The following is a 115,343-nucleotide window of genomic DNA, read 5'->3' as shown; positions in this document are numbered from 1 at the left end:
TCCTTTTTTTAGGATGTAACTTATTGCAGAGGTGTCAATAGCTTTTGTGTCTAAAAGCGCTTGACTGTCTACAGAGAAGTGTAGTGTTTTTGTGCGTATATTCTTTAAGACTCTTCCTTCTGGACCATAATTATACTCGCAAGAAACCCCTCTTCCGTTTAAGAAAAAAGCTAATAAGACTAAACCAATAGAGAATCCACCTAAATAGTAACCAATTCTGTGTAATATTTTCATTCTAATAAATTGAATTGCAAATTTAGAATATTAATAGGTTTATATCACTATGATTTAAGTCAAACCATTCTCCAACTGCACGACTTGTTAAAATTCCGTGATAAAAATACAATCCATTTTTTAAACCTTTATCAAATCTAATAGCGTGTTCTAAACCTCCATTATCTGCAATTTCTAATAAATAAGGCGTAAAAATATTACTAATAGAAGCAGAAGCGGTTCTAGAGTAGCGAGCAGGAATGTTTGGAACACAATAGTGGATTACGCCATTTTTAATATAAGTAGGGTTATTATGTGTCGTGATTTCGCTAGTTTCAAAACAGCCTCCCATATCAATGCTTACATCAATAATTACGGATCCTTTTTTCATGCTTTCCACCATGGATTCAGACACAATAATTGGTGCTCTATCTTTTCCTCTTACAGCTCCAATGACTACGTCACAGCGTTTTAAGGCTTTACTTAAATATTTAGGTTGAATTGTGGATGTGTACAGTGTGCGTCCAAGATTAGCTTGTAAACAACGTAATTTTGTTATAGAATTGTCAAAAACCTTAACATTAGCACCAAGTCCAACAGCACTTCTGGCAGCAAACTCGCCAACGGTTCCAGCACCTAGAATAACCACTTCTACAGGAGGAACACCACTAATATTTCCAAACATTAAACCATTACCATTACTAGAATTACTCAATAACTCTGCAGCAATCAGTACGGAAGCAGTTCCAGCAATTTCGCTTAAAGCTCTAACCGCAGGATATGCACCATCCGCATCACGAATAAATTCAAAAGCTAAAGCAGTGATTCGTTTTGCAGCTAGTTTTTCAAAATATTTTTTAGATTGTGTCTTAATCTGTAAAGCAGAGATTAAGGTGGTTTGAGGATTGATTAACTCTAATTCGTCTAAAGTAGGTGGTTCTACTTTTAAAATCATTGGACAAGAATACACTTTTGCAGTATCTTTTGTGACTTCAGCTCCAGCTTCGCTATAATCTTTATCGCTAAAATTAGAGCCTTTACCAGCTTCAGACTCAATTAAAACACGATGACCATTACTAACAATTGCTGATACAGCGTCAGGAGTAAGGCAAACACGTTTTTCTTGAAATGCGGTTTCTTTAGGAATACCTATAAATAAACTGCTTTTGTGTTTAAAAATCTCTAAAGTTTCCTCTTGAGGTAATAATTCTGCTTTTGAAAATGGAGACAGTGGTTTAGACATTATTAATGTGGTTTTAAAACTGAAACAAATTACAAATTATTGTAATTAAAGCATTAAAAATAAAGTCTTATTTTTTCCCAAAAGGTTGTAGGCTTTTTAAAAAGCTCTTCTTCTTGTTCTTCTAAGGTTTTATCAGCCTTAGCATTGCTAAATAAATTTTGAACAAAACTATTAATAATAAAGTAGGTTTTAAGCATTTTGAAGTAGGGTAGTATGGGGTTTTTCAGGGTAGTATTAAAAATATTGTTTAATCTTTCCCCAAAACGTTTTTGGTTTAAATGTTAATTCGTCTTCTAGGTCTTGTATGGTTTTGTCAACCGTATTTAATCTATTAAATATTCTAGCTCTAACTAAATAGATTGATGGAATAATTATTGCCATAAAGAAAATCAAATAGAAAAATTGGTTATTATCTATATACTTTAAATCCTCATTAATTACATGAGCTAATTGAAAAATATACATCACTATAGGTATTAGTAAAGCATGATACCACCAATGACGACAGGTAAAAAACCAAATAATCAAGAGGTAAAGAGGAATTAATTTCCCTGTTATTGTCCAGATGCCGACTTGCGCATTTAAATAATATTTACTTTCGTATTTAAATAAAAAAGTGTCCCAAACTTGAATGTCCGGAACACTTTCATAGTAATAAAATATATAAGGAGTAATAGCTATTAATGTAGCTATAATACTTCCTAAAATAAATGTTTTATTACCCGTGAGTTGGAATTCTAATTTTGCTTTTTTCGATTTCTGTTGTTTGTTGTCCATTTAAATCAATAAGATTTGTTGCTTGTGCAGTGAATAATACACCACCAAAAATAGCCAATGCTAATACGTACTTTTTAGTTTTCATTTTGTTAGGGATTTAATTAATTATACCTCTAAAGTATATAAAATCTCTAATCAAAAATCGGCTAAATGTTAAAATTATGTTAAAATCAAGCTTTTTTTAATTTCTTGTTGTGGTTTAAACCACACTTGGCCAAAAATACACTATTTATTGAAAGAAAAAAGAGATTTTTTTAATCATTATTGGTTAGCGTGAGCTCGCGAGTCGTATTTTCTGACAATACAATCTGAATCGTGGTAAACTGGTCTTGTAGCAAGGGTTTTAGTAGATTTGGCCATTCTACAAAAATGTAATGATCTGAGTAGATATAAGTTTCTATACCAAAATTGTATAACTCTTCCTCATCCTCGACACGATAAAGGTCAAAATGAAAGATGTTATCATTTAAACCTTTGTACTCATTAACTAATGAAAACGTTGGGCTGCTAACTAGGTCGTCGCTACCTAATAAGCTTACAAGTGTTTTTATTAATGTTGTTTTACCAACACCCATGTCACCTTCAAACAATATTATTTTAGAGGTTGCTGCTTCTAAGACTTGTTTTGCAACTGTTTCTACTTGTTCTATATTATATTGTATAGTCACTTTAAACTTTTTTTGCAAAAATATATTATTTAGGACTTAATACTACAAAAGGTATAATCATTTCTTCTAAAGATACACCACCATGTTGGTAAGTGTTTCTGTAATAACTTACATAATGATTGTAGTTATTTGGGTAAGCAAAAAATAAATCACTTTTTGCAAATATAAATGAGCTATTCATGTTAATTGAAGGCAAGTGGATTGTTTTTGGATCTTTAGCAGCTAAAACGTCTTTGTTTTCGTAGCTTAAACTACGACCTGTTTTGTAGCGTAAATTTAAACTTGTGTCTCTGTCTCCAATAACTTTTGATGGGTTTTTAACATTAATGGTTCCGTGATCTGTTGTAATTATAAGTTTAAATCCCATGTGTTGGGCTTGCTGTATCATTTCTAATAAAGGTGAGTTTTTAAACCAACTTTGAGTTAAACTTCTATAAGCTTTATCATTAGAGGCTAATTCTTTGACAACATCCATTTCTGTTTTAGAGTGCGAAAGCATATCTACAAAGTTATAAACCACAACCGTTAAATCGTTTTCTTTAAGACCTTTAAAATTATCTGCTAGTTTTTTTCCAGACGCAAGATTGGTAATCTTATAATATTCATGTTTAAGGTTTGTAAGTCCTAAACGCTTCATTTGGGCATTTAAAAAGTCAGCTTCATGTAAGTTTTTACCACCTTCATCTGTGTCGTTTTTCCAATATTCTGGATGTAGTTTTTCCATGTCACTTGGCATCAACCCAGAGAAAATAGCATTTCTGGCGTATTGAGTGGCTGTAGGTAAGATGCTATAAAAGGCTTCTTCTTTTTGCTTTTTATAGTGGTTGTTTACAAAAGGTTCAAACGCTTTCCATTGGTCGTATCTTAAATTATCAACGACTACTAATAAGGTTGGTTGCTCTTTGCTTAGTTCTGGCGCAATTTTTTCTCTAAATAAGGTATGTGATAAAATTGGAGCATCAGTGTTAGGCTCAAACCATGAAGGGTAGTTTTTGTCAATAAATTTACCAAACTGTGTGTTAGCTTCGTTTTTTTGTGACTCTAAAATTTCAAACATACTAGGGTCTTCAATGTCTTCTAACTGAATTTCCCAATAAATTAGCTTTTTGTAAAGATCTATCCATTCTTCATAACTATTAACCATGGACATATCCATAGCAATTTTTCTGAATTCTTGTTGATAATTAGAGGTTGTCTTTTCGGACACCAATCTAGAGTGGTCTAAGTTTTTCTTTAAACTAAGTAGTATTTGGTTTGGATTTACTGGCTTTATAAGGTAATCGGCAATTTTATTACCAATAGCTTCTTCCATAATATATTCTTCTTCACTTTTAGTAATCATCACTACAGGAAGAGTGTCTTGTTTTTCTTTAATTTCGTTTAAAGTTTCTAAACCACTTAATCCAGGCATGTTTTCGTCTAAAAAAACAATATCAAATTTTTTCTCATCTAAAATTTCTAAAGCTTCTGTTCCGCTATTACAAGTGGTTACTTTATAGTTTTTTTGTTCTAAAAAGATGATATGAGGCTTTAATAAATCTATTTCGTCATCAACCCAAAGAATATTTATATTGTTCATGTATATTTGTGTATATTAATTAAATAAAGGATTAAGCTTGAAAGCAAGTAACAAACTTAAAATACTAAACGATCCAATTTACGGATTTATTACTATACCAAATTCTATAATATTTGATTTAATAGAGCATAAATACTTCCAACGACTGCGACGTATCTCTCAAATGGGTTTGTCCTATTTAGTATATCCAGGTGCGCACCATACACGTTTTCATCACGCTATTGGCTGTATGCATTTAATGCAAAAAGCAGTACAAGTGCTTCGTTTTAAAGGGGTTGAAATTTCTGAAGACGAAGAAAAAGCGCTTTATATAGCTATTTTATTACACGATATTGGTCATGGACCATTTAGTCATGCAATGGAACATAGTATTGTAAGTGGTGTTTCTCATGAAGAAATATCGTTGTTATTTATGGAAGCTTTAAATATAGAATTTAACGACGATTTAACACTTGCTATTCAGATTTTTAAAGGAGACTATCACAGGACCTTTATGTTGCAATTAATCTCTAGTCAAATTGATATGGATCGCGCAGATTACTTAAAACGTGATAGTTTTTATACTGGTGTGTCCGAAGGTAATATTAATAGTGAGCGTTTAATAACAATGCTTAATGTTAAAGATGATCAATTAGTTATTGAAGATAAAGGTATATATAGTGTAGAAAAATTTTTAGTAGCTAGACGCTTAATGTATTGGCAAGTCTACTTACATAAAACCAGCTTAGTCGCAGAGCAGTTATTAATACGAGTGCTAAAACGTGCTAAAGAATTGGTAGCAAAAGGTGTGTATCTAGAAGCAAGTAAACCGTTATCCTTTTTTTTACAAAATGAAATTACTATTGATAAGTTTGATGCAGATTGTCTGGAAACATTTGCTAAATTAGATGATTATGATATTGTTGCAGCAATGAAAAATTGGCAATATCATGATGACTTTGTTTTAAAAAATCTTTGCGAGATGATTATAAATAGACATCTTTTAAAAGTGAAAATAAAGAAAAAACCAATTTCAAAAGACGTTTTAATAGCACATAAAGCTAATTTGCAATCAAAATATAATATTACAGATGCAGATGCAGACTATTTTGTGTTTACAGGACAGATTAGTAATCAAGCATATTCAAGAAAAAAACAAAATATAAATATCTTACATAAAAATGGTAAAGTTGAGGATATAGTTAAGGCTTCAGACCAACTTAGCTTAAAAGCGTTGTCAAAACCAGTGACTAAATATTATATATGCTATCCAAAAGACCAACTTTAGCACATTTTTTCTATTTTTGTTGACAATGAAATTTACCGCAGAACAAATAGCAGGTATTTTAGATGGTGTCGTAGAAGGCAATCCTCAAGTAGAGGTATCTAAATTATCTAAAATAGAAGAAGGTGTAGAAGGCGCTTTGACCTTTTTGGCAAATCCAAAATACACTCATTATATATATACTACAAAAGCATCAATTGCTATTGTAGCAAAAGACTTTGTACCTGAGCAAAACGTTAGTTGTACCTTAATTAAGGTGGATGACGCGTATAAGTCATTTTCTAAATTGCTAGAGTATTATAATCAAGTAAAGCTAAATAAGTTTGGGATTGAACAGCCAACAGCCATATCTGATACAGCTAAAGTTGGAAAAGATATTTACATTGGTGCATTTACAGTAGTAGGCGACAACGTAAAAATTGGAGATAATGTAAAGATTTTTCCTAATTGTTATATAGGAGACAATGTTACAATCGACGATAATACAGTGTTGTTTTCTGGAGCAAAAATTTATTCAGACTGTGTGATTGGTAAAAATTGTGTAATTAATTCTGGAGCTATAATTGGAGCAGATGGATTTGGTTTTGTACCTGATGATCAAGGCGAGTATAGTAAAGTACCACAAATTGGAAATGTTATACTTGAAGATTTTGTTGACATTGGAGCAGCTACAACCATTGACAGAGCTACTTTAGGGTCTACAATAATTAGACGAGGAGTAAAATTAGATAACCAAATCCAAATAGCACACAACGTAGAAATTGGAAAAAACACAGTAATAGCTGCACAAACAGGTATTGCTGGTTCAACTAAAATTGGCGAAAATTGCCAAATAGGAGGTCAAGTAGGTTTTGCAGGGCATTTGACTATTGGAAACAATGTTAAAATACAAGCACAATCAGGAATAGGTAGAAATATTAAAGATAATGAGGTTTTACAAGGTTCGCCAGCATTTAGTTACGTGGATTGGAATAAATCTTATGTGTATTTTAAAAATCTTCCAAAATTAGCTAAAACAATAAACGAATTAGAAAAAAAAGGAAATGGGAATAATTAGTACTGACATAAAGCAAAAAACAATACTCAAGGAAGTATCCCTTAAAGGTGTTGGCTTACATACAGGAAAAGAGGTAACATTAACCTTTAAACCTGCACCAGTAAATGCTGGATTTTCTTTTAAAAGAATAGATTTAGAAGGAAACCCTGTTATAGAGGCAGATGCAAACTATGTAACTAACACACAACGTGGGACTTGTTTAGAAAAAAACGGAGTTACCATTCAAACGTGCGAACATGTATTAGCAGCTTTAGTAGGTTTAGATATAGATAATGCTATTTTAGAACTAGATAACTCAGAACCACCAATTATGGATGGATCTTCTAAGTTTTTTGTAGAAGCATTAGAAAAAGCAGGTATTGAAGAACAAGATGCCTTTAGAGAAGTGTATGAGGTAAGCGATGTTATCTCTTACACAGATGAAGAGTCTGGTAGCGAAATTTTAGTAATGCCAGCAAAAGAGTATCAAATTACAACAATGGTTGATTTTGGGACTAAAGTATTAGGTACACAAAATGCAACATTAAATAATATGTCCGATTTTAAAAAGGACATATCAGATTCTAGGACGTTTAGTTTTTTACATGAATTAGAATCATTATTAGAGCATGGATTAATTAAAGGAGGTGATTTAAATAATGCTATCGTATATGTAGATAAAGAATTGTCTGATTCTACAATGGAAAAATTAAAATCAGCCTTTAATAAAGATACGATTGCTGTTAAACCAAATGGGATTTTAGATAACTTGACGTTACATTATCCTAATGAAGCAGCAAGACACAAACTACTAGATGTTATTGGTGATTTAGCTTTAATAGGAACACGCATTAGAGGTAAAGTAATCGCGAATAAGCCAGGTCATTTTGTAAACACTCAGTTTGCAAAAAAAATGTCCAAATTAATAAAAAACGAAAGACGTAATAACGTACCAAATATTGATTTAAACCAAACTCCGGTTATGGATGTTAATCAAATTATGGACATGTTACCACATAGACAACCTTTTTTATTACTAGATAAGGTTTTTGAATTATCAGACAATCATGTTATTGGTCTTAAAAATGTGACCATGAACGAGGAGTTTTTTAAAGGACACTTTCCAGGAGCACCAGTAATGCCAGGCGTTTTAATAGTAGAAGCTATGGCGCAAACAGGTGGTGTTTTAGTTTTAAGTACCGTTCCAGACCCAGAAAATTATTTAACTTTTTTCATGAAAATGGATAATGTTAAATTCAAACAAAAAGTAGTGCCAGGTGATACGTTAATATTTAAATGTTCATTAATAACACCAATAAGACGTGGTATTTGCCATATGCAAGGTTATGCTTATGCAAACGGTAAATTATGTGCAGAAGCAGAATTAATGGCACAAATAACAAAAGTAAAATAATACTAAAAAAATGAACCAACCCCTAGCATACGTTCATCCAGGAGCGAAAATCGCAAAAAATGTGGTTATTGAGCCATTTACTACTATAAGCAATAATGTAATTATTGGAGAAGGTACGTGGATTGGTAGTAACGTAACAATTATGGAAGGCGCAAGAATCGGTAAAAATTGTAATATTTTTCCTGGTTCTGTAATTTCTGCGGTACCACAAGACTTAAAATATAATGATGAAGATACACTTACAATCATAGGTGATAATGTTACTATAAGAGAATGTGTTACAATTAATAGAGGTACGACTGACAGGATGAAAACTGTTGTTGGAGATAACTGTTTAATAATGGCATATTGCCATATTGCTCATGATTGTATCGTAGGTAATAATTGTATATTTTCTAATAATTCAACTTTAGCTGGACATATAAATATAGGTGACTATGTTGTTTTGGCAGGTATGACAGCTGTACACCAATTCTGTTCAGTAGGTAGTCATGCTTTTGTAACAGGAGGATCTTTGGTGCGTAAGGATGTACCACCTTTTGTAAAAGCAGGTAGAGAGCCACTATCTTACGTAGGAATCAATTCTGTTGGTTTAAGACGTAGAGGTTATACCACTGAAAAAATTAGAGAAATTCAGGATATATTCAGAATTTTATACCAAAAAAATTACAACAACTCGCAAGCTGCTGCTATTATTGAAGCAGAAATGGAAGCAACGACAGAAAGAGATGAAATTCTTCAGTTTATAAAGAATTCTCATCGTGGAATCATGAAAGGGTATTTCAAATCAAATTAAAAATTAAAAATTAAAAAATAAAAATGGCAACTACTTCAGATATTAGAAACGGATTATGTATTAGATATAACAATGATATCTATAAAATCATTGAATTTTTACATGTTAAACCAGGTAAAGGACCAGCTTTTGTTAGAACAAAAATGAAAAGTGTAACTAACGGTAAAGTGTTAGATAATACGTTTTCTGCAGGTCATAAATTAGAAGATGTAAGAGTAGAAACACATAAGTTTCAGTATTTATATAATGATGGCGAATTTTATCATTTTATGAATGAAGCGGATTATTCTCAAATTAGGTTATTAGAGTCTGCTTTAGACACACCAGATTTAATGAAAGAGGGTGAAGTGGTTACTATTCAAATCAATTCAGAAGACAACATGCCACTTTCTGTAGATATGCCAGCAACCGTAATTTTAGAAGTAACAGCTACTGAGCCAGGAGTTAAGGGTAACACTGCTACTAATGCAACAAAACCTGCAACGGTAGAAACTGGAGCAACTGTTAACGTTCCTTTATTTATTAATGAAGGCGATAAAATAAAAGTTGAAACAGACAAAGGGACTTACAAAGAACGTGTAAAGGAATAGTCTGGAGTTAAATGAAATTTCCAAAACCATATACATTACAAGACATAGCTAAACTAATAGACTGTACGTTTAAAGGAGATGCTAATTTTGAGGTGCTAGGCATGAACGAGATTCATGTGGTAACACCTGGAGATATTGTTTTTGTTGATCACCCAAAATACTATGACAAAGCCTTAAATAGTGCAGCTACCATTGTTTTAATTAACAAAGAGGTGGATTGTCCTGAAGGTAAAGCATTGTTAATTAGTGATGATCCTTTTAGAGATTTTAATAAACTTACGTCATATTTTAAACCATTTACTAGCTCAAACGTAGCGATATCAACATCAGCAAAAATTGGTGTAAATACAGTAATACAACCAAATTGTTTTATAGGTCATAATGTTACTATTGGAGATAATTGTGTAATCCATTCTAACGTTAGTATATACGACGACACGGTTATTGGAAACAATGTTACCATACATGCAGGAAGTATTTTAGGAGCTAGTGCTTTTTATTATAAAAATAGACCAGAAGGATTTGATCAATTAAAATCTGGAGGTAGAGTAGTAATACAAAACAATGTAGATATTGGTGCATTATGTACTATAGACAAAGGGGTTACAGGAGATACGACCATTGGAGAGGGTTCTAAATTAGATAATCAAATCCAAGTTGGCCATGATACCGTTATTGGTAAAAAATGTTTAATTGCCTCTCAAACAGGTATTGCAGGATGTTGTATTATTGAAGATGAAGTTACACTTTGGGGACAAGTAGGAACAACTAGTGGAATTACCATAGGTAAAAAAGCAAATGTTTTAGGTCAAACAGGTGTGACAAAATCCATAGAAGGCGGAAAATCCTATTTTGGGACGCCAATTGAAGAATCAAGAGTAAAATTAAAAGAGTTGGCATATATTAAGCGAATTCCTGAAATAATTAAACAATTAAAAAACAAATAGATGTCAGCCAGAGCAATTGTAAAAGCCTTTTATAGTTTAGATTTAGCAAAAGCAGATAATGCGATTAAAATGTTTGATAAAAACTGTCAATTGCATTGGAATAGCAGTCAAGGTTATACAGCCTTAGATTATAACGGTATTGACCAAAAGCTAAAGGAGGTTAGACAATCATTTGTGTCATTTACTTATAAATTAAGTCATTTACTAAAAGAAAATAATACCATTACAGCTAGATATACAGCCTATGCAGCTACAATTGAAAGGCCTGATAAGGTGGAGCCAATTGCTCATTTTATTTCAATTTGGGAAGTAAAGGATGGACTTTTATATAAAGGATACGAAATAAGTCAATTATTTGATGAAAATCCTTCTAGTTTATCATCATATTCGTAAAATAAAATTTAAAATACTTTTAGTAATCGCAATCAAAAACTTACTTTTGCATAGCAAAGAACAATTCAACATAAAATTTCTTAATCAATACAAAACATGAGCGTTTTAGTAAACAAAGATTCAAAAATAATAGTTCAAGGATTTACTGGTAGTGAAGGTACTTTTCACGCAGGTCAAATGATTGAATACGGAACAAATGTAGTAGGTGGTGTAACACCAGGTAAAGGAGGTCAAACACATTTAGACAGACCAGTTTTTAACACAGTGCAAGAAGCTGTAGATAAAGCAGGAGCAGACACTACAATCATTTTTGTACCACCAGCATTTGCAGCAGACGCAATAATGGAAGCTGCTAACGCAGGAATTAAAGTAATTATTTGTATTACAGAAGGTATTCCTGTAGCAGATATGATTAAAGCAGCAGCTTATATCAAAGATAAAGACTGTAGATTAATTGGACCTAACTGTCCAGGAGTTATCACTCCAGGAGAAGCTAAAGTTGGTATTATGCCAGGTTTTGTTTTCAAAAAAGGAAAAGTTGGTATCGTATCTAAATCTGGTACATTAACGTATGAAGCTGCGGATCAAGTTGTAAAACAAGGATTAGGAATCACTACTGCAATTGGTATTGGTGGAGACCCAATTATTGGAACAACTACTAAAGAAGCTGTTGAGTTATTAATTAACGATCCAGAGACTGAATGTGTTGTAATGATTGGTGAAATTGGAGGTCAATTAGAAGCAGATGCTGCTAACTGGTACAAAGCTTCAGGTAGTAAAAAACCTATCGTTGGTTTTATAGCAGGAGAAACTGCACCAGCAGGACGTACAATGGGACATGCAGGAGCAATTGTTGGTGGATCTGATGATACAGCTCAAGCTAAAAAAGCAATTATGAGAGAATGTGGTATTCACGTAGTAGATTCTCCAGCAGAAATTGGTAAAAAAGTAGCCGAAGTTATGGCTTAAATTACTTAACACTAATGTGTTAAAATAATCCAAATATATAAACGTTTAAAGTTCGTTAGCTTAATTTAGCTAACGAACTTTTTTTATTAACATAATCAACCAAAAAATGAAACATTTAAAACTAATTTTAGCTTTAGCTGTTATTACTTTTGTTGCTAGCTGCAAAAAAAGTAATTCGGATACAACTGTAGCTAAAACAGAAACACAAAAGGATGCCAATGGATTTAGTTATCAAAGCGTAGCTAATGACCCAACAGGATTAAGATTGTATACCTTAGATAATGGTCTAAAAGTATATTTAAGCAAAAACACAGATGAGCCTAAAATCCAAACTTACATTGCTGTAAGAGCTGGTTCTAATTACGATCCTAAAGAATCTACTGGATTAGCTCATTATTTAGAGCACATGGTCTTTAAGGGTACCGATCAGATTGGTACAGTTAATTGGGAAACTGAAAAAAAATATCTAGACACTATTTCTAATTTATACGAAAAACATAGAGCGGAAAAAGATCCAGATAATAAACTAGCCATTTATAAAGAGATTGATCGCGTGTCTTTAGAAGCATCAAATTATTCAGTAGCTAATGAGTATGATAAAATGTCAAGCTCTTTAGGTGCTACAGGTACTAACGCTTATACTTGGTTTGAGCAAACAGTGTATACCAATAAAATTCCGGTAAACGAATTAGATAAATTTTTAGCACTAGAAAGCGAGCGTTTTGGACAAGTAGTTTTACGTTTATTTCATACAGAATTAGAAGCTGTTTTTGAAGAGTTTAATAGAGGTCAGGATAATGATGGTCGTAAACGTTATGCAGCTATGCTGGAAGGTTTATTCCCTAATCATCCTTATGGTCAGCAATCTACTATTGGTACTGCAGAGCATTTAAAAAATCCTTCTATGATAGATATTAATAACTATTTTGACAAATATTATGTACCAAATAATATGGCAGTCGTTTTAGTAGGTGATTTAGATTTTGAATCAACCATACAAAAAGTGAATAATACCTTTGGTAAGTTTGAAAGAAAAGAAGTAGAACATCCTGTATTACCTAAGGAAGAGCCATTAACTGCTATAGTAGAAAACGAGGTGTTTGGACCAACTGCAGAAAGTATTTCTATAGCCTACAGAACAGGCGGAGTTAATACTGAAGAAGAAAAACTTGTAACCTTAGCAGATATGATTTTGGCTAATGGTAATGCTGGTTTGATGGATTTAAATTTAAATCAAAAGCAATTAGTGCAATATGCTGGATCTTCAACAACATTTTTAAATGATTATGGTTACCATTCTTTAAGTGGATCACCTAAAGAAGGTCAGTCCTTAGAAGAGTTAAAAGGTTTAATGTTAGACCAAATTAACAAACTTAAAAAAGGTGAATTTGAAGATTGGATGATTGATGCAGTTATCAATGATCTTAAAAAATCTCAATTAAAGCAATTTGAAAGTAGTACAGCTGTGGCAGATGCTTATGTTGATGCTTTTATACATAACGAAAAATGGGAAGACAAAGTTCGTTTTTTAGACGATTTAAAAAAGATTACAAAACAACAATTGGTGGATTTTGCTAATTCATTTTACAAAGACAATTATGTTGTAACGTACAAACGTAAAGGTAATGACGACAAAATCGTAAAAGTACAAAACCCAGGAATTACACCTGTTAATCTTAACAGAGGTGCTAATTCTAAATATATCGAAGACTTTAATAAAATGGAGTCAGAAGCTTTAAAACCTGTATATGTGGATTATGCTTCAGCTATTAAGACAACTAAAACCGATAGCGGAATTAAAGTATCATATATTGAAAATGAATCTAATGATTTATTTGACTTAAACATCATTTTTGATATGGGAAGTGATAATGACAAAAAATTAGATTTAGCAGTAGGTTATTTAGAGTATTTAGGTACAGATAAATATTCAAATGAAGACTTGAAAAAAGAGTTTTATAAATTAGGAATAGATTATTACGTTAATACAGGTAATGAGCAAACTTTTATTGGTTTAAATGGGTTAAAAGAAAATCTTCCAAAAGGTCTTGAGCTATTAGAAGAATTATTGGATAATGCTGTACCAAACCAAGAAGCATATAGTAAATACGTACAATCTATTGCTAAAGGAAGACAAAATAATAAAACTAATAAAGGTAGTATTTTAAGAAGTGGTTTAATGAATTATGCTAAATATGGCGAAAATTCTAGCTTACGAAACATCATTCCTGTAACAGAATTAAATAGTATTAATCCTCAAGAATTAGTAAATCTAACTAAAGATTTAAAAAACTACAAACAGCGTATGTTTTATTACGGTAAAGATGTAGATAATGCAATTTCAGCTATAAATAAATCTCATAAAGTAAATCAAGATCTTAAAGATTATCCTGAAGCAGTTGCTTTTACAGAAAAAGAAACTGGAGGAAATGTGTATTTTGTAGATTTTGATATGGTACAGTCCGAAATGATGTTTTTAGCAAAAGGAGAACCTTTTAAAGCAGAAAACATGGCTGCATCAACATTATTTAACACCTATTTTGGAGGAGGTTTATCCTCAATAGTTTTTCAGGAAATTAGAGAATCTAAATCATTAGCATATTCTGCATGGTCTAATTATAGTACTGCTAGAGAAAAAGACGATTCTAATTACGTAATGGCATACATTGGTACTCAGGCAAACAAAATGCCACAAGCAGTGGAGGCTATGATGGGATTAATGAATGATATGCCAGAATCTGAAGCTCAGTTTAATGCAGCTAAAGAGTCTACTTTAAAGCAAATAGCAGCACAACGTATTAATAAATCTAGTATTTTCTGGAGTTATGAAAGACTTCAAAAATTAGGAATCTCAGAGGATAACAGAGAGGCTATGTATAATGCAATTAAAGATATGACTTTAGCGGATTTACGCGAGTTTTTTAATAAAAACATTAAAGGCGAAGATTATAACGTTATGGTAATTGGAAACAAAAAAGATGTGGATTTAAAAGCTCTAAATAAATTAGGAAAAGTACAAGAGATGGATGTTGATTATTTATTTAATTACGAAAAACAAGAAGACGTTAAAATGTAATTAAAACAACATAAACAGACTGCAAGAAGTCTATAGATTAAAACCTCATAATTGTATAAATTATGAGGTTTTTTTACACATAACAATTTGTAATTACTATATTTGAATTAGTAAACTAACAATATATTTTCGATTAAATCGAAAAGCAAAAAATAGATCATAAATGAAACTTTTAGAAGGGAAAACAGCAATTATTACAGGTGCTTCCAGAGGTATTGGTAAAGGTATTGCTCAAGTATTTGCTCAGCAAGGTGCAAATGTAGCATTCACTTACAGTTCGTCTGTAGAGGCTGCAAACGCGTTAGAAAAAGAATTAAATGCTTTTGGTGTAAAAGCAAAAGGATATAAAAGTAACGCAGCAAGTTTTGACGAAGCACAGCAATTAGCAGAGGATGTTTTAGCAGAATTTGGTAGCATTGATGTGTTAATAAATAATGCAGGTATTACTAAAGATAACTTGTTAATGAGAATGGGTGAACAAGATTTTGATCAAGTAATTGAAGTTAATCTTAAGTCTGTTTTTAATATGACAAAAGCAGTACAACGTACTATGTTAAAGCAACGTAAAGGATCTATAATTAACATGAGTTCTGTGGTTGGTGTTAAAGGTAATGCTGGACAAACTAACTACGCAGCATCAAAAGCTGGTATTATTGGTTTTTCTAAATCTGTAGCTTTAGAGTTAGGCTCTAGAAATATTAGAAGTAATGTGATTGCACCAGGTTTTATCGAAACTGAAATGACTGCAAAGTTAGATGAAGAAACCGTTAAAGGATGGCGTAATGCTATACCACTTAAACGTGGTGGTACACCAGAAGATATTGCTAATGTATGTGTGTTTTTAGCATCAGATATGTCTGCCTATGTAACTGGACAAACTATAAATGTTGATGGTGGAATGTTAACCTAAAATTGGGTTAACCACAAACTGTCCTACAATAATTAAACCATGAAAAACATTATTTTTGCATTGACGCTTTTTTTAGTGTCAACGTTAAATGCTTCAGCTCAAGAATGGATTGACTATAAATCCGAAGAGCATGCATTTATTGCTAAATATCCTGTGCAACCTGTACAAACACTTGAAGTGATAGATACGGAAGCAGGACCTTTAGATATGTACATGATTATGCATGTGGCAACTTCAGAAAATAGTACTAATGTTGTTTATTCTGTTATAAAATCAGCATATCCAAAATCTCAATTTGAAGATGTAGCAGATAATTATGAAGATGAAGTCCTTGATGCAGCAGTTCAAGGTGCTGTGCAAAATGTTAATGGTACATTAATATTTAAAAACGAAGTAACTCACAATGGCTATCCAGGAAGGAGTATTAAAATTGAAATTGAAAAGGCATTTATTTATATGAATGCTTATTTGGTAGATAATGTAATGTTTATATCTCAAGTAATATGCTTGACAGAAAATGATAATAATAAGGATATCAAACGTTTTATGGAGGCTTTTGATATTATTAAAGTAAAAGAAGATTAAGTGTCAACAGATACTATATTATATATCATTTTATCAGGAATAATCGCTGTATTATTAGCCTTATTTCAGTATTATTATAAAACAAAAAGCGCATCAAAGGATAATGCGCTTTTTGCTTTTTTACGTTTTATCACCTTATTTTCAGTCTTATTATTACTAATAAATCCAAAATTTGAGCAAGTAGAATATTACACTGAAAAACCAAACTTAATATTAGCGGTAGATAATTCAGCATCGTTAAAGCATTTAAATCAAGCAGATAAGGCTAAAACATTCACTAACTATGTTTTAAAAAACACTCAGGTTACTGATAAATTTAATGTAAAACTGTTTGCTTTTGGAGAGGATATAAACGTTGCAGATAGTTTTACTTTTGCAGATCGCCAAACTAATATTGATAAGGTTTTCAAATCCTTAACACAAGTATATAAAAACACAGTGTCGCCAACTATAGTGGTAACAGATGGTAATCAGACTATTGGTAATGATTATCAATTTTCTGCAAAAAAATATAATCAAGCTATTTACCCAATAATCCTTGGTGATACAGTAGTTTACTCAGATTTGCAGATTAGTAAGCTAAATGCTAATAAATACGCATATTTAAAAAATAATTTTCCTATTGAAGCTATAGTAGTCTATAATGGTAATCAACCAATAACTAGCAAGTTTATAGTCACAAAAGGAAATGCTACCGTTTTTTCCAAACCAATTACTTTAGATAAATCTAATAATAGTCAAGTTTTAAATTTTACTTTACCTGCAAATGATGTTGGAGTGCAAGATTACAAAGCCCAAATAATTCCGTTAGATACTGAAAAAAATAAGACCAATAACTACAAAAATTTTGCAGTAGAAGTCATTGATCAAAAATCTAAAATTGCTATTGTAAGTACTATTTTGCATCCTGATTTAGGAGCTATAAAAAAAAGTATTGAAAGTAATGAGCAACGTGAAGTTGTGTTTTTAAAACCTAATAAAATTTTAAATCAATTAAACGATTTTCAATTAGTTATACTGTATCAGCCAAATGCTTTATTTAAGTCTTTGTTTGATGAATTACAAAAGCAAAACAAAAATAAATGGGTTATTATTGGAGCAAAAACAGATTGGCAATTTTTAAATAAAGTGACTAGTAGTTATAATTTAGATTATACCTCGCAAACCGAAGATTATCAACCTTCTTTAAATAAAAATTATAACCCTTTTATAGTTGAAGATATAGATTTTGAAAATCTTCCTCCTTTAAAATCTGCTTTTGGTGAGTCTATTTTTAATCAACCGTTTGAAACAATATTATATAAAACAGTATCTGGTATAAAAACAGAACAACCGTTATTAGCCACTTTAGAAACTAATGGAACTAGGAAAGCAGTATTGTTTGGAGAAGATATTTGGAAATGGCGAGCACAAAGTTATATTAACGAAGACAGTTTTTTAAAATTTGATAATTTTGTTGGTAAATTAGTTCAATATTTGGCATCTAATAAGCGTCGCAATAGATTGAATATTGATTATAATTCATTTTACAACGGAAGTGATAATATTGTTATAAACGCTCAGTTTTTTAATAAAAATTACGAGTTTGATACTGATGCATCCTTGGTGATTTCATTAAAAAACACAAAAACCCAAGCTGTTTTAAATAGACCTTTGATTTTAAAAGGAAATAGTTATCAAGTTAACTTAAATGGATTAGAATCTGGAAACTACAACTTTACGGTAAATTCAGCTTCAGAGAATATTTCAGTTTCTGGTACTTTTAAAATTATTGAGTATAACGTAGAGCAACAATTTTTAAACGCAGATGTAACAAAGTTGCAACAATTAGCTACTAATAGTGGTGGTGAAGCATATTTTATAAATAGTTACGAGGCTTTAATCGATAGTTTATTAATGGATAATCGTTACCAACCCATTCAAAAAAGCAATAAAAGTGTTGTACCTTTGATTGATTGGTCATATTTACTATTTATTATCGCTTTAAGCTTAGCGTTAGAATGGTTTATCAGAAAATTTAAAGGATTAATTTAAAATTAAAAAAAATTATGGAAAAATTACCAAAAGGAGCATTTCCTTTTATAATAGCAGCAGTAATAGGATTAATTATTATGGCTAAATCGGTTAAAACAATTGATTCTGGTCATGCAGGAGTATTGTATCAACTTGGAGGTGGAGTAGATCCAGATAGCGAACCACTTGGTGAAGGTATAAATTTTGTAGCACCTTGGAACAGTGTTATCGATTACGAGGTTAGACAACAAGAATTACCAGAAAAAATGTCTGTGTTATCTTCAAACGGTTTGGATATTAAATTAGATGCTTCTGTATTATATCAACCTGATTATAAAAACTTAAGTAAATTACATAAAGAAAAAGGTAGAGAATATGTAAGCAGAGTATTGCAACCTGCCATACGTAGTGCAGCTAGAAGCGTTGTAGGACGTTATACTCCAGAGCAATTATATTCTAGTAAACGTGATGCTATTCAAGATGAAATTTTTGAAGAAACCAAAAAAATCGTCGAGTCACAATACATACAATTAAATAACATTTTGATTAGAGATGTGACTTTACCTCCAACTATTAAAGATGCAATTGAGCGTAAACTTAAACAAGAACAAGAATCTTTAGAGTATGAGTTTAGATTAGTTACTGCAGCTAAAGAAGCCGAAAAAGTTATTATCGAAGCTCAAGGTAAAGCTGATGCAAACAAAATTTTAAGTGCGTCATTAACTGATAAAATATTACAAGATAAAGGAATAGAAGCTACTGTAAAGCTTTCAGAATCTAATAATAGCAAAGTAATTGTGATTGGATCAGGAGATAGCGGAATGCCTATTATTTTAGGTAATCAATAAATTTAGAGTTATTTTTTTTATTAAACTTAAAATTATTTTATAATATATTTGGTTTTTAAAATAAATTTTAACAATATTTGTAAAGAAGAAAAAAAAGACATGAACTTTATTCAATTACATCATCATCATTTCCATACTAGCACTCAAGCCAGTTAGAAATGTATTGAATAAAATCAAAGTATATTTTAAAACCGTTTGAGTAAATCAAGCGGTTTTTTGTATTTATATACTTTCCTAAAGATTTACTCAAATTTTCAAAAGAATCTAAAAAATTTAAAAAGAAATAAAATGAGTAAATTAAAAATTGCAATTCAAAAATCAGGAAGATTAAACGAGGATTCGATGCAAATCCTTAAAGATGTTGGTATTTCCATAGATAATGGTAAAGACCAATTAAAAGCGTCTGCAAAAAACTTTCCACTAGAAATTTTTTATCTACGTAATGGAGATATTCCACAATACCTTAAAGATGGTGTGGTAGATGTTGCTATTATTGGAGAAAACGTATTAATAGAAAAAGGGAATGGGATTACAATTTCTGAAAAACTTGGATTTTCTACTTGTAAAGTTTCTGTGGCAGTGCCAAAAGGAGTAAAGTACAATTCAGTAAAAGATTTAGAAGGAAAACGTATTGCAACGTCTTACCCAAATACTGTTAATCAGTTTTTAGAGAAAAACGGAGTAACAGCCAACTTACACATTATTAATGGTTCTGTAGAGATTGCTCCAAATATTGGATTAGCAGATGCTATTGTAGATATTGTCTCTAGCGGAAGTACTTTATTCAAAAACGGTTTAAAAGAAGCAGAGGTTATTTTAAAGTCAGAAGCTGTACTAGCGGTTTCTCCTCAGATTTCTGATGACAATCAAGCTATTCTTGATAAATTACAATTCAGATTACAATCTGTTTTAAAAGCCAGACAATCACGTTACGTATTATTAAATGCACCAAATAACAAGGTGGAGGATATTATAAATATTTTACCAGGAATGAAAAGTCCAACGGTTTTACCATTGGCGCAAGAGGGTTGGAGCTCAATCCACTCTGTAATTAATAAAAATGATTTCTGGGAAATTATTGACGAACTAAAACTAAACGGAGCAGAAGGTATCCTAGTTTGTCCAATCGATAACATGGTATTATAATGAAAACGATAAACAACCCAGAAAAAGCAACGTGGTCAGACATTTTGCAACGTCCAACACAAACTGTTAATGATATAGAAGCTACGGTAACTCAAATTTTTGAAGACGTACAACGTAACGGTGATCAAGCAGTTGCTAAGTACACGCAATTATTTGATGGTGCAGAATTAAAAACAAATATCGTTACAGTTGAAGAGATTGAAATAGCAAGTGCCAAAGTTTCAAAGCCCTTAAAAGAAGCCATTCAGCAAGCAAAAAGCAATATTGAAGCGTTTCATACCGCGCAAAAAACCGAAAAAGTTAGCGTACAAACAACAGAAGGTGTTAACTGTTGGCAAGAAAAAAGAGCGATTCAGAAAGTCGGGATTTACATACCTGCAGGTACAGCGCCTTTGTTTTCTACAGTTTTAATGCTTGGAGTACCTGCACAAATTGCAGGTTGTAAAGAGATTGTATTATGTTCGCCACCAAATAAAGAAGGTAAAATTGCTAACGAAATTTTATATGCAGCACAACTTTGCGGAGTGACTAAAATTATAAAAGTTGGCGGAATCCAAGCTATTGCTGGTTTAACGTTTGGTACAGCAAGTATTCCTCAGGTTTATAAAATATTTGGACCAGGAAATCAATTTGTAACCGTTGCTAAGCAATTATCAACTAAGTATGGTGTTGCTATTGACATGCCTGCTGGTCCAAGTGAGTTATTAGTTGTGGCAGATGATACTGCAAATGCTAGTTATGTGGCTTCGGATTTATTAAGTCAAGCAGAACATGGTGCAGATAGCCAAGTCATTTTGGTGTCAACCTCTCAAAAGCTAATTGACGCTGTCGCGGAAGAGATTCAGCTTCAGCTAAAAGCACTTCCAAGACAAGACATTGCACAACAAGCTATAGATAATTCTAAATCTATTTTAGTTGAAACTGATGCCATCGCCTTAGATTTAATTAATCAATACGGACCAGAACACTTTATTGTTTGTACAAATAATAACGATTTTTATGTGGACGGTATCGAGAATGCAGGATCGGTATTTATTGGTAATTACACACCAGAAAGTGCTGGAGATTATGCATCTGGAACCAATCACACCTTACCAACTAATGGATTTAGTAAAGCCTATTCAGGAGTGAATTTAGATAGTTTTACAAAAGCGATTACCTTTCAGAATATTACAAAACAAGGGTTGCTAAATATTGGAAACACTATTGAGTTAATGGCTGAAGCCGAAGGATTACAAGCACATAAAAACGCGGTGACTATTCGTTTAAAGGATTTAAAATAATGCAACGTCATACTGAACTGGTTTCAGTATCAAACAAGAATAAATAATGGGACACTGAAATAAATTCAGTGTGACGTGATGTTTGAAAAAAGAGTTAAGAAACGGGAAACGAGAAACAGGAAACAAGAATCATGGATTATGAATCGTGAATCATGAATTAAAGTTCGAAACACCATCTCAACGTCATGCTGAACTCGTTTCAGTATCACACAAGTAAAATAATGAGACACTGAAATAAATTCAGTGTGACGCAATGTTTGAAACAAGAGTTAAGAAACGGGAATCATGAATCGTGAATTGTAAATTATTAATCATTATTTAAAGTTCGAAACACCATCGCAACGTCATGCTGAACTCGTTTCAGTATCACACAAGTTTTTAAATAATGAGACACTGAAATAAACTCAGTGTGACGCGATGTTTGAAACATGAGTTAAGAAACAAGAATTATGAATTGTGAATCATGTATCGTGAATTATGAATTATGAATCATAATTTAAGGTTTAAACACTATCGCAACGTCATGCTGAACTAGTTTCAGTATCACACAAGAATAAAAATAATGAGACACTGAAATAAACTCAGTGTGACGTGATGTTTGAAAAAAGAGTTAAGAAACGAGAAACGAGAAACGAGAAACAGGAAACAAGAATCATGGATTATGAATCGTGAATCATGAATTAAAGTTCGAAACACTATCACAACGTCATACTGAACTGGTTTCAGTATCACACAAGAATAATACAACAGAATACTGCCAATACATTTAGTAATAAGAAAAAATGAACCAAAAAATAAACATAAACAATCTGGTTAGAGCTAACATAAAAGCGTTAAAACCGTATTCTTCTGCAAGAGATGAGTTTAAAGGGACTGCAGATGTTTTTCTAGATGCAAACGAGAATCCATTTGGAGATTTAAACAGATATCCTGATCCGCAGCAAAAAGAGATTAAGGATAAATTATCTGCTATCAAAAAGGTCGCAACAGACCAAATTTTTATTGGAAATGGTAGTGACGAAGTTATTGATTTAGCGTTTCGTATTTTTTGCGAGCCAGGAAAAGACAAGGTTTTAACCTTTACGCCAACGTACGGGATGTATAATGTGTCTGCCAACATCAATAATATTGAAGTTATAGAACAACCGTTAATTAATGATTTTCAGATTAATTTAAATCAATTACAACCGTATTTAGATTTTGAAGATGTTAAAATCATATTTATATGTTCGCCTAATAATCCAACAGGAAACAGTTTAAATCCAGATGATATTGAATATATTTTGGAGAATTTTAATGGTATCGTGATTGTGGACGAAGCATATATTGATTTTAGCGCACAAGCGTCATTTATTAAAAATATTGATAAATATGATAATTTAATTGTTAGTCAAACTTTTAGTAAAGCGTGGGGATTGGCAGGTGTTAGAGTAGGAGTTGCTTATGCTAGTCAGTCTATAATTACACTTTATAACCGTGTTAAACCGCCTTATAATGTTAGTACTTTAAACCAAGAAGCGGTTTTGAAAAGTTTGAATAATTTGGAAGAAGTGACTCAAAACATTGAGACTATTCTTGAAGAAAGAACGAAGTTAAAAGAGGCTTTAAGTAAATTAGAGATAGTTAAAAAAATATATCCTACAGATGCTAATTTTTTGTTAGTAGAAGTGGAAGATGCTAATAAAACGTATCAATATTTAATTGAGCAGAAGGTCATTATTAGAAATAGAAATACACAAGTTAAAAATTGCATTCGAATAACTGTTGGGACACCGGAAGAAAACAATACATTAATCGAAACATTAAAATTAGTATAACGTGTCATTCTGAACTGGTTTCAGAATCTCACTACAAAAAATAGCACATGAAAAAAGTATTATTCATAGACAGAGACGGAACATTGGTATTAGAGCCACCTGTAGATTATCAATTGGATAGTTTAGAGAAGTTAGAGTATTACCCAAAAGTGTTTCAATATATGGCTAAAATAGCTTCAGAATTGGATTACGAACTGGTAATGGTTACTAATCAGGATGGTTTAGGAACAGATTCATTTCCTGAAGATACCTTTTGGCCTGCACAAAATAAAGTGATGACTGCTTTTGAAAAGGAAGGCGTTGTTTTTAGTGATGTTTTTATTGATAAAACATTTCCGCATGAAAATGCAGAGACACGTAAGCCTAGAACAGGCTTATTGACCAAGTATTTTGATCAAGAAAAGTATGATTTAGCAAATAGTTTTGTTTTAGGAGACCGTATTACGGACATGGAATTGGCTAAAAATTTAGGCGCTAAAGGTATCTTTTTGTCTGAAGATCCAGAATTAGGAGCTGATGAAATTGAAACATCAAAACAAGCTATTTTTGATTGTATAGCATTGACTAGTACAGATTGGGAAGCAATCTATGAGTTTTTAAAATTAGAAGATCGTGTTCAAGAAATTACTAGAAACACTAACGAGACTAAGATTTATATCAAATTAAATTTAGATGGTTCTGGAAAAAATGATATTGATACTGGTTTATCCTTTTTTGACCACATGCTAGACCAAATTGGTCGTCATGGCGCAATGGATTTAACTATTAAAGTAGAAGGCGATTTAGAAGTAGACGAGCACCACACGATAGAAGACACGATGATTGCTTTAGGGGAGTTGTTTAATAAAGCTTTAGGTAATAAATTAGGTATCGAGCGTTATGGTTTTTGTTTACCAATGGATGACTGTTTAGCGCAAGTTGCAGTTGATTTTGGTGGTAGAAACTGGTTGGAATGGGAAGCTGATTTTAAGCGTGAAAAGATTGGAGACATGCCAACCGAAATGTTTTTCCACCTGTTTAAGTCGTTTACAGATGGTGCAAAATGTAATTTGAATATTAAAGCAGAAGGTACAAATGAGCACCACAAAATAGAAGGTATTTTTAAAGCATTTGCAAAAGCTATGAAAATGGCAGTAAAACGTGATTCTAACAAAATGTTTTTACCATCAACAAAAGGGATGTTGTAAATCAGCTATTAGCTGTTAGCCATTTGCTGATAGCGAAAAACGAAAAGCCAAAATATGAAACTAGTAATTATAGATTACGGAGCAGGAAATATAAAAAGCATACAATTTGCGTTTAAACGCTTAGGGTATGACGCTATATTATCTAATATTCCTGAAGAAATTAAAGCAGCAGATAAAGTGATTTTCCCAGGAGTTGGAGAGGCTAGCTCAGCAATGGATATGCTAAAAGCAAGTGGTTTGGACGTGTTGATTCCGACGTTAACGCAGCCTGTATTAGGAATTTGCTTAGGGATGCAATTAATGTGTAGATCGTCTGAAGAAGGCAATACAGAAGGTTTAGGTATTTTTGATGTGGCTGTTAAGCGTTTTGACAACTCGGTTAAAGTGCCACAAATGGGATGGAATACTATTGCAAATCTAAAGTCTGATTTGTTTAAGGATGTCAAAAATGAAGCGTTTATGTATTCTGTACATAGTTTTTATGCCGAAAACTGTAAAGAAAGTATCGCAACTACTACTTATAGTATAGACTTTGCTTCAGCTTTGCAACACAATAATTTTTATGGTGTGCAATTTCACCCTGAAAAGAGTAGTACTGAAGGAGAACAGATATTAAAGAATTTTATTGAGTTGTAAACCACAATGGTGTCACCTTGAGCGTAGTCACAAGGATTCAATTTAAACTAATAGTAATCAAAAAATAAATTCCCACTTTGTGGGCTAGAAATATGAGAATAATACCAGCAATAGACATTATAGAAGGGAAGTGTGTACGTTTGACAAAAGGAGATTATAGTACAACTAAAATCTATAGTGAAAACCCATTAGAAATCGCTAAACAATTTGAAGATGCAGGAATAGAATACTTGCATATGGTTGACTTAGAAGGTGCAAAAGCATCTCATGTGGTTAATTATAAAGTCTTAGAGCAAGTCGCATCTAAAACCAATCTTAAAATCGATTTTGGAGGTGGTTTAAAGTCTGATAACGATATTATAACAGCTTTTAACTCTGGAGCAAAACAAATTACAGGAGGAAGTATAGCTGTTAAAAACAGAGATGCATTTGAAGGTTGGATCCGTAAGTATGGTTCTCAAAAAATAATTCTTGGTGCAGATTGCAATAATGAGAAAATAGCAATTAGTGGTTGGCTAGAGGAGAGTAGCTTGGAAGTTATTCCGTTTATAAAAGATTACCAAAAACAAGGCATACAATATGTGGTTTGTACGGATATTTCTAAAGATGGCATGTTGGAAGGACCTTCTATAGAATTGTATAAAAATATTATTGAACAATGCAGTAATGACAGTTCTGGTCAGTCGGTTAAATTAATTGCTTCAGGAGGAGTAACAACTATAGCAGACTTAGAAAAGCTTGCAGAGATTGGATGTGAAGGTGTAATTATAGGAAAAGCATTGTATGAAAACAGAATTACTTTAAAAGAATTAGAACGCTTTTTATAATAGTGATTAGAGTGCTATTGTGGCATTGAAAATTACAATTTTGACGTCACACTGACCGCAGTCGAAGTGTCTCTAAAATAAAATATAGTAGTATAATAATTAATAATAATCCTTGATTTCGAGGACATAAATATGCTTACAAAACGAATCATACCATGCTTAGACATCAAAGACGGAAGAACCGTTAAAGGTGTCAATTTTGTAAACCTACGTGATGCAGGAGATCCTGTGGAATTAGCGAAGCAATACGCATTAAAAGGTGCAGACGAATTAGTGTTTTTGGATATTTCAGCGACACTAGAAGGCCGAAAAACCATGATTGATATGGTTTTAAAAGTAGCAGAACATGTTAATATTCCGTTTACAGTTGGAGGAGGTATTTCTTCAATCGCAGATGTTGATGTGTTATTAAAATCTGGTGCTGATAAAGTATCTATCAATTCTTCAGCAGTAAAAAGACCAGAATTAGTTAACGAATTGGCCAATAAGTTTGGGAGTCAGTGTGTTGTGGTTGCTATTGATGCTAAACAAATTGATGGCGAATGGATTGTACATTTGGCTGGTGGAAGTATTCCAACCGAGTTAAATTTATTTGATTGGGCAAAAGAAGTTGAGAGTAGAGGGGCAGGAGAGATTTTGTTTACATCTATGAATAACGATGGAACAAAAGCTGGTTTTGCAAATGAAGCATTAGCAAAGTTATCAGAAACATTAAATATTCCGATAATAGCTTCAGGAGGCGCGGGAACAGTACAACATTTTGTAGACACTTTTAAAGATGGTAAATCTGACGCAGCTTTGGCTGCAAGTGTTTTTCATTTTGGAGAAATAGCAATACAAGATTTAAAAGAAGCATTACGAGAAAATAATATAGAAGTACGATTATAATAGATGTGTCTCCTCGAGCGCAGTCGAGAGGTTATTAGAAGACAATAACAGAAAAAGACGAATGTAAGACGGCAGACAAAGTAATAATAGCAACGTCATACTGAACTTGTTTCAGTATCATATAAAGTAAAGCAGAATAGGGAAGTTTGTTCCAAAAAAAACAGAGCAAAGAAAACATAACGTCACTTCGAGTGCTTTGTAAAGCATGAGCAAATTGTATCGAGAAGCGCAACAAAAAAGGTTCGCGATACAAAATTGAAGAACAAGCAATTTCACTCGAACTGACGACATAGAAATAATCGCAACGTCATACTGAACTTGTTTCAGTATCACATAAAGTAAAACATAAAAATGTAGTTTGCACCAATAAAAACAGAGCAAACGACATTGCGTCACTTCGAGTGATTTGTGAAGCATGAGCAAATTGTATCGAGAAGCACAACAAAATAAGTTCTCGATACAAAATTGCAGAACAAGCAATTTCACTCGAACTGACGACGCAGAAATAATCGCAACGTCATACTGAACTTGTTTCAGTATCGCATAATTAAGAAAATATTGCTAAAAAACACACAATGTATTTAGCAATACCAATACATAACAAGATGACTATAGATTTCAACAAAAACAATGACGGTTTAGTACCAGCAATAATTCAAGATGCCACAACAAAAAACGTATTGATGTTGGGTTACATGAATGAAGAAGCTTTCAATAAAACTAAAGAGACTAAATTGGTTACTTTTTTTAGTCGCACAAAAAACCGTTTGTGGACTAAAGGAGAAGAAAGTGGTAACGTATTAAACTTAGTTGATGTAAAGCTAGATTGTGACAACGACACCTTATTAATACAAGTCAATCCCAAAGGACCAACGTGTCACAAAGGATCTGATACGTGTTGGAACGACACTAATTCTGAAAATTTCGGTTTTATTTCAAAATTAGAAAACACTATTGAAAGTAGAGTGGCAGCGGGTAACACAGAGAAATCTTATGTAGCGTCGTTATTTGCTTCAGGAATTAATAAAGTAGCACAAAAAGTTGGTGAAGAAGCGGTAGAAGTTGTTATTGAAGCAATGGATAATAAAGACGATTTATTTTTAAGTGAAAGTGCAGATTTACTGTTTCATTATTTAATGTTATTGCAAGCAAAAGGGTTTAAGCTTAATGATGTTGTGAATGTTTTAAAAGGAAGAGAGAAGAAATAAATATATAAAACTGTCGCTAATTTTTTAGCGACAGTTTATCTAATGATAAAATAGAAAGTTTAATCGTGCATTAGAACCACGTAAAACCGTTATGTATTATTACTTAGATGTGTTTTTTATTATTGCTAATGTTTGCTCTAGCCAATCTCTACCAAAATCTAAAGCAAGTTCTGGAGTGACACCTTTTCCTTCATAAGCTAAATACTCGTTAAAATCCATATCTGTTGGCGTAATATTAAAATTTCCAGAAGGTGTATTGTAATTGTACCCATAATTCATTCCGTAAGCAATAATACCGCGAGTTGTCTGTCCTAAATGTTTTACGTTTTTAAGTGCTTTTAGTTTTAAAGTAAATTGCTCGCCATTACTTCCTGTAAAGCAATTGGTTAAAATATACACATTCTTCTTTTTTAATAATTTTAAAAAGGGATCAGATAGTTTACTGTTTCCGCCAGCATTACTTCTTAAATCCACAATTACATTTGTTGCAGTTAGCTCTTTTTTCGCTTTAGCGTAAAAATCTTTAAATGCTTTTCGATTAGATTTACTAAATGAACTAAAGTTACCAAAATACAAGTATTGAGTATCTGGTGTTAATTGTCTAAACTCCCAATTAGATTGGTCTTTTATAGGTAATTCTTCGTTATTAGTATTAGTTGTTTTTTTATATATCCAAAGTCTTCCATTTTCAAAAGAAATGCTTTTAACAAAACCAGGAGTTCTAGTGCTTGGGTTGTAGTAAAACAGATTATATTTTAGTTCTGCGGTATGGGTAGCATAAACTATTATTTGTCCAGCATCCCATTGTTTTAGATTGCTTTTTAAAACAACACCTACTAAGGTGTCACTATCTTTTTGTTGGTAAATTCCAATTTTAAGATCGACCCCATAATTATAAACACCTTCCAATTCTTGTTCATTTTTTTTAGATAATTCAGCCTCCAAATCGTTTAGATTATATTCTGATTTTGGGTGATTTTTAAAAACATTACTAGCTTTAAAGTCATTTAGTTTTAAAGTGTCGTTTAAAATCTCCTTGTTAATTGGTGTTTTAATATAGCTTAATGAGGCATGCACATCATTAACTAAAACCATTTGTTGTAATAACATTTTATAGCAGTCCTCTATTAAAATGGGCTGGTTCATTTGGTTAGATAAGTTGGTGTAGGTCTTTTCAAATTCGGTTGCTTTTTCACCTTTAATTTGTGTTTTAAAAGAAGGCATTGCTTTTATTTTTTCAACAATAAAATCTAAATCGGTTTTACAGTCGCAAGTTTCGGTTTGAGAAAAAGTAAGCTGAATAGAAGTTAAAAAAAGAACTAAAATTAATGTGAAATTTTTCATTGTAACGGGTTTTTATTGATTAAACTTTCTGAAGCAAAGATATATTTCAAATCAAATAAAAATCAATTATAATAAGGGTTTGGGGTGAAATACCGTTATGCTGTGGCGAAATTTAAAGCACTTTTAATAGCTTCTAAATAAGTTTTGGATATTGGCACTTCTATGTTGTGCGATAGCACTAAAAAGTGTTTGCCTTTTTCGGTTTTCCAAGACTGAAAATGATAAGGATTAATAATGAAAGAGCGATGTGTGCGTTGTAATTCTGAAAAAGTAGTTTCGATAGTAGATAATTTATTCCTGATCAAACTTTTTTTAAGAATAGAACCAGAAATATAAAAAACCTCAATATAATTATCTGAAGATTGTACTGTAATTAAATCGTTTAAATGAAGCTTTAAACTTTCATAATTACCTTCACCTTTAATCTCAATTTTTTTATCCTCTAATTTTTTTTCAAAATATTTTCCAAAAGCAAAACGACCAATAATTATAATTGGTAAAATAATAGCTAATGCAGGTAGTAAAAGTGATATGAGCATATAGCCTAAAGTATGTGGATTGGCTTGACCAGCGACTACAACATATAAATAATAAGATCTAGCTAAAATAAGAGAAACAACAGACAGGCTTAATAAAAACAGTATTTCGTGTTTTAATAACCAATTATTTTGCGACTGTTTATAAATGTAATTTTGTAGCGGTAAAAATAGTAAGTATGATAGCGTCGCAATCAGACTATAAAAAGGTAGGTACTTTAGTTTTTCTGTGGTATTAAGTTCGCTTATGTCTAAAGGCTCAGTAATAAATAAAAATAAAAAAATCCATAAAGCAAGACCAAACCCAATAATAACGTGGTGTTTTAAATAAGGGTCGAAGGGATATTTTAAATTCAAATTAAAAAAAAATTAAAAAGCATCAATTACATAATTGATGCTTTTGTGTGTATTGATTAGGTTTAAGATATCCATCCTTTTTTAGTTGCATGATTGGCTAGCCATACTAAAGCCATTCCAACAATCACTATCATTGGTGTCATTGCATTAGCCATTTTTAGTACAAATACTAAGTAATACATTTGTGCTAGTGCTGCAATTAACGAAATTAATAAAACATGAAAAGCCCATTTTTTTCTTATCACCAAAGCTAAGCTTCCAATTGCTCCAGCAAAAACAGCTATTGCAAAAGCACCAATATACCAAGAAGGTAAGTTTGCATACATCTCCTGTTCAGCTTTTGGTAGTTGTTCTAATACTTCGTCAGTCATCATAGATTGCCCTATGTAAGCAAATACGCCTAAAAGGTTCCATATTAAGGCAATAATGCTAATTACTAAAAACCACATAGGTGGTTTTTGTGAGGTTACATTTGTCATAAAGTTAGTTTTAGTTAGTTATTAAGGTTTCAAGGTATAAAATTTTTGCGAAATGATTACAAAGCAGTATTTTCGGCATTCATAAATTATCATGCAAAAAAAGTATTTCTACGTCATTACAATTCAATATTTAGGGTATAGGTTTCATGGTTGGCAAAAACAGCCTAACCTTAAGACTTTACATTTAATGATTGATCGTACTTTAAATTTTATTTTAGATAAAAAGAAATTTAAAACTTTAACGTCTGGTCGTACAGATGCTATGGTTAGTGCAGAAAATGCTGCTTTTGAATTGTTTTTAGAAGAGCCTATTGCAGATTTTGACGACTTTTTAGCTTTATTTAATTATAACTTACCGCAAGATTTACGTGCTTTAACAATAAAGGAGGTTGATAGTACATTTAATATTATACAACATTCAAAAATTAAAGAATATTTATACGTCTTTGCATTTGGAGGTAAATTTCATCCGTTTTGTGCACCAATTTTAACTACAATTTTAGATCCTTTAGATATAGAGTCAATGAAACAAGCGGCTAGACTGTTTGAAGGTGAGCACTTTTTAAAACACTATTGTTACAGACCAACAGATAATGGTATATATAACAGGACCATTTTAAAATGCGAAATTGTAGAAAATACTATGTATACAGCAAGCTTTTTTCCAGAACAAAGTTACATTCTACGTGTAAAAGGGAAAGGGTTTATGCGAAATCAAATCCGTTTAATGATGGGAGCATTGATTGAAGTTGGTCAAGGTAAACGTACTTTAGAGGATATTGAAGCTAGTTTAAGACCAGATTTTAAAGGTAATAACCATTATATAGCACCTGCTTCTGGGTTAATTTTAAAGGATATCGAATTTGAATAAAATTTATCAAATTCGTTGTGATTTTTACGTTTTAACACTTTTTTATTAAGAAAACACCACTCTTTAAAGGTGTTTATTGAAATTCTATAACATTCTTAAAAAATCATATAACATGTCAGCTTGATTAGTGTTGCATCTTTGTATCAAAGAAATTAACAACACTAAAAACAGAACACATGAATTATTTGAATATGCAAGATGAGAAATTACTACCTGTAGTTGTAGAGTTAAACACATTATTAGCAGATTATAATATATACTATCAAAAATTAAGAAGCTTCCATTGGAATGTATTAGGAAAAAACTTTTTTGACTTACACGAAAAGTTTGAAAACATGTATAATGAAGCTAAGCTTAAAGTAGATGAAATTGCAGAACGCATTTTAACATTAAGACATCATCCTGTAAGTAAGTTTAGTGATTACTTAAAAATATCGTCACTATCTGAAGCGTCAAGCCTAATAACTGATCAGGAAATGATAGAGGAGTTGCTTAACGACCACAAAACCATGTTAGCACAAATGTCTCAAGTACTTAGTAAAGCTGAAGATGCAGGAGATGAAGGTACAATTGACTTAATTGGAGCATATATTAGAGAATTAGAAAAATCAAGTTGGATGTTAAATGCTTGGTCAAAAAACACTTCAGATCAATTAAAAAAAGTAGTTACCAATAGTTAAACACAGGTTTTAATGCTATTAAAACTTTATTAACTAAACAAAATATTATGAAATCTCAATTATCAGAAGCATACAATTTACTAATCGATAAGTTAGAATCTTGGTTTAACGCGATTGTATCAAACATTCCAAATCTAATTTTAGCCATTATAGTCTTAATTGCAGCATATTTTATAGCTAAATATGTAAACAAATATGTGACAAAATTAGTGTCTAGAAAAATTCAGCAAAACTCAATTACAAACATGATAGGTAGTCTATCATCAGTAGTTGTAGTGCTAGCAGGACTGTTTTTAGCCTTAGGTATCCTAAACTTAAGTAAAACTTTAACCTCATTATTGGCAGGTGCTGGTGTGGCAGGTTTAGCAATAGGATTAGCATTGCAAGGTACATTATCTAACACATTTGCTGGTATTGTATTATCATTTAGAAAGAAAATACAAATAGGACATTGGGTAGAAACTAATGGGTATTCTGGAGAAGTTATTGACATAAATTTAAAAGACTTTACTATTAAAGAAGCGGATAACAACATGGTCATCATACCAAATAAGATGATTTTGGATAACCCAATGAAAAACTACACACTAACTACTAAAATGAGAGTTTTTCTAGAATGTGGCGTAGGGTATGAGTCTGATTTAGATCATGTAGAACAATTAACTAAACAAACCATTTGTGACACATTTGATCAAATAGAAAAACCAGAAGATGTTGAGTTTTACTATACAGAATATGGAGGAAGCTCTATTAATTACTTATGTAGATTTTGGATAGATGCAGAAAACGCTCTAGAAAAAATGAGATCAAAAAGTAAAGCTATTATTGAAATAAAGAAAGCTTACGATAAAGAAAATATAAATATACCATTTCCAATTAGGACTCTTCAATTTGATAATAAATTATCATTTGATGCGCCTAAAGAAACCGAGAATTCATTTTCAAATAATTAAAAGCAAAGCGCCTTTAATTAAATATTAATCATTAAAAAACCAAAAATTATGTTACGTTGGACAATCACATTTATTATTATCGCAATTATCGCTGGAATCTTAGGATTTGGTGGAATAGCAGGAGCATCTGCAGGAATTGCTAAAGTATTATTCTTCATTTTTTTAGTGTTATTTGTATTGACACTATTAAAAAAAGCTTAAATCTAATAACAAACTAATAAGAACTAATCAGCTTTTAAACTAATATTTTAAGCAAAAATAAGTAAGCTGATTAGTTTATTAAACCGTTAAAACCAAAAACAATGAAAAAACTTTTATATACATTTCTAATCCTATTTTCGCTTTCAATAGCTGTAACGGGATGTAGAGAAGAAAACAAAACGACTGAAGAAAAAGTTGAAGAAACTATAGATGACATAGACGACAACCTAGAGGACGCCTCGGATGATGTTGATGATGCTATGGATGATGTAGAAGATGAAATTGAAGAAATAGAAGAATAAAATAACCACTAACAACCAAAACAATGAAAAAACTAGCTCACACATTTATCTTGTTATTTTCAGTATCATTACTATTAACAGGATGTAGAGAAGAATCTACAGGAGAAAAAGTTGAAGACGCAGTAGAAAACGTTGCGGACGATGTAGAAGATGCAGTAGATTAAAACAAAAAAGAATAGCTAAGAAAAAGAAAAAATTAATTAATATATTTTAAACGTATTTGATTAATAGCAACAAAAGTCCTAATTAAATTTAGGACTTTTGTATTTTTAAACCATATCACAAATTTATGAGCATTAAACTAGCAATAGAGTTTCTTAAAAAATTAGAAAAAAATAATAATCGCGAATGGTTTGCAGATAACAAACCAGAGTATGACAAGGCGTTAAAAGCAACTAAATTGGTTTTTAATGACATATATTCAAAAATGCAAGTGCATGATGAACTTGATAAAATGAAGCTGTTTAGGATTTATAGAGACGTCCGTTTTTCTAAAAATAAATTGCCTTACAAAAATAATTTTGGAGGTACATTTCATCGTGTTAAACCAAGATTAAGAGGTGGATACTATGTGCAAATACAACCAGGAAATAATTTTATTGCTTGCGGTTTTTGGGATCCTAGCAAAGAGGATTTATTAAGAATAAGAAAAGAATTTGAAATGGATGATAATGAGATTAAATCAATCATTAATGATTCAAAATTTAAATCTGTTTGGGGAACACTAAAAGGTGACGAACTAAAAACAGCTCCAAGAAATTTTGACAAAGATCATGAAGCTATTGATTTAATTAAGAAAAAGCAATACATATTTTCTATACAATTTACAGACGCAGAAGTCATCTCAGAAGACTTTGCTCAAAAGGTCAATGACTATTTTAAAACCATTAGACCCTTTTTTGATTATATGAGTGATGTATTAACTACAGACTTAAATGGTGTGTCTTTAATACAAGACTAAGCAACTTCTGTAACCGTATATTTGGTACCATTAAATTCAAAAATGTCACCTGCAGACTTTTGTTTTAATAATTGTCCAATAGGTGATTGTAATGAAATGGCATAATAATCTTGATTATCAATTTGGATTTTACCAGCACTAATGGATATAAAAAAGTGAAGACTGTCTGTCTTAACTAAGCTTCCTAAAGCAGCACTAGTGCTTAATAAATTAGCTTTTACTAATTTTAAATAATCTTGGGTTTTTCTAGCATCGTTTAGATAGCCCATATTTTTTTCTAAATCATTTAAAAGTTTACCGTTTCCAGAATCATCATCATCAGAGCTACCTTTATCATTACTTTCAATAGACTCTTTAATTAAGTCTATTTCGTTTTTGTAATCTGTAATGCGTTTTCCTACCTGTTCGTTACAAATTTGCAGAAGTTGTTGTTTTATTGTCATAGGTTATATTAAACTGCTTTTAGTATTTTTGGTTTTTCAAATAGCTGAATATTACTTTGCAAACGCTGTTTTACAATGGACATCATTCGTTTATTTAAAGCGGACGAATTTAGAATATATTTTTCATATTCTTCTGTAGTAAATTGACCAATTATCATTCCTTTTATACTATTTCTAAATTTGATGTCTTTATGGACAGCATTTTCAATATAATTTAAACGTTTTTCAATGGTTAATTGATAAAATACATTTTTATGTTTAGCTATATAATTTCTAAAAACTTGAATAAATAATTCGTTTTGTAATTTTATAATTGGTCTTAGGGTTATGTTCTGGAAACGCTCCTCATCGCTCATATTTTGACTAATGATAATACTTTTAATTATGGGTCTGATAGCTAGTAATTGTGTGTCTCTGGTAGTCATAATATTTAAGTTTTATTAAAAATATCGATAATAAAGACTAATGATGGTATAGTTAAATTTACTTTTTAACTGTGTTGTTAACAATCAAGATTTTTTATCTTTGATTAAAAGAGAAAAACATGAGATTTCACACTAGAAAATGGGTAAAACCCGAAGATTTAAATCCTAACGGAACATTGTTTGGAGGACAATTGTTAGCTTGGATTGATGAGGAAGCTGCACTTTATACAATAATACAGTTAGAAAACAATAAAGTGGTGACCAAATACATGAGCGAAATTAACTTTATGAGTAAGGCTGTTGAAGGTGATATAATTGAAATAGGTATGGAAGTTAAAAAATTTGGAAGTACCTCAATATCTTTAAATTGCGAAGTAAGAAATATGCGCACCAGAGAAACCATAATTACAGTAGATAATATTATTATGGTCAATCTAGACAAGGATGGTAATTCAAAACCACACGGAAAAACTAAAATTGAGTTTGTAAAAGACAGATTGTCAAATTAGTATTTTAGTGCATCACACTATTGCAAACTTATTTTAAGTATTTTTTATCTACGTAAAAAGTACCAAAAGGCAATATGGACGCCAATAATACAATACCAAAGACTTTATTTGACCATTTTTGTTCTGGCTTAATTAAAAAAGCTAGAGCAATGTATCCAACAAATAATAAACCATGTGGCATTCCTAATAATTGGACGTAATAATCGTCACCATCTGGAAGTCTTTTGTAAATAGCAGCAGCCATTAATAATAAGTAAGAAACACCTTCTAATAAAGCAACGATACGAAATGTTTGAAGCATAATATTTGTCTTTTTTACAAAGATAATTATTGTTTTTTTTAATTACCATTTATATAGGATTAATCATTAATTTCGTTTAAAATTAATCGTATGGATAGTACTAGAAAATCAATATTAATTGTACTTGCTTTTTTCTCTATTTACTTTATTTGGGGTTCTACATATTTGTTAAATAAAATTATGGTGTCAGAAGTCGCGCCATTTTTTTTAGCAGGAATAAGATTTTTTAGTGCTGGAATATTGATTTTTATAATTGCCAAATTTTTAAAAATATCACTTAAAGCCAACAAAAGACAATTATTAAATTCAGCTTTTGCTGGATTTTTATTTCTGGTGTATGGTAATGGAGTCTTTGTTTGGGCCTTAAAGTATGTAGATAGCGGTTTTGCAGCATTAATAGCAGCTACACAACCATTATTTGTTATATTTTTAATGCGAATATTGCATGGTTCTAAAATTAAAACTAAATCTATTATTGGTGTCATTTTTGGCTTTATAGGTATGTATCTTTTAGTAAGTCAAGAAGCATTAGCACTTAATAAGGACAGTATTATTGGAATATTAATGATATTTACATGTGTATTAAGCTGGAGTTACGGTAGTATTTTTGTTTCTAAATCTAATTTGCCTAAAAACTTTTTTGTAGCAACAGGTTATCAAATGCTTTTTGCTAGTCTTTTATTATTTATATTAAGTTTAGCTTTTAATGAGGCTTGGTTAGCGCCAACAAAATGGAGTCTAAATGCCAAAGGGTCTATGTTATTATTAATTGTCTTTGGAGGCGTTGTCGCGTTTACAGCATTTAATTACTTGTTAAAAGAGGTCGCTACAGAAAAAGTTTCTACTTCTGCCTATGTAAATCCTGTAATAGCATTGTTTTTAGGTTGGTATGTATTAGACGAGCAAATTACGATGCAATCTATAGTGGCAGCATTAACTTTATTAACAGGAGTTTATTTTATTAACTCTAAGAAAAAATTAGTCATTTTTTCACGATTTAAAAAGCAATAATTAAGGCTGTTACATAAAAAAAGCTAATTAGCCTAAAGACTTAATATACAATTATTTAAAAATTTACTATCTTTGTAGCTCATTTAAGTAAGTAAACCTTTCCTTAATCTTTATTTTAAGTACTTTAGAATCGTTAAGCAGAACATAGCTTTTAATTACTTTCTGACAAATGAATTCATTTAAAACACACATTTAATAACGCTAATGGCTAAATCGCAACAAACATTTAATAAAAGTGAAAAAGAAAAAAAACGCTTAAAGAAAAGAGAAGATAAGCGCAAGAAGATGGAGGCACGCAAGCTTGACAAAGAAGCTAATGGTGGTTCTGATGGTATACAGTTTGCATATGTAGACTATAATGGTAATTTGGTAGATACTCCACCAGATCCAGAATTAAAGGAAAAGATTGATGCAGAAGAAATCGTTTTAGGTGTTCCTAAAAAGGTTGAAGGAGAGGAAGAAGATCCAGTAAGAAACGGGAAAGTATCATTTTTTGATACATCTAAAGGTTTTGGTTTTATTATCGATACAGAAAACAACGAAAAATATTTTTGCCACGTTAGTGGATTGATTGATCAAATTGCAGAAAATGATAAAGTGTCTTTCGAGCTTGAAAGAGGAATGAAAGGGATGAATGCAGTTAAGGTTAAAAAAATATAATCGACCATAATTTAAATTATAAACCCATTAAGAATAATCTTAATGGGTTTTTTTTTATTAAAAAAATTACAATATAAATTCTAGATGCTTATCAAATAATTTTTACTAAACATTTTATTATATATATCCATACTAAACATATAAAGTTGTGAAGGTTTTTTGGATACGCCAACTTGCTTTTCATCTAAAGCAATAATGTATTTTTTGTTAATTAGCTTGCGTCTAAAGTTGCGATTGTCTATTTCAATGCCTAAGATAGATTGATATAGATCTTGTACTTCATTAATTGTAAATTTATCAGGAAGTAATTTAAAAATAATCGGCTCTGATAAGCATTTAACTTTTAAATCTTCGTAAGCTTCCAATATTATTTTTTCGTGATCAAAACCTATTTCAGGCAAAGTGTTAACAGGAAACCATTTTGGGTTGAAGGTGTTGTTTTCTAAATTAACATCTTCTGTTTTAAGTAAAAAGTAATAAGCTATTGTTATTGTTCTTAAATTAAAAGCTTCATTTTCAATCCAAATTAGGTCTTTTGGATTTGTTAATCGATCTGGATCTCCAAAAGCTTTAAACTGCTTTTTGTATTGATTTGTTAATCCTGTTAATTCTTTTAAAACTCTAGTGGCTGTATCGTCCAAAGTTTCGTCATTATATACATGATATCCAGTCAATACAAAATCATTAACCAAAATTTCTTCAGTTAATTTAGATTTTAAAAATCGGTTTATTAATAAAACATTCAACGACTTGGTGTTGGTGTCATAACCAAATACCACACAATCTACCGATAGGTTTAATATTTTTTCTGTACTCATAGATTTACTTCATTTATTAAAATAGGCACGTTAACGTCTTTGTTACGTTAAATAATATATGTGTATCCAATACAATATACTTAAGTTTTTGGTAATATAGCACATATAAAGGTTAATATAACATATTTTTTTTTGCGAATTATTAGGTTTTTATAAATTATTTATGATACATTTGAAAAACAAACGTAATTATGACGTTTAAAAATATGCTGAATTTTAAAACATAATAAAATGACAATTAGCCAATTAACCAAACATACTATAAAGTCTGAAAAGCTTGGTAATAAAAATCTACGACTATTATTATTGTTTGGTTTTTTTATGCTTAGTGTTGTTCCAGATGTTTTTTCTCAAAATCAAGAAGTGCTAGAGGAAGACAACCAAAATAATGTAGAAGATACAGAGCAGGATTATGAGCCATTTAGTATAGGTGCGCATGTAAAGAATATGCACACATGGCATGGTTTTGTGGTCCATCCAGGAGCATTATTTACTGCTAACTTAGAATATAATTCAAAAAACAAGAAGTTTACTTTTGGTTTTTGGGGAGGAGCAAGTTTTTCTTCAGTAGATGTAAAAAACATTAACACTAACGAAAATGAAAGTGCTTACTATAAAGAGTTTTCAATTTATACCAAATACCGTTTTTCAGATAAGTTTTTTATTGAAGCAGTATCACATAATAATTATACAGGTGTAGAAGAAAGAGGAGATAAGCTTCACTATTGGAGTTATGATAAAACACAAGGTTATAATTTTGTGGATTTAAATTTTGGTTACAATATTACGCCTAATACGTTATTGTATTTAGCAACAATTATTAATGGAGGTTCTGGTGATTATCAAGTGCAATCCAATGGTGACCTAGAAAACTCGTGGACACATTATTTTGAAATTAATAGTAAAGTGTGGCAAAACAAATCTTCAAGCTTGTCTTTATTTGCTGGAGGTGCATGGTCTTTTATTACAGATAAAACTTTTTATACAAAAAGATCTGGTAATATCATTAATGTTGGTGCTACCTTTAGTAAAAAGCTTAAAATCAGTAATTATAATATACCAGTGGATGTTACTGCAATGTGGAATCCAGAACAAGAAAAGACCGTGTTACAATTAGATATAACATTGTTTTAAATTAAAGCTAAATCAGTAATAATTAATGTATAACGATAAAGTGTTAACTTACATAAAAAGACAAAAATCTTTAAGTAATATTTAAAATCATGAGAATAAAAAACTTAAAATTCGGACTAAAATTTATAAGTATGCCACTGTTGGTTATCTTATTTAATCTATCGCTATACAGCTGTGTAGAGCATTTAGACGCAAGTCAAAATAAAACAACTGGTGCAGAGGTAGAAGGAGCGCTTTTTAGTAGCGCTATAGATCTTACAGGTAAAAAAATAGGCTACTGCACACCATCATTAAATGCGCCTTACTACCAAGCTTTGCTACAAAGTATAAAATCTACTACAGAAAAAAACGGTATGATTTTTTTATCAGCAGACGGTCAAGATGATATCACCAAGCAAATTGCTGCGGTTGAGGATTTAATAACTAAAGGTGTTGATGCCCTTTTATTAAATCCAAAAGATCCAGATGCTTTGGTTGGGATTACAAAAGTAGCTAAAGCTGCAGGAATTCCGGTTTTTATAATTGATAGTTCTATAAACTCTTCCGCAGATTTTGTAACAACCATTCAATCTAATAATCTGGAAAATGGCGCATTAGCAGGAGAGTGGTTGGCTAAAAAAATGGGTAACACACCAATGAATATTGCTTTGTTAAGTGGTAACGCAGGAAACCCTGTTGGACGCACACGCAAACAAGGTTTGTTACAAGGTATAACAGAGGAGCAATTACGTACGCAAGGAAAAATTAATTTAAATGTAAAAACCCAAGCGTATACAGAGTGGTCTTATGCAGGTGGTTTAAAAGCTATGGAAGATATTTTGGTAGCTCATCCAGATATTAATGTGGTGATCACTGAGTCTGATGTGTGTGTGTTAGGTGCTATTAAAGCTATTGAACAGGCTGGTAAAACAGATGATATATTAATAGTTGCTGGTGCTGATGGACAAAAAGAAGCTATTAAGTACATTATGGAAACTGATTTTTATGGTTGTACTGCAATGAATAGTCCAGTGCAAATTGGTAAAAATGCTGTTAAATATGCAATAGAATATATAAACGGAAAACGTGATTTTGATAAAAAATCTTATACAGCACCTTTATTAATTACAAAAGAAAACGCTGCTAAATATTACAATCCTGATGCTTTATTTTAATAGCTAATATCCATTGATATGAAAAACTTAAAAAATGAATATCGTCTTGAAATGTCAGGAATATCCAAAAGTTTTGGTGTTGTTTCCGTATTAAAAGATGTGACTTTAAAAGTTAAACCAGGAGAAATTCATGCTTTATTAGGCGAAAACGGAGCAGGAAAATCAACACTTATAAAAATATTAAGTGGTGTACATCATAAAGACTCTGGTACTGTTCGCTTAAATGGGACAGAAATTAATCCTAAAAACACACATGAAGGTCAGGTTTTAGGCATAAGTGTGGTATATCAAGAGTTGTCTTTAGTTAATGATTTGTCTGTTGCCGAAAACATCTATTTACACAAATTAGGAGCAAGTAAGTTTTGGATGAATTGGGATAAGATTACTAAAGATGCTCAAGCTTTAATAGACTCTTTAGGATTTACAATTGACGCTTCAGCAAAAGTTAGAAATTTAAGTATAGTCCAAAAACAAGTAGTCGAAATTGCAAAAGCATTATCTGAAGACACTAAAGTATTGGTTTTAGATGAGCCAACAACTGTTTTTGATCCTACAGATACAAAAAAACTGTTTGACAACCTTTTTAGATTAAGAGATCAAGGAATTTCAATAATATACATTTCTCATCATTTAGACGAGATTATTAAAATAGCAGATTCTGTTACAGTACTTAGAGATGGTGTTGATACAGGAAGTATGGCTGTTAAGGATACAGATACGGATGGTATTATACGTTTAATGATTGGTCGCGAATTGAAAGATTTGTTTCCTATTAGAGATGCGGTAATTGGTACAGAACCTATTTTTGAAGTTAAAAATCTAACTGCAAAAGACACTATAGTGCATGATGTTTCATTTTCAGTACGTCCGGGAGAAGTCCTTGGTATTGCTGGATTAGGAGGGAGTGGAAGAACAGAAACTGCAAAACTTATTTTTGGAGCTGACAAAAAAATATCTGGAACTTTAATTTTAAATGGTAAAGAGATAAAAACAAAATCTCCGGTAGATGCTGCTGCCCATCAAATTGGCTTTGTCTCTGAAGACAGAAAGGAAGAAGGTGTGTTTTTACCATTATCCATAAGAAGAAACGTTAGTGTCACTAATTTTAAATCCATTTCAGGAAAATTAGGATTTATTAATGTGGACAGCGAATATAAAAAAGTGCTAGGCTTAATTGAGAAGTTAAATATTAAAACACCAAGTTCTGAGATTGATGTTAAAAACTTAAGTGGTGGAAATCAGCAAAAAGTAGCCTTAGCTAAATGGTTAAGTATAGATAGTAAAGTAATTTTTATTGACGAGCCTACTAGAGGTGTGGACGTTGGAGCTAAAATAGAAATCTATAACCTAATAAACGAAGTCGCTAAAAAAGGCGTTGGAGTGGTTGTAATATCATCAGATATGCCCGAAATAATGGGTATTTCCGATCGTATTCTAGTCATGCATGAAGGGACCATTTATGGCGAGTTACAAAAAGATCAATTTTCTGAAGAAAACATACTGCGTTACTCTATTGGTAAGGCATTAAAACAACACAATTAAATATTAAAAATTTCACGTTATGGCTTTAACATTAAAACAACAACTTAGTAGCCCAGGTGGTTTTCTTAAGTTTTTAGTAAAGTATAATACTATATTTATTTTTATTTTATTAGTAATCTTTTCAGCGTTAATATCTGATGTTTTCTTTACTTCAGTAAACTTGTCTAATTTATTGAAACAAGTCTCAGGTATTGGTATTATTAGTATTGGAATGCTAATCGTAATCTTAACAGGCGGTATTGATCTATCTGTAGGGTCTATGGTGGCTTTGTTGGCGGTTACTTTCGCTATTCTAATAAACCTAGTCATACCACCATTAGCAATAGTATTAACCATTGCAATAGGTTTTGGTTTAGGTAGTATTTCGGGATATCTTGTCGCCTATCAAAAAATGGCGCCTTTTGTTGCAACATTAGCTTTAATGACTATTGCAAGAGGATTAGGGTTTATATATTCTAAAGGCTCTCCAGTTACTTTTAAAACAGCGGGAGGTGTACACATGTCAAATTTTGCAAACAACGCTACTTTAGGAATACCAAATATAGCAATTGTCTTTTTTCTAATTGTTATAGCAGCCATGGTTATGCTACGTTATAACGTCTTTGGAAGACTAATTATAGCTATTGGAAGTAACGAGGAAGCGTCACGTTTATCAGGTATAAAAGTTAACAAATACAAGTTTTTAGTATACGCTATTTCTGGTGCTTTAGCAGCTACTGCAGCTATAATTGTAGCATCTAGAACTAATTTAGGGTCACCAAATATGGGTATGTCTTGGGAGTTAGACGCTATAGCAGCTGTTGTGATTGGTGGAGCTAGTTTAAATGGTGGTAAAGGGACTGCTATTAATACGTTAATGGGTGTGCTTATTTTAGGATTAATAGGAAACATTTTAAACTTACTGAATGTACCTTCTTATCCTCAGCAAGTTGTTAAAGGAGCCATAATCATTTTTGCAGTATTACTTCAAAGATTTGAGAGTAAATAATAAAATTATTAAGATGAAAAATTACAAATTAAACGCTGAAAATCTTTCAAATATATCTGAAAGAATTACAGTACCACAATACGATAGAACGACCATAAAGACAGGAATAGTACATGTTGGTATTGGTGGTTTTCATAGATCACACGAAGCTTTTTATACAGACCAGTTATTAGAAGATCTAAGTAATAAGGATTGGGGAATATGCGGTATTGCGTTATTAGATTTTGATAGCAGAATTTATAATACGTTAAACGAGCAAGACGGATTATATACTTTAATAGTTAAAGAATTAGATGGTACACATACCAATCGTATTATTGGATCGATAGTCGAGTATTTATATGCACCAGAGAATCCATTAGCGGTTATCGAAAAAATGGCAAGTCCTGAAGTAAAAATTATATCATTAACGATTACTGAAGGTGGTTATAATTACAACGAAGCGAATAAAACATTCGATTTTACCAATCCTTTAATTCAGCATGACTTAAACAATCCAAATGTGCCAAAAACCATTTTTGGATACATAACCCAAGCCTTAAAATTAAGACAAACTAGAGGTTTAAAAGGTGTAACTATTCAGTCATGCGATAACATTCAAGGTAATGGTCACATGACAAAAATGATGTTACTAAGTTATGTTAGCAAAGCTCAGCCAGATTTAATCGATTGGATTGAGTCAAACGTATCGTTTCCAAACGCTATGGTAGATAGGATAACACCAGCAACGACACCAGAGGATATATTAAAATTAATTAAAACTACAGGAATTCATGATGCTTGGCCAGTAGTTTGCGAGCCTTTTAAACAATGGGTTATAGAAGATAATTTTATTGAAGGAAGACCTGCTTGGGAAAATGTTGGAGCGCAGTTTGTAAAAGACGTGGTGCCATATGAAAAAATGAAACTAAGCTTATTAAATGCTGGTCATTCAGTAATAGGAATTTTTGGTGCATTAATGGGTTATAATACCATTGATGAAGCGGTCAATAATCCAAATATCAGAACTTTTCTAATGCATTATATGGATGAAGAAGTGACACCAACTTTAGGCGATTTAGAAGGTGTTGATTTAGATGCTTATAAACAATCGTTGTTAGAGCGCTTCGGAAATATCAATATTAAAGATCAAATTGATCGTATTTGTTCAGAAAGTTCGGCTAAGTTTCCCATTTTTATATTACCGACAGTAAACGCACAATTACAAGATAAAGGTGATATTACTAGTGCTGCATTTGTTGTAGCTGCTTGGGCTATATATAGTTTAGGTAAAGATGAGAAAGGAAATGGTTTAATAATAAAAGATGCTATGCAAGCGGTATTACATGCAAAAGCATTGGAAAGCACTGCTAATCCAGAAGCCTTTTTAGAAATAGAAGCAATTTTTGGTTCATTAAAAGACTCAAAGCCATTTGTTGAAGCTTACACAACAGCATATAATGATATTTTAAAGCATGGTTTGGAGCAATGTGTATTTGATTTAAACGCTAACATTAAACTAATATAAATGAAAAATATAGTTTGTTTTGGAGAAGTGTTATGGGATGTTTTTCCTTCACATAAAAAAATTGGAGGAGCACCTTTAAATGTCGCATTACGCTTAAAGTCTTTAGAGAATAATGTATCAATTATAAGTAGTATTGGAGACGATAATAAAGGCAATAAAATAAAAGATTTCATTTCAAGTCAAGGCGTAAATATCGATAATTTACAAGTGGATGTTAAGTTAAAAACTGGTAAGGTTAAAGTAATGCTTAATGCAAAAGGTTCTGCTTCTTATGATATTATGTTTCCTAGAGCTTGGGATAATATTCAAATTACATCGCTCAATAAAAGTGTAACACAACAAGCTGATGCTTTTATTTACGGTAGTTTAGTTGCAAGAGATGAAAACTCCAGAGAGACTTTATACCAACTCTTAAAATATGCAAAGTACAAGATATTTGATGTAAATTTAAGAGCGCCATATTATACAAAAGAGGTTTTAAATCATTTAATGAATGAAGCTGATTTTATAAAATTTAATGATGAAGAAATTTTTGAAATAGGAGAAACATTAAATTCCAAAACACATTCTTTAGAGCAAAATATTAAATTTTTAGCGGATCATACAAACACCAAAACTATTTGTGTAACAAAAGGACGTCATGGCGCAATTTTATATTTTAATGATACCTTTTATTACAATAGTGGTTACCATATAGAGGTCGTTGATACTGTTGGTGCAGGAGATTCATTTTTAGCTACGCTAATAAGCAAATTACTTAAAGGTGACAATCCTCAAGACGCCATTAATTATGCATGTGCTATTGGAGCATTGGTTGCGGGAAGTCAAGGTGCTAATCCTAAATTTAGTATGGAAGATATTAATACGTTTATTAACCCTTAAGTTATTTTACGTTTTTATTTTTTTTGAATTGATTGATAGTAGTTGATAAGGCTTTTATGTTTACATAAAGCCTTTTTTTATTCATTTAAAGCTCAATAATTCCATTGATATTTATTTAAATTTTTAGCATCTTTGTATGATGTATTCTGCTATCATAAATCACATAAATAATCACGTATCTCCAAGTTTGGAGGATATTAAATTATTTAATGCTGCTTTAAATCAAATATCTGTATCTAAAGGGCAGTTTTTACTAAAACCTGGCACACATGTTAAGCATGAATATTTTGTTGTTAAAGGCTGTCTAAAAGCATATTACATTGACGATAAAGGTGGTATTCATATTATTCAATTTGCTATTGAAAATTGGTGGATTGGAGATTTTGATGCTTTTTATAATCAGGGTTCATCCATCTTATATATTGAAGCTATTGAAGACGCCACACTATTGGCAATAAACTACGACGTGCTGCAAGAGTTATACACAAAAGCACCAATTTTTGAGCGCTATTTCAGAGTATTAATAACGCAAGCCTTTATTGCACAGCGTAAACGTATTTTGTCAACTCTTGAAAAGAATACTAAAGAACGTTATATTGAATTCTGTATTTCTTACCCAAATATTGAAAATCGTGTTCCTAATTACGATATAGCCAATTACCTAGGTGTATCTCCAGAAAACCTAAGTAGGGTACGGAAGCAGCTAAAAAGTTAAAACTGTCCTAATTGATATAGATCAATTAAATTGAAGGAAGTGATTTGTAAGTTTGTAATAATTAATACATTACATATTTTTACATGAGCAAACAACCTTTATTAATACCATATAACAAAAACATAAATTTAAAAAACAGAGTAGTTATGGCACCTATGACGCGAAGTCGTGCTAATAACGATGGTAACATACCAACAGACGATTTGCATGGATTGTATTACGAGCAACGTGCATCTGCAGGATTAATAATTACTGAAGGATCTCAAGTATCAAATAAAGCTGTAGGTTACATCAATACTGCAGGAATACATACAGATGCGCAAGTAGAAGGTTGGAAAAAAGTAACCAAACGCGTACGTGATAAAGGCGGAAAAATCTTTATTCAATTATGGCATGTTGGTCGTATGTCACATCCAGACTTTCATAATGGTGATTTACCAGTTTCGTCTTCAGCTTTAAATCCAAACGCAAAATCATATACGCCAGAAGGATTTAAAGATACTGTTACTCCAAAAGCGATGACCATTGCAGAGATTAAACAAACGGTTAAAGATTTTCAAGATGCTGCAGCAAATGCAGTAAAGGCAGGTTTTGATGGAGTAGAGATTCATTCATCAAATGGTTATTTATTTCATCAATTTTTTAATAATTCTTCTAATAATAGAACAGATGAATATGGTGGAAGCATAGAGAATAAAACACGTTTTTTCTTTGAAGTTTTAGATGCTATAAAAGAAGTAATTCCGCAGGAAAAAATTGGAGCACGTTTTAACCCTTCTTTAAATGGTCTTTTTGGAATGACCATGGATGAGGAAACGATACCTACTTTTGAATATATTATAAAAAAACTAAACGAATACAACCTAGCTTACGTCCACTTATCAGAACCATTTACAGACGTTTCGGATATTCCGTATGCTGTCAAAGAAATCGCAAAACATTTTAGACGATTATATAACGGTACACTTATGATTAATGCAGGTTTTGACCAAGAAAAGGGTAATAAAGTTATTGAGAATGGTGATGCAGATCTAGTAGCTTACGGTAAATTGTTTATTTCAAATCCAGACTTAGTAGCGCGTTTTGAAAACAATTTAGAGTTGGCAGAATGGGATGAGGACACCTTTTACACAACAGGTCCAAAAGGATATACAGATTATCCAAAAGCATGTAAATAATAAAAGTTTAACTTAAAACAAACAAGATGAAATTTACAAGAAAAGCAAATGCAGAATGGAAGGGAAGTGGTAAAGATGGACAAGGTAATTTAACCACAGGAAGTAAAGTTTTAGATAAAACAGCCTATTCATTTCATACCAGATTTGAAGATGGTGAAAAAGGAACAAACCCAGAGGAGTTAATAGGAGCAGCACATGCAGGATGTTTTGCAATGCAATTAAGCTTTTTATTAAACGAAGACAATTTTACAGCAACAAGTTTGGACGTAGATGCTACGGTCACTTTTGAGGATGGAGCAATTACTAAAATAACACTAAACCTAGAAGGTGATGTTCCAGAAATTGACGCCGAACAATTCCAGCAAATAGCACACAAAGCAAAGGAAGTATGTCCAATTTCCAAAGTATTGAATACAGAGATAGAACTTAAAGTAACACTTAAAAAAGCATAAAAATGGCAACGACAACAGTAAAAGCATATGGTGCAACTTCAGCAACCGAAGATTTAAAACCTTTAGATATTCAAAGACGTGCTGTAGGTACAGACGACGTAAAAATTGATATTACGTATTGTGGTGTTTGCCATAGTGATATCCATACAGTTAGAAACGATTGGAAAGGATCAACTTATCCTGTAGTACCAGGACACGAAATTATTGGTCGTGTTACAGAGGTTGGATCAGCAGTTAGCAATTATAAAGTTGGTGATTTAGTAGGTGTAGGATGTTTAGTAGACTCTTGCCAATCTTGCGCATCATGTGATCAGGATTTAGAACAATTTTGCGAAAAAGGTGCAACGTGGACTTACAACAGTCCAGATAAACATATTGAAGGTAAACAAACATATGGTGGATACGCATCGTCAGTAGTGGTTGATAAAAAATTTGTATTACGTATACCTGAGAATTTAGACGAAGCTGCAACTGCACCTTTACTATGTGCAGGTGTTACTACTTGGTCTCCATTAAGTCATTGGAAAGTTAAAAAAGGAGATAAAGTTGGGGTTATTGGTCTTGGTGGATTAGGTCACATGGGAGTTAAATTTGCAAATGCCTTAGGAGCTCACGTTGTAATGATTACAACATCTCCAGAAAAAGGTAAAGATGCAAAAAGGCTAGGTGCTCATGAAGTGCTAGTATCTAAAGATGAGGAGGATATGAAAAAACACCAAGGAAGTTTTGATTTTATCTTAAATACTATTCCTGTAGGACATGAAATGGATCCTTACCTAGGCTTATTAAAAATTGACGCTACAATGGTTTTAGTTGGTGCTATCGAAGCTTTGGAACCTTTCCATGGAGGAAATATCATTATGGGTCGTAAACGTATTGCTGGATCTTTAATTGGAGGTATAAAAGAAACACAAGAGATGTTAGATTTTTGTGGAGAACATAATATTACAAGTGATATTGAACTTATCGATATGCAAGATATTAATAAAGCATATGATCGTGTTACAAGTAACGATGTTAAATACAGATTTGTAATTGACATGAAATCGCTTAAAAATTAAAGCACTTTTTTTAATTATATAAAAAACAGCCTCTAAGTTATTTAGAGGCTGTTTTTGTTTTTAGGCTAAAGCCGAAAAATTCTCGTCGATAGATTACCCGATTTGGTATAGTTAAAACCCTCAAACGTCTATCGCTTTATAATAAGATAGTATATAGTTTCACCTTTGAAGTGTAGAATTAAAACACCTTTTAAAATGAAATTATATTTAATCATAGTCAGTTTATTTTTTGTGCAACTGTCGTTTGCTCAAAAAACATCTACTAAAGTTTGGTCGCTTCAAGATTGCATAGATTATGCAATTGAGCATAATATTACGATTAAAGATGCCACTTTGGATAAAAACCTTGCTGAAGCGGATTACAGTAAAGCAAAGTCATCTAGATTACCAAACCTATTTGGTAGTGCATCGCAAAATTTTTCTAACGGAAGTACTATAGATCCTATTACTAGCGATTATGTTACAGATCAAATCCATAGTACAAATGTTGGTATTAATAGCTCGATGACTTTATTTCAAGGGAATCAACTTAGCAACCAAATCAAGCAAAACAAGATTTTGTTAGAGCAAAGTATTTTTCTAGAAGAAGTCGAAAAAAACAATATTGTTTTAAACATTCTAGAAGTGTATCTACAAACACTTTATAGTAAAGAAAGTATCGCTATAGCGGAAAACAATGTTATTGCATCAGAAAAAGAAGTTGAAAGAGCAAAAGCAAGATTAGATGCAGGAACCATTGCTTTAAGTGATTATACCGAAGCACAAAGTCAAGCAGCTACTAACAAATTTAATGTAATATCGGCCAAAAACAATTACCAACAATACATTATTCAACTAAAACAATTATTAGAATTATCGCCTCTAGAAGATATTCAAATTGAAACTATTGATGAAAACATGGATTTAATTAATCTAGATATCGATAAAAATCAACTTTACAATAATGCTATAGGTTTTCTACCAGAAATTCAGGCAAGTAATTTAAATATTGCAGTAAACGAGAAAGCACTTGACATTGCTAAAGGAGGTTTTTTACCAACTTTATCCTTAACAGGAAGTATTGGTTCTGGTTACACAAGTATTAACGACAATACGTTTTCAGATCAGTTTGATGTTAACTTCAATCAAAAATTAGGATTATCGCTAACCATTCCAATTTTTAATAGAAATCAAACCAAAGCAGCAGTTAAAACAGCATCAATAAACATTGATAAAGCGCAAATACAAAAGCAAACTACAGAGAAAGAAGTTTATAAAAAAGTAGAAACAGCTTACCAAAATGCAGTATCTGCGCAAGAGCAAGTTATAGCTGCAGAGGCCTCTAAAGTAGCAGCAGAACAAAGCTATAAACTTGCACAAAAAAAGTATGAATTAGGTGGTTTAAGCACAACAGACTTGGTAATAAGTCAAAACACTTTTACCAATGCGCAGCAAAACTATTTACAATCTAAATACCTAAATATTTTATATCACGAGTTATTACAATTTTACCAAGGAAACGATATTAAACTTTAATCAACATAGTCATGAACCTTCCATAACTAAATTTCGATACCTACAGAAATTATAATATGGAAGCACCATGTGACAGATAACTAACAATAAATATACACACATGAAAAACAAAAAAAATATAATATTAACTAGCATTGTCGTACTTGTACTTGCATTTGTAGGCTATAACTTTTTAAAAAGCGACGATGCCATAGTTATAGAGCCTAAAATAGTTACAGCAAAAATAAATAACGTAACCACTATGGTTACTGCAACAGGAACTATGGAACCAATTACACAAGTTGAGGTTGGTACACAAGTCTCTGGAGTGGTAGAAAAAATATATGTGGATTATAATAGTGTAGTTACAGAAGGTCAGTTGATTGCTGAGTTGGATAAAACCAATCTAAACGCAGCAAAAACTCAAGCGCAAGCTGTCTATGATAATGCAATAAGTCAAAGAAATTACACAAAAACAATTTACGACAGACAGAAAACATTATTTGATAATCAAGTGATAAGTAAATCCGATTTTGATGATGCTAATTTTAATTATCAAACAGCAAAAGGAACAGTAACACAGCGTTATTCAGATTTGCAACAAGCTAAGACTAATTTAGAATATGCCAACATTTATTCGCCTATCAATGGTGTGGTATTGTCTAGAGCTATTGACGAAGGTCAAACGGTAGCAGCAAGTTTAAGTACACCAACGCTATTTACTATTGCTCAAGACTTAAAAGAAATGCAAGTAGAGGCAGATGTGGATGAAGCAGATATAGGACAAGTAAAAGAAGGTCAACGCGTGACATTTACAGTCGATGCTTACTTAGGAGAAACCTTTGAAGGTGAAGTAACACAAGTAAGATTAGACCCAACGGTTACTTCAAATGTGGTAACGTATACCGTTGTAATTAAGGCAGATAACCCAGATTTAAAACTGAAGCCAGGATTAACAGCAACTATTTCAATTTACACATTAGAATTAAATGATGTATTAACTGCGGAAGCTAAAGCCATAAACTTTAAACCAGAAAAAGAAGTCTTTGCAAGCTATAATTTACAACATCAATTAGAAGCTAATAACATTGAAAGAACTAAAGAAGGAACAACACTTTGGGTATTGGAAAGTAACGGGACTATTTCACCTAAAACAGTAACACTTGGCGCAAGTGATGGTGTAAATGTACAAGTGTTAAATGGCGTTTCAGAAGGAGATAAACTTGTATATAGTTTAAAAGGGGTTTCAAAATCTGAGGCTAGTGTTTCCGCTAAAAGCGAAAGTCCATTTATGCCACAAAAACCAGGAGGTAACAGGAAAAAATAAATAATTATGAGTAAAGCAATCATAAAAATAGAAGATTTAAAACGAGAGTTTACCATGGGAACCGAGACGGTTCATGCATTAAGAGGTATTTCGTTTGATATTAAAGAAGGAGAATTTGTCACTATAATGGGATCAAGTGGTTCAGGAAAAAGTACCATGCTTAACATTTTAGGATGTTTAGATCAACCAACGTCCGGAACCTATGAAATTGATGGTGTTCGAGTGAAAGATTTATCTAGAAATGAATTGGCAACTATTCGAAACGAGAAAATTGGATTCATTTTCCAATCTTATAATTTATTAGCAAGAACATCGGCTATTGAAAACGTGGAGTTGCCCTTATTATATAACAGTAAAGTAAATTCCGAAGAGCGAAGGGAACGTGCAATCAAAGCTTTAGAGATGGTTGGTTTGGGCGAGCGATTGCATCATACACCTTCGCAGCTTTCGGGAGGACAACAACAACGTGTGGCTATTGCCAGATCGTTGGTTAATAATCCAGTAATGATTTTAGCTGATGAAGCCACAGGGAATTTAGATACAAGAATGTCGTATGAGATAATGGCGTTATTTCAGGAGTTAAACAAACAAGGGATTACAATCACATTTGTTACGCACGAGCCAGATATAGCGACGTTTAGCAGTAGAACTATTGTGTTAAAAGATGGTGAAGTGATGCAGGATTATGAGAATCATAATATTCACTCTGCAGCAAATGAATTGGCCAAACTACCTAAACAAGACGGTTAATTATGAAATGCCATATCAAAATTCTAATATGAATTTATATGTAATTGTGGCATTCCATTTGACCTTAAAAAAACAATAAATATAAACAGATGAGACTATTAAATTTATTTAAAATCGCAACAAAAGCCATCATTCTTAATAAAACAAGAACCTTATTAACGATGCTTGGGATTATTATAGGTGTGGCTTCTGTTATTGCAATGTTAGCTATTGGAGAAGGCTCCAAAGAGAGCATTCGGACTACCATATCAAGTATGGGTTCTAATATGATAACTATAAAAGCAGGTGCGGACACAAGAGGCGGTGTAAGGCAAGAGGCAAGTGTTATGGAATCGCTGACTTTAAGTGATTATAAAGCCATTAAAGCACAGTCGACTTTACTAAGTTACAGCACGCCAGTGGTAGAAGGTAAAGGTCAAGTTATTAATGGCTCTAGCAACTGGCCATCATCGATTTACGGTGTTAATCCTGAGTATTTAAACATTAAAGTGGTCGATTTACAAAGTGGGAGTATGTTTACAGATGCTGAGGTTCAAACAGCATCTAAAGTGGCTGTAATAGGTCAAACGGTTGTAGATAATATATTTCCTGATGGTCAAGATCCTGTAGGGCAAATGATTCGTTTTAATAATATTCCGTTTAAAGTTATAGGTGTTTTAGAAGAAAAAGGAGAAAACACCTTTGGTCAAGATCAAGACGATGTAGTCATAGCACCTTATACAACGGTTCAAAAACGTATTTTGGCTATCGATCATTTAAATCAGATTATGTCATCTGCTATCAGTGAGGAAGAGGCGCCAAATGCTGTTTTAGAAGTCTCTAAAATTTTAAGAGAACAACACAAATTAACGGATAGTGATACAGACGATTTTACTGTGCGTTCTATGGAAGAGTTAATTTCAACGTTCAGTTCAACCAGCGAAATGCTTACAATACTGCTAGTTGCGGTAGCTAGTATTTCACTATTAATTGGAGGAATTGGGATTATGAATATTATGTATGTTTCTGTAAAAGAACGTACTAAGGAGATTGGGTTACGTATGGCTGTTGGTGGTAAAGGATCGGATATTTTAATGCAATTTTTAATTGAAGCTATTTTAATAAGTATTACAGGTGGAGTTTTAGGAGTAATCTTAGGTCTTGGAGCGACTGTATTTATCGAAAAATTCTTAAATTGGCCTACAAGCGTGGCTATGTATTCAATTGTCATTTCCTTTGCAGTATGTGCTGTGACAGGTATCTTTTTTGGATGGTATCCAGCAAGAAAAGCATCAGCTTTAGATCCAATAACCGCTTTACGTTACGAATAATAAATTATGTACAAGAATAAAACAATAACGGTAGTATCACACGTGCTAGTATGGCTAACATTATTTTGTTTGCCATATTTACTGTCGTATGGACAAGAGCAAGAAATTAATAGGGTAATCGCACATTTTTGGATTCCTTTGTTCTTTTCTGCTATTATCTTTTACATCAATTATTTTTTACTTGTAGATCGCTTTTTATTTCCAAAAAAAACGCTACTGTTTATAGTGGTAAATATAGCTCTGATAGGATTGTTTTTGTTTTTAAAAGAATATATAGAAGATAATTACTTTCAAGAGCTTCTAAAAAAACGACTAGCAAATACCAACAGAGTAGAGCCACCTTTTAAAATGGCTATTTACATACAATTGTTATCGTATTTAGCACCTTTGTTCTTTTCAGTAGCATTAAAATCAACAAAACGATGGGTTAAAACAGAAGCCGAACGTAAGGAAGCTGCTAATTTTAAATTAAAGTCAGAGTTACAGCATTTGCATTATCAATTGCAGCCACATTTCTTTTTTAATTCGTTAAATAACATTTATTCTTTAGTAGATATTTCGCCAGATCAAGCAAAATCTTCAATTCACAGTTTAAGTAAGTTAATGCGTTATATGTTGTATGAAACTAATTTAGAAGTGGTTCCACTTAGTAAAGAAATCGATTTTCTTAAAAAGTATATCGATTTAATGAAGCTAAGAGTGTCCGATAAAACAAGTGTTAGCTATAGCTTTCCTGTAAAAGAAACTGGTATACAAATAGCACCTTTGTTGTTTATTTCGTTAATCGAAAATGCTTTTAAACATGGTGTTTCGGCTACTAAACCAAGTACTATTGATATTAATATGACTTGTGATGCTGCAACTGTGTTATTTTCTGTTGAAAACCATAATTTCCCAAAGAAAACAGACGATAAAAGTGGTTCTGGTATTGGACTTCAGAATTTAGAAAAGCGTTTAGAATTATTATATTCGGATAAATTCAGCTTTAAAACTATTTTAAAAGATGACCGCTTTTTAGTTACTTTAAAAATTGAAACTAATTAAATTATGAGCAATATAAAAATATCGTGTGTTATTGTGGACGATGAGCCTATGGCTTTAAATTTAGTAGAAAGTTATGTGGAAAAAACACCTTTTTTAGATTTAAAACAAAAGTGTAGTAGCGCAATTGAAGCTATGGAATTTATAAAAAATAATCCTATTGATTTATTGTTTTTAGACATACAAATGCCAGATTTATCTGGTATTGAATTTTCTAAAATGTTACCAAAAGATACGCGTGTAATTTTTACTACAGCTTTTGATCATTATGCGTTAGAAGGTTTTAAAGTAGAAGCTTTAGATTACCTTTTAAAGCCTTTTGATTATGCTGAGTTTTTAGCTGCTGCCAATAAGGCAGCTACTTGGTTTGAGTTGGTAAAAGGGAAGAATCAACCTGTAGTTTTTGAAGCAAAAGAATTCCTTTTTGTAAAATCGGAATACAAACAATTGCGTATAAAGTTAGCAGATGTTTTATATTTTGAAGGGTTAAAAGACTACATTAAAATCTGGTTAAAAGACAACCCAAAAGCTATTTTAACTTTAATGAGTTTAAAATCTTTAGAACAAGAATTGCCAGAAACACAATTTATGCGTGTGCATCGCTCATTTATAGTATCCCTTAAAAATATAGATGTTATAGAGCGTAGCCAGATTATAATTAACGGTCAACGTATAACGGTTTCAGAGCAATATAAACCTAAGTTTTTAGAGTATATTAATAATAATTCTTTGCATTAATTTGCTAGGAATTTGTCACTTTAAAATAATCTCATCTATAAAATTATCGATTAAGTAGATACAATTTAGCTAACCGTCTATTTTCATTTTTTAATGTAATTAATTCAAATACCTTTAAACTATTAATACTAAAAAACGTCTTAGTATTAATAGTAAAATAAAGTTGAATTTTAAATCTTTAAATTATGAAAACATTTATAAAAGCATACATATTACCAGCAGTATTGCTGGTTGCATTTGCATCTCAAGCAGAAGCACAAACGAGAAGAACTACAACCACAAATAATAGTAGAAAAGTTACAATTACTAAACGTACTATTGCTGCGCGCGTACCAAGTACAAAAGTAACATATAAAACGCCTAAACGTAAAGTGGTTTCGGTTAGAAATGTACCAAACAGAACTCTTGTAGTACATAAAGGACAAAATTATTACTATGCTAATAACAAGTATTATACACAATCCAGAGGTCGGTATATTGTAATAGCTCCAAAGGTTGGTTTTAGAATTAAAACTTTACCTGTAAATTATAAAAGAGTACGTTATAACAACCACAATTATTTCAATGCTCATGGTATATTTTATATTCAAATAAATAATCAGTATGAAGTGGTAGATCCAGAAGTTGGAACTATTGTTTATGAGTTACCAGACGATTATGAAAAGGTTGTTATAAACGACGAAACATATTACGAATTCGCAAATATATTATACGAAAAAATACAAATAGATGGCACCAGAGCTTATGAAGTGGTTGATATTATTGAAATGGAATAAATGATTTTTTGATTTGGTTTGTTGATAGTGAGAAAAGGGGATAATTGAAAAATTATCCTCTTTTTGATTTGTATAATTTATTAAATAAACGGTTAAATGTTTTTGATATTTGTAATTGCTCAAAATAAAAATCAGGTTTTATACCATTAATTAACAACGACCTAAATATTTTAAATATAATTTGTTAAAAACAATTTTATAAATCATTTAAATTTTAATTTCTAAATCAATAGGAGTTTTCGTACTTTGTAACTATCCAAACCATTACCAACAATAATAATATATTATAATGAAATCATTTTGTTTATTCCTGTTTTCTTTTATATTTATAAATCTAAGTTTATCGCAAACAACAGTAATAACAGATACTAATTTTGAACAAGAATTAATTGCTCAAGGTATAGATACAAATGGATTAAATGGTAATATTTTAAATACAGATGCGCAAGCAGTAACAGCTTTAACATTATCAGGAACAAATATTTCAGATATTTCAGGTATTAACGCGTTCACAAATCTTACCGATTTAGATTTAGGTGATAATCCAATTATAAACATTGCTTCAACAGCACTTACAAGCTTGTTAAATTTGACCTCTGATAATAATGATGCCCTAATAACTATTGATTTGTCTCAAAATGTTTTGCTGGAAACACTCCTTTTAGAAAGCGATATTAATACTCCTGGCGAACCACCAATAACTATTGTGGATTTATCTCAAAATATAAATCTAGTGTCAGTAGTAATTAATTTTTTAAGGGAAGTTACCAATTTAATTTTACCAGTAACTAATACTCTAACCGATTTAATTGTTTCTGGTTTATCTGATCCAACCCTTGACTTCTCGTTATTAGATGGATTAGAAGATTTAGATATAAGAGGTAGCCAAGTCAGTACTGCTATAACGTTGCCTAACGAGGCTTCTGCTTTAAGAGAGGTGTATATAAGCTCTTTAAATATAAGCGTAGTAGATGTTTCTAATTATATAAATTTAGAACGTTTAGATTTGTTTAGCACCTATGTAGAAGACTTAATTTTACCAACAACAAATACTTTTAGGAGATTAACTATTTGGACGCATAATTTTATTAATCCAGTTTCTTTAGCTAATGTGCCAGAAGTCGCTTATGTAGATATTAGAAATAATCAAACGGTTCCATTAGTAATTGATTTAGTTAGTAATCCACTTATAGAAACTTTATGGTTAACAAACAACGATTTAAATACAATAGATTTAACCAATATAGTAGCTTTAGAGACCTTGTGGATTTATAATAATAACCTTACAGCTTTAGATGTTACACAAAACTTATTATTAGAAAGACTTTGGGCAAATGACAATTTATTACCATCAATAGACTTAACCCAAAACACATTTCTTAGGTATTTAAATTTAAGCGACAACCAAATACTTGAGTTGGATCTTACTCAAAACACAGTGGTATGGACTGTTGATATTAGCAATAACTTATTTACAACAACAGGTTTAGATCTTACTCAGAATGTAGAATTATTTTCATTTCGAGCGTCATTTAATCAAATTGAATCTCTAGATATCACTCAAAATATCGATTTAAGAACTTTGATAGTCAATAATAACTTATTTACTGGAACTTCAATTTTAGATCAATTTTATACAATACGACTTAATGATGGAGGTATTAGAGGTGGTGACTTAGTTGTTAGCTATAATATGCTATCAGGTCAAATACCAGATTTTGCGTCTTTAATTGCACCTTATTTTAATGTTAGTCCAATAAGGTTTAACCTTGCTTTTGATAATAATAACTTTGAGTTTGGCCACTTTGAAAATGAACATGCTGATTATGTTCTTTATGATAATACATTTGGTCCTCCACCAAGTTGGACTAGTATTCCTAATATTGATGACTATTTTTACGCTCCACAAGCTAAAGTAGATACCATAGATACAATAACTGTTAATGCTGGAGATTCTGTGACGCTTACAACGATATGTGCTGGTAGTCAAAACCATTATACGTGGTTTAAAGATGGAGTGGCAATTCCTGGTGCTCCTGACAGTCCAAATTATACAATCCCTTCTGTGGATAGTTGTGATGCAGCAGTATACCATTCTGAAATTACTTCAGATTTAGTCCCTTTTGAAAACTCGAATCCTCCTGGAACTGATGGAAAAAATCTTTTATTAATACGAAACGATATTACTTTAAATGTCATTTCACCTACTCAAGATTGTGTTACGCTAATCGCACCTGTTATTGGAAGTACAAATGTAGCTTTAAATACAACTTTAGAATGGTCTGAAAATTTAGGAGCTTGTGGCTATTTTTTAAGTATTGGTACCACAGCTGGAGCAACAGATATATTAAATAATTTTGATGTTGGAGATAGCACTAGCTATAATATTGGAAGTGATTTTCCTCCAAGCACTCAAATTTTTGTAACTATAACACCTTATGACAATAGTGGTGTGCCTTTAAATTGTCCTGAAGTTAGTTTTACAACTAATTCAACTATTAGTCCAACGATTTGTACTACTTTGACAATGCCTTTAGATGGTGATGTTAATGTGCCTTTAACATCAAATATACAATGGGACTCAAGCCCATTTGCTATTGGTTATACGATTAGTATGGGAACAACAAGTGGTGGCACAGATATAGCTAACGCAGTAGATGTTGGTAATACAACTTTTTATAATCCAGGGATAAATTTTCCAGAATCAACAATAATTTATGTAACTATTATTCCTTATAATAGCTTAGGTAACGCAACAGGTTGTATTGAGCAAACATTTACAACCTTTGGAAATAATCCAAGTTGCACAACTTTAACAACTCCTTTAAATACTGCTGGAGCTGTTTTAGTAACAACAGATTTAACTTGGAATCCAATTACAGATGCAACAGGTTACTTTTTAACAGTTGGTACAACTTCTGGAGGCACAAATGTTATTAATAACCTTGATGTTGGAAATAATACCACCTATAATTTACCAACAGACTTACCCTATGGCACGCAGATATTTGTAAACATTACACCTTATAATACCTCTGGAAATGCTGTGGGATGCTTAGAAGAGAGTTTTACAACAGAACAAATTCCGCCTTTATGCACCAGTTTAATTTCGCCATTAAACGGAGCAGTAGATGTTTCAATTGCTACAGATATATCTTGGATCGCTATTAGTAATGCATCAGGTTACTTTTTAACGGTTGGGACTACTTCTGGTGGAACTGAAATCTTAAATAACCAAGATGTTGGTAATGTGACCACTTATAATTTACCAACAGATTTACCAGATCAAACGCCAATATTTGTTTTAATTACTCCATATAATTCTGCTGGAAACGCAACAGGTTGCTCGGAAGAGAGTTTTGCAACAGAAGTTGTTATTCCGTTATGTACCAGTTTAATTTCACCATTAAATGGAGCAGTAGATGTGTCAATTGCAACAGACTTAAGTTGGACTGCTATTAGTAATGCAACAGGTTACTTTTTAACAGTTGGTACAACTTCTGGAGGAGCAGATATTATTAATAACCTTGATGTAGGTAATAGTACAACTTATAATTTACCAACGGATTTACCAAGCGAAGCATCAATTTTTGTATCAATAACACCTTATAATTCTGTTGGAAGTGCAATAGGTTGTTTGGAAGATAGTTTTATAACCGAATTACCATTACCATTTTGTTCTAATCTTATCTCGCCTTTTTATCAAGAATTAGACGTTGCAGTAAACACTAATCTAACTTGGTCTGCTAGTACTTTTGCAGAAGGCTATACTATTGCTATCGGAACAGCATCCGGAATCTCAGATATTATGGCAACAACAGATGTTGGTAGTGTTACTACTTTTACACCTCCAATGGATTTGCCTAGTAATACGCTTGTATTTGTAACAATTTCAGCCTATAACGCTTCAGGCGCAACGGTTTGTGGTGACGACCAATTTACAACAGAGGACTTGACACCGCTTTGTGTTAATTTAGTAGCTCCATATAATGGCGATACCAATGTTGCTTTAAATACTAATATTACGTGGCAATCAGATGCAAATGCAGATAGCTACATCATAACAATGGGTACCACACCAGGAGGAAACGACCTTGTTAATGCGGTAGACGTTGGTAATTTTACTACCTATAATTATCCATTAATACTACCTCAAAACACACAAATTTTTGTATCAATAACACCTTACAACGCCACAGGACAAGCAGTTGGTTGTTCTGAACAAAGTTTTACAACCCAATTATTAATTCCGGAATGTACAAGTGTTTTAGCACCTTTTAATGGCGAAAATAACGTGTCAGTTACCACAAATTTAAGTTGGACAGCTAGTCCGTATGCAGAGGGTTATATTGTTACAGCTGGAACATTTTCTGGTGGATCAGACCTTGTAAATGCAGTAGATGTTGGTAATACCACTAATTACGCTTTCGCGGAAAACTGGCCTGACCAAACAACCATTTATGTAACAATCAGCGCTTATAACAGTGTTGGAAATGCTGTAAATTGTTCTGAAGTTTATTTTACAACCGAAACAATAGTGCCAGAATGTACTTATTTAACAACGCCTATTAATAACGAAACCGAAGTTTCTGTGTCCACAATTTTATCTTGGAATGCTATTTCAAATGCTACAGGATACTTTATATCTGTTGGTACAACCGCAAACGGAACAGATATTATAAATACTTTAGACCTTGGTAACACGACAAGTTTTCAACCTACCGAAGTTTTTTCAGATAATACCACAATTTACGTAAGTATAACACCTTATAATGGTGCTGGAAATGCTGTTGGATGCACCTCTGAGCAATTCACAATAAAAAATAGATCCATCATAACACCTCAGTTTTTTACTCCTAATGGAGATATTTACAATCAATATTGGAAAGTGACAGACCAAAAAAACGAAATAAAAAGCGTTCATATTTTTGATCGTTTTGGAAAACTAATTACACGTTTAAATAGTAATTCTCAAGGTTGGGATGGTACTTTTAAAGGAGATAACCTTCCCACAAGCGACTATTGGTATGTTTTAGAATTATATGATGGTACTTTTAGAAGAGGACATTTTACATTAAAAAGATAATGTAATATTTGAATAACGATCAATAATCATCTCTTAATTTGTTAACTCTTTTAGATAGTAATACTTTATTTAAAAATCTGTTAAACCAACAAAACTCTACTATCTTTGCATAAAATTATATTTTATGTCACAACAGTTTTCTAGTTTAGGTATTAATGCAGTATTACAAAGTGCTTTAGCAGATTTGCAAATCACAGATCCAACAGATATTCAATCAAAAGTAATACCTGTAATACTTAACAATACAGAGGATGTTGTAGCTATAGCAAAAACTGGAACCGGAAAAACTGCAGCTTTTGGATTACCATTATTACAATTAATAGACAATGGTAAAAGTAATATTCAGGCAGTAATTTTAGCTCCAACAAGAGAGTTGGGTCAGCAAATATTTAAAAATTTAGAAGCATTTAATGCGCCTAAACTAGGAGTTACCATTGCTGGTGTTTTTGGTGGTATACCAATAAAACCGCAAATAGAAACACTTAAAAGTACGACACATATTGTTGTAGCTACTCCTGGACGTTTAGCCGACTTAATAGAGCGTAACGCTATAAATATTAAAGAAATCTCTTATTTTGTTTTAGATGAAGCAGATGAAATGGTGAGTGCACATAAAGAAGGTGTAGATGCCATAATTAAGGTTTTACCAAAAAGCAGAAGAACATTATTGTTTACAGCAACTATGCCAGGAACAATAAAGCAATTGGTTCAAAACAGTTTGTCTAAAAAAGTGTTGACTATTGAAGCTGATATGGAAACCGTTGGTCATCAAGGCATAGACCATCAATACGTTGTGGTTGAGCCTATCGAGAAATTAAATGTGTTAATGCACTTTTTAAACGCTAACGATGGTCAACGTGGTATTATTTTTTGTAAGACCAAAGCTGCAGTCAATAAGTTGGCTAAAAATTTAGCCATTAATAAATTTTCATCAGGAGCAATACATGGAAGTTTATCTCAAGGGATTCGAGATCGAATCATGGGTCAATTTAGAGAAGGTCATATTAATATACTTATTGCTACAGATTTGGCTGCTCGTGGTATTGATGTAAAAGACTTAGCGTTTGTAGTTAATTATCATTTACCAGACACCTATGATGCCTACGTGCATAGAAGTGGTCGTACAGCTAGAGCAGGAGCAAACGGTCTTGCATTAAGTGTTATTCAAGAAGATGAAATACAAGATATTCCGGAATTTGAAGCAGAATTAGGAATAACCTTTAAACAATACCAAAAAGCTGACGCTAAAAGTATTGAAGAAAATAATGGTTTACTTTGGGCTAAAAAAATCTTTAAAACTAAGGTAAACAGAGATATACCAGAAGATTTTAAAGCAAAAGTAAAAACTATTTTTCACCATCTAACAAAAGAAGAATTAGTAGATAAAATATTATCTAATTACATAGCAGAAAATAATACCATTGTTGATAAACAAGAGGTTGCAAAGAAAAAAAAGAGAAAATAAACCATGAGTAGCTATTTAAAAGTACAGCAAGATATTTTAGATAAATTAAATATCAAGGCACTTAATCCAATGCAGGAAGAAGCCTTGTTGTCTATTACAAATGCTGAAAACACAGTGTTATTATCGCCAACAGGAACTGGTAAAACACTAGCCTTTTTATTGCCTACCATTACTGCGTTAAATACAGATTGCAAAAATGTACAATTATTAATTTTAGTACCATCTAGAGAGCTAGCTATTCAGATAGAACAAGTGATTCGCACTATGGGAACCGGTTTTAAAGCCAATGCTGTTTATGGAGGTAGACATTTTAGTAAAGATAAAATCGACTTAGCGCATACACCTGCGATTTTAGTAGGTACTCCTGGTCGTGTGGCAGATCACTTAAGACGTGAAACCTTTGTAGTGGATGATATAAACACGTTTGTTTTAGACGAATTTGATAAGTCTTTAGAAGTAGGCTTTGAAAAGGAAATGAGTGAAATAATAGCTAGTTTGCCTCATATTAAAAGAAGGATTCTAACATCAGCAACTCAAGACATGGAAATTCCGCGTTTTGTAGGTCTTGAAAACGAATTGATTATTGATTATTCTGATACTAAAGTTTCAAATTTAGAAATCAAGCAAGTTTTGTCTCCAGATAAAAATAAGCTTCAAACGTTAGTCGATTTATTACATGATATAGGTAACAAACCCGGAATTATATTTTGTAATTATAAAGATACTATACAATTTGTAAGTGACTTTTTAACTAAAAATAATATTGGACATGGTTGTTTTCAAGGTGGCATGGAACAAATTGATAGAGAGCGAGCATTAATTAAATTTAGAAACGGTACACATCAAATTATAATAGCCACAGATCTTGCAGCACGTGGTTTAGATATTCCTGAATTAAATTACATTATTCACTACCAATTACCTTTAAAGGCAGAAGAGTTTACACATCGTAATGGTCGTACTGCACGTATGAATGCAGAAGGGACATCTTATGTCATTCAATGGGAAGGAGAGCGCCTTCCGGATTTTATTAAATTTGATGATACAGTAACGCCAAAAGGAACAGTTAATACTTTAGCTACAGATTGGGCAACTCTATTTATTTCTGGAGGACGTAAAGATAAAATCTCTAAAGGAGATGTAGCAGGTGTATTGTTTAAACAATGTAATCTAGATAAATCCGAAATTGGAATTATAGAACTTAAACAAGATTGTGTGTTTGTAGCTGTGCCAAAAACAAAGGCAACTATTATTGTCCATAAAATTAATAACACAAGATTAAAGAAGAAAAAGGTAAGAGTTTACGCTATTTAGTTATTGCACTTAGTTTAAACCTATAATTATATATGACTTACTTAAATTTATTACTACTTATTGTTTAATCAATTTAAAGGCTAATAATTAGCAATTTATTAATAAAACCGTTAAAAATTTTAATATTAATATAAAACGTTTATATTTGGTAAACCAGTTTGGTAAACCAATTTTTATATTTTTATATTTTTATAATGAAATTCGCTTTTTCTTCAACCGCATTTGTATTAAAAACAACTTTGTTTTTAAGTTTATGGATGTCTTGTTCATCGGTTGATAATCCAGAGGATAACAATGCGACCACGACTATTGGTCAAATTCTGGAGACTGAAAATAGCACACCCATAATAGACTTTACAAATTGGAAATTAACTTTACCAGTCGATTTAAATAATAATGGTTCTCCAGACGAGTTTCAACCAAATCAATTAGTAGATTTTGGTTATCAAAATATAACAGCTATTCAACCATATTTATATGACAATACTTCAGACAATAGTTTAGTGTTTTATTCTATTCCTGATGTTTCAACCTCAAATAGTTCGTATTCCAGAACAGAACTAAGAGAATTAATCAATCCAAATAATGCCAAGCAAAATTGGTCTTTAAACGATGGAGGCGAAATGATTGGAAGATTGCAAGTGGTATCTATTTCAGAAGATGCAGATACTAGTGCAAATTTTCATAAGGTAATCGTAATGCAAATTCATGGTATAATTTCCGAGGAGGATATGGCTATTCATGGATTTTCTTCTAATAATGGACCTCCTTTAATTAAAATATATTGGAAAGATGGTTATATATGGTCACATAAAAAATCATTAATAGACCAAACAACTTCTGGTGATGCACTTCTAGAAACTTCAAGTGCTACATGGTTTGATATTAAACACAATTTAGGTTATGTTGGTTTTGAAGCTTTTGATTTTAGGATTTTAGCCTCAACTAGTAGAGTAGAAGTACAGTTAAATAATCAAGAACCACTTGTTTATACTGATGTAAGTTTAAATAAATGGCCTTTTCATAACTACTTTAAAGCTGGAAATTATTTAGGTACTACAAGCCCAAACGGTTTTGCGTACATCAAATATTTTAGTTTAAACGTGATACATTAAAAATTATAACAGCAACAAATTAATCAATTTATAGATGAAAAAAATAATAACATTTTTACTACTTACCATAGTATTAGTCTCCTGCGGAAACACAGAAATTTCTAATAATATCAAGGTTAATTCTATTGAAGAATTGCAAAATGCAATTAAGGATAGTAAAGCTGGAGATAACATTGTATTAGCAGATGGTGTATATAAAGATGTTGAAATTGAATTTTATGGTAAAGGAACTTCAAATAAGCCAATCACGCTAAAAGCGGAAACTCCAGGAAAAGTAAGTATAGAAGGGATTTCAAACTTAAAAATTGGTGGAGACTATTTAGTAGTAGAAGGGTTACATTTTAAAAACGGTCATACGCCTTCAGAAAATGTTATACAATTTAAAATTAATGATACTTTAATTGCTAACCACAGTACAGTAACTAATTGTGTAATTGATGCTTTTACGCAACCAGATAGAGATGTTAGTGATCATTGGGTAGAATTTTGGGGAAGACATAATCAGTTAAGTAATAATTATATTACCGGAAAATCAAATTTTGGTCCAACCGTAATGGTAAGATTAGATGGTAACCAACATGTAAAAAACTACCATCAAATAATAAACAATCATTTTGGACCTAGACCAAGAAAAGGTGGTCCACATGGCGAAACTATGCAAATAGGAGATAGTGGTACATCTATGACACCATCACATACCAATGTAGAAAATAATTTATTTGAACGTTGTAATGGTGAAGTTGAAATTATCTCTAGTAAATCAAATAATAATACATTTAAAAATAATGTGTTTTTTGAAAGCGAAGGCTCTTTAGTTTTACGTCACGGAAACTATGCTACAATAGATGGAAACGTTTTTATAGGTAATGATAATTCGCAATTTATTGGTGGAATTAGAGTGATTAATACAGGACATTGGATTACAAATAATTATTTTTATAACCTTAAAGGTGAAACATTTAGAGCGCCTTTGGCTATAATGAATGGAATTCCTAAATCACCATTAAATCGTTATAATCAAGTTACAGATGTTGTTATTGCACATAATTCTTTTATAGATACAAAAACACCTTTTCACTTTAGTGTTGGGTCAAATGTTAGTCAAAGTGACGTGTTACCAAAATCCGAAATTCGTTCTGCTAGACCAACTAGAACGGTAATTGCTAATAATGTTTTATACAATCAAACACCTTTTGATTTTCCAATTAAAAATTATGATAAGGTAGATGGTGTTTTATTTAAAAGTAATTACACTAATAGTGACAATAAAAGTGAGGTAAAACCTGAAGGTTTAATAACTACTAATATGGACGTTACAATAGTGTCACCGCAATTAATGGTACCAAAATTAGCAAATGCTAATGTGTATTCAGGTTTTGATTTTGAAACTATTGATACTGACCTATTTGGAAATAAAAGAACTGCAGACAACACTACTATTGGAGCAATTATTAATACAGGAAACCACAAAGTATTATACGATAAATCTAATTACGGAACCGATTGGTATAATACAAATAAGGCAAAAACCGAAGCTAAAACGATTAAAGTTAGCACATCAGTCCAATTGGTAGAAGCCTTAGCAAAAGCTAATTCTGGTGACACAATAAGCTTACAACCTGGAGCATATCAAGTTAATCAGGAATTACCAATTTCTAAATTAATTACATTAAAATCTACAGATAAAAATAATAAAGCAGAAATAAGTTTTACATCAAATATTACAGCTTTTTCAATGCAGCCAAAAGGTGTGTTGCATATCGAAGACCTTATTTTAAAAGGAAACCAAACCCAAGCAGCCTTTAAAACTTTAGACAAAAACATGATTAGCGCTTATGGATTGTGGCTTAATAATACAGAAGTTAGTGAGTTTAATAGCGTATTAGAAGTGTCAAAAGGGTCTTTTGCAGATACCGTTTCGGTAGCTAATTCAATTATTAAAAATTGTAAGAGTGGGATTCAATTAAATAAAGAGACTAATGACAAAGGTGATTATAACAGTGAATTTGTTTACGTAACGAATAATACTTTTAGTAATGTAGATGCTAATGTTTTAAATTATTATCGTGGTGGTTATGACGAGTCTACAATTGGTGGAAACTTAGTATTTAAGGATAATACGGTTACAAATTGTGGACAATCTGAGACAGAAAACATCTTGATTAAAAATAGAGGTATTGTTAATGTGGAATTTGCTAATAATACCTTTAAAAATAATCCAGTTAAGATTGTAGCTGTTCTTTGGGGAGAAAAAGATCAAAAGCCTGAAAACAATACGATTACCAATTCTGGTGAAATTAAAGTTGTGCAAAATTTGAAACTGAAATTAATGTATTAGTATGAAAGTCTTTTGCTTCAATTTAATAATATGCCTAGGTTTTGTAAGCCTTTTAGGTGCTCAAAATATTCCTTCTGACAAAGTATTACCTATTCCAGAGCTGAGTAATTATTTAACTAAGTCTGTAAAAAAACAGCTTATTGCCAATGGTGACCTATCAGAACAAAGATTGGCTGAGTATTTTAGAGAAAAATTTTCAGAGCGTTATTTTTATGATTGGAAGACAAATGAAGAACGATTTAAAGAGTATCAAAACATTTATCCCGAAGCGGAAGCTGGACATACAGAGCGTGCTTTAGATCATTTAGCAAAATTTGAAGCAAATGCACAATGGAAACTTCCTTTTAACTATCAAAATGGTCAGCCAGTAAATGCTTATGCTTTAAGGCATTTGGCTAGGCAGCATAAAATGATAGATATAGGATACTACTATTTTTATCAAAATAAAAACCAAAAATATTTAGATTATTTCACACAGCAATTAGCGTCATTAAATTTAGCATTAGCTAATAATCAATTTGAAACTATTCCTGATGGCAATGGTGTTTACGAAGCTTTTAGGTCAGGCTATCGTGTTATAAATTGGTTACAATTACATAGTTTATTTTTGGGTCAATCAGGTTATTCTGATCAAGAACAACTTGTAACAATAGCTACTTTTTTGCAACACGCTCAACATTTATTTGAAAATAATCAAGAATTTGTACCTGGTAATCATCAAACTAGAGGTCTAACAGCTTTAGCAATGATTGCCATTATTTTAAAAGATTTTGAAGGTGCAGATCAATGGTATAATCATGCTATGAGTCTTTTGGGAGCGCATTTAGATAAGGAAATTAATAATGACGGTTTTCAGTTTGAACGCACAGTGCATTACCACATTAGCGACATTGGGACTTATTATTACGTCTACCAATTAGCTAAAAAAAGTAAACTACCTATAGATGCTGTTTGGGAAAGTAAACTAAAGTCCTTATTTACAACGCTTTCAAAAATTGCTTTTCCAAATAAATCAGCACCTGTACTGTCAGATGATACAGATACACCTTGGGCAGAAACTAATGATATTTCTGGAGCCATGACTTTAGGGTATCTACTTTTTGAAAATCCCGAGATTGGTTATTTTGCAAAAGATCAATTAAGTACTAAATTTTATTGGACAGCTAGTCAAACTCAGTTAGATAAACTTAAAAACAAGCAATCATCACCTCCCAAAGCCTTATCCTTAGATTTTCCAGATACTGGTTACTATTTAATGAGGGAAGGTTGGGATAAACATGATAATATGATGGTTATTTCGGCAGGAGTAGACCCTATAAAACCAGACCATCAGCATGGAGATGTACTTGGTGTTCAAGCTATGGCTAATGGTAAGGTGGTTTTACCTAATTATCAAGTTAGGTATTCGCTTTCAGACCTAGAATTGTTTAAAAACTCAATGACTAAAAATGTTGCTTTAGTGGATGATCAGTTACTAGGAAAGCAATACACAAGTAATAAAGGAGGTAGTGGTTTTGGAAAATTTAAAAAAATAGCGCAACCTAAAACACTTACATGGTTTAATAATGCTGTAATGGATGTATTTGTGGGTACTCACGATGGGTTTAATAACATTGGTGTTGATTATGTAAGGCAAGTGATAGCTATAAAAAAAGAGTTTTGGATCGTAAAAGACAATTTTAAATCAGAAAGTAATCATACTTATAAACAAGTTTGGCAAGGACATTATACCAAAGAAAATGGACCAAATTTATTACGTGCTTCGTTTGATAACGGTTCGGGATTAGATATTTTACAATTAAATACTATAGATTCAGTAAAAACAGATGGAGCCAGAGGTAAACAATGGTCTGTCGTTTCTAAAAATAATCAAAACTCATTTAATTTTATAAGTGTCATTTTTCCTTTTAAAACCTATGATAAACGTATTGACGAAACAGAAATAACACCTAATATTAATAATTGGAAATTAAATCAGTCTGACTGGAAAGCTAGTAATAATGATGCAGTCTCGTTGACTAAAGCAGAGGCTTCTTTATTATTTTCTGTGCAAACAATAACTAACAAACAGGTATCTATTACGTTTTCTCAGACTTCGGATATTTATATTTTTAATAATGATGATACCATAACAATACAATTACTCTCTCAACCTTACAATGATTTATATATGCAAGTTATGGTTGATGATAAACCATTAAAGACTGTAAATAAAATAGTTAATAAAACTGGTAAAATTCCTGTAAATGGAAATCAAGTGTATCAATTAGAAATTGCCTTAAATTAAATAACAATGACTAAACAAATAGCCTTAATCTTAAAAAGTACAGCACTAATGCTGGTATGTATTATGTTATCGTGTAATAATAATGAGTCAACAATAATTCAAAAAAAGGTTGAAAAAGATAATTACAACGCTAACCAAAGCCATCCAAAATTAATTTTGACTGCTCAAGGCGTTAAAGAAATTAGAGCCCAATTAGGCAGCATCCCAATTTTTGATAAAACCTTACAATCAGTAAAAGAAGAAGTAGATGCCGAAATTGCTTTGGGTATTGACACACCAATTCCAGTAGATTATTCTGGTGGATATACTCATGTAAAACATAAAAGTAACATGATTATTATGCAAAAAGCTGGTGTTTTATATCAAATTTTAGATGACCAGAAATATGCTAAATATGTAAAAGATATGTTGATGCAGTATGAAGCATTGTATAAAACATTACCATTACATCCAAAAACAAGGTCTTATGCCAGAGGTAAATTGTTTTGGCAGTGTTTAAATGACTCTAATTGGTTAGTGTATGTAAGTCAAGCTTATGATTGTATTTATAATTATTTAACTAAAGAAGAACGTAATACGTTGGAAAACAATTTGTTCAGACCATTTGCAGATCATATCTCTATAGACAGTCCGCAATTTTATCAAAGAGTACACAATCACAGTACCTGGGGAAATGCAGCTGTAGGAATGATTGGTCTAGTAATGGATGATCAAGAATTGATAGATCGTGCATTATACGGTATTAAAGATTTAAAATTAGACTCTAACAAAAAAGACGACGATGGTGGTTTTTTAAACAAAGATGGAAAAGCTGGTTTTTTAGCAAATATTGAAGAGCCTTTTTCGCCAGATGGTTATTATAATGAAGGACCTTATTATCAGCGCTATGCTATGTATCCTTTTTTAATTTTTGCTGAAGGATTACATAATGTAAAACCAGAGTTAAAAATATTTGAATATAAAGATGGTGTTTTACTTAAGTCAATTAATGCATTATTAAATTTATCTGATGCAGATGGAGATTTTTTTCCTTTAAATGATGGTCAAAAAGGGATGTCATATTACACAAGTGCGTTAGTCACAGCAGTAGATATTTCGTACTATTTTGGAACACAAGACCCTGGGTTATTAAGTATCGCTAAAGCACAAGATCGTGTCTTATTAGACGACTCTGGATTAGCTGTAGCACTTGGTATTAAAAATAATAAAGCCGCACCTTTTTCTAAAAAATCTATTAACCTATCTGATGGTCCAAAAGGAACACAAGGTGGTGTTGCAGTTTTAAGAAACGAAACTATAGAATTAGTCTTTAAATATGCAGCGCAAGGATCAAGTCATGGGCATTATGATAAGTTATCCTATTCTTTATATGAAAATGGAGAAGAAGTTATACAAGATTATGGTTTAGCTAGATATGTAAACATTGAGCAAAAAGGAGGCGGAAACTACTTAAAAGAAAATAAAACTTGGGCAAAACAAACCATTGCACACAATACGATTACTCAAAATGAAACGTCTCACTTTGAAGCAAAATATGAAGTTGGAAGTCAGTATCATTCTGTTTTAAATTATTTTTCTTCAGACAATAAAAATGTACAAGTAGCAAGTGCAAAAGATAGTAATGCTTATCCAAATACAGAGCTTTTACGCACTATGGCAGTCATTAAAGACGATGATTTTGAAAAACCATACGTATTAGATATCATGAAGGTGACTTCAGACAAGCCTAATAAATATGATTTCCCATATTATTTTTTAGGACAATTAATTCAAACCAATTTTGATTATAAAACATCTAATTCACTAAATCCATTAGGTAATAAAAATGGATATCAACATTTATTTGTTGAAGCTACAGCAAAAGCGACTAATGATAATAGTCAACTTTCATGGTTAAATAAAGGTAAGTTTTACACATTAACAACTTCGACAGAAGCAAATGATGACTTGTTGTTTACTAGGATTGGAGCAAATGATCCAGAGTTTAATTTAAGACGTGAGGCAGCATTTATGGTCAGACGTAAAAATGCTAAAAACACCATTTTTGTATCCATTATAGAAGCACATGGAAGTTACAGTCCAGTAACTGAGTCTGCTATAAATTCCAAAAGTAATATAAAGCAATTAAAGGTAGTCTTAAACTCGGAAGCCTATACAGCTATTCAAATTACTAATGTCAAAGGTGTTACAAAATTATTTATAACAGCTAATACAAATGCTTCAGTAGACGCAAAACATAAAGTTACAATTAACGATAAGGATTATGAATGGTCAGGTTCTTATTATTTTAAATAAAATAATTAAATACAAATAAAAATGAAAAGATTTAGCGAAAAGTACATCGTCGCAAAAGACATGGAATGGGAAACACTAGGAGGTGGTGTCTCCAGAAAATTTTTAGGTTATGACAATCAAATTATGATGGTAAGTGTAAAGTTTGAAAAAGGAGCTTTAGGTGCGCCTCATCAACATTTTCATACACAAGCTACGTATTGTGTTTCTGGAAAATTTGAATTTGAAATTGATGGCGTTAAGCAAATTGTTGAAGCTGGTGATGGTGTTTATATTGAACCAAATCTATTACATAGTGCAGTTTGTTTAGAAGAAGGACAGCTAATAGATACTTTTAGCCCTGTAAGAGAAGATTTTTTAACAGGTGTTGGACCATCGTACTTTTCAGATAAATAAGCATTATTGTTTCTTATTTACCTAAATGTTAGAAGGTTTGTTAGTTAGAAAATATTGTAATAGCGCAACGCACACTTATTTGCTATTTTAACACTAACATACTCTATTTTAACATTTAAATTTTACGAAAACGTTGTAATTAACAAAATTTTATATATATTTGGTAAACCAGATTGGTAAACCAATTACAAATCGGGATTTTAACCCATAAAAAAAAGGATAGACATTAAGACCTATCCTTTTAAAAAATACTTCTTCGACGGGAAGTAATTATGTAAAAACATAACATTACAAAAGTAACAAACATATTGATACTTGCCTAATATTTATGTTTTTAGTGAAACAAATTAATTAACTAAAACTTAAAAATTAATTATGAATTTAAAAGCTAAATCGGCACTATTTGCAATGCTCTTTATGTGTATTGCAGCTTTTGCGCAAGAAAAGTTAACAGTAAAAGGGGTAGTGGTTGACGCAGAGTACAATATGCCTTTACCTAACGTTAATGTTATTATTGTAGGCACCAATACAGGAGCTAGTACAGATTTTGATGGTAATTATCAAATCGATGCTAAAGCTGGAGACGTTTTACAGTTTTCATATATTGGATATGCTGCTCAATCAGTAATTATTGATAAGCAAACACAAGTTAATATATCTTTAACTGTTGATGCCAATACTTTAGAAGAAGTTGTTGTAATTGGTTATGGTACTCAAAAGAAAAGCCATTTAACGGGTTCAATATCTAAGGTTGTAAATGATGATTTAGATCAAATCGCTGTACCTAGAGTTGATGATGCATTAATTGGTCAAGTGTCTGGTGTTAATATACAAGCAACATCTGCTGAGGCTGGAGCTGCACCAACAATTCGTATTAGAGGAACAGGATCTATTAATGCTAGTTCTGGTCCTGCTGTCGTAGTAGACGGAATTGTTGTTAGTTCTGATTTTCTTGGTAGTATTGATATGAACGATGTAGAGTCTTTTGAGGTTTTAAAAGATGCAGCATCTGCAGCAATATATGGTAGTGAAGGTTCAAACGGAGTTATAATTATTACCACAAAAAGTGGTAAGGATGGAAAAACTAAGTTTAGCTATGACACTTATACAGGATTTAAAGAAGCTCACGATAGTGATAACTATAAAAAAAGCGTAAGTGATTGGGCTGCTAAAGAATTAGCTGAAACTGGTGAACTTTCAGAAAGAACACAGTACATGCAATTATTAGTTAGTACTTTAGGTGTGGACAGAGATTGGCAAGATGTGTTTTTTGATGGAGGTAAAATTACTAGCCATTCGTTATCTGCTAGAGGTGGTAACAAAAACACAAAATTTAGTACAGCATTAAGATATTCTCATGATGAAGGTGTTGTATTAACAGATGACTATAAAGTATATAGCTTTAAACTAAAAGTAGATACAAAGTTAAACGAAAAATTAAAATTTGGTGCAAGTCTTACGCCTTCTTACTCAAAAAGAAGAGCACTACCAACATCAATTCACAATCCAATAAGACAGTCTCCTTGGTTACCAATTTATCATACTGAAGAGTCGCTTCAATTTGTAAATCAAGACGATCCTTCTGCAAATTACTATTTTCCAGATCTACAAGTAGGAGATTACTTTTTAGAAGATCATTTAATGGAGCTTGATTTAGATGGAGATGGTAGTTCTACTAGACCACGTACATCTGGAGATGCTAATGCTTACGCACAATATGCTGAAAGAGAGCATTATGAATTTAACAATAAGCTTTTAGGTTCTACATATTTAAGTTATGAAATTTTAGATGGACTGACAGCTAAAACATCACTTGGTGTAACGTTAGAAGGAAGAAAAAGAACACGTTGGAATGGTACAAAACACCACCAAAATGGAGCAAGTAGAGCATCTTACGAGTTGCAAAACAGAGAATCTAGACGTATAATATCAGATAACACTTTATCATATTCTAAAGATTTTGGAAACCATGAGTTTGATTTCCTTGCAGGTTTTACAGTTCAAAACAGAAGAATTGAAAACAGTGCAGTAGAAGGTTCTGGTTATACTAATGACTTAATTAAAAATCTTAATGCAGCAACTACTATTGCTAGCTACGGAGAATATAATATCGAAAAAAATAAAATCGGTTATTTTGGAAGGGTAAACTATGCATATAACGACAAGTATTTGTTATCAGCGTCATTTAGACGTGATGCAAGTTCTGTATTTGGAGCAAGTACAAAATGGGGTAACTTCCCAGCATTATCTTTAGGTTGGAATGTATCTAACGAAGATTTTTTAAGCGAAAGTGATATTGTAAACAACTTAAAATTAAGAGTAAGTTACGGTCTTACAGGTAACGAAAACTTTGATACGGGAAGTGATCTTACAGATTGGTATGCATACTTATCTTTATTAAACGACTCAAATGCTATTATAGATGGTAACGTTACTACAGGTTTTTCTCCAGCTAATATTGCAAATGCAGAGTTAAGATGGGAAGCGTCTAAAGAGTTTAATCCAGGTATTGATTTTGGATTATTTAACAACAAAATTAGCGGTTCTTTAGATTATTACAAAAGAACAAGTAATGACTTATTATTAAACAACCCAGTATCATACACTACAGGTTTTTCTGAAGGTATCGTAAACTTAGGAGAAGTTGTAAATAGTGGTTTTGAATTAGAGTTTAGAACAAAAAATATTTCGACAGAAAACTTTAGATGGAACACAACTTTAATCGCTTCAACAAACAAAAATGAATTAACTGATTATGGTGATTCAAATGGTGCAACTCCAGAAGATACATTTGGTAGAAACTCACAATGGATAAACTTAGTAGGTAACCCAATATCATCTTTTTATGGTTACGTAGTTGACACAGAATTAGCCAACCAATATTGGGAGTCTCCATACTTCCCAATTAATGGACAATCACAAGATGTAATTGTAAAAGATTTAAATGGTGATGGTTTAATTACAGAAGAAGATAAAGCAATCTTAGGTAATCCTTACCCAGAATTAGTTTGGAGTTTAACTAATGAGTTTAGTTATGATCAATTTGATTTTTCATTCATGGTTCAAGGTAGTCATGGTGCAGAGGTTAAAAACATTGGAGACCAATATTTTGCTACACATTGGCAAGGTGCAACGACTAGTCCGCAAGAAGTAGTCGATGCAGGAATTATTCCAGATGCTTCATTTTTACAAGAAAGAGTATTAACAGATGACGTGGTACAAAGTGCATCTTACTTTTCTTTAAGAAACATCAACTTAGGTTATACTTTACCAGATGACATAACAGAAAGAATTGGTTTATCTAAATTAAGAGTTTATGCTACTGCTCAAAACTTATTATACATTACATCTAGTGAGTATAATGGATTCAACCCAGAGTTTGTAGATGATGATACACCAACACAATATGGTGCACAAAGAGCAGGTACACCTATTTTTAAAACTATCTCTTTTGGTTTAAACGTAGACTTTTAATAAAAAAAAACATATAAATTATGAAACATATAAAATATATAGCGGTCTTAGTTTCAGGAATGATGTTATTTTCTTGTAACGATGATTTTCTAAACCCAACGCCAGACTCAGTAGTAGTAGTTGATCAGTTTTTTAATAACGATGACGATGTACTTGCTGGAATTATCGGAATTTACGATGCTATTCAAGGCGTAAATGAAGATACCGAAACTAACTCTTCAAATTTTAATAGAGGTGTACAGTTTGAATATCTTTTAACAGAAATGAGAACTGATAATACTAGATCTGCTACAACAGAAGGATCTAAAGCAGATTTTCATAGATATTTAGTAGATGCAAATAATGTGGAAGTAGAGGATTACTATGCTAGTTCTTACGAAATCATTTTTAGAGCTAATACTGTTTTAAATTACATTGAAAAAGCAGATGCAGCAAATAGAGCATCTTACACTGCTGAAGCTAAATTTTTAAGAGCATACGCTTACTTTAACCTAGTACGTTTATTTGGTGATGTACCATTAATTACATCTGTAGTTGGTCCAGAAGAAACAGATGTGCTTTTCACAAGAGTTAGTACTTCAACTATTTACACTGTTATAATTGAAGACTTACAAGAAGCAATATTAAATTTAAATAGTACTTATAAGTCAAGAGCATCTACTGCAGCTGCACAAGCATTATTAGCTAAAGTATATTTAACTAAACAATCACCAGATTATTTAGGCGCTCAACAATTATGCGAATCAATAATACAAAGCATGCAATTCTCATTAATGCCAAACTTTCATGATGTGTATTATTCAGAATTAAACGATGAAATATTATTTGCAATTGGTTATGTAGCAGGTAACACTGCAGAGAGTCAAGGGTTCTCATCAGAGTTTACAACATCTGTTGGTAGACAAGATGGCTTAAATGTAATTAACGATAATTTAATTGCGGACTTTGGACTTTACGGAGGAGATAGAACAGCAGAATCTTACATTACAGTTGGTTCTTTCTACGAGGTAGCTAAGTTTTTACCTAATGGTTTTGGATTAGCAGATAATTATGGTCCAAATCCACGTCAAGCAGGAAACGATTGGATTGTATCACGTTATGCAGATGTATTATTAATGCATGTAGAAGCTATTATGGCAGGTGGTGCGCAAACAACAGTACAAGCAGCAAGAGATTCTTTTAACGAAGTTAGATTAAGAGCTAATATGCCAACGATAGATGCTCCAGACGCGATAACTAAACAAGATTTAATTAATGAAAGACGTGTAGAATTGGCTTTTGAAAACCATAGATTCTTTGATTTAGTAAGATTTGGAATTGCAAACTCAGTATTAAGTGCACATGCTACAGAGATGGACTACACTTTTAATACAAGAGATTTATTACTACCTATTCCAGCTAGAGAAATTAATATAAGTAATGGACTTTTAAGTCAAAACCCAGGATATTAAAACATAAAAAAATATGAAAAACAAAGTTAATATTATTCGTACGACTACGTTTTTACTTGTAAGCATGATTATGTCATTCACTTTTACAAGTTGCGAAGATCAATTTGAGTTTGAGTTACCAGACGCTAATTCAAAAGTAGACACTGTTTTACCAACTGCAAATTTTACATATGCAGCAGATATAGATGATTTTAAAAAGATTTATTTCTCTGATTTATCATCAGAATCTACAATGTATTTGTGGGATTTTGGTGGAGGTGTAACAACAACGGATCAAGATCCTACTTATACATTTGAAGCAGGAGAAGGGACTTATCCAGTAACTTTAACAACAAGTGACGCTAATGGTGCATCAGATACAGTAACAATAGATGTTGTGGTGTTTGAACCAGAAGAGCCTTTAGCTATCATACCTGTTATTTTAGAACCAAGTTTTGAGGATAATACATTACCAGATGGTTCAGGAGATGGTCGTGATTCTTGGAAAAACTCTAACTTAGGTGGTGTAATTCAAATTAATACAAGTAGCTCTGTTCCAGATGGTGGACAAGCAGCTAAATTTCCGGGAGCAGGAGACAGAATTGGTTACCAAGAAATTGAAGTATCTCCAAACACAGATTACGTGATTTCTTACTCATATAGACTAGAAGCTGCTGGTGGATCATGTACAGTTGCAATACTTGCAGGTGGAGGATTTACTACTCAAGCTGAAACAGATGCAGCAATCTTACAATCTTTTACAGGATCTGCAGAAGCTTACACGCCAGTAAACATTATGTTTAATTCTGGTGCTAATAATACAGTAAGTATTTACATCACAAATCAAGGTGAAGAGGCTAGAGTAGATAATTTTACAGCCGATTTACAATAATTAATAACAATCAATAAAAATTAAAGACTGAAACTTATGCGTATAAAACTTAAATTAATAGTCTTGTTTGTTTTTGTTTCAGTCTTCAATGCTAACTGTCAATCTAATAAGGTTGTTACAGAGTCTAAAGTTGAATCAAAAAAGAAGAAGAAAAAAAAGAAAAAAAATAGATATAAACTACCAAACATAAATTTAACCCATTGGAAAGTAACAACTCCTGCTGGTGATGGTAAAAAGCCACAAGAAGTATCTCCACCAGAAATTATGGATTATGCTACAAATGAATCGTTAAAACCTTATATGTATAACGATTCTACAAAAGGAGCAATTGTTTTTTATGCATTTCCAAGTAGTGCAACCACTGCAAATACTAAATACTCTAGGTCAGAACTAAGAGAGCAAATGGTATCTGGAAAGAATAATGTTAATTGGACATTCAAGCAAGGTGGTTATATGAAAGGAAAATTAGCAATAGATGATATTTCTAAAGATAGTGATGGTAAATATCATCGCACTATCATTATGCAAATTCATGGTAGATTGACTAATGAACAAAGAGATTTAATAGGAGAGAAAGATAATAATGCACCACCAATTCTTAAAATTTATTGGGACAAAGGGAAAATTAGAGTAAAAACAAAAGTCCTTAAAAACTTAGATGCAACAGAAGAAGAAATGTTACATGAAGATGCTTGGGATGATGATGAAGGATTTAATTTCGAGCAAGAAGTAGGATTCAAAAAATTTACTTTAGAAGTGGAAGTTTCGGACGGAAAAATGGTGATTATTTTAAATGAAAACGAATACAAAGTTTACGAAGATATCCACATGAAAAAATGGGGTATTTTTGAAAACTATTTTAAAGCAGGAAACTATTTGCAAACCAGAGATGAAGGGGCTTTTGCAAAAGTTAGATATTATGATTTAGAAGTCAAACACTAAAAATATTTGATTAGTCTTGTTGTTAAGTTAGGCTTTATAGGTCATTAAATAGACCTTAAAGTTTAGCTTAATAATTAAATAAAAGTCTACTCAGAATTCTTAAATTTGACATGAAAAGTTAAATAAATAAAATGTTATTTATATGAAATTGGAAATCCTTACAAAAAACGAAAATTTTAATACTCAGAAGATAATAATTGCTAACATTAGAGATTTAATCAATAAAAAAAATCTTGAACCAGGAGATAAATTGCCAGCTGAACGTATGTTATCAGAAATGTTTGAGGTTTCTAGAAGTAGTGTAAGGGAAGCCATTCAAAAATTAGAGTTTTATGGTCTGTTAAAATCAATTCCGCAAAGCGGAACATTCGTAGCAAATATTGGAGTCATAGCACTTAATGGTATGATAGAAGATATTTTAAGATTAGAGGATCCTGATTTTAAAGCATTAGTAGAAACCCGAATTTTGTTAGAATTAAAAACGGTTAGATTAGCAGCTTTAAGACGTACAGATGAGGATTTAGAAAAAATGAAATCTGCCTTAGATGCTTATAAAAATAAAGTAATTAATAAAGAAGATGCAGTTCAGGAAGATTTGTTATTTCACTTAGCTATTGCAAGAGCTAGTAGAAATAGTACAATGAATACTTTTATGTTAATCATCACTCCAGAAATAATTACAAATTTTGAAAAGTATCACGTTTGTGATAAAAATCTATCTCAAACTGCTATTAAAGAACACGAATTAATTTTTGAAGCAATTAAAAATCAAGACCCAATTGAAGCTAAACAGGCAATGAAAAATCACTTTAACGAACTGTATAAATACTGTTATAACTTATAAAATAAACAGATGATAATTTAAGATCATTAAATCTCAAATTATTTTCAATCAAAAACAATATAAATTAAGTTAATCAACTGATAATGAGTAGTTACTTATTATTGGTTTAGACTTTTATTTTTTTAAATTAAAAAAAACATGAAATTAAAAGGACTTAGATGGTGGGTAGTTGGACTTGTAGCTTTGGCTGCAGTTGTTAACTATATAGACAGACAAGCTTTTGGAGCACTTTGGCCTGAAATTGCCAAAGATCTATTTCCAGACATGGATCAAGATGGACATAAGTTAATATTTGGAACGATATCAACAGTTTTTATATTATCATATGCTGGTGGTCAAGCATTGTTTGGTAAAATCTTTGATTGGATTGGTACCAGAATGGGATTTGCGCTTTCAATAGGTGTATGGTCTGTAGCAACTATGTTTCATGCATTTGCACAAGGTATGCTAAGTTTTTCAATTTTTAGATCAATATTAGGTTTAGCTGAAGCTGGTAATTGGCCAGGAGCAGCAAAAGCAAATGCAGAGTGGTTTCCTACTAAAGAGCGTGCTTTGGCACAAGGCGTATTTAATTCTGGAGCTGCAATTGGAGGTATTGTAGCCTATCCTGTTATAGGGTTATTATCTGCTTATTTAGAGTGGAAAGCTATATTTATAGTTGTAGGTGCTCTTGGACTATTATGGTTAATACCTTGGTTATACATTGTAAAGTCAGGACCAAAAACACACCCATGGTTATCAGAGGATGAAAGAAAATACATTCTTTCTGGACAAAAAAATCAAGACTTAGATGAAGACGGAAATTACGATGATGGTTATGTGCCAACAACAGCACAACTACTTAAACATAAAGAAAGTTGGGGAGTAATTATTGCATCAGCAGCATTAGATCCTATATGGTGGTTATTTATAGTATGGATACCTATTTATTTGTCTGAAGTCTTTGGATTAAACGTTAAAGAAATCGCATTTTCTGCTTGGTTACCTTACGTTGGTGCTATGATTGGTGCTTGGGCTGGTGGTCTGATAGCGCAAAATAGATTAACAGCAGGTTGGTCAGTGGATAAAACTAGAAAAATGGTAATTACATTAGGATGTTTAATTATGATTCCTTGTTTCTTTTTACTTAAAGCACCAGGATCTGCTACAACTGCAGTAATTATTATGGCAGTGTTGCTTTTTGGATTTCAAATAGCAATCGGAAATATCCAAACGTTACCTAGTGATATGTTTGGTGGAAAAATAGTAGGAACATTATCAGGTTTTGCTGGTATGGCAGCAAAATTAGGTGCTGCAGGATTAACTCTTTTAGTAACGTTTATAACAACAGGAGGTAATTATACTCCCGCTTTTTTAATAGGAGGCGCTTTAGCAATAATTGCATTATTGGCTATTTGGATATTATGTCCTAAAATAGAACCTTTAAAACCAAGTAATTAATTAAGCATATAGATTTTTAAACATAGAATAACAACAATAAAAACAATTAGAAATGAGTAATACAAACGGAAAAGTAGCTATAGTAACAGGAGCCACAGGTGGAATTGGTTTTGAAGTAGCAAAACGATTAGGAAAAGATGGCTATACTGTAATCTTAAACGGTATTGATAATGCAGCTGGAGCTGAAAAACTAAAAGAATTAGTAGGTTTAGGTATCACTGCAGAATATTACGGTTTTGATGTTACAAGTGAAGCTCAAGTAACAGAAAACATCGTAAAAATTGGAGAAAAATATGGTCGTATTGATGTACTTGTTAATAATGCAGGTGGATTAGGTGGTCGTTCTAGATTTGAAGAAATGACAACTGAGTTTTACAGAAACGTAATGGCATTAAACTTAGACTCTGTATTTTTTGCTTCTAGAGCTGCAATTCCTTTTCTTAAAAAAGGAGAACATCCTTCAATAATAAACTATACATCAAATGCAGGATGGACAGCAGGTGGACCAGGAGCAGGAATTTATGGTACGTCTAAAGCTGGTGTACATGCCATTACTAGAGCATTGGCTAAAGATTTAGCAGAATACGGAATCCGTGTTAATGCAGTATCTCCAGGTACTATTGATACACCTTTCCATGCGCAAATTAAAGCAACTAAACCAGAAGTATTTGCGTCTTGGGCTAACAATATTATGTTAGGTAGATTAGGTCAACCAGAAGATGTTGCTGGTGTAATCTCATTTTTAGCTAGTAAGGATGCATCATTTATCACTGCAGAAACTATCCAAATTGGTGGTGGTCAGGCATTAGGTATTTAATAACCTAAACTTATAAAATCAGATTGTTTTGTTTGATGATTTAATTATCTTAAAGGTATTTAAACATTTATGCAAAACAATCTGATTTTAATACAAAAAATAGAATAGTAATCAAATTTATAAAATGAGTAAAATTGTCACATTCGGAGAAATTATGCTAAGGCTTTCAACAGAACGTCATTTGCGATTTTCTCAAGCAAAAACATTTGCTGCCTCTTATGGTGGTGGAGAATTTAATGTAGCAGTATCATTAGCAAATTATGGTATTCCTGTCGAGTTTGTAACTAGATTACCTGATAACGAGATTGGCGCTTGTGCACTTAAAGAGATGCGCAAATTTAATGTAGAGTCTAAAAATGTTATCTATGGTGGAGAGCGATTAGGCATTTATTATCTAGAAACAGGAGCAGGTACACGTGGTAGTAATGTAATTTATGACAGAGCGCACAGCTCGATGTCAACTATTCAAACTGGATCCATAGACTGGGAAGCTGTTTTAAAAGATGCGACTTGGTTTCACTGGAGTGGTATTACTCCAGCCATATCACAATCTGCAGCAGATGAGTGTTTAATCGCCTTAAAAGTTGCTAATAAATTAGGGATTACAATTTCTTCAGATTTAAATTATAGATCCAAATTATGGCAATATGGTAAGACTCCAGATCAAATCATGCCAGAACTTTTAAAATATAGTAATGTAATTTTAGGCGATATTGATACTGCATTTTTTATGTTAGGTAAAGATAAAGTAGAACCTAATTATCAAAACGAAAAATCGTTACCAGCTTTATACGACCAATTATTTAAATTATGTCCTAATTTAAAAACAGTGGCGACTACGTTAAGGTATTCGGTTAGTGCATCACACCAACGTATTGGAGGAATTTTATATGATGGAAAAACCATTTTTAACGCAGATGTTAAAGAGGTAACACCTGTTGTAGATAGAGTAGGAAGTGGTGATGCGTTTATGGGTGGATTAATTTACGGTTTAGTAAATGACGATACAGATAAACAAAAAGCTTTAAATATTGCAGTAGCAGCTTGCTGCTTAAAACACACCATTTCTGGTGATTATAATTTAATTACACTTAATGAAATCGAAAAATTATTAAGTGGTGATTCTTCAGGAAAAGTTTCAAGATAAAAACAATAACATGGCACAATATTCAAGAATAGAAGTTGCATCAGTAATGCAAAAGACAGGCTTAGTTCCTTTATTTTATAATGAAGACATAGAAGTCAGTAAAAAAATATTAAAAGCATGTTACGATGGTGGAGCAAGACTTTTAGAATTTACAAGTAGAGGTGACTTTGCTTTTGAAACCTTTGCAGCACTAAACAAGTATGCTATTGCTAATTTACCTGGAATGATTTTAGGTGTTGGCTCAATTACAGATGCTGCAGCTGCATCACTATATATGCAATTAGGAGCAAATTTTATTGTGACACCAGTATTAAGAGAGGATATTGCTTTAGTATGCAATCGCAGAAAAGTATTATGGTCTGCAGGATGCGCAACACTAACCGAAATTGCTAAAGCAGAAGAGTTAGGTTGTGAGATAGTAAAATTATTTCCTGGTAATGCCTATAATCCTAGTTATGTTAAAGCTATAAAAGGACCATGTAGTTGGACAAGTATTATGCCAACAGGTGGAGTAGAACCTACACAACAAAGCTTAGAGTCATGGTTTAATGCAGGTGTAACTTGTGTAGGAATTGGATCAAAATTAATAGCAAAAGATAAAGATGGTAGCTATGATTTAGAAACCATTACAGACCTTACTAAAACAGCAATTAATATTATTAAAACGCTAAAAAAGTAACGGTTTACTATATAAAAACATAGCATTTAAAATTATATTTGCAATTCAAAGCAGCTTTTAATCAAGCTGCTTTTATATGATGTTAAAATTGATAGTCTAAATACTATTTGTATGCAAAAAAAAGCAATATTTTACATGACTATCAGTGCATTAGCATTTGCGCTTTTAAATGTTTTAGTCAAACAATCCGGAAATTTTAATGTCAATCAAGTCGTTTTTTTTAGATCTATTGGGACATTATTTTTTACTATTCCGTATTTAATCAAAAATAAAATCAATTTTTTAGGAAACAAAAAACAACTATTAATCGCTAGAGGAGTGGTTGGTTGTATTGCTATGACATTGTTTTTTATGTCACTAAATCACTTGTCTATGGGATCTGCTGTGTCCATAAGGTATATTTCACCAATTTTTGCAGCCTTTTTTGCAGTTTTTCTACTTAAAGAACATATCAAGTATTTCCAGTGGTTTTGTTTTTTATTAGCCTTTATGGGAGTTGTTATTTTAAAAGGATTTGATAGTAATATTGATACCATCGGATTATTATATGCTTTATTATCAGCAGTTTTTACAGGATTAGTCTATATTATAATCCGTAAAATTGGTAATAGTGACCATCCAATAGTAATAGTCAATTACTTTATGATTATATCTGCTATAATTGGTGGTGTTTTGAGTATTAAGCATTGGACAAATCCTCAAGGATTAGAATGGTTATTACTATTAAGTCTTGGTATATTTGGATATTTTGGACAAGTTTACATGACTAAAGCTTTACAAACCACTGAAGTTAACCAAGTAGCACCTTTAAAATATATTGAAGTTGTTTTTACTATGTTAATTGGTGCAATTTGGTTTAAAGAAATCTATACACTAATTAGCTTATTAGGAATTATTTTGATTATTGTTGGATTAACTTTAAATATTGTCTTAAAAACAAAATTGAAATAGCTACAAACCAATGTATTATTCTTATTAGCTTAAGTAATATCGCATTTTTAAATATTTGTTTAATGTTACAAAAATGTAAGTGGTTTTAAAATATTCTATTTTACATAATATAAATTATAGTACAAATTATATGTAATACAATTAGATAGCTATAATTCAATATTATGTAAAATATCCCAGTATGTGTTGTTTTCATAACAAACGTTTGTACTTGGGTCATTAAACATACGTGTTTTTGCTTATCGATAATTTGAATATTCTGTACAATGGTTCAAGTTTTTTTAAATACGAGATTCTCAAGAAACTTCAGAACTATAAATTTGATACTATAATTAGTCGTTATGTAAAATATCCGCTGCCTATGCGCTCGATTGTTTTATAGTTTCTGTACCAGTTTCTTCATCAGTTTGAGTATAACCAAAAACTTCTCGATGTAAGTCATCTATATCTTTTTTACGTTTATTTAATGCTGTAAGACTAATTCCAGATTTTTCTAAATTTTCTTCTACCTTAACAGTAAAATCATCTATTTCCAAAAGTTGTGATTCAAGGTTTGGATACTTTTCTAATATACTGTCTATACTACCAATACGAGAACTAATTGTTTCAAGTTTTTTTTCAAATTCGGATTCAGCATCATCTAATCTACTCTTAGAATCATCTACAGCTAATTTTTGCTGGTTTGCTTCATTGCTAAACTCATTTATTTCATTTTTTGTGTTTCTTGCAGATTCTAATTCAGTTGTGAGTTGTTCAACAAGTAGATTCGCTTCTACTAATTTATCTTCAATTCTATTCTTGAATTCAGAAGCTTTTTTAGAACTCTGACGAGCTTCTTTTTCATCATCAGAAGTACGTCTTTCAATTTCCTCTTTAAGTTCTTGAGTGTATTTCTCTAGTCCTCCAACTCTATCCCAAAGTTTTTGTCTTTCTTCTTCAAGAAATTGTATTTGTTTTCACTTTGTATCATCAAAAAATCCCATATATCAATTTTTTACTTTGAAATTCAATTTTTGTGCCATTTAACAATTCGTTAACAATGTCATTAAAAAATTGGTTTTTATAGATTTATACACATTATTCATTAACAATGTGTCAGATAAATAAAGAATTTATGGCATAAATCCCATTACATAGCAATCTACTACACTGCTACTTGTTTAGTTGAAACTTTTTGTGAGTTAGTATAATTACATATTATTCAACAAATGCATGCTTTTCCATTTGATAATTTTCATAAAGTAAAAAGTTAGCATATGGTTTAATTAAGTTTGAAATAAAATCTTCCATTTCAATATGGCTTAAATTTTTGTCATCCTTCTGCATTTTCTGCATTATGCTAAACAAAAACAATGAGTGTAAGTATATTGAAAGAAAATATTTGTCCTTTATGAAATTTATTTCCTTTTCAGTTTTGATACTGTTTTTTGAAATAAAATTTAATAAAACGAAAGAATCCATATTGATAATAATTCCATCAACAATCATTTCATTTTCTTCTTCACTCCTTATAACCTTAACAATATCATGACCATCCCATTTTAAATTATCATCATCCCATGGAATATCACTTTCTTCTAAGGGTTTTTTATAAGCTTTTTTTGGTGTAGGTAAATTTGGAAATGTTTCTGTGGCTTCTTTTTCTTTAGCTTTTGGTTTACTGATTTTTTCATCAACTTTTACATTAAAGATGCATTGAAAATCTTGTCCAGGAGCACTTAATTTAGCCTTTATTTCTACTTCATCACCTACTTGAGCTTGTTCGTTTGGTTTAATTAAAAGTTTAATCGTACCATCTGTAGGACCTTCTTTATTAACAGTCAGTATGTCTGTAACATCATTTGGGAAAAGGTTTAAAACTGGATTTACTGGAGTGTTTGTTTTCTTCTTCTTTTGTAAAACTTGAATTTCAAATTGGCCTTTTTCTACTGGTCTAAATAAATAGTCATCTTCTACATCTGTTTCTATTGTTATTTTTCCGTTAGAATTTAATGGAATTGTTTTATAAATTTTTCCATTTTTTTGTTCCTTCAAATTAAGTTTAAAAATTGAAGGAAATCTATTAAGTTTTTTCTGAACTGATTTTTTAGCTTTTTGATTGCCATTAATCTTATTTCCATTCAATTTTAGAAAATCTAGAGAACCATTCTTTTTTAATAAGTTAACAACATCCTTATCGACTGGTAAATTTGACAAAAAAGTTTCAAGTAAATCTTTGTCTGTTTTACTTTCTCTTAAAAGAGAGTCTTTACGCTCATTATTTAGTTTTCTTAATTCTGAACTAGATTTTAAAAGAGATACTATTTCACTTCTCAATTTTTCTGTCTTTGGTCCTTCTCGTAAATGCGTTCTATTAGACATAAAAAGGTCTTGCCTTATTTCTGTTGGAATACCAGTACAGTCTATATGTATTAGTGTATGTTTTTTAATTAATGGAAAACCTAAATCTTGTGAAATAAATGATTGTCCTTCAAAACCATGAACTTGTCCATTTTGTGTGTAAATAATGGATTTATTTTTTATAAACTCTCTATGGTCTACATTAGAATTAAAAATTATAACATCTAATGGAATTGAGAAATTCCCTAGACTTGAGTTTAATTCAAATCTTATGTTTCTTTCAACATTATCCTTTGCATTTGTAATGATACGAGTTCTATTACCAACAATTACTTTATTAACATCCCTAACTTTATAATGTTCTCTTCTTTCATAAACAGTAATTGGTATTGGCAAATGGTAGAGATATTGATTTAAATCTCTATATAAATCAGTAGAAATATCACCTTTAGAACCTGTTGGTAATTGGTAAGAGTAAAGCTTAACAATTGTTCCATAATCAAACTTTCTATTTAGAAGACCAAGTTCAATCTTATCAATTTTAAAAGATGCAATATTATTATTAGGGCAAAAATATTCATACCAAGTAGTAGTAACATTATTTTCATGGTCAATCTCATCTAATGGATGTCTTCTGACAATTGTAAACCCAAAACTAGAATCAGTACCATTTGTTAATGACAGGTTTCTTTTTGAAGCAATTAATTGATATTTTTTATCTCCACAAAAAACTACAGCTCCAGTTGAACCCATATTATATTTTCCTTGGACAAAATGGATATTAGCTTTATTACCTCTATGAAGAGAGAGAAATGTATTATGAAAATCCTCTGGATTTTGACCTTCACCAAAATCATAAACTGTTATACAAGGACTTTTTTTATCTCCAGTAGCTATTATTTGAATGTTTTCAGCTAATTCTCTTCTTTTGATATTACCTAATTCACTAATTTCTCCATTTGGAACATTATAAAATTTTTCGACAGCTTCGATCATTGTTCTCGGAGCCTCTTTAGATTTAGGGTCTATACCAAAATTTTTACATTCTTTAATTAAAGTAGCATCTATAGAATTTGTAATCTTTTCAACTAACGCTGGAATTGCATTATTTTGTTGAGCTTCAAAGGTTCCAAAATTACCTTCAATTCCACCATAAGGTTTCCAATTATTCCTATCCTTAAAAAGATTATTATTTTCAATAATTTTAGATAACTCCAATTCTGAATTGGTATTAAAAACTTCCCAAAAAAGATCCTCCATAAATTTATACTACTTTAATTGTTATCAATAATTATTTTAAAACCTAACTCCTTTTCTAACATAAACAACTCTCGTATAGTTAAATTTGATATTGGTGAATTAAACTTATTTCTATCAAGAAATCTCTTTCTAGCTTTACCTATTACTCTTTTTTTATCTACCATAATCAAAATTTAAATTCATTATTTTTTCCTTTATCAAGTTCCTTATTAAATGATTTTAGTATATCATTTACTTTATCTTTTAAGGCTTTTTCCATTTTCCTTATATCATCATAATTATACTCATAATTGTTTTTATTTGAACATTTTTCGAGGCTTTCTAGTCCTTTTAATATGTTAGCTACTCTATTAGCTGCTACTTTTTCAAATCTTATTCGTCTAGGAGAATCTTTCATTATACTATATAATTATTTTAGGATAGCACAATTATACTACATATAAATTAAATAAACAAGTATAAATACTATATTTGTATAAATATAGTGTATAATTTAGCTTAAATGTAAATGTTATAGGATAAAGTGTTTCAAATCATTCCACACACATTAAGCTTCCTTCCTACGTCGTCGCATAAAAAGTGTTCCATTAACATTGTAGAAGAAACTTTTAGAATAATTTTTTTAAAGAAACTGTGGTAACTACTTTCGCTTTTACCAAAGCTCAGGTTACATAACGCAGAACATTATAGTACATTTTATAACAATTAGCGAAATAGCGTATATTTCTTTATTTAAATTTAAAAAAGTTTAAATGCTATCTAAAACACTTTTCCGATAAGATTTTCCTATTGGTAACTTTGTATTATTTTGAAGGACTACTTGATTACCATCAATCAGTTTTAACTGATTAAAATTTATGATACATGATTTATGAATCCTTATAAAATGATTTGGAAGTTTTTCTAAAAATTCCGTTAGCGTTTGTGGTGTTAAAATCATTGTATCTGTAAAAATCTTGATATAATTACCATATGCTTCGATATGATTAATTTGATCAAAATCTATTTTGATAATTTTTTTGTCACTTTTCACAAATATGGATTGTGGAATTTCTTGTTTTGGTACTGTTGTAGTTTCAGGCTTTGAGACTTCTTTTTGAGGAACTTTATTTACAGCTTGTAAAAAACGTTCTAGAGAGAAAGGTTTTAATAAATAATCTGTTACAGATAGTTCAAACCCTTCAATAGCATATTCAGGATAGGCAGTCGTTATAATCACAGACGGTTTTTGCTGCATTGTTTTTAGCAAACTTAAACCAGAAAGCTTAGGCATATTAATGTCTAAAAATAAAATATCCACAGTCTTAGTTTGCACTATTTCAAGTACTTCAAAAGCATTTTTACAAGACGCTATAATTTCCAAATTAGGAATTGATTGAATATAATTTTCCAAAATTTGACGTGCTATAGGTTCATCATCTGCAATAATACATTGTAAATTTTTCATCTAAACATTTATTATTAATTTGGTATTATAGCTTTTATCATTATCAGTAATGGTTAGCAGGTATTTTTCTGGATACATTAAAGATAATCGTTTAGTTGCGTTTTTTAAGCCAATCCCACGCTTTCCTTTTTCAAAATCATTTTGCTTTATGCTGTTTTTATCAAAAGTATTATTACATATAAATGTAATTTTTCTTTCATCTACCACAACAGAAACTAAAACCTTACTTTCTCCATTTTTCAGGGTTCCTAAATGTTTAAATGCGTTTTCAACAAAAACAATTAATAACATTGGAGCTATTTTTTTTGAGGAAATTGTTCCTGATTTTATAAATTCAATTTCGGTTTTGTCTTCTAATCGGATTTTCTCTAAAGACATATAGTTTTCCAAATAAGTAATTTCTTTTTCTAATGGGACTAAAGTGTCTTTTGTTTCATATAAACTATAACGTAATAAGTCTGATAATTTCAACATTAGATTTGGTAATTTATCGGATTTTACAACTGCTAAGCCATATAAATTATTTAATGTATTGAATAAAAAATGTGGATTTAATTGTGCTTTGAGTAAATTTAATTCGGCTTCTTTTTCCTGATGACGTCTAATAAAATTATCTCTTACCAATTTTATAGATGAAGCAAAAATTAGTGCTAAAACCATTATTCCAAAAAAGTTAATAAACATTCTTATTTCAAACTCTTGGCTATCTACCGTTTTAATAAGTAAAACAGAAATTATGGTAAAACACAGCGTATTTAAAATAAAAAATAAAAGAAATAATGTGCGATTTTGTTTAAAATAAGGGAGTATTACAAGGTTGTTTATGTATACAGCTGGTGCCAACAGTAATATAGAAAACAATGCTACTTCTACCCTATTGCTATTGGATATAACTGTTAATAAAATTAAAAAGAAGAAAACCCAAATAACGAGGTTTTGTACTATTTTATTATCTATCCAAGATTCTAATTGTGACATTTTATTGCATTAATTATCTAATCAAAAATACTATTTCATCTAAACTTCTCTGTTTTATAATGATGAAAGTTGCCAAAATAAGTCTAAACCACTCTTTTTTAATGATAATAGGTCTTTTTACCGTTGTCATTTTATCAGACCTATTTGTCATTCTTTTTTTTAGATATTGAAGAATTAAGAGAGTTTTGAGGTATAATTTAAAAATAGATATCACATGAAAACTTTACAACAATTTACACTATTACTATTTGTACTTATTCAAAGTATTTCTTTTGCTCAGGAAGACAAATTAGACCTTATTAATCAGAAATTTAATACCTTGTTAACCCAACAAAATAAAGGTGTTGCTATACTAATAAAAAAAGATACTGAGATAAACACATTAAGTCTTGGTAACTTTAACTTACATGAAAATCATGTTTTTAATATTGGTAGTGCATCAAAAACCTTTACTGCTATTTTATTGCTTCAAGAAGTAGAAAAAGGAACAGTAAAACTAAGTGATAATATAGGTATGTATTTGACACCACTAAAAAATGTAGATAATGGGTTAACTATCCTACAATTACTAACTCATGAGAGTGGATTGGATGAAGTTATAGGAAAAAACATCCAAGATGCATTTTATGCTAAAAATGATTCTGTTTATAATATTGATCTTTTAAACCAAATAGAACAAAACAATCCAAAAATGATAGGTAAGTATGATTATTGCAATACAAACTACTTGTTATTAGGCAGAATTATTGAAAAAATAACGGATCAAAGTTATTTTGATTTGGTTAGAGAGCGCATCATTATTCCTTTAAAAATGAATAATACCTACCCTTATTTACACAAAGGTTTACCAAATTTAGCAACACCTTACCATCAAGAAAAAGATGTTACAGCGTATTTGAATTATAAGTTTTTTGCAAATATTGCAAATTCAGCAGGAAGTATAGCGTCTACATTATCTGATATGGAATTGTTTTACACCTCTTTATTTGAAACCGATATTTTACTTAAAAAAGAAACAGTACAGCAAATGATGGCGTCAGGGAATGAGAATTATGGTTTGGGAATTATGAAATCTAATAATGCTAACGAAAAATTATTTGGACATGGTGGAAATAATATAGGCTATGCTTTTAGAAATGCTTATAATCCTAAAAGTAAAAACTTGTTTTTAATGTTTAGTAACACCATGAGTATACCGTTTGAAAAGACTTTAAAAAATGATTTATTAGCGTATTTGAGTAATGAAAAAATTGAAAAATTTAAGACCGTTAATATTGAAAAATTTAAAAAATATACTGGTAGATATTTACTTAAAGAAGCAAATTTAACACTAGAAATAATTGAGGAAAACACGAAGTTGTATTTAGTAGTAGAAGCACAAGGCGTTAAAAGTGAATTGACCCAAAAAAATGAGACCACACTTTATGACACTGTAGTTGGTGCAACTTTAGAGATTATAGATTGTAATGAAAAAGCTTTGACATTTTCGCAAAATGGATTTACCACAACCATAAATAAAATTAGTCCTAAGAGTTAAATTTTGAAATTATATATTCATAATTTATCTTATAAATATACCCAAAGAAGTAATAATAGAGATATTAGCTTTAAAGAGTAATACTATATTATAAACAAAAACAACATTGTAAAAACCTTAACTATATGTAAAATTAGTTAGGGTTTTTAAATTAAGATAGTGCGTCTATTTATTTTTTATAATACATTGTTAATCTTAATAATACAATCTAAAATCAAGTAGTTTGCACAATTTGTAATGTCTTTGATGTAATTCTTCCACAACATCAAACATATTATCGTCTTCTTTAAATAAATTAAAAAAGGCTATATCAAGGTTTGAACTTGTAATTCCGTTGGATTCATTACCATAACCAGAGATAGCTTTTGCTCCAGTAATATCTAAAAAATATTGTGCTTCTTCTTCATCTAAATCTAACACTTTAGCATTAGAAAAATGTAGAATTTTGCCTTGTAATCGTCCTTCAAAAAGCTCTGCAACTTCCTGTAAACTATAATTATAATTGTTTAGAATAATACTATTAGCTTCGCCAGTTATAACAAGGTAAATTATTTCGTAATCATTAAAATTATGATCATCCAAGACCAATGCATTTAGGTTAGATTCTAAACCTTCAATAGAGTCGCATGTGTTATAAATACTAGCAACACCATACTGTGATGTTAATAGGTCTAATTTGTTTTGCGTTTCTGTCACAGTTTCAATCTCTTCATCTTCAACTGCTTCAAGACAGTAAATAAAATAGTCTGTATCTAATACTTGTGTTTGTGGTAATTGCTGTTTTTTATCTAACAAATCTTATTTTTTATGCTTAATATATTGACTACAAAAATAATACATATCTTCTGTTTTTTAGGTGATTTTAACTTAGTCATAAGACTACTTAAAACTTTAAAATTTAGAACACATGATTATAAATTATCCAAAACACCAAGTGCAGCCTTCTCTCCTGCTATCATAGCAGCATTTAAAGATCCATTTAATTGTACATCTCCTGCTAGAAATATTGTATCAGTCAAACGCGTTTGTGATGGTAAAAGGTTGTATTGTAAATTTTGTATTTTAGGTAAAGACATTGGGATTTTGTAATGCTTGATAAATTTAATTACATCAATACCACAATACTGTTTCAATTCGGTTTGAACACGTTGTATCAATATATCTGAAGACAAGTTTTGATTATCTACAACAGTAACTGAAAGTAACTCTTTGTTACCTTTTAAATCGGAATCAAGGCTAGTGTGATAAAAAAGGTTATTTATTACTGCATCTTTTTCAGGAATTAAACCAATTAACGGTTTATTAATAACTCTGCTTTCAGTTTCAAAATATAACGTATCACAGCTTTGCCATTCTGTAACTTTTTTATTTACTGTATTTACCAACTTACTTGGTTCTGTTGCTATGATGGTAAAATCACTTTTAATCTTTTGTCCATCAGCAAGAATTATTTCGCTATCATTAACAGTTGCCACTTTTGTGTTAAATTTAAACGTGGTACACTTTAGATTATTTGATAGTTGCTTTGGTATAGCTTGCATACCTCCTTTTGGTAATGCAGCGTCACCTTCTCCAAACATTTTGTATAAAAACTCAAACATCCTGCTGGAGGTTTCTAGCTTGTTTTCTAAAAATATTCCGCTAAAAAAAGGATTAAAAAAGTTATCTATAATTGAATTTGAAAAACCAAATGCCATTAAATATGATTTTGTGGTTTGCTCTTTAGTTGAAAATATTTCAGAAAGTGATTTTTTCTTTAATTTATTATTGAGTTTCAATATTTTAAATTTATCAGAAAGGGTTCCTACCCTAGCAAATACTGTAGATAATAATAAAGACTTATCCCTTAAAGGATCGCCAATAATTTGTTGTTTACCGTTTTTAAAAATTGAAGCTCCTGGTATAAACGATTGTAATTGTAAAGCCTCTAGATTAAGATGTTTTTGAGCAGCAGGATAAGCAGTTAATAGTACCTGAAAGCCATGGTCTAATTGATAACCATCTACAATATCTGTTTTTACTCGGCCTCCAATACTGTCTGTTGTTTCAATAATAACAGGAGAAAATCCATTTTTTTCTAAAACCGTTGCAGCAATTAAGCCACTAATTCCAGCTCCAACAATGTGTATTTTATAATCCTGTTTATTCACTTTATATTTTTTTTGTTTAATTATTTTTATGTAAAGATAAACAAAATTAGTATTTTTGAGATAAGCTATTCTAGTTATAAATCAATAAAACCAACATTATCATGAATTATTTAATTATTGCACTTCAAATTATAGTGGATATAAGTATACTTAACGTATGGCTACTACAATATAATAAAGCAACAAAATGGCGAGGCGGAAATGCAAAAACTTTATTGGAAGAGTTTCGTGTTTATGGATTATCAAAGCAAATGTGTTACATCATTGGTTTTTTTAAGGTAACACTTGCTGTTTTATTAATTTGTGCTATTTGGTTTCCTGCTTTAAAACAACCAGCAGCTTTAGGATTAGCTGTACTTTTATCGGGATCTGTTGTGATGCATTTTAGGATAAATGATCCATTAATTAAGTCTTTTCCGGCTGCTTTGTTTTTAATGTTATGCTTAATTATTGCTTTTATTTAAAGTCTAATGTGAGGTAATTTTGTAATAATATTCTACACAAATATATAAGTTTATAAGTGTAAATATAAAAGATGGTAAGGCTTGGGCTATACTGTCTTTTATTTTTATCCTAACTATAAACCCTGACAACATTAATATTGTTAATCCAGCAGAAGCTATTAATGTTAGTATTGGAGACAGGAAAAAACCTAAAATTAGACCTAAAGCGCCTAACAATTGTAATATACCTGTTAGCTGTCTTTGTTTGTCTAAACCAAATCTGACAAACTCGTCTTTCATTGTTTGAGAAACAAGGCAATTAATACCGTAAAATAAAAAGGCACAGCTAGATAGTAGTATTGCTAAATTCAAAAGACTCATTTATGGTATGTTATAAGATGTTTAATAAAAAAAGCTAGAAACCTTATTTAAGGTTTTCTAGCTTTTTCATAACTTCTTCAGCTTCAAATGTTTTTTGGTCACTTAGTTTTCTGTTGGTAGTAGATAACGTGTGGGCTTCTTTTAAAAGCTTTTCATACTGAGCTTGTAATTTTTCTTTTTCTGTTTTCTTTTTAAATATTCCGAACATAGCTTTTTATCTTTTATACTAATAACACCTTTTATTTTATTGTATAAAGATACAATATGTTTAACTATACTTTGTTAAAGTTAAACAAAAGTATTGAATAAAATTTCTGTTATTTTAGTAGACCCTCTGCTCTTCTATTTTTAATACCTTAATAAACCATAATTTTCTTAACTAATTGCTTGTTTCCTTGTTTTATTTTAACAAAATATAGTCCATTTGATTGGTTTTTAAAGTCGATCAATGTATCCTTTATTTCTGTAATGGTATTGATTACTTTAATGGATTTACCAGTTATTTCAAATACTTCTATTTGAGACAACTTATTATCAAATTGCTTATTTAAAAGTTTAACCACTCTATCCGTTGGACTGTATACTATTTTTAATGCATCTATTGTAAATTCAGTATTGCTTAACGTATAATTACAAGCATTAAATATATCGTATATGTTCTCTCCTGAAGTGTTAACCGTTATTAACCTATTACCTCCAAATACTGTTGCACAAGAGTCGTCAGGTCCTGGTGATTCGTCATTTCCCCAACCTGCTGCACTCAAGTATTTGTATTCAAATGTTATTGGATAGTCTGCAGGTGTTGGAAAACGTAATGTAGCACTATGGATATTTCCGTTAGCATTTGGAAACGACAATACGCTAGGATTCCAGTCAGTTAACCAACCTGCCATATGTACATTTCCGGCAGCAATAGTCCCTTCACTTGCCATATCTACATTAAAAGTTACTTCAAATCCTGTTCCTGATGTATTACAACCGTTAAAAGGTACTGTTTCTAAAACAACATCTTGGTTAGAATTATTAATATACAAGTATCTATCACCATTTGATGGCGCACATGGATAATTTGCAGTTTCTTCTGTACCCCAAGTATTACCATTTAAAAATTTGTAACGATGCCAACCTTCATTTAATGGTATGGTTACAGAATAAATACCTGTTGCGCCTTCCTCTGTAAGTATTGTTGCATCTGTAGACCATCCATTAATTGTTCCTACAACATGAATTCCGTCTGCATTTATTGTCTGGCCAGTCATGTCTACTTTTAGAGTTACATTAACTTGAGAAAAACTTGGTATTGACAATAGAATGGTTAGAATTATTAATCCTGTGAAGTAATTTCTTTTCATAATTATAAATTATTTAGGTTAATAAATTAGTGTCTGCATAGCATGTGGTAATATTGTATTTTGAATTTGATAGCAATCAACAAGTAATTTATAATCAATTGGACTGTCTGTTTTATTCATTAATACTGTTACAATTTGCCCATCAGGGTTTTGAAACGACGTGCTTTCAATGGTACTTCTGCTAGTAGTTGTACTAATACGTTTTGCTTTTTGTTTAATAAATTTTGAAAAATGACCTATGTAATAATACGTTGGTGTATATATAAGTTCGTTATTTTGAGTGTCTGCATGTATTGGCGCAAAGCAAAAATTCTGTACGTGGTTTGGTCCACCTTTTTCATTTAATAGGATGTTCCAATCGGTCCAACCTACTGTTCCACTATTAAAATCATTAATCATAGAGTTACCATAACGCTCTGCATTAGACCAACGATTGTATTGAGTGGGATCAAATTTTTCTTGACATCCTTCAGTGAACAGTAAATTCATTTCAGGAAAAGATGCTTTAATATTTTTTAAATTATCGTATTTAGGTTCTGCACCTGTCCAAGTTTCATACCAATGAAAACCTATTCCCCAAGCGTATTTTATAGCATCTGGATCTTCAAAAATCGTATTAGCTCTATGCGATATTAAATCTCTATTATGGTCCCAAACCACAATATTTTTATCACCTAAATTGTTTTTTTCAAATGTTGGTCCTAAATTATTTTTTAAGAAATCACGCTCCTCCTCTGCTGTATAAATACAAGATTCCCAGCGTTGTTTAGCCATGGGTTCATTTTGGATTGTTACACCCCAAACAGGTATACCTTCTGCCTCGTAGGCTTTGATAAATTTAACAAAATAGTTGGCCCAAGCTTGGTAATATTCTGGTAATAATTTTCCTCCTTGTAGCATGTGATTATTAGATTTCATAAATGCTGGAGGACTCCATGGACTAGCATAAAACACAAGATCGTCTTTAATTATTGCTTGGGCTCTTTTAATCATAGGAACACGTTTTACTAGATCTTTTTCAATAGAAAACGTTTTCAAATCACTATCGCCTTCTTCTATATAGGTATGGCTTCCCAATCCAAAATCGCTACTATGAATACTAGTTCTAATAATATTATAGTTAATACCTTCTTCTGAATAATAGGCCTTAAGCAGCTCATCTTGTTTATCTTTACTTAATAATGAAAATACTTCTGCAGACGCATCTGTAATAGCACCACCAATACCTAAAAATTCTTGAAATTGTTTTTTAGGATTAACAAATATGGCAACTTCCGTTTCTAAAGGTTGTTGCGCGTTATTAAAAGTCTTTAAACTATCTAAAGACAACCTTTTATCTGTGTTTTCTGCGGTAGTATAAACTTTTGCGTCTTTACCCAATAAGTTAATTTGCTGCTTAGCAACAGTTTCTTTTTTAACCGATTGAGTGTTATCATTTTGACTTTGACTATCTGCGTCTACGTTTTTGCAAGCAAATACAGTAACGACTACAAATAATATATAAAAACAGTTTTTAATCATTTTATTTATTTTTAATTACCAAACAAAAGTTGCTACAGCACCTGCAGGCATGGTTACAGATATTGGTTGAGTTTCTACGTTTATATTAAGGGATTTTTGTACATCAGAGTTATTTAGTACAATAACAACAATCTTATTATCAGGAGTTTTATAAGCAACATTAGGAAATTCAAAAGACGTATTAGATTCTATTCTAACAGAACCTGCTGGTACAAATTTTGAAGCATGTGCAATAATATAATATCCAGGATTACGTTGTACTGAATTCCCATCGATAGTAATGGCACCTAAACATTCTGTACAACCTCCATCAGTATGAGGATTATTGTTTGGATCTGCAGCTAAGTTCCATTGTAATACGTTTTTACTCCAATGTCTTGGTGCTCCAACTATTAACTCTCTAACATGCCAACGTATATCAGAATAGAAGTCTCCAGGTGCTTGAATCCACTGCTCTGTGAAATACACATTTTTGTCAGGATGTGCGTTGTGAACAAGAGACATATTACTTATTTGACCTGCATATAAATGAAACGCTGAACCATCAACATAACTTTTTGCTGAAGCATCATTTAAAATAGAAATCGGGTAATCAGGATTATCTAAATTATGATCAAATAGAATAATTTTAGTTGAGATGTTTTCCGTTTGAAATACAGGTCCTAAATTATTTTTAATAAAATCTTTTTGCTGATCAGCACTCATTACCATACTTGGATTATTGTATGGGTTTTCTGGTTCGTTTTGTATTGTAATGGCATCTATAGTAATACCTTGAGTAGCCATAGCCTCTATATATTTTACAAAGTAATTAGCATATGTATTATAATACTGCGGTAATAATGATCCTCCTATTGTTGAGTTGTTGTCTTTCATCCATGTTGGTGCAGACCAAGGTGTTGCTAGTATTTTAATATTAGGATTTATAGCTAAAATCTCATTTAATACCGGAACTAAATTTGACATATCTGGATTTATTGAGAAATTATCTAAATTCTCATCCGTTTGACCACTTGGCAAGTCATTATAACTAAATGTGGTTGCATCCAAATCTGATGCTCCAATACTAATTCTTAAATAACTAATACCAATACTATTATCTCCTGTACCAAAAAGTTCTTGTAATAATTCAGATCTTGAACTAGTGGACATATTGTTAATTAACATAGCACTTCCTCCTGTTAATGTATATCCAAAACCATCCATTTCTTGATAGCTTGTACTTTCTGTTACGTTAATAGTAAAGTTAGAGTTTGCTACCATTGGAAACAACCCATTTGTAGTTGCTTTAAGTAGATTAGCTTGGTCTGGTGAAGTTAAATAAAAATCAACGTTAACATCTGCTATTGTAGGTGGTGGATACGTTTTAATATCATCTTCGTTGCAAGCTTGAAAAGCAACTAGAAGAAGCAAAGTAATGTAAAATTTCAAATTATATCGTTTTAATAAATTCATAAGTATTATCTTTTTATTGTGCAAATTCGTAGGTTCCTGTTTGATAATCATCATTTAAAATTATGGTTACCGTATAAGATCCATCTGTATTAATATTAAGTAGATTGGATCCACCTCCATTTATAAGGTTTCCGGTTAATGCTGTTGGATTATCACTACCAAAATCTAAATCCCATGGACTTATAAATTTACTATCATATCCTGCTGTAAGATTTGTTGTTACAGTATATGTATTAGGATGACTATAAGTCATTGCAATCTCTTGGCGATCATCCCAAACTTGCCAATGAAACAATTTAATATTATAATATGTCCACGTCAAAGTAGGAGCACTAAAATCTATACTAAATTGTAAAGCTCTGTCAGTGATGACTGAAAAAGTATTATTATTCTCTATCAGAGTTAAAGTATCAGAAACTAAATCGCCATCTGGTGTCGTACTATCTGCAAGAGGTTGGTTAATCGTATAGGAAGTTCCGCTACCATCTGCTGCACTATTTAAACTGTAAACATTGCTAGCTTGCATGGGTATGTAATGGTTTGAACTAAAGGTGTCACCATCTAATGAAAATTCTTCTATCATATTTCCGTTTTCAAATAAAAACAATTGAGTTGGCGTTACTATTGGCTCTATAATTGTATCATCTATTTCAAATGAATAATTATAATTGTCTGCAGATAAATCTAACGTCACAAAATATAACCCTACTGGATTGTTTGATATATCTTCAACTGATACTCCTTGACTACTAGCATCTGCTTCTAAAACAAGCGTATTGGTTGTACCAACAATTTGTTTTAATAAATACGACCAATCTCCATTAGCTCTAAATACAAATCCACCAGATTCTATAAGGCTTATTGAAGCTTTCCATACACTATTACCTTGATATTCCAAAGGTTGGTCTCCTCCCCAACCACCAGAGATAGGTGTACCAACCATACTCCAAAAATTAATTTGTAACAACTCGTAAGTGTTTGTGTCAAGATCTACTTTTATTCTAAATTGTCCAGAAGTGCTCGCTACTATCGCATCACCAAACGGAACTATATTACCTTCACTACCACCAAATTGTAAAGCAGGAAGTGAGCGCTCACTATAAAATTTATAGTTTTCTCCAGCAATTAAACTGGTGTAAACCTCATAGGTGTTGGATAATCCTCCATCACTATTTGTTAAACGCTTTAATGCAATTGCTTGAGACAAATCATTATTATTCTCGGTTGCTGTTCCTGAAATATACAAGCTTTGTGGTAGCATATCGTTTTCAAAACGCGTCATATTAACAGTAGTAAATGCTACACTAGTTTTACTTAAACTACTGGCTTGCACAGCTAAGGTTAATGATGCGTTTTCGTTAGCAGGAAAACCTGAAAAAGCTAATGCTTGATCTAAAGCTTCATAACTAATGGATAATGAAGTGTTAATTCCGTTATTTGAGGATTCTGAAATAAAAATTGGTTCAGAAAAATCCACTGTACCTTCTTGTAATAACATTACCTTATAGGTAACAGCGTAACCCAATGAAGACTCTGCTGCTTCCCAACTAAAAGTAACAGATTCAGAAGGTGTGTCTTGATCTAAAACAATACTTTGCTCAGATGTTGGTGTTAAAATTACAGGAGCACTTAGGTCCCATTCTCCCTCAGGTTGTAAGTTTCCATCAGTTTCACAGGTATAATATGTAAAACTAAGTAGTATGCTAAATACTATAATAAAGTTTTTTTTTGTTTTCATAGCTAATTATTAAAGTGGGTTTTGAACTAAGGCTGGGTTTCTATCTAATTCTTGTTGCGGAATTGGTAATAATTTTTTAGCATCAGTCATGTTATAATTTACTTGATTACCAGTTCTTAAGTCAATTTCTACCAAATCATTCATTGTTGAAATTAAAGCATTATACCTAGCAAGATCATCCCAACGTTGACCTTCTTGAAATAATTCTAATCGTCTTTCTTTAAGTATAGTTTTTCTTAAAACTTGTTGAGAGTTACTTTGTGCATTAGTTAAATCAGGTAATTCAGCTCTAGATCTTATTCTATTTACTTCTGTTATTGCAGCTTGAAGTTGATTGGTTTCATTCAAGGCTTCAGCTTTAAGTAAAACAATATCACCATAACGAATTAGATAGGTATTATCAGAACTTGCAAAACCATTGGCATTTTTCCATTTATAACTAAATGGAATTACAGATCCTTGTGTATTCCCCCAAAATTCGTCAACCCATTGGACTGACTCAAATAAAATAGAAGCATTTTTTCTAACAATATCACCTTCAGTGTCAAAAGCATTAATTAGGTCTACAGATGGTGTAACAAATTTTCTCCAGGAATCTCCACTTACAGATGGTGGTAATAATAATTGTGGTCCATAATTACCTTCATTACCTCCTAGATATTGGACCTCAATTATTGATTCTGCGTTATTATAGTTATTACCACTAAACAAATCGTTATATGCTATTAATTGATAGTTAGCGCTACTAGTCTCTACAGCTTGTATGTGTAATAATACAGCATTATAATCTGGATTTGGTTGTTGTGCATATGCTTTAGCTGCTAAAGCATGAGCTGCACCAGATGTCGCTCTAGCTTTATTTATACTAGCATCATTACTGTAGGTTTCGGGTAATAAGGTTGCTGCTAGCTCTAAATCTGCTGTGATTTGAGCATAAACGGTTTCTTGTGTTGCTCTTGGGATATTAACAGCATTTGCATCTGTTGATGTTATTGTACTTGTAATTAATGGAACGCCTCCCCATAATTTAACTAAGGTAAAATAATGGTAAGCACGTAAAAAGATGGCTTCACCTTTTATTTGGTTTTTGCGTGCTTCAGTAAGTAAAGGGTCAGAAATATTACTAACACGCTCAATAACCAAATTAGCTTTTGAGATTGCATTGTATAGATTAGACCAATGTGTAAATATTCTAGAATGTGTAGCAGGAATTGTAATATTATCTATTTGAAAAACCTCTGGATTGTCACCACCTGCATAACAATTATCCGAACGTACATCTTGAAACAATAAATAATCCCAAACATAATATTCTGATGATTGAAAGGACTCATAAGCACCAACTAATGCTGCCTCTATTTGGCTTGCTGTTTCATAGGCATTACCACTAGTTTCCTCTGAAATAGGTTGAAGGTCTAAAAAGTCTTCACAACCAACCATTGTTGTTAGAAGTAATCCTAAAGTTAATATTTTAAATAGTTTCATAACTGTAATAATTAAAATGTTGCGTTTATACCAAAAATTAAGTTTCTTGTTTGAGGATAGGTCCCAAAGTCTATACCTTGTACAGTGTTACTTCCTCCAAAAGCATTAACCTCTGGGTCAAAACCAGAATAATCTGTTATTGTAAAAATGTTTTCTCCTGTACCGTAAATTTTTAGGGCAGTTATACCTAGCTTGTCAATTAGATTTTTAGGCAAATCGTAACTTAAGGTTATGGTTTTAAATCTTAAATATGAAGCGTCCTCGATAAAACGTGTTGAGACCCTGGAATTATCACTATTACCAAAACTAGCTCTTGGTATATCTGTAATATCTCCTGGTTGTCTCCAACGATCTAAAACTGCAGTAGATTGATTTTTAGGATCTATCATACCTTCGGTTTCAATTCGTGTGACATTTAACATGTCATTTCCTTGAGATCCTTGTAGGAATACAAATAAACCAAAGCCTTTATAATTTAAAGTATTAGTTACACCATAGTAAAAATCTGGGTTAGCATCACCAATAATTGTACGATCTTCTGGTGTAGGATTGAAGGTGGAGTTGCCTTGATTATCAATATAATAAGCGTTACCAGATGCTGGATCAACACCACCAAAAATATAACCATATAAAGTACCCAAAGGTTCGCCTTCTCTTACTAGACTAGCTTCACCTCTACCTCCTGTTATACCACCTTGTAATAATTCTTGTCCAACAAGACTAACCACTTCATTACGATTAAAGGATATATTTAATCCAGTATTCCATGAAAAGTTATCAGAATTAATGTTTACCATATTTAAAGCTAATTCGATTCCTTTATTTTGTATTTCTCCAATATTTCTAATTGCATTATCAAAACCAGAAGTCGTTGGTAATGGTGCGTTTAACAATAAGTCATTAGTTTTTTTAATGTAGGCGTCAGCTGTAACAGATAGTCTATTATTTAACATAGAAAGGTCAAAACCTATATTTGTTTGTTCCGACTCTTCCCATTTTAATGTTAAGTTTTCAATAGATCCCGGAAATGTACCAGGTTGCGTGACACCTCCAAATGGGTAATTTGCTCCAGATCCAACACGACCTAAATAACTATAAGCGTTAATATTGTCGTTACCAACAAGTCCCCAACCTGCCCTAAGTTTAAGGTCATTAATTAATCCGTCTTTATTAATAAATTTTTCGTTTGATACACGCCATCCTAAAGAGAATGATGGAAAATAACCCCATCTTTTATTAGGCCCAAAAACACTTGATCCATCTGCTCTAAAATTAGCAGTTAACAGATATTTATCGTCAAAACTATAATTAACTCGACTTAAAAAGGAAGCATTCGCTCTTTCTGATTTCCAAGCAGAAGCATCAAAAATTTCAGAGCCTCCATTTGGTGTTGTTACGGATTCACTAGCAAAGTTTCTAGTCTGAATAGAACTGTTTTCAAATGTAAACTTTTGTGTGACAGATCCCACTAAGGCTTCAACAGTATGTTTATTAAATGAATTATTATAACTAAGTGTATTTTCAACAATATAATAAGATTTTTTATCTGTATTATTAATACCTTGACCACCAATTGCAGCACCAAAACCTGTTCTGAAAGGATCTAAAAACGAATCAAATACGCCATTACTATTATCAATCCCATAGTTAAACTTGTATTTAAAATTTTCAAGAAATTTAGCTTCTAAATAAATATTTCCTAAAAAACGGTTGTTATTATATTCTCTATCTAAACCGTCTGTACTGGCTAATGGATTTTCCCAATTTTGAAACGGGTTACTAGTAAACATACCAGCTTCATTGTATACACCAATTATAGATGGTGTGGTTAATGCACCCAAAAGGACACCTCCTTGATTTACGTTGTTATTGTCATTAATATCCACATCCTTATAAGATGTATATGCTATTCTGGTACCAATTTTTAACCAATCATTAATGTCTTGATCAATATTAATTTTAAAATTACTTCTTTCAATTTCAGACGTTCTTACTGCTCCTTCTTGGGTTAAATGACCTCCTGAAATAAAATAACTAGTTCCTTCAGTTTTACCAGATACTGAGGCTTGATAATTTTGAGAAAATCCATTTTGAAATATCTCTTCTTGCCAATCAGTTCTTGCTTTAAAGCTGTCCCAATCTGTTGACAATCCCATTTCTGTCATTAAATCTCTATATTGTTCACCATTTAATACTGGTAAAGTGTTCCAGACTTGTGACACTCCGGAATAGATATCTAAACTTACTTTTGGTTTAGAAGTTGTTCCACGTTTTGTAGTAATCAAAACAACTCCATTTGCTCCTTGAGCACCATAGATAGCAGCCGAAGAGGCATCCTTTAATACGGTTATTGTATCGATATCACTAGGATTAATTGATCTTGTGTCTGTTGTAGGTACACCATCAACCACATATAATGGTTCGCTGCTGGCATTAATTGAATTTGTACCTCTAATACGTACACTAAATCCACCTGATGGTTTACCTGATCCAGATATGACTTGTACACCTGCTGATTGTCCTTGTAATAAAGAACCTACTTGAGTGTTGGGTCTAGATTCAAAAGAATCGCTGTCAATTGTAGAGACCGATCCTGTTATATCTTTTTTAAGTTGCGATCCATAACCAACAATTACAACTTCATCTAAAAGACTTGTATCTTCTTGCAAATCAACATTAATAACAGACTGTCCTTTTACTAAAATCTCTTGTGTTTTAAATCCAATATAACTAAATACTATAACTGAATTTTGATTTACACCTTCACTTAATGTGTATTTACCATCAAAATCTGTACTAACACCTATTGAAGTTCCTTTTAATATCACTGAAACTCCAGGTATAGGTAATCCATCATTCTCTGTTACAACACCTGTAACTTTATTTTGTGCTACACTTTTACTTGTACACAATAATGAAATGAAAATTACCGTAATGAAAACTAATTTTTTATAAATCATATGCCTCTATATGTATTAAATTATGAAGTCAATAAAATGGTTTAGCAAATTACCCTGAAATAACAGCAACTACAATAGAGAAATCTGTAAAAGTGGATTTTATAGTGAGTAAATATTTGTTAAAATATTTAAAATCAATAGCTTATAAATTTTAAACAGAATACGAAAAGTGGATTTTATTGGATGATTACAGAGTTTTATATCCGAAATCAGTAATTTATAGAGGGTGTTTTTAATAATATTATTTAATTTTTAGATAGATTTTATCATCTTCTCAAAATTTGTTTTATCAATTGCAGATTTATTAATAGCTGCTCTGTAATTATAAATGGTATTTACAGAATACCTTAAGATTTTTGCAATTCTTGAACTATTATCAATTCCTAATTTGATAAGTGCCAAGATTCTTAATTCTGTATTTAATTGGTTTATATCTGTTAATTCAATTTGATGGTCTGGTTTTAGTAACTTATTGACTTCTGACAAAAAATTTGGATAAATATGTAAAAATGAACTATCAAAATTGTTATTAAAAATTTCTAATTCTTCATCAATTAGTCTTTTAGATTTTGATAATTTAAGCAACGCATTCATTTGATTTGCATTAACATATTTGCTTACCAATTTTCTGTAAACATCTAATTTGGTGATGTATTCTGAATACAGATTTACAAAATTACCAATGTAATGTTCCTTAATTTTATCTACTTCTGAGAGCTCTAAATAAAGATTTTTAAGTTCTTGATTAGATGTATTAAGCTTTTTATTAAAAACTATAAGTTGATTATTAGCAATTTTAAGTTTATCCTTGGCTTCTGATACTTTTTTGATTTGCTTATAAACTGTATAAATTGCTATTAGTAAAAACGCAGCTAAAACACTAATAAAAACTAAAGAGTATTCTAACTTTTGCTTTTGCTTTGCAGTTTTTAGTTCGTAGGCTTTTGTAATTAAAGGCATATTATTAGCAATATCTACAAAACGTAAACGCGAATTATAAAACTCAGCATCATTGTAAGAAAAATTAATGTATTTATGTGCTCTGTCAATATCACCTTCAGAAAAAAGTATTTTAGCTAAAGTCCCCATTGATGCGTTATCCTTTACAGACGCTTGAATATCTGATATTGCAGAGTGTATTAAATACTCTTTTTGTTTAGTTAATTGGTTATTTAACTCATACAACAAGGATCTTTCAAAAGTTATTAAAGAGTATAAACGAGAACCTAATTTAACTTTACCAAGTCTTTGTGAATTGACTTTAAAAGCCTTGTCCAAATTTCGTTTATCTCTATATTCCTTTTCTTTAAGTCTTAAGGCTTCCTCAGAGTCAGGTTTAAGTCTATCATATAATGAGTCTTGATAGGCTTTGTATAACTCTAAATATATTAATTTATTGCTATTTACTGCTGTATTATAGGATAGGCCAGAATAACCTTCTTTATGAGCAATAAAATAATTATTTAGTAAAGATTTTGGTAGTGCGTTTCTTTTTATTTTACTTAAGGCATCAATAGATTCTTTAAATCGTCCTGTGTTAACTAATAATAATCCCATTTTTAAGATGGCTTTATCTAGTAACTCATCATTATTAAGCAATTTTCCAATCTCTATGTTTTTTTCTATATATTCTAATGCTTTATTAAAACTGTAAAATTGATACTCCTCAAAAATAGCATTGTTAATTATGTACTGGTCATTGAGGTTAGAAGTATTACTTACTTTTTTAATTAAGCTATCTATTTGTGCTTCCTTTTCTAAATCATACATTTTATAATTACGCATCTTTAATTCTAAACTACTAATGATAGAATCTAGATTTTGAGACAAAAGATTATTTTGAAATAACAATAGAAATAAGATACAAAAAGTCAACTTCAAATTAAAATGGTGTTTTAGAAAAAATTATAGCGAATTTACCTCTAAAATAATGATAAAAAAGGATCTTTTAATATTTTAAAATGTAGCTACTACTTTTTGAAAAGCACCATTATTTTAAAATAAAAAGATTATGACTAAACTATAGACATGAAAATCGCTTAGTATTTAAATTACAATTAATCCACAACAACAGCATCAATACAAGTCCATCCTAAAGAGTTAAAATCTTTAATATCTGTTGTTTCATCCGTAAATTTGTCTACCGTTATTGTTTGTTTTGGTTTTAGAGTGTCAGATATTTTAATAAGCGTTTTATGTATAATCGTGTTGGTTTTGGAATAATATTGGACTTCAATTGTACAATCCTTATAAGTTGAATATTTTGAGGTGTTAGTAAGCATCAAGCTTAATTGGTAACCAGCTTGTGTTTGCCTCTTACGATAGCTACCTGTGGCTTCAATTTTAGGTTTAATCAACTCTTTTTCGGAAGCGATTTCAAGTTGTATTTGTGCTGCTTCTAATTGTTGTTGCTTTGATTTTTCGCTTTCGCAATTGCATAATATAAGTGCAAGTAATAATAGCGTAATGGTATGCTTCATAAAAAATAACTCGAGTTAATTATAATTTAGGTATTTATTTTGATGTAAAAATAATACACAAGAGTTATATTACACAATAGATTTACTTATAAAAATAGGAGAGGTAAATATAATTATTAGCCCACAATTTAGATTAGTTTTTTAATAACGTAAAATAAAATGTGGTACCACTACCCTCTTGACTATCTACCCAAATAGAACCTTTATAGTAAGTAATTATTTTTTTTACAATAGATAAGCCAATACCAGAGGACGATCCTGTACTTTCTAATTTAGTAAAGACTTTAAAAATTTTGTCGTAATAATCAGATTTAATACCAATACCATTGTCTTTGACAAAAAACTGATAACGATCATCATGATCTGTGTAACCAACTTGTATACTTCCTTTTTCTGGATTACCATATTTTATGGCATTTTGTATCAAATTTTGAAACACTTGTTTAAAACGCCAAGCATTACCATGTATGCTTGGTAAATTATCTTGCACTGTAATAGTAACGTGACTTGGTACTAATAAGGTCTGTATAACCTCGTCCACGATAAGATTAAAATCAATAGATTTATCTTCTGCCTCAAGTCTGTCAATGGTTGAGTAATCTAAAATTCCTTTAATTAAAAAATCCATTTTTTCTACATTAAACAACACTTGATGTAATGGTGTTAATGCTGCATCATCCAAAACGTCTTTATGATCTTCCATAAACCAACTAATAAGTGTATGGATATTAATTAATGGCGCTTTTAAATCGTGAGATACGACATGAGCATATTCATTTAACTCTTCATTTTGACGGGATAAAAACTGTAATAACTCTTCCTTTTTAGCTTCTTGCGCTTTAATGCGTTCTTCATTTTCTTTTCGCTGTATAATGTTGACTAACATATTAGCAAAAACAAATAAGATTTCTTTTTCTTGATCATTATATTTATTGATTTGTTTAACGGAGTCAAATCCGATAAAACCAATCAATTCTTTGTTTTTAAACTTAGGTATGGTAATCAAACTTTTTATGCCTTGTGGCTCTAAAACAGCACGCAAACCTTGTTCTCCATCATCTGGTAATAAACTGACATCTTCAACAAAAAAGGCTTCCCCTTTTTTATGAGCTTTTACCCATTGCGGAAAGTAATTTAAAGGCACTTGCTGTAAGTTATCTATTTCAGGCTCTACTCCTTTTGCGCACCACTCATAAGTATTGGATGTTGTATTACTTACAAAATCGTATGAAAAAATATAACTTCTATCAGACTCTACAAACTCACAAATCTGTTGTAAGGATTTGTTAATCAGGTTATTTATGTCTGATAAATCCGAATTAATGTATTGTGTAGAAATACTAATTAGCAACTCTTGAAAACGAATTTGTCGCTCTATAATTTTATCTTTTTCTAATTGTTTTAAATAATTTAATTTATTGGTTTTAAGTTGTTCTGAGTGAGTTCCTAAAGGGTCTTGATAATCATTTTTCATAGCACTAATCAGAATTTTAAATGCGGTTAAGTTAGTTTGGTTTTACTAATATAATATTTACATTTTTAAAACTAATATTATCCATGTTCAAATTAACATTTTTTTTCTACAACCTTTTAACAACGATAGTTTACTTAAGTATTTGATTAGCAAATTAGTCTGTATTTACACCAAGAGATTAACTATTTTTAAAGCTAATTTGTATATAAATAAAGTATATTTGTATAGGTTGAAATTGAAGTAAAATAGCTGTAAATTCAATCTTACTTTTTTACATAAAATAATTTTCAAATCAAACAATTATGAAACAATTTGGAATAGTGTTAACAGCACTATTAATTAGTGGTCTATCATTTGCTCAATTAGAAGTCTCTTTAAGTACAGGTTATGCTGTTGGAAGTGCTGGAATGAAATTAGGAGAATCTATTAACCTATCAGAAACAGAAAACTCTTATGGTAGTTATGGAGAAGGTGCAAATGTACAACTAAGAGGGACTTATTATTTTAATGAGTCTTTTGGTGTAGATTTAGGTTTAGGATATTTACATGGTACTGACCAAACGGTATCCGAAGTTAATGTTCCAAATCGTGAAGTAGATGCTGTTGCTAGAGCACGTGCTTTTGGAGCATCAACATCTATAGTATATAAATTTACAAACAATATTTATGGTCGTTTTGGTGCTTTATTAAAATTAGGAGGAAAAACTGAAGCTGTAGTATATGATAAATCAGTACTTTCTCAGGCAGAAGCTGATGCTTTTGGAATCCCTTTAGGGTCTTACTCTGAAACGAATTATAAAGAAGATTTTCATGGACATTTTCCATTAGGATTTGTAGGTGCTTTAGGTTATAAATTTAACCTAAATGATAACTTAAATTTATTTGTTGAAGCTGAGTATTACGGAATTAGCTTAAAGCGTAAAGACTCTGAAATTACAGAATTTAATACAGATGTAGTTTTACCTGATGGTACTGTTGCATTTGCTGGTTTTTATAACATAGATAATTTACCAAACGATTATAATAAAGAAACAACGTATGTAGATAATTTATCTAATTCAAATACGGATTCATCTAGAAAATTATCTCAAAAAGTACCATATTCGTCATTCGGAATTAACTTCGGAATTACCTATAAATTTAAAAGCAGTTCTAAAAAATAATAAGTCTTTTAAATAGTACCTATTAAAAAAATAAAGCCTATTAAAACGTGATTTTGATAGGTTTTTTTTTGTGCTGGAAATTTGAAGGTTTTTAATTTGAAATACAAAATTACTTGATTGATGATTAGAATGTTAAGATCTTAAAATCGAAACTATATTATTAACAGTATGCCTTGCTGTTTTGCCGACACCGTAAATAGTCGCAGATGCAAATCCAGTCCAACTACCATAACCAACTAACCATAAATTTGGTAACTTTTTACACTTAGTATAACTGGTCTCTATTTTATTATTTTCAATAATATCCAAGGACTCTAAATGTTTTAAGTTAGCCTTAAAACCAGTGCACCAAATCACTGCGTCAAATGCAGTTTTATCTCCATTTTCCCAAACAACTCCATTATCGTAAAAAGAAGAAAAAGGACGTTTAGACGATAGTACACCTCTACCTCTAGCCTCTTTTACGCTTTGCACCATGACAATATCACTTAACGATGTTTTTAAACCAGCATTAGTATTACCTGTTTTTCCATAAAACTTGTCTGTAGCATCATTAAATAAATAGCGACCATCAATATCATCAGGTAAAAAATTAGGCTCAGTTATAGTAACCCATTGGGTTTTTGAAACTTTAGAAACTTCTGCTAAAACTTGTGCTCCCGAGTTTCCGCCTCCTACTATTAATACACTTTTTTTATTATAGGAATCTGCATTTTTATATTCTGAAGAGTGTATCATGGTTCCTAAAAACAACTCTTGCTTAGGATATGTTGGTATATAAGGGTTTTGCGCAGTTCCTGTAGCACTAACTAAGGTTTTACAGTAATACGTTACCGTATTTGTTTCAAGTTTATAACCAAACGCTGTTTTATGTACAGCGGTTACTTTAGTACTTCTTTTAATATTTAAATCGTAACGTTTTTCATATTGCTTTAAATACTCAATAAAACTTGTTTTACTAGGATATTCGGTTTCGCCTTCAGGCATTCCCCAACCAGATAATGAGCTGAATTGTGTTGGAGAAAACAACTTTAAACTGTCCCAAGTATTTGTCCATGATCCACCTGCTTGATCTTGATCGTCCAAAACTAAATATTCAATTTTATAACGTCTTAAAAAATAGGCGACAGACAAACCTGCCTGACCACCACCAATAACAAGTGTTTCGTATATTTTCATTAAAACTAAAAGATTAGTAAAGCTTCATCATTAAAAGTACAAAAATTAATGCTAATCAGTATTTAGCTCATCCATGATTTCTGCAAATAATTGATACGATTTAATACGGTCGTTAATATCATAAATATTAGTAACAGCAATAAGCTCGTCAGCTTTAGTCTTCTCCATAAATGCTTTAATTTTAGGCTTTACAGTATCTTTGCTACCAATAAAAGAATACTTTAACATTTGATGTACCTGAGGATTTTTTAAAATCTCTTTGTAATACTCTGTCATCTCTGTTGGTGGTTGCACTGCTTGTCTTTTGCCTGTAAATAATCCAACAATCATACTAATTAAAGAGGTAAATAAGCGCTCTGCTTCTTCATCTGTATCTGCAATAATAATATTTAGTCCAACAATTACATAAGGAATTTGCAACACTGATGAAGGCTGAAATTTAGTTCTATAAATATCTAAAGCATCCCATAAATGAGTTGTCGCAAAGTGACTTGCAAATGCATAAGGCAATCCCTTTTTAGAGGCTAAATGTGCACTATCTGTACTAGATCCTAAAATGTAAATAGGCACTGAGACACCTTCTGCTACTGTAGCTCTTACTTTGGACGTTGCATTATCTGCTGAAAAATATTGCTGAATTTGTCCTACCATATTAGGAAATGCGTGTGCAGCTTCCATAAAATCAGATCTAATAGCTTCTGCTGTTTCACGATCTGTTCCAGGTGCTCTGCCTAAACCTAAATCTATACGATTTGGATATAGTGTTGCTAAAGTTCCAAATTGCTCTGCAACTATTAAAGGAGAATGGTTTGGTAGCATGATTCCACCAGAACCAATGGTAATTTTAGTTGTACCCTGAGCAACATAACCAATTAATATGGAGGTTGCAGTACTACCAATATTTGTAGAGTTGTGGTGCTCTGCTAACCAATATCTTTTATAACCAAAGTTTTCTGCTTGTTGTGCTAAATGTAACGCGTTAGCATAAGTTTGCTATAGTGTGTGATCTTGAGACACTAACGCTAAATCTAAAATAGAATATGATGTTTTTTGAGTTTTCATAGTTTGAATATGTGCTATTATAAGTCTGTTTAAGACCTTAAATATTACAACTACAAAGTTACATAACATAGTACTGCTAAGGTTGTATGTGTATACTAAACTTTTGCTAAAGCCTTCTTAATAAATTATAATAGTTGTGCGCATTAAGAAAGACTTAAGTGTTTATAATAGTTGTATTTTTGTGTTTTAATATCCAAAACACGGTTGTAACAAGAAAGTATTAAACACATGATTATACCTAAATTACATTATATAACGCAAGGCGATTCCCCTAAACAAATTTTGGAAAATGTCCAAAAGGCATGTACCTCTGGAGCAGAATTAGTACAATTGCGTTACAAAAATGTGTCTGAAAAAAAGTTTTTAAAATTGGCTGAAGCGGTTATAAAAATAACATCTCATTATCAGACAAGATTAATTATAAATGACCATTATAAAATAGCTAAAACGATTAAAGCAGATGGAGTCCATTTAGGACCTTCAGACACTTGTCCAACTATTGCTAGAAAACACTTATATACTTGGCAAAGTATTGGAGGTACTGCTAATACTTTAGAAGACTGCGAAACTTTAATCACTAAAGAAGTTGATTATATTAGTTTAGGACCTTTTAGATTTACTGATACTAAAGCCAATGTAGGACCAATTCTAGGTTTAGAAGGTTATACTGCAATTATGGATGTATTAAATACAACAACGCCAATTATTGGTGTTGGAGGAATTACAACTTCAGATATTGAAGCTATTTTAAAAACGGGAATTTCTGGTGTTGCTGTGTCAACTGAGATTACTAAAAACTTTGATAGTATAAAAACA

At 31.3% G+C, this 115,343-nt stretch carries 103 protein-coding genes and 1 pseudogene (2 of these 104 only partly in view); 70 read left to right on the top strand and 34 right to left on the bottom strand.

Translation table 11 applies throughout. The features are described 5' to 3' along the window. The 7 genes from V6251_RS01325 to porX form a co-directional block, all read right to left on the bottom strand. Positions 1 to 234: the 5' portion of a hypothetical protein gene (locus V6251_RS01325; RefSeq protein ID WP_341586652.1), read on the bottom strand. It extends 150 nt beyond the left edge of the window; the window shows 234 of its 384 coding nt (coding positions 1–234); it begins with the start codon at positions 232 to 234; its stop codon lies beyond the left edge, outside the window. Between the two features lie 22 nt (positions 235 to 256). After that, positions 257 to 1,456: an alanine dehydrogenase gene (locus V6251_RS01320; RefSeq protein ID WP_341586650.1), complete on the bottom strand. Its 1,200-nt coding sequence runs from the start codon at positions 1,454 to 1,456 to the stop codon at positions 257 to 259. Between the two features lie 53 nt (positions 1,457 to 1,509). Beyond that, positions 1,510 to 1,653: a hypothetical protein gene (locus tag V6251_RS01315; protein ID WP_341586649.1), complete on the bottom strand. Its 144-nt coding sequence runs from the start codon at positions 1,651 to 1,653 to the stop codon at positions 1,510 to 1,512. A gap of 37 nt (positions 1,654 to 1,690) precedes the next feature. Beyond that, the gene (locus tag V6251_RS01310) at positions 1,691 to 1,921 is read right to left on the bottom strand and encodes a hypothetical protein (RefSeq protein ID WP_341586647.1); all 231 of its coding nucleotides are present in this window, start codon (positions 1,919 to 1,921) and stop codon (positions 1,691 to 1,693) included. Between the two features lie 253 nt (positions 1,922 to 2,174). Beyond that, complete coding sequence (locus tag V6251_RS01305; RefSeq protein ID WP_341586646.1) at positions 2,175 to 2,318, bottom strand: hypothetical protein; 144 nt, start codon at positions 2,316 to 2,318, stop codon at positions 2,175 to 2,177. Between the two features lie 169 nt (positions 2,319 to 2,487). Next, positions 2,488 to 2,901 carry a tRNA (adenosine(37)-N6)-threonylcarbamoyltransferase complex ATPase subunit type 1 TsaE gene (gene tsaE / locus V6251_RS01300; protein ID WP_145001769.1) on the bottom strand — a complete coding sequence of 138 codons (414 nt, stop codon included), beginning with the start codon at positions 2,899 to 2,901 and terminating at the stop codon, positions 2,488 to 2,490. A gap of 25 nt (positions 2,902 to 2,926) precedes the next feature. Next, positions 2,927 to 4,480 carry a T9SS response regulator signal transducer PorX gene (porX, locus tag V6251_RS01295; RefSeq protein ID WP_341586643.1) on the bottom strand — a complete coding sequence of 518 codons (1,554 nt, stop codon included), beginning with the start codon at positions 4,478 to 4,480 and terminating at the stop codon, positions 2,927 to 2,929. Positions 4,481 to 4,517: 37 nt separating this feature from the next. On the opposite strand from porX, the gene V6251_RS01290 reads away from it, so the two are divergent. The 21 genes from V6251_RS01290 (at position 4,518) to hisIE (ending at position 28,313) form a co-directional block, all read left to right on the top strand. After that, on the top strand, positions 4,518 to 5,747 hold the full coding sequence (locus V6251_RS01290) for an HD domain-containing protein (RefSeq protein ID WP_292945169.1): 1,230 nt from the start codon (positions 4,518 to 4,520) through the stop codon (positions 5,745 to 5,747). Between the two features lie 25 nt (positions 5,748 to 5,772). Then, positions 5,773 to 6,801 (top strand): UDP-3-O-(3-hydroxymyristoyl)glucosamine N-acyltransferase, encoded by a 1,029-nt coding sequence (gene lpxD / locus V6251_RS01285; protein WP_341586642.1) that lies wholly within the window; start codon positions 5,773 to 5,775, stop codon positions 6,799 to 6,801. Then, positions 6,788 to 8,194, top strand: coding sequence for a bifunctional UDP-3-O-[3-hydroxymyristoyl] N-acetylglucosamine deacetylase/3-hydroxyacyl-ACP dehydratase (locus V6251_RS01280; RefSeq protein WP_341586641.1), 1,407 nt, complete (start codon positions 6,788 to 6,790; stop codon positions 8,192 to 8,194). The genes lpxD and V6251_RS01280 overlap by 14 nt, the downstream gene beginning before the upstream one ends. Positions 8,195 to 8,204: 10 nt before the next feature. Beyond that, the gene (gene lpxA, locus V6251_RS01275; RefSeq protein ID WP_028282084.1) at positions 8,205 to 8,990 is read left to right on the top strand and encodes an acyl-ACP--UDP-N-acetylglucosamine O-acyltransferase; all 786 of its coding nucleotides are present in this window, start codon (positions 8,205 to 8,207) and stop codon (positions 8,988 to 8,990) included. Between the two features lie 23 nt (positions 8,991 to 9,013). After that, entirely contained in the window at positions 9,014 to 9,580 is a 567-nt protein-coding gene (gene efp, locus V6251_RS01270) for an elongation factor P (protein ID WP_145001764.1), read from the top strand. A gap of 11 nt (positions 9,581 to 9,591) precedes the next feature. Then, positions 9,592 to 10,527, top strand: coding sequence for a UDP-3-O-(3-hydroxymyristoyl)glucosamine N-acyltransferase (locus V6251_RS01265; RefSeq protein ID WP_341586640.1), 936 nt, complete (start codon positions 9,592 to 9,594; stop codon positions 10,525 to 10,527). Beyond that, the gene (locus V6251_RS01260; protein ID WP_341586639.1) at positions 10,528 to 10,920 is read left to right on the top strand and encodes a nuclear transport factor 2 family protein; all 393 of its coding nucleotides are present in this window, start codon (positions 10,528 to 10,530) and stop codon (positions 10,918 to 10,920) included. A 96-nt stretch (positions 10,921 to 11,016) separates the two neighbouring features. Then, the gene (sucD, locus tag V6251_RS01255) at positions 11,017 to 11,889 is read left to right on the top strand and encodes a succinate--CoA ligase subunit alpha (protein ID WP_292945185.1); all 873 of its coding nucleotides are present in this window, start codon (positions 11,017 to 11,019) and stop codon (positions 11,887 to 11,889) included. Positions 11,890 to 11,995: 106 nt separating this feature from the next. After that, positions 11,996 to 14,965, top strand: a complete 2,970-nt coding sequence (locus V6251_RS01250; protein ID WP_341586638.1) for a M16 family metallopeptidase — start codon at positions 11,996 to 11,998, stop codon at positions 14,963 to 14,965. 163 nt (positions 14,966 to 15,128) lie between these two features. Next, a complete protein-coding gene (gene fabG / locus V6251_RS01245) occupies positions 15,129 to 15,875 on the top strand; it encodes a 3-oxoacyl-[acyl-carrier-protein] reductase (protein WP_341586637.1) in 747 nt (248 codons plus the stop codon). Positions 15,876 to 15,914: 39 nt separating this feature from the next. Next, positions 15,915 to 16,460, top strand: a complete 546-nt coding sequence (locus V6251_RS01240; protein WP_341586636.1) for a hypothetical protein — start codon at positions 15,915 to 15,917, stop codon at positions 16,458 to 16,460. Beyond that, a complete protein-coding gene (locus tag V6251_RS01235) occupies positions 16,461 to 18,494 on the top strand; it encodes a VWA domain-containing protein (RefSeq protein ID WP_341586635.1) in 2,034 nt (677 codons plus the stop codon). It begins immediately after the preceding gene. Positions 18,495 to 18,508: 14 nt separating this feature from the next. Beyond that, positions 18,509 to 19,321, top strand: coding sequence for a prohibitin family protein (locus V6251_RS01230; RefSeq protein WP_145001756.1), 813 nt, complete (start codon positions 18,509 to 18,511; stop codon positions 19,319 to 19,321). 288 nt (positions 19,322 to 19,609) lie between these two features. Beyond that, complete coding sequence (hisG, locus tag V6251_RS01225) at positions 19,610 to 20,467, top strand: ATP phosphoribosyltransferase (RefSeq protein WP_341586634.1); 858 nt, start codon at positions 19,610 to 19,612, stop codon at positions 20,465 to 20,467. After that, positions 20,467 to 21,750 (top strand): histidinol dehydrogenase, encoded by a 1,284-nt coding sequence (gene hisD / locus V6251_RS01220; protein WP_341586633.1) that lies wholly within the window; start codon positions 20,467 to 20,469, stop codon positions 21,748 to 21,750. The genes hisG and hisD overlap by 1 nt, the downstream gene beginning before the upstream one ends. Positions 21,751 to 22,532: 782 nt before the next feature. After that, positions 22,533 to 23,567: a histidinol-phosphate transaminase gene (gene hisC / locus V6251_RS01215; protein WP_341586632.1), complete on the top strand. Its 1,035-nt coding sequence runs from the start codon at positions 22,533 to 22,535 to the stop codon at positions 23,565 to 23,567. A gap of 47 nt (positions 23,568 to 23,614) precedes the next feature. Further along, the gene (hisB, locus tag V6251_RS01210) at positions 23,615 to 24,754 is read left to right on the top strand and encodes a bifunctional histidinol-phosphatase/imidazoleglycerol-phosphate dehydratase HisB (RefSeq protein ID WP_341586631.1); all 1,140 of its coding nucleotides are present in this window, start codon (positions 23,615 to 23,617) and stop codon (positions 24,752 to 24,754) included. Positions 24,755 to 24,808: 54 nt separating this feature from the next. Then, a complete protein-coding gene (gene hisH / locus V6251_RS01205) occupies positions 24,809 to 25,390 on the top strand; it encodes an imidazole glycerol phosphate synthase subunit HisH (RefSeq protein ID WP_341586630.1) in 582 nt (193 codons plus the stop codon). A 92-nt stretch (positions 25,391 to 25,482) separates the two neighbouring features. After that, positions 25,483 to 26,217: a 1-(5-phosphoribosyl)-5-[(5-phosphoribosylamino)methylideneamino]imidazole-4-carboxamide isomerase gene (hisA, locus tag V6251_RS01200; RefSeq protein WP_341586629.1), complete on the top strand. Its 735-nt coding sequence runs from the start codon at positions 25,483 to 25,485 to the stop codon at positions 26,215 to 26,217. Positions 26,218 to 26,349: 132 nt separating this feature from the next. Beyond that, positions 26,350 to 27,105, top strand: coding sequence for an imidazole glycerol phosphate synthase subunit HisF (gene hisF / locus V6251_RS01195; protein ID WP_341586628.1), 756 nt, complete (start codon positions 26,350 to 26,352; stop codon positions 27,103 to 27,105). 605 nt (positions 27,106 to 27,710) lie between these two features. Beyond that, positions 27,711 to 28,313, top strand: a complete 603-nt coding sequence (gene hisIE / locus V6251_RS01190; protein WP_341587161.1) for a bifunctional phosphoribosyl-AMP cyclohydrolase/phosphoribosyl-ATP diphosphatase HisIE — start codon at positions 27,711 to 27,713, stop codon at positions 28,311 to 28,313. 99 nt (positions 28,314 to 28,412) lie between these two features. On the opposite strand, the gene V6251_RS01185 is transcribed toward hisIE, so the two are convergent. The 3 genes from V6251_RS01185 to V6251_RS01175 all read right to left on the bottom strand — a co-directional run bounded on the left by V6251_RS01185 (position 28,413) and on the right by V6251_RS01175 (position 31,029). Continuing rightward, on the bottom strand, positions 28,413 to 29,657 hold the full coding sequence (locus V6251_RS01185) for a hypothetical protein (protein WP_341586627.1): 1,245 nt from the start codon (positions 29,655 to 29,657) through the stop codon (positions 28,413 to 28,415). Between the two features lie 95 nt (positions 29,658 to 29,752). Beyond that, the gene (locus V6251_RS01180; protein WP_341586626.1) at positions 29,753 to 30,550 is read right to left on the bottom strand and encodes a LytTR family DNA-binding domain-containing protein; all 798 of its coding nucleotides are present in this window, start codon (positions 30,548 to 30,550) and stop codon (positions 29,753 to 29,755) included. A gap of 62 nt (positions 30,551 to 30,612) precedes the next feature. After that, entirely contained in the window at positions 30,613 to 31,029 is a 417-nt protein-coding gene (locus V6251_RS01175) for a hypothetical protein (RefSeq protein WP_292945228.1), read from the bottom strand. A 91-nt stretch (positions 31,030 to 31,120) separates the two neighbouring features. On the opposite strand from V6251_RS01175, the gene V6251_RS01170 reads away from it, so the two are divergent. From V6251_RS01170 to V6251_RS01140, 7 genes are all read left to right on the top strand, one after another. Further along, on the top strand, positions 31,121 to 31,900 hold the full coding sequence (locus V6251_RS01170) for a tRNA pseudouridine synthase A (protein WP_445933608.1): 780 nt from the start codon (positions 31,121 to 31,123) through the stop codon (positions 31,898 to 31,900). 176 nt (positions 31,901 to 32,076) lie between these two features. Next, the gene (locus tag V6251_RS01165; RefSeq protein WP_341586625.1) at positions 32,077 to 32,580 is read left to right on the top strand and encodes a Dps family protein; all 504 of its coding nucleotides are present in this window, start codon (positions 32,077 to 32,079) and stop codon (positions 32,578 to 32,580) included. 47 nt (positions 32,581 to 32,627) lie between these two features. Continuing rightward, on the top strand, positions 32,628 to 33,533 hold the full coding sequence (locus V6251_RS01160; protein ID WP_341586624.1) for a mechanosensitive ion channel family protein: 906 nt from the start codon (positions 32,628 to 32,630) through the stop codon (positions 33,531 to 33,533). 48 nt (positions 33,534 to 33,581) lie between these two features. Then, positions 33,582 to 33,734: a DUF1328 family protein gene (locus tag V6251_RS01155; RefSeq protein WP_028282108.1), complete on the top strand. Its 153-nt coding sequence runs from the start codon at positions 33,582 to 33,584 to the stop codon at positions 33,732 to 33,734. 101 nt (positions 33,735 to 33,835) lie between these two features. Continuing rightward, a complete protein-coding gene (locus V6251_RS01150; RefSeq protein ID WP_341586623.1) occupies positions 33,836 to 34,036 on the top strand; it encodes a hypothetical protein in 201 nt (66 codons plus the stop codon). Between the two features lie 23 nt (positions 34,037 to 34,059). Continuing rightward, on the top strand, positions 34,060 to 34,200 hold the full coding sequence (locus V6251_RS01145) for a hypothetical protein (RefSeq protein WP_191098705.1): 141 nt from the start codon (positions 34,060 to 34,062) through the stop codon (positions 34,198 to 34,200). Positions 34,201 to 34,325: 125 nt separating this feature from the next. Continuing rightward, the gene (locus tag V6251_RS01140; protein WP_341586622.1) at positions 34,326 to 34,997 is read left to right on the top strand and encodes a DUF2461 domain-containing protein; all 672 of its coding nucleotides are present in this window, start codon (positions 34,326 to 34,328) and stop codon (positions 34,995 to 34,997) included. Here the strand turns inward: V6251_RS01140 and V6251_RS01135 are convergent. Next, positions 34,994 to 35,440 (bottom strand): hypothetical protein, encoded by a 447-nt coding sequence (locus tag V6251_RS01135; protein ID WP_341586621.1) that lies wholly within the window; start codon positions 35,438 to 35,440, stop codon positions 34,994 to 34,996. The two genes, V6251_RS01140 and V6251_RS01135, sit on opposite strands and share 4 nt — an antisense overlap. An 8-nt stretch (positions 35,441 to 35,448) precedes the next feature. Then, a complete protein-coding gene (locus tag V6251_RS01130) occupies positions 35,449 to 35,865 on the bottom strand; it encodes a glyoxalase (RefSeq protein WP_341586620.1) in 417 nt (138 codons plus the stop codon). Between the two features lie 119 nt (positions 35,866 to 35,984). Between V6251_RS01130 and V6251_RS01125 the strand changes: the two genes are divergently transcribed. Beyond that, positions 35,985 to 36,374, top strand: coding sequence for an acyl-CoA thioesterase (locus V6251_RS01125; protein ID WP_292945255.1), 390 nt, complete (start codon positions 35,985 to 35,987; stop codon positions 36,372 to 36,374). Positions 36,375 to 36,402: 28 nt separating this feature from the next. Here the strand turns inward: V6251_RS01125 and V6251_RS01120 are convergent, their stop codons facing one another. Continuing rightward, on the bottom strand, positions 36,403 to 36,675 hold the full coding sequence (locus V6251_RS01120) for a DUF3817 domain-containing protein (protein ID WP_145001736.1): 273 nt from the start codon (positions 36,673 to 36,675) through the stop codon (positions 36,403 to 36,405). Positions 36,676 to 36,765: 90 nt separating this feature from the next. Here V6251_RS01120 and V6251_RS01115 point away from each other — a divergent pair, with 90 nt between their 5' ends. Both V6251_RS01115 and V6251_RS01110 read left to right on the top strand, forming a co-directional pair. Further along, a complete protein-coding gene (locus V6251_RS01115; RefSeq protein WP_341586619.1) occupies positions 36,766 to 37,686 on the top strand; it encodes an EamA family transporter in 921 nt (306 codons plus the stop codon). A 204-nt stretch (positions 37,687 to 37,890) separates the two neighbouring features. After that, positions 37,891 to 38,346 (top strand): cold-shock protein, encoded by a 456-nt coding sequence (locus tag V6251_RS01110; RefSeq protein WP_090841006.1) that lies wholly within the window; start codon positions 37,891 to 37,893, stop codon positions 38,344 to 38,346. Between the two features lie 80 nt (positions 38,347 to 38,426). Here the strand turns inward: V6251_RS01110 and V6251_RS01105 are convergent, their stop codons facing one another. Beyond that, entirely contained in the window at positions 38,427 to 39,164 is a 738-nt protein-coding gene (locus V6251_RS01105) for an NUDIX hydrolase (protein WP_341586618.1), read from the bottom strand. A 231-nt stretch (positions 39,165 to 39,395) separates the two neighbouring features. Here V6251_RS01105 and V6251_RS01100 point away from each other — a divergent pair, with 231 nt between their 5' ends. The 35 genes from V6251_RS01100 to V6251_RS00930 all read left to right on the top strand — a co-directional run bounded on the left by V6251_RS01100 (position 39,396) and on the right by V6251_RS00930 (position 86,122). Beyond that, a complete protein-coding gene (locus tag V6251_RS01100; RefSeq protein WP_341586617.1) occupies positions 39,396 to 40,298 on the top strand; it encodes a hypothetical protein in 903 nt (300 codons plus the stop codon). Between the two features lie 89 nt (positions 40,299 to 40,387). Beyond that, positions 40,388 to 41,452: a substrate-binding domain-containing protein gene (locus V6251_RS01095; protein ID WP_341586616.1), complete on the top strand. Its 1,065-nt coding sequence runs from the start codon at positions 40,388 to 40,390 to the stop codon at positions 41,450 to 41,452. An 18-nt stretch (positions 41,453 to 41,470) separates the two neighbouring features. After that, positions 41,471 to 42,994: a sugar ABC transporter ATP-binding protein gene (locus V6251_RS01090; protein WP_341586615.1), complete on the top strand. Its 1,524-nt coding sequence runs from the start codon at positions 41,471 to 41,473 to the stop codon at positions 42,992 to 42,994. A gap of 19 nt (positions 42,995 to 43,013) precedes the next feature. After that, positions 43,014 to 43,982, top strand: coding sequence for an ABC transporter permease (locus V6251_RS01085; RefSeq protein WP_341586614.1), 969 nt, complete (start codon positions 43,014 to 43,016; stop codon positions 43,980 to 43,982). Between the two features lie 13 nt (positions 43,983 to 43,995). Continuing rightward, positions 43,996 to 45,489 carry a mannitol dehydrogenase family protein gene (locus tag V6251_RS01080; protein ID WP_341586613.1) on the top strand — a complete coding sequence of 498 codons (1,494 nt, stop codon included), beginning with the start codon at positions 43,996 to 43,998 and terminating at the stop codon, positions 45,487 to 45,489. Beyond that, positions 45,490 to 46,371, top strand: a complete 882-nt coding sequence (locus tag V6251_RS01075; protein ID WP_341586612.1) for a carbohydrate kinase family protein — start codon at positions 45,490 to 45,492, stop codon at positions 46,369 to 46,371. Positions 46,372 to 46,507: 136 nt separating this feature from the next. Continuing rightward, positions 46,508 to 47,086 carry a Crp/Fnr family transcriptional regulator gene (locus tag V6251_RS01070; RefSeq protein ID WP_341586611.1) on the top strand — a complete coding sequence of 193 codons (579 nt, stop codon included), beginning with the start codon at positions 46,508 to 46,510 and terminating at the stop codon, positions 47,084 to 47,086. Between the two features lie 83 nt (positions 47,087 to 47,169). Then, a complete protein-coding gene (locus V6251_RS01065) occupies positions 47,170 to 48,264 on the top strand; it encodes an alkene reductase (RefSeq protein ID WP_341586610.1) in 1,095 nt (364 codons plus the stop codon). 26 nt (positions 48,265 to 48,290) lie between these two features. After that, positions 48,291 to 48,716: an OsmC family protein gene (locus tag V6251_RS01060; protein ID WP_341586609.1), complete on the top strand. Its 426-nt coding sequence runs from the start codon at positions 48,291 to 48,293 to the stop codon at positions 48,714 to 48,716. A 2-nt stretch (positions 48,717 to 48,718) separates the two neighbouring features. Beyond that, the gene (locus V6251_RS01055; protein WP_341586608.1) at positions 48,719 to 49,777 is read left to right on the top strand and encodes an NAD(P)-dependent alcohol dehydrogenase; all 1,059 of its coding nucleotides are present in this window, start codon (positions 48,719 to 48,721) and stop codon (positions 49,775 to 49,777) included. Between the two features lie 195 nt (positions 49,778 to 49,972). After that, positions 49,973 to 51,292 carry a TolC family protein gene (locus tag V6251_RS01050; RefSeq protein WP_341586607.1) on the top strand — a complete coding sequence of 440 codons (1,320 nt, stop codon included), beginning with the start codon at positions 49,973 to 49,975 and terminating at the stop codon, positions 51,290 to 51,292. A gap of 100 nt (positions 51,293 to 51,392) precedes the next feature. Then, a complete protein-coding gene (locus V6251_RS01045) occupies positions 51,393 to 52,598 on the top strand; it encodes an efflux RND transporter periplasmic adaptor subunit (RefSeq protein WP_341586606.1) in 1,206 nt (401 codons plus the stop codon). A 6-nt stretch (positions 52,599 to 52,604) separates the two neighbouring features. Then, positions 52,605 to 53,348 carry an ABC transporter ATP-binding protein gene (locus tag V6251_RS01040; RefSeq protein ID WP_341586605.1) on the top strand — a complete coding sequence of 248 codons (744 nt, stop codon included), beginning with the start codon at positions 52,605 to 52,607 and terminating at the stop codon, positions 53,346 to 53,348. Between the two features lie 89 nt (positions 53,349 to 53,437). Continuing rightward, positions 53,438 to 54,658: an ABC transporter permease gene (locus V6251_RS01035; protein ID WP_341586604.1), complete on the top strand. Its 1,221-nt coding sequence runs from the start codon at positions 53,438 to 53,440 to the stop codon at positions 54,656 to 54,658. A 6-nt stretch (positions 54,659 to 54,664) separates the two neighbouring features. Then, on the top strand, positions 54,665 to 55,702 hold the full coding sequence (locus V6251_RS01030) for a sensor histidine kinase (protein ID WP_341586603.1): 1,038 nt from the start codon (positions 54,665 to 54,667) through the stop codon (positions 55,700 to 55,702). 3 nt (positions 55,703 to 55,705) lie between these two features. Beyond that, complete coding sequence (locus V6251_RS01025) at positions 55,706 to 56,437, top strand: LytR/AlgR family response regulator transcription factor (protein ID WP_341586602.1); 732 nt, start codon at positions 55,706 to 55,708, stop codon at positions 56,435 to 56,437. A 185-nt stretch (positions 56,438 to 56,622) separates the two neighbouring features. Further along, a complete protein-coding gene (locus V6251_RS01020) occupies positions 56,623 to 57,213 on the top strand; it encodes a DUF6515 family protein (protein WP_341586601.1) in 591 nt (196 codons plus the stop codon). Positions 57,214 to 57,502: 289 nt separating this feature from the next. Then, positions 57,503 to 62,299 (top strand): T9SS type B sorting domain-containing protein, encoded by a 4,797-nt coding sequence (locus V6251_RS01015; protein WP_341586600.1) that lies wholly within the window; start codon positions 57,503 to 57,505, stop codon positions 62,297 to 62,299. Positions 62,300 to 62,423: 124 nt separating this feature from the next. Further along, positions 62,424 to 63,764, top strand: a complete 1,341-nt coding sequence (locus V6251_RS01010; RefSeq protein ID WP_341586599.1) for a DEAD/DEAH box helicase — start codon at positions 62,424 to 62,426, stop codon at positions 63,762 to 63,764. 3 nt (positions 63,765 to 63,767) lie between these two features. Then, positions 63,768 to 65,078, top strand: coding sequence for a DEAD/DEAH box helicase (locus V6251_RS01005; RefSeq protein ID WP_341586598.1), 1,311 nt, complete (start codon positions 63,768 to 63,770; stop codon positions 65,076 to 65,078). A gap of 194 nt (positions 65,079 to 65,272) precedes the next feature. Beyond that, on the top strand, positions 65,273 to 66,193 hold the full coding sequence (locus V6251_RS01000; RefSeq protein WP_341586597.1) for a polysaccharide lyase family 7 protein: 921 nt from the start codon (positions 65,273 to 65,275) through the stop codon (positions 66,191 to 66,193). Positions 66,194 to 66,227: 34 nt separating this feature from the next. After that, positions 66,228 to 68,531, top strand: coding sequence for a chondroitinase-B domain-containing protein (locus V6251_RS00995; protein WP_341586596.1), 2,304 nt, complete (start codon positions 66,228 to 66,230; stop codon positions 68,529 to 68,531). A 1-nt stretch (position 68,532) separates the two neighbouring features. Next, positions 68,533 to 70,818 carry a heparinase II/III family protein gene (locus V6251_RS00990; protein WP_341586595.1) on the top strand — a complete coding sequence of 762 codons (2,286 nt, stop codon included), beginning with the start codon at positions 68,533 to 68,535 and terminating at the stop codon, positions 70,816 to 70,818. Between the two features lie 6 nt (positions 70,819 to 70,824). Further along, a complete protein-coding gene (locus V6251_RS00985) occupies positions 70,825 to 73,113 on the top strand; it encodes an alginate lyase family protein (protein ID WP_341586594.1) in 2,289 nt (762 codons plus the stop codon). A gap of 21 nt (positions 73,114 to 73,134) precedes the next feature. Beyond that, positions 73,135 to 73,506 (top strand): cupin domain-containing protein, encoded by a 372-nt coding sequence (locus tag V6251_RS00980; protein ID WP_341586593.1) that lies wholly within the window; start codon positions 73,135 to 73,137, stop codon positions 73,504 to 73,506. Between the two features lie 375 nt (positions 73,507 to 73,881). After that, positions 73,882 to 76,980 (top strand): SusC/RagA family TonB-linked outer membrane protein, encoded by a 3,099-nt coding sequence (locus V6251_RS00975; protein ID WP_341586592.1) that lies wholly within the window; start codon positions 73,882 to 73,884, stop codon positions 76,978 to 76,980. 20 nt (positions 76,981 to 77,000) lie between these two features. Beyond that, positions 77,001 to 78,431 (top strand): RagB/SusD family nutrient uptake outer membrane protein, encoded by a 1,431-nt coding sequence (locus V6251_RS00970; RefSeq protein ID WP_341586591.1) that lies wholly within the window; start codon positions 77,001 to 77,003, stop codon positions 78,429 to 78,431. 13 nt (positions 78,432 to 78,444) lie between these two features. Further along, positions 78,445 to 79,302, top strand: coding sequence for a PKD domain-containing protein (locus V6251_RS00965; protein WP_292945333.1), 858 nt, complete (start codon positions 78,445 to 78,447; stop codon positions 79,300 to 79,302). Positions 79,303 to 79,338: 36 nt separating this feature from the next. Then, positions 79,339 to 80,244, top strand: a complete 906-nt coding sequence (locus V6251_RS00960) for a polysaccharide lyase family 7 protein (protein WP_341586590.1) — start codon at positions 79,339 to 79,341, stop codon at positions 80,242 to 80,244. Positions 80,245 to 80,386: 142 nt separating this feature from the next. Further along, complete coding sequence (locus V6251_RS00955) at positions 80,387 to 81,088, top strand: FadR/GntR family transcriptional regulator (RefSeq protein ID WP_341586589.1); 702 nt, start codon at positions 80,387 to 80,389, stop codon at positions 81,086 to 81,088. 138 nt (positions 81,089 to 81,226) lie between these two features. Then, positions 81,227 to 82,528, top strand: a complete 1,302-nt coding sequence (locus tag V6251_RS00950) for an MFS transporter (RefSeq protein WP_341586588.1) — start codon at positions 81,227 to 81,229, stop codon at positions 82,526 to 82,528. Positions 82,529 to 82,580: 52 nt separating this feature from the next. Continuing rightward, positions 82,581 to 83,345, top strand: coding sequence for an SDR family NAD(P)-dependent oxidoreductase (locus tag V6251_RS00945; RefSeq protein WP_341586587.1), 765 nt, complete (start codon positions 82,581 to 82,583; stop codon positions 83,343 to 83,345). Between the two features lie 124 nt (positions 83,346 to 83,469). Beyond that, positions 83,470 to 84,492, top strand: coding sequence for a sugar kinase (locus V6251_RS00940; protein WP_341586586.1), 1,023 nt, complete (start codon positions 83,470 to 83,472; stop codon positions 84,490 to 84,492). Between the two features lie 10 nt (positions 84,493 to 84,502). Next, positions 84,503 to 85,171 carry a bifunctional 4-hydroxy-2-oxoglutarate aldolase/2-dehydro-3-deoxy-phosphogluconate aldolase gene (locus tag V6251_RS00935; protein ID WP_341586585.1) on the top strand — a complete coding sequence of 223 codons (669 nt, stop codon included), beginning with the start codon at positions 84,503 to 84,505 and terminating at the stop codon, positions 85,169 to 85,171. Positions 85,172 to 85,282: 111 nt separating this feature from the next. After that, a complete protein-coding gene (locus V6251_RS00930) occupies positions 85,283 to 86,122 on the top strand; it encodes a DMT family transporter (RefSeq protein ID WP_341586584.1) in 840 nt (279 codons plus the stop codon). A gap of 359 nt (positions 86,123 to 86,481) precedes the next feature. Here the strand turns inward: V6251_RS00930 and V6251_RS00925 are convergent, their stop codons facing one another. The 5 genes from V6251_RS00925 to V6251_RS00905 form a co-directional block, all read right to left on the bottom strand. Continuing rightward, positions 86,482 to 86,658 (bottom strand): hypothetical protein, encoded by a 177-nt coding sequence (locus V6251_RS00925; RefSeq protein WP_341586583.1) that lies wholly within the window; start codon positions 86,656 to 86,658, stop codon positions 86,482 to 86,484. Between the two features lie 661 nt (positions 86,659 to 87,319). Next, entirely contained in the window at positions 87,320 to 89,722 is a 2,403-nt protein-coding gene (locus V6251_RS00920; RefSeq protein ID WP_341586582.1) for a hypothetical protein, read from the bottom strand. A gap of 166 nt (positions 89,723 to 89,888) precedes the next feature. Next, positions 89,889 to 90,119 (bottom strand): hypothetical protein, encoded by a 231-nt coding sequence (locus V6251_RS00915; RefSeq protein ID WP_341586581.1) that lies wholly within the window; start codon positions 90,117 to 90,119, stop codon positions 89,889 to 89,891. 351 nt (positions 90,120 to 90,470) lie between these two features. Then, on the bottom strand, positions 90,471 to 91,169 hold the full coding sequence (locus V6251_RS00910) for a LytR/AlgR family response regulator transcription factor (RefSeq protein WP_341586580.1): 699 nt from the start codon (positions 91,167 to 91,169) through the stop codon (positions 90,471 to 90,473). Continuing rightward, positions 91,170 to 92,147, bottom strand: a complete 978-nt coding sequence (locus tag V6251_RS00905) for a sensor histidine kinase (RefSeq protein WP_341586579.1) — start codon at positions 92,145 to 92,147, stop codon at positions 91,170 to 91,172. A 214-nt stretch (positions 92,148 to 92,361) separates the two neighbouring features. Here V6251_RS00905 and V6251_RS00900 point away from each other — a divergent pair, with 214 nt between their 5' ends. Then, positions 92,362 to 93,684, top strand: a complete 1,323-nt coding sequence (locus V6251_RS00900; protein ID WP_341586578.1) for a serine hydrolase domain-containing protein — start codon at positions 92,362 to 92,364, stop codon at positions 93,682 to 93,684. 195 nt (positions 93,685 to 93,879) lie between these two features. Here V6251_RS00900 and V6251_RS00895 read toward each other — a convergent pair whose 3' ends face one another. Together V6251_RS00895 and V6251_RS00890 are read right to left on the bottom strand one after the other, a co-directional pair. Then, entirely contained in the window at positions 93,880 to 94,479 is a 600-nt protein-coding gene (locus tag V6251_RS00895) for a DUF6642 family protein (RefSeq protein WP_341586577.1), read from the bottom strand. Positions 94,480 to 94,595: 116 nt separating this feature from the next. Next, complete coding sequence (locus V6251_RS00890; RefSeq protein ID WP_341586576.1) at positions 94,596 to 95,834, bottom strand: FAD-dependent oxidoreductase; 1,239 nt, start codon at positions 95,832 to 95,834, stop codon at positions 94,596 to 94,598. Positions 95,835 to 95,935: 101 nt separating this feature from the next. Here V6251_RS00890 and V6251_RS00885 point away from each other — a divergent pair, with 101 nt between their 5' ends. Beyond that, positions 95,936 to 96,298, top strand: coding sequence for a DoxX family protein (locus V6251_RS00885; protein ID WP_341586575.1), 363 nt, complete (start codon positions 95,936 to 95,938; stop codon positions 96,296 to 96,298). A gap of 3 nt (positions 96,299 to 96,301) precedes the next feature. Here V6251_RS00885 and V6251_RS00880 read toward each other — a convergent pair whose 3' ends face one another. The 11 genes from V6251_RS00880 to V6251_RS00830 all read right to left on the bottom strand — a co-directional run bounded on the left by V6251_RS00880 (position 96,302) and on the right by V6251_RS00830 (position 111,123). Next, positions 96,302 to 96,658, bottom strand: a complete 357-nt coding sequence (locus V6251_RS00880) for a DoxX family protein (RefSeq protein ID WP_341586574.1) — start codon at positions 96,656 to 96,658, stop codon at positions 96,302 to 96,304. A gap of 43 nt (positions 96,659 to 96,701) precedes the next feature. Further along, complete coding sequence (locus V6251_RS00875; RefSeq protein WP_143404031.1) at positions 96,702 to 96,866, bottom strand: Lacal_2735 family protein; 165 nt, start codon at positions 96,864 to 96,866, stop codon at positions 96,702 to 96,704. 148 nt (positions 96,867 to 97,014) lie between these two features. Beyond that, positions 97,015 to 98,010 carry a T9SS type A sorting domain-containing protein gene (locus V6251_RS00870; protein WP_341586573.1) on the bottom strand — a complete coding sequence of 332 codons (996 nt, stop codon included), beginning with the start codon at positions 98,008 to 98,010 and terminating at the stop codon, positions 97,015 to 97,017. An 18-nt stretch (positions 98,011 to 98,028) separates the two neighbouring features. Next, a complete protein-coding gene (locus tag V6251_RS00865; protein WP_341586572.1) occupies positions 98,029 to 99,531 on the bottom strand; it encodes a glycoside hydrolase family 30 protein in 1,503 nt (500 codons plus the stop codon). A 15-nt stretch (positions 99,532 to 99,546) separates the two neighbouring features. Continuing rightward, positions 99,547 to 100,962, bottom strand: coding sequence for a glycoside hydrolase family 30 protein (locus V6251_RS00860; RefSeq protein WP_341586571.1), 1,416 nt, complete (start codon positions 100,960 to 100,962; stop codon positions 99,547 to 99,549). Between the two features lie 37 nt (positions 100,963 to 100,999). Continuing rightward, complete coding sequence (locus V6251_RS00855) at positions 101,000 to 102,724, bottom strand: SusE domain-containing protein (protein WP_341586570.1); 1,725 nt, start codon at positions 102,722 to 102,724, stop codon at positions 101,000 to 101,002. Between the two features lie 9 nt (positions 102,725 to 102,733). Continuing rightward, on the bottom strand, positions 102,734 to 104,209 hold the full coding sequence (locus V6251_RS00850; protein WP_341586569.1) for a RagB/SusD family nutrient uptake outer membrane protein: 1,476 nt from the start codon (positions 104,207 to 104,209) through the stop codon (positions 102,734 to 102,736). Positions 104,210 to 104,220: 11 nt separating this feature from the next. Further along, positions 104,221 to 107,169 (bottom strand): SusC/RagA family TonB-linked outer membrane protein, encoded by a 2,949-nt coding sequence (locus V6251_RS00845; protein ID WP_341586568.1) that lies wholly within the window; start codon positions 107,167 to 107,169, stop codon positions 104,221 to 104,223. 252 nt (positions 107,170 to 107,421) lie between these two features. Beyond that, on the bottom strand, positions 107,422 to 108,999 hold the full coding sequence (locus V6251_RS00840) for a DUF6377 domain-containing protein (protein ID WP_341586567.1): 1,578 nt from the start codon (positions 108,997 to 108,999) through the stop codon (positions 107,422 to 107,424). Between the two features lie 227 nt (positions 109,000 to 109,226). Next, the gene (locus tag V6251_RS00835) at positions 109,227 to 109,649 is read right to left on the bottom strand and encodes a hypothetical protein (protein ID WP_341586566.1); all 423 of its coding nucleotides are present in this window, start codon (positions 109,647 to 109,649) and stop codon (positions 109,227 to 109,229) included. Positions 109,650 to 109,782: 133 nt separating this feature from the next. Further along, positions 109,783 to 111,123: a GAF domain-containing sensor histidine kinase gene (locus V6251_RS00830; protein WP_341586565.1), complete on the bottom strand. Its 1,341-nt coding sequence runs from the start codon at positions 111,121 to 111,123 to the stop codon at positions 109,783 to 109,785. A gap of 302 nt (positions 111,124 to 111,425) precedes the next feature. Here V6251_RS00830 and V6251_RS00825 point away from each other — a divergent pair, with 302 nt between their 5' ends. Beyond that, positions 111,426 to 112,286, top strand: coding sequence for an outer membrane beta-barrel protein (locus tag V6251_RS00825; protein ID WP_341586564.1), 861 nt, complete (start codon positions 111,426 to 111,428; stop codon positions 112,284 to 112,286). Positions 112,287 to 112,418: 132 nt separating this feature from the next. Here V6251_RS00825 and V6251_RS00820 read toward each other — a convergent pair whose 3' ends face one another. Together V6251_RS00820 and V6251_RS00815 are read right to left on the bottom strand one after the other, a co-directional pair. Continuing rightward, a complete protein-coding gene (locus V6251_RS00820) occupies positions 112,419 to 113,465 on the bottom strand; it encodes an ArsO family NAD(P)H-dependent flavin-containing monooxygenase (protein ID WP_341586563.1) in 1,047 nt (348 codons plus the stop codon). Between the two features lie 51 nt (positions 113,466 to 113,516). Next, positions 113,517 to 114,527 (bottom strand): annotated as a pseudogene (locus V6251_RS00815) (LLM class flavin-dependent oxidoreductase). Positions 114,528 to 114,755: 228 nt separating this feature from the next. Between V6251_RS00815 and thiE the strand changes: the two are divergent. Continuing rightward, positions 114,756 to 115,343: the 5' portion of a thiamine phosphate synthase gene (gene thiE, locus V6251_RS00810; RefSeq protein WP_341586562.1), read on the top strand. The gene runs 57 nt beyond the window's last position; the window shows 588 of its 645 coding nt (coding positions 1–588); the start codon lies at positions 114,756 to 114,758; its stop codon lies beyond the right edge, outside the window.

The organism is Olleya sp. Ti.3.14 (assembly GCF_038154885.1).
Lineage (GTDB): Bacteria > Bacteroidota > Bacteroidia > Flavobacteriales > Flavobacteriaceae > Olleya.
This window is presented reverse-complemented; position numbering and strand designations above follow the sequence as displayed.

What these genes read in the sequence shown, in the direction of transcription:
- V6251_RS01320 (WP_341586650.1), bottom strand. Translation starts at nt 1,456, where the DNA reads ATGTCTAAACCACTGTCTCCATTTTCAAAAGCAGAATTATTACCTCAA.
- V6251_RS01315 (WP_341586649.1), bottom strand. Translation starts at nt 1,653, where the DNA reads ATGCTTAAAACCTACTTTATTATTAATAGTTTTGTTCAAAATTTATTT.
- V6251_RS01310 (WP_341586647.1), bottom strand. Translation starts at nt 1,921, where the DNA reads ATGTATATTTTTCAATTAGCTCATGTAATTAATGAGGATTTAAAGTAT.
- V6251_RS01305 (WP_341586646.1), bottom strand. Translation starts at nt 2,318, where the DNA reads ATGAAAACTAAAAAGTACGTATTAGCATTGGCTATTTTTGGTGGTGTA.
- porX (WP_341586643.1), bottom strand. Translation starts at nt 4,480, where the DNA reads ATGAACAATATAAATATTCTTTGGGTTGATGACGAAATAGATTTATTA.
- lpxD (WP_341586642.1), top strand. Translation starts at nt 5,773, where the DNA reads ATGAAATTTACCGCAGAACAAATAGCAGGTATTTTAGATGGTGTCGTA.
- V6251_RS01280 (WP_341586641.1), top strand. Translation starts at nt 6,788, where the DNA reads ATGGGAATAATTAGTACTGACATAAAGCAAAAAACAATACTCAAGGAA.
- lpxA (WP_028282084.1), top strand. Translation starts at nt 8,205, where the DNA reads ATGAACCAACCCCTAGCATACGTTCATCCAGGAGCGAAAATCGCAAAA.
- efp (WP_145001764.1), top strand. Translation starts at nt 9,014, where the DNA reads ATGGCAACTACTTCAGATATTAGAAACGGATTATGTATTAGATATAAC.
- V6251_RS01265 (WP_341586640.1), top strand. Translation starts at nt 9,592, where the DNA reads ATGAAATTTCCAAAACCATATACATTACAAGACATAGCTAAACTAATA.
- V6251_RS01260 (WP_341586639.1), top strand. Translation starts at nt 10,528, where the DNA reads ATGTCAGCCAGAGCAATTGTAAAAGCCTTTTATAGTTTAGATTTAGCA.
- sucD (WP_292945185.1), top strand. Translation starts at nt 11,017, where the DNA reads ATGAGCGTTTTAGTAAACAAAGATTCAAAAATAATAGTTCAAGGATTT.
- V6251_RS01250 (WP_341586638.1), top strand. Translation starts at nt 11,996, where the DNA reads ATGAAACATTTAAAACTAATTTTAGCTTTAGCTGTTATTACTTTTGTT.
- fabG (WP_341586637.1), top strand. Translation starts at nt 15,129, where the DNA reads ATGAAACTTTTAGAAGGGAAAACAGCAATTATTACAGGTGCTTCCAGA.
- V6251_RS01240 (WP_341586636.1), top strand. Translation starts at nt 15,915, where the DNA reads ATGAAAAACATTATTTTTGCATTGACGCTTTTTTTAGTGTCAACGTTA.
- V6251_RS01230 (WP_145001756.1), top strand. Translation starts at nt 18,509, where the DNA reads ATGGAAAAATTACCAAAAGGAGCATTTCCTTTTATAATAGCAGCAGTA.
- hisG (WP_341586634.1), top strand. Translation starts at nt 19,610, where the DNA reads ATGAGTAAATTAAAAATTGCAATTCAAAAATCAGGAAGATTAAACGAG.
- hisD (WP_341586633.1), top strand. Translation starts at nt 20,467, where the DNA reads ATGAAAACGATAAACAACCCAGAAAAAGCAACGTGGTCAGACATTTTG.
- hisC (WP_341586632.1), top strand. Translation starts at nt 22,533, where the DNA reads ATGAACCAAAAAATAAACATAAACAATCTGGTTAGAGCTAACATAAAA.
- hisB (WP_341586631.1), top strand. Translation starts at nt 23,615, where the DNA reads ATGAAAAAAGTATTATTCATAGACAGAGACGGAACATTGGTATTAGAG.
- hisH (WP_341586630.1), top strand. Translation starts at nt 24,809, where the DNA reads ATGAAACTAGTAATTATAGATTACGGAGCAGGAAATATAAAAAGCATA.
- hisA (WP_341586629.1), top strand. Translation starts at nt 25,483, where the DNA reads ATGAGAATAATACCAGCAATAGACATTATAGAAGGGAAGTGTGTACGT.
- hisF (WP_341586628.1), top strand. Translation starts at nt 26,350, where the DNA reads ATGCTTACAAAACGAATCATACCATGCTTAGACATCAAAGACGGAAGA.
- hisIE (WP_341587161.1), top strand. Translation starts at nt 27,711, where the DNA reads ATGACTATAGATTTCAACAAAAACAATGACGGTTTAGTACCAGCAATA.
- V6251_RS01185 (WP_341586627.1), bottom strand. Translation starts at nt 29,657, where the DNA reads ATGAAAAATTTCACATTAATTTTAGTTCTTTTTTTAACTTCTATTCAG.
- V6251_RS01175 (WP_292945228.1), bottom strand. Translation starts at nt 31,029, where the DNA reads ATGACAAATGTAACCTCACAAAAACCACCTATGTGGTTTTTAGTAATT.
- V6251_RS01170 (WP_445933608.1), top strand. Translation starts at nt 31,121, where the DNA reads ATGCAAAAAAAGTATTTCTACGTCATTACAATTCAATATTTAGGGTAT.
- V6251_RS01165 (WP_341586625.1), top strand. Translation starts at nt 32,077, where the DNA reads ATGAATTATTTGAATATGCAAGATGAGAAATTACTACCTGTAGTTGTA.
- V6251_RS01160 (WP_341586624.1), top strand. Translation starts at nt 32,628, where the DNA reads ATGAAATCTCAATTATCAGAAGCATACAATTTACTAATCGATAAGTTA.
- V6251_RS01155 (WP_028282108.1), top strand. Translation starts at nt 33,582, where the DNA reads ATGTTACGTTGGACAATCACATTTATTATTATCGCAATTATCGCTGGA.
- V6251_RS01150 (WP_341586623.1), top strand. Translation starts at nt 33,836, where the DNA reads ATGAAAAAACTTTTATATACATTTCTAATCCTATTTTCGCTTTCAATA.
- V6251_RS01145 (WP_191098705.1), top strand. Translation starts at nt 34,060, where the DNA reads ATGAAAAAACTAGCTCACACATTTATCTTGTTATTTTCAGTATCATTA.
- V6251_RS01140 (WP_341586622.1), top strand. Translation starts at nt 34,326, where the DNA reads ATGAGCATTAAACTAGCAATAGAGTTTCTTAAAAAATTAGAAAAAAAT.
- V6251_RS01135 (WP_341586621.1), bottom strand. Translation starts at nt 35,440, where the DNA reads ATGACAATAAAACAACAACTTCTGCAAATTTGTAACGAACAGGTAGGA.
- V6251_RS01130 (WP_341586620.1), bottom strand. Translation starts at nt 35,865, where the DNA reads ATGACTACCAGAGACACACAATTACTAGCTATCAGACCCATAATTAAA.
- V6251_RS01125 (WP_292945255.1), top strand. Translation starts at nt 35,985, where the DNA reads ATGAGATTTCACACTAGAAAATGGGTAAAACCCGAAGATTTAAATCCT.
- V6251_RS01120 (WP_145001736.1), bottom strand. Translation starts at nt 36,675, where the DNA reads ATGCTTCAAACATTTCGTATCGTTGCTTTATTAGAAGGTGTTTCTTAC.
- V6251_RS01115 (WP_341586619.1), top strand. Translation starts at nt 36,766, where the DNA reads ATGGATAGTACTAGAAAATCAATATTAATTGTACTTGCTTTTTTCTCT.
- V6251_RS01110 (WP_090841006.1), top strand. Translation starts at nt 37,891, where the DNA reads ATGGCTAAATCGCAACAAACATTTAATAAAAGTGAAAAAGAAAAAAAA.
- V6251_RS01105 (WP_341586618.1), bottom strand. Translation starts at nt 39,164, where the DNA reads ATGAGTACAGAAAAAATATTAAACCTATCGGTAGATTGTGTGGTATTT.
- V6251_RS01100 (WP_341586617.1), top strand. Translation starts at nt 39,396, where the DNA reads ATGACAATTAGCCAATTAACCAAACATACTATAAAGTCTGAAAAGCTT.
- V6251_RS01095 (WP_341586616.1), top strand. Translation starts at nt 40,388, where the DNA reads ATGAGAATAAAAAACTTAAAATTCGGACTAAAATTTATAAGTATGCCA.
- V6251_RS01090 (WP_341586615.1), top strand. Translation starts at nt 41,471, where the DNA reads ATGAAAAACTTAAAAAATGAATATCGTCTTGAAATGTCAGGAATATCC.
- V6251_RS01085 (WP_341586614.1), top strand. Translation starts at nt 43,014, where the DNA reads ATGGCTTTAACATTAAAACAACAACTTAGTAGCCCAGGTGGTTTTCTT.
- V6251_RS01080 (WP_341586613.1), top strand. Translation starts at nt 43,996, where the DNA reads ATGAAAAATTACAAATTAAACGCTGAAAATCTTTCAAATATATCTGAA.
- V6251_RS01075 (WP_341586612.1), top strand. Translation starts at nt 45,490, where the DNA reads ATGAAAAATATAGTTTGTTTTGGAGAAGTGTTATGGGATGTTTTTCCT.
- V6251_RS01070 (WP_341586611.1), top strand. Translation starts at nt 46,508, where the DNA reads ATGATGTATTCTGCTATCATAAATCACATAAATAATCACGTATCTCCA.
- V6251_RS01065 (WP_341586610.1), top strand. Translation starts at nt 47,170, where the DNA reads ATGAGCAAACAACCTTTATTAATACCATATAACAAAAACATAAATTTA.
- V6251_RS01060 (WP_341586609.1), top strand. Translation starts at nt 48,291, where the DNA reads ATGAAATTTACAAGAAAAGCAAATGCAGAATGGAAGGGAAGTGGTAAA.
- V6251_RS01055 (WP_341586608.1), top strand. Translation starts at nt 48,719, where the DNA reads ATGGCAACGACAACAGTAAAAGCATATGGTGCAACTTCAGCAACCGAA.
- V6251_RS01050 (WP_341586607.1), top strand. Translation starts at nt 49,973, where the DNA reads ATGAAATTATATTTAATCATAGTCAGTTTATTTTTTGTGCAACTGTCG.
- V6251_RS01045 (WP_341586606.1), top strand. Translation starts at nt 51,393, where the DNA reads ATGAAAAACAAAAAAAATATAATATTAACTAGCATTGTCGTACTTGTA.
- V6251_RS01040 (WP_341586605.1), top strand. Translation starts at nt 52,605, where the DNA reads ATGAGTAAAGCAATCATAAAAATAGAAGATTTAAAACGAGAGTTTACC.
- V6251_RS01035 (WP_341586604.1), top strand. Translation starts at nt 53,438, where the DNA reads ATGAGACTATTAAATTTATTTAAAATCGCAACAAAAGCCATCATTCTT.
- V6251_RS01030 (WP_341586603.1), top strand. Translation starts at nt 54,665, where the DNA reads ATGTACAAGAATAAAACAATAACGGTAGTATCACACGTGCTAGTATGG.
- V6251_RS01025 (WP_341586602.1), top strand. Translation starts at nt 55,706, where the DNA reads ATGAGCAATATAAAAATATCGTGTGTTATTGTGGACGATGAGCCTATG.
- V6251_RS01020 (WP_341586601.1), top strand. Translation starts at nt 56,623, where the DNA reads ATGAAAACATTTATAAAAGCATACATATTACCAGCAGTATTGCTGGTT.
- V6251_RS01015 (WP_341586600.1), top strand. Translation starts at nt 57,503, where the DNA reads ATGAAATCATTTTGTTTATTCCTGTTTTCTTTTATATTTATAAATCTA.
- V6251_RS01010 (WP_341586599.1), top strand. Translation starts at nt 62,424, where the DNA reads ATGTCACAACAGTTTTCTAGTTTAGGTATTAATGCAGTATTACAAAGT.
- V6251_RS01005 (WP_341586598.1), top strand. Translation starts at nt 63,768, where the DNA reads ATGAGTAGCTATTTAAAAGTACAGCAAGATATTTTAGATAAATTAAAT.
- V6251_RS01000 (WP_341586597.1), top strand. Translation starts at nt 65,273, where the DNA reads ATGAAATTCGCTTTTTCTTCAACCGCATTTGTATTAAAAACAACTTTG.
- V6251_RS00995 (WP_341586596.1), top strand. Translation starts at nt 66,228, where the DNA reads ATGAAAAAAATAATAACATTTTTACTACTTACCATAGTATTAGTCTCC.
- V6251_RS00990 (WP_341586595.1), top strand. Translation starts at nt 68,533, where the DNA reads ATGAAAGTCTTTTGCTTCAATTTAATAATATGCCTAGGTTTTGTAAGC.
- V6251_RS00985 (WP_341586594.1), top strand. Translation starts at nt 70,825, where the DNA reads ATGACTAAACAAATAGCCTTAATCTTAAAAAGTACAGCACTAATGCTG.
- V6251_RS00980 (WP_341586593.1), top strand. Translation starts at nt 73,135, where the DNA reads ATGAAAAGATTTAGCGAAAAGTACATCGTCGCAAAAGACATGGAATGG.
- V6251_RS00975 (WP_341586592.1), top strand. Translation starts at nt 73,882, where the DNA reads ATGAATTTAAAAGCTAAATCGGCACTATTTGCAATGCTCTTTATGTGT.
- V6251_RS00970 (WP_341586591.1), top strand. Translation starts at nt 77,001, where the DNA reads ATGAAACATATAAAATATATAGCGGTCTTAGTTTCAGGAATGATGTTA.
- V6251_RS00965 (WP_292945333.1), top strand. Translation starts at nt 78,445, where the DNA reads ATGAAAAACAAAGTTAATATTATTCGTACGACTACGTTTTTACTTGTA.
- V6251_RS00960 (WP_341586590.1), top strand. Translation starts at nt 79,339, where the DNA reads ATGCGTATAAAACTTAAATTAATAGTCTTGTTTGTTTTTGTTTCAGTC.
- V6251_RS00955 (WP_341586589.1), top strand. Translation starts at nt 80,387, where the DNA reads ATGAAATTGGAAATCCTTACAAAAAACGAAAATTTTAATACTCAGAAG.
- V6251_RS00950 (WP_341586588.1), top strand. Translation starts at nt 81,227, where the DNA reads ATGAAATTAAAAGGACTTAGATGGTGGGTAGTTGGACTTGTAGCTTTG.
- V6251_RS00945 (WP_341586587.1), top strand. Translation starts at nt 82,581, where the DNA reads ATGAGTAATACAAACGGAAAAGTAGCTATAGTAACAGGAGCCACAGGT.
- V6251_RS00940 (WP_341586586.1), top strand. Translation starts at nt 83,470, where the DNA reads ATGAGTAAAATTGTCACATTCGGAGAAATTATGCTAAGGCTTTCAACA.
- V6251_RS00935 (WP_341586585.1), top strand. Translation starts at nt 84,503, where the DNA reads ATGGCACAATATTCAAGAATAGAAGTTGCATCAGTAATGCAAAAGACA.
- V6251_RS00930 (WP_341586584.1), top strand. Translation starts at nt 85,283, where the DNA reads ATGCAAAAAAAAGCAATATTTTACATGACTATCAGTGCATTAGCATTT.
- V6251_RS00920 (WP_341586582.1), bottom strand. Translation starts at nt 89,722, where the DNA reads ATGGAGGATCTTTTTTGGGAAGTTTTTAATACCAATTCAGAATTGGAG.
- V6251_RS00915 (WP_341586581.1), bottom strand. Translation starts at nt 90,119, where the DNA reads ATGAAAGATTCTCCTAGACGAATAAGATTTGAAAAAGTAGCAGCTAAT.
- V6251_RS00910 (WP_341586580.1), bottom strand. Translation starts at nt 91,169, where the DNA reads ATGAAAAATTTACAATGTATTATTGCAGATGATGAACCTATAGCACGT.
- V6251_RS00905 (WP_341586579.1), bottom strand. Translation starts at nt 92,147, where the DNA reads ATGTCACAATTAGAATCTTGGATAGATAATAAAATAGTACAAAACCTC.
- V6251_RS00900 (WP_341586578.1), top strand. Translation starts at nt 92,362, where the DNA reads ATGAAAACTTTACAACAATTTACACTATTACTATTTGTACTTATTCAA.
- V6251_RS00885 (WP_341586575.1), top strand. Translation starts at nt 95,936, where the DNA reads ATGAATTATTTAATTATTGCACTTCAAATTATAGTGGATATAAGTATA.
- V6251_RS00880 (WP_341586574.1), bottom strand. Translation starts at nt 96,658, where the DNA reads ATGAGTCTTTTGAATTTAGCAATACTACTATCTAGCTGTGCCTTTTTA.
- V6251_RS00875 (WP_143404031.1), bottom strand. Translation starts at nt 96,866, where the DNA reads ATGTTCGGAATATTTAAAAAGAAAACAGAAAAAGAAAAATTACAAGCT.
- V6251_RS00870 (WP_341586573.1), bottom strand. Translation starts at nt 98,010, where the DNA reads ATGAAAAGAAATTACTTCACAGGATTAATAATTCTAACCATTCTATTG.
- V6251_RS00865 (WP_341586572.1), bottom strand. Translation starts at nt 99,531, where the DNA reads ATGATTAAAAACTGTTTTTATATATTATTTGTAGTCGTTACTGTATTT.
- V6251_RS00855 (WP_341586570.1), bottom strand. Translation starts at nt 102,724, where the DNA reads ATGAAAACAAAAAAAAACTTTATTATAGTATTTAGCATACTACTTAGT.
- V6251_RS00850 (WP_341586569.1), bottom strand. Translation starts at nt 104,209, where the DNA reads ATGAAACTATTTAAAATATTAACTTTAGGATTACTTCTAACAACAATG.
- V6251_RS00845 (WP_341586568.1), bottom strand. Translation starts at nt 107,169, where the DNA reads ATGATTTATAAAAAATTAGTTTTCATTACGGTAATTTTCATTTCATTA.
- V6251_RS00835 (WP_341586566.1), bottom strand. Translation starts at nt 109,649, where the DNA reads ATGAAGCATACCATTACGCTATTATTACTTGCACTTATATTATGCAAT.
- V6251_RS00830 (WP_341586565.1), bottom strand. Translation starts at nt 111,123, where the DNA reads ATGAAAAATGATTATCAAGACCCTTTAGGAACTCACTCAGAACAACTT.
- V6251_RS00825 (WP_341586564.1), top strand. Translation starts at nt 111,426, where the DNA reads ATGAAACAATTTGGAATAGTGTTAACAGCACTATTAATTAGTGGTCTA.
- V6251_RS00820 (WP_341586563.1), bottom strand. Translation starts at nt 113,465, where the DNA reads ATGAAAATATACGAAACACTTGTTATTGGTGGTGGTCAGGCAGGTTTG.